The 114,392-nt window shown below is 59.6% G+C and carries 106 protein-coding genes, 2 pseudogenes and 1 riboswitch (2 of these 109 running past the window's edge); of the genes and pseudogenes, 52 read left to right on the top strand and 56 right to left on the bottom strand.

Going from position 1 to position 114,392, the window contains the following annotated elements:
* The 6 genes from hemA to FX982_RS03925 form a co-directional block, all read left to right on the top strand.
* On the top strand, positions 1-81 hold the end of the coding sequence (gene hemA, locus FX982_RS03950) for a glutamyl-tRNA reductase (RefSeq protein WP_172609724.1). Its footprint begins 1,197 nt before the window's first position; 81 of the gene's 1,278 nt are visible here — the last part of the coding sequence; the start codon falls outside the window, past its left edge; it ends in the stop codon at positions 79-81.
* Entirely contained in the window at positions 78-1,160 is a 1,083-nt protein-coding gene (prfA, locus tag FX982_RS03945; RefSeq protein ID WP_172609723.1) for a peptide chain release factor 1, read from the top strand. The genes hemA and prfA overlap by 4 nt, the downstream gene beginning before the upstream one ends.
* Positions 1,161-1,994, top strand: a complete 834-nt coding sequence (gene prmC / locus FX982_RS03940) for a peptide chain release factor N(5)-glutamine methyltransferase (protein WP_172609722.1) — start codon at positions 1,161-1,163, stop codon at positions 1,992-1,994.
* A complete protein-coding gene (locus FX982_RS03935; RefSeq protein WP_172609721.1) occupies positions 1,988-2,761 on the top strand; it encodes a molybdopterin-synthase adenylyltransferase MoeB in 774 nt (257 codons plus the stop codon). The genes prmC and FX982_RS03935 overlap by 7 nt, the downstream gene beginning before the upstream one ends.
* Positions 2,754-3,554, top strand: a complete 801-nt coding sequence (gene murI / locus FX982_RS03930; protein WP_172609720.1) for a glutamate racemase — start codon at positions 2,754-2,756, stop codon at positions 3,552-3,554. Before FX982_RS03935 ends, murI begins: the two co-directional genes overlap by 8 nt.
* A 114-nt stretch (positions 3,555-3,668) precedes the next feature.
* Positions 3,669-4,187, top strand: coding sequence for an acyloxyacyl hydrolase (locus FX982_RS03925; RefSeq protein ID WP_122536195.1), 519 nt, complete (start codon positions 3,669-3,671; stop codon positions 4,185-4,187).
* Positions 4,188-4,343: 156 nt separating this feature from the next.
* Here FX982_RS03925 and FX982_RS03920 read toward each other — a convergent pair whose 3' ends face one another.
* The 6 genes from FX982_RS03920 to FX982_RS03895 all read right to left on the bottom strand — a co-directional run bounded on the left by FX982_RS03920 (position 4,344) and on the right by FX982_RS03895 (position 9,454).
* Positions 4,344-4,655 (bottom strand): YkgJ family cysteine cluster protein, encoded by a 312-nt coding sequence (locus tag FX982_RS03920; RefSeq protein WP_172609719.1) that lies wholly within the window; start codon positions 4,653-4,655, stop codon positions 4,344-4,346.
* 53 nt (positions 4,656-4,708) lie between these two features.
* Positions 4,709-6,154: a deoxyribodipyrimidine photo-lyase gene (gene phrB, locus FX982_RS03915; protein ID WP_172609718.1), complete on the bottom strand. Its 1,446-nt coding sequence runs from the start codon at positions 6,152-6,154 to the stop codon at positions 4,709-4,711.
* 9 nt (positions 6,155-6,163) lie between these two features.
* The gene (locus FX982_RS03910; RefSeq protein WP_172609717.1) at positions 6,164-7,102 is read right to left on the bottom strand and encodes a MerR family transcriptional regulator; all 939 of its coding nucleotides are present in this window, start codon (positions 7,100-7,102) and stop codon (positions 6,164-6,166) included.
* 2 nt (positions 7,103-7,104) lie between these two features.
* Complete coding sequence (locus tag FX982_RS03905; RefSeq protein WP_172609716.1) at positions 7,105-8,085, bottom strand: YbgA family protein; 981 nt, start codon at positions 8,083-8,085, stop codon at positions 7,105-7,107.
* Between the two features lie 170 nt (positions 8,086-8,255).
* The gene (locus FX982_RS03900) at positions 8,256-8,471 is read right to left on the bottom strand and encodes a TIGR02450 family Trp-rich protein (RefSeq protein ID WP_172609715.1); all 216 of its coding nucleotides are present in this window, start codon (positions 8,469-8,471) and stop codon (positions 8,256-8,258) included.
* A complete protein-coding gene (locus FX982_RS03895; RefSeq protein ID WP_172609714.1) occupies positions 8,468-9,454 on the bottom strand; it encodes an NAD(P)/FAD-dependent oxidoreductase in 987 nt (328 codons plus the stop codon). Before FX982_RS03895 ends, FX982_RS03900 begins: the two co-directional genes overlap by 4 nt.
* A gap of 299 nt (positions 9,455-9,753) precedes the next feature.
* On the opposite strand from FX982_RS03895, the gene FX982_RS03890 reads away from it, so the two are divergent.
* Together FX982_RS03890 and hemH are read left to right on the top strand one after the other, a co-directional pair.
* Entirely contained in the window at positions 9,754-10,656 is a 903-nt protein-coding gene (locus FX982_RS03890) for a TIGR01777 family oxidoreductase (RefSeq protein WP_172609713.1), read from the top strand.
* 14 nt (positions 10,657-10,670) lie between these two features.
* The gene (hemH, locus tag FX982_RS03885) at positions 10,671-11,699 is read left to right on the top strand and encodes a ferrochelatase (RefSeq protein WP_172609712.1); all 1,029 of its coding nucleotides are present in this window, start codon (positions 10,671-10,673) and stop codon (positions 11,697-11,699) included.
* Between the two features lie 210 nt (positions 11,700-11,909).
* Here hemH and FX982_RS03880 read toward each other — a convergent pair whose 3' ends face one another.
* Positions 11,910-13,190: a uracil-xanthine permease family protein gene (locus tag FX982_RS03880; protein ID WP_037018282.1), complete on the bottom strand. Its 1,281-nt coding sequence runs from the start codon at positions 13,188-13,190 to the stop codon at positions 11,910-11,912.
* On the bottom strand, positions 13,190-13,828 hold the full coding sequence (upp, locus tag FX982_RS03875; protein WP_122536186.1) for a uracil phosphoribosyltransferase: 639 nt from the start codon (positions 13,826-13,828) through the stop codon (positions 13,190-13,192). Before upp ends, FX982_RS03880 begins: the two co-directional genes overlap by 1 nt.
* 197 nt (positions 13,829-14,025) lie before the next feature.
* On the opposite strand from upp, the gene FX982_RS03870 reads away from it, so the two are divergent.
* The 4 genes from FX982_RS03870 (at position 14,026) to FX982_RS03855 (ending at position 16,326) form a co-directional block, all read left to right on the top strand.
* Complete coding sequence (locus tag FX982_RS03870) at positions 14,026-14,583, top strand: hypoxanthine-guanine phosphoribosyltransferase (RefSeq protein WP_037018287.1); 558 nt, start codon at positions 14,026-14,028, stop codon at positions 14,581-14,583.
* 215 nt (positions 14,584-14,798) lie between these two features.
* Positions 14,799-15,284, top strand: coding sequence for a hypothetical protein (locus FX982_RS03865; RefSeq protein WP_122536185.1), 486 nt, complete (start codon positions 14,799-14,801; stop codon positions 15,282-15,284).
* A 66-nt stretch (positions 15,285-15,350) separates the two neighbouring features.
* Positions 15,351-15,638, top strand: coding sequence for a PA4642 family protein (locus FX982_RS03860; RefSeq protein WP_122536184.1), 288 nt, complete (start codon positions 15,351-15,353; stop codon positions 15,636-15,638).
* Positions 15,639-15,864: 226 nt separating this feature from the next.
* Entirely contained in the window at positions 15,865-16,326 is a 462-nt protein-coding gene (locus FX982_RS03855; RefSeq protein WP_172609711.1) for a hypothetical protein, read from the top strand.
* A gap of 114 nt (positions 16,327-16,440) precedes the next feature.
* On the opposite strand, the gene mqo is transcribed toward FX982_RS03855, so the two are convergent.
* Both mqo and FX982_RS03845 read right to left on the bottom strand, forming a co-directional pair.
* Positions 16,441-17,946, bottom strand: a complete 1,506-nt coding sequence (gene mqo / locus FX982_RS03850; RefSeq protein WP_172609710.1) for a malate dehydrogenase (quinone) — start codon at positions 17,944-17,946, stop codon at positions 16,441-16,443.
* Between the two features lie 732 nt (positions 17,947-18,678).
* Positions 18,679-18,912 (bottom strand): hypothetical protein, encoded by a 234-nt coding sequence (locus tag FX982_RS03845; protein WP_172609709.1) that lies wholly within the window; start codon positions 18,910-18,912, stop codon positions 18,679-18,681.
* A 224-nt stretch (positions 18,913-19,136) separates the two neighbouring features.
* Between FX982_RS03845 and FX982_RS03840 the strand changes: the two genes are divergently transcribed.
* A complete protein-coding gene (locus tag FX982_RS03840) occupies positions 19,137-19,718 on the top strand; it encodes a YajG family lipoprotein (protein WP_122536180.1) in 582 nt (193 codons plus the stop codon).
* Between the two features lie 101 nt (positions 19,719-19,819).
* On the opposite strand, the pseudogene FX982_RS03835 reads toward FX982_RS03840, so the two are convergent.
* A pseudogene (locus FX982_RS03835) lies at positions 19,820-20,022 on the bottom strand (hypothetical protein).
* A gap of 140 nt (positions 20,023-20,162) precedes the next feature.
* Between FX982_RS03835 and FX982_RS03830 the strand changes: the two are divergent.
* Positions 20,163-20,432 (top strand): hypothetical protein, encoded by a 270-nt coding sequence (locus FX982_RS03830; RefSeq protein ID WP_172609708.1) that lies wholly within the window; start codon positions 20,163-20,165, stop codon positions 20,430-20,432.
* A 4-nt stretch (positions 20,433-20,436) separates the two neighbouring features.
* Here the strand turns inward: FX982_RS03830 and FX982_RS03825 are convergent, their stop codons facing one another.
* Together FX982_RS03825 and FX982_RS03820 are read right to left on the bottom strand one after the other, a co-directional pair.
* The gene (locus tag FX982_RS03825; RefSeq protein WP_438826313.1) at positions 20,437-23,505 is read right to left on the bottom strand and encodes an autotransporter domain-containing protein; all 3,069 of its coding nucleotides are present in this window, start codon (positions 23,503-23,505) and stop codon (positions 20,437-20,439) included.
* A 198-nt stretch (positions 23,506-23,703) separates the two neighbouring features.
* Positions 23,704-24,867, bottom strand: a complete 1,164-nt coding sequence (locus tag FX982_RS03820) for a 1-acyl-sn-glycerol-3-phosphate acyltransferase (RefSeq protein ID WP_172609706.1) — start codon at positions 24,865-24,867, stop codon at positions 23,704-23,706.
* A 214-nt stretch (positions 24,868-25,081) separates the two neighbouring features.
* On the opposite strand from FX982_RS03820, the gene FX982_RS03815 reads away from it, so the two are divergent.
* The 4 genes from FX982_RS03815 to FX982_RS03800 all read left to right on the top strand — a co-directional run bounded on the left by FX982_RS03815 (position 25,082) and on the right by FX982_RS03800 (position 27,194).
* Positions 25,082-25,264, top strand: coding sequence for a CPXCG motif-containing cysteine-rich protein (locus tag FX982_RS03815; RefSeq protein WP_172609705.1), 183 nt, complete (start codon positions 25,082-25,084; stop codon positions 25,262-25,264).
* Complete coding sequence (locus FX982_RS03810) at positions 25,264-25,524, top strand: putative signal transducing protein (protein ID WP_122536174.1); 261 nt, start codon at positions 25,264-25,266, stop codon at positions 25,522-25,524. The genes FX982_RS03815 and FX982_RS03810 overlap by 1 nt, the downstream gene beginning before the upstream one ends.
* Positions 25,525-25,575: 51 nt before the next feature.
* Complete coding sequence (locus tag FX982_RS03805) at positions 25,576-26,220, top strand: SOS response-associated peptidase (protein WP_172609704.1); 645 nt, start codon at positions 25,576-25,578, stop codon at positions 26,218-26,220.
* 155 nt (positions 26,221-26,375) lie between these two features.
* Positions 26,376-27,194 (top strand): M48 family metallopeptidase, encoded by an 819-nt coding sequence (locus FX982_RS03800; RefSeq protein WP_172609703.1) that lies wholly within the window; start codon positions 26,376-26,378, stop codon positions 27,192-27,194.
* A gap of 171 nt (positions 27,195-27,365) precedes the next feature.
* Here the strand turns inward: FX982_RS03800 and FX982_RS03795 are convergent, their stop codons facing one another.
* The 3 genes from FX982_RS03795 to FX982_RS03785 form a co-directional block, all read right to left on the bottom strand.
* A complete protein-coding gene (locus tag FX982_RS03795; protein WP_172609702.1) occupies positions 27,366-27,950 on the bottom strand; it encodes a TMEM165/GDT1 family protein in 585 nt (194 codons plus the stop codon).
* 89 nt (positions 27,951-28,039) lie between these two features.
* Positions 28,040-28,160, bottom strand: a riboswitch (yybP-ykoY riboswitch).
* 40 nt (positions 28,161-28,200) lie between these two features.
* Complete coding sequence (locus FX982_RS03790) at positions 28,201-29,199, bottom strand: class I SAM-dependent methyltransferase (protein ID WP_172612972.1); 999 nt, start codon at positions 29,197-29,199, stop codon at positions 28,201-28,203.
* 97 nt (positions 29,200-29,296) lie between these two features.
* Positions 29,297-30,262, bottom strand: a complete 966-nt coding sequence (locus FX982_RS03785) for a 2-hydroxyacid dehydrogenase (protein WP_172609701.1) — start codon at positions 30,260-30,262, stop codon at positions 29,297-29,299.
* A gap of 88 nt (positions 30,263-30,350) precedes the next feature.
* On the opposite strand from FX982_RS03785, the gene FX982_RS03780 reads away from it, so the two are divergent.
* The 13 genes from FX982_RS03780 (at position 30,351) to FX982_RS03725 (ending at position 45,399) form a co-directional block, all read left to right on the top strand.
* Positions 30,351-30,980: a LysE family translocator gene (locus FX982_RS03780; RefSeq protein WP_172609700.1), complete on the top strand. Its 630-nt coding sequence runs from the start codon at positions 30,351-30,353 to the stop codon at positions 30,978-30,980.
* A 288-nt stretch (positions 30,981-31,268) separates the two neighbouring features.
* A complete protein-coding gene (locus FX982_RS03775; RefSeq protein WP_172609699.1) occupies positions 31,269-32,387 on the top strand; it encodes a hypothetical protein in 1,119 nt (372 codons plus the stop codon).
* Complete coding sequence (locus FX982_RS03770) at positions 32,380-33,285, top strand: S-type pyocin domain-containing protein (RefSeq protein ID WP_172609698.1); 906 nt, start codon at positions 32,380-32,382, stop codon at positions 33,283-33,285. Before FX982_RS03775 ends, FX982_RS03770 begins: the two co-directional genes overlap by 8 nt.
* Positions 33,282-33,545 carry a bacteriocin immunity protein gene (locus FX982_RS03765; RefSeq protein ID WP_172609697.1) on the top strand — a complete coding sequence of 88 codons (264 nt, stop codon included), beginning with the start codon at positions 33,282-33,284 and terminating at the stop codon, positions 33,543-33,545. Before FX982_RS03770 ends, FX982_RS03765 begins: the two co-directional genes overlap by 4 nt.
* Positions 33,511-33,702 carry an HNH endonuclease signature motif containing protein gene (locus FX982_RS24660; RefSeq protein WP_367948767.1) on the top strand — a complete coding sequence of 64 codons (192 nt, stop codon included), beginning with the start codon at positions 33,511-33,513 and terminating at the stop codon, positions 33,700-33,702. The genes FX982_RS03765 and FX982_RS24660 overlap by 35 nt, the downstream gene beginning before the upstream one ends.
* A complete protein-coding gene (locus FX982_RS03760; RefSeq protein ID WP_172609696.1) occupies positions 33,692-33,955 on the top strand; it encodes a bacteriocin immunity protein in 264 nt (87 codons plus the stop codon). Before FX982_RS24660 ends, FX982_RS03760 begins: the two co-directional genes overlap by 11 nt.
* Before the next feature lie 44 nt (positions 33,956-33,999).
* Positions 34,000-34,902 carry a hypothetical protein gene (locus tag FX982_RS03755; RefSeq protein ID WP_172609695.1) on the top strand — a complete coding sequence of 301 codons (903 nt, stop codon included), beginning with the start codon at positions 34,000-34,002 and terminating at the stop codon, positions 34,900-34,902.
* A gap of 217 nt (positions 34,903-35,119) precedes the next feature.
* Entirely contained in the window at positions 35,120-36,796 is a 1,677-nt protein-coding gene (locus FX982_RS03750; protein ID WP_172609694.1) for a fatty acid--CoA ligase, read from the top strand.
* Between the two features lie 363 nt (positions 36,797-37,159).
* Positions 37,160-39,082 (top strand): DUF1302 domain-containing protein, encoded by a 1,923-nt coding sequence (locus FX982_RS03745; RefSeq protein ID WP_122622572.1) that lies wholly within the window; start codon positions 37,160-37,162, stop codon positions 39,080-39,082.
* A 14-nt stretch (positions 39,083-39,096) separates the two neighbouring features.
* On the top strand, positions 39,097-40,461 hold the full coding sequence (locus tag FX982_RS03740) for a DUF1329 domain-containing protein (RefSeq protein WP_172609693.1): 1,365 nt from the start codon (positions 39,097-39,099) through the stop codon (positions 40,459-40,461).
* Positions 40,462-40,912: 451 nt separating this feature from the next.
* A complete protein-coding gene (locus tag FX982_RS03735) occupies positions 40,913-43,675 on the top strand; it encodes a LuxR C-terminal-related transcriptional regulator (RefSeq protein WP_172609692.1) in 2,763 nt (920 codons plus the stop codon).
* 114 nt (positions 43,676-43,789) lie between these two features.
* Positions 43,790-45,112, top strand: coding sequence for a type II toxin-antitoxin system HipA family toxin (locus FX982_RS03730; RefSeq protein ID WP_172609691.1), 1,323 nt, complete (start codon positions 43,790-43,792; stop codon positions 45,110-45,112).
* Complete coding sequence (locus tag FX982_RS03725) at positions 45,109-45,399, top strand: helix-turn-helix domain-containing protein (protein ID WP_172609690.1); 291 nt, start codon at positions 45,109-45,111, stop codon at positions 45,397-45,399. The genes FX982_RS03730 and FX982_RS03725 overlap by 4 nt, the downstream gene beginning before the upstream one ends.
* Before the next feature lie 33 nt (positions 45,400-45,432).
* On the opposite strand, the gene FX982_RS03720 is transcribed toward FX982_RS03725, so the two are convergent.
* The gene (locus FX982_RS03720; protein WP_172609689.1) at positions 45,433-46,632 is read right to left on the bottom strand and encodes an HD-GYP domain-containing protein; all 1,200 of its coding nucleotides are present in this window, start codon (positions 46,630-46,632) and stop codon (positions 45,433-45,435) included.
* A gap of 423 nt (positions 46,633-47,055) precedes the next feature.
* Between FX982_RS03720 and FX982_RS03715 the strand changes: the two genes are divergently transcribed.
* Entirely contained in the window at positions 47,056-47,757 is a 702-nt protein-coding gene (locus FX982_RS03715; protein WP_172609688.1) for an OmpA family protein, read from the top strand.
* Between the two features lie 65 nt (positions 47,758-47,822).
* On the opposite strand, the gene FX982_RS03710 is transcribed toward FX982_RS03715, so the two are convergent.
* From FX982_RS03710 to FX982_RS03700, 3 genes are all read right to left on the bottom strand, one after another.
* Positions 47,823-48,722 (bottom strand): acyltransferase, encoded by a 900-nt coding sequence (locus tag FX982_RS03710; protein WP_122536158.1) that lies wholly within the window; start codon positions 48,720-48,722, stop codon positions 47,823-47,825.
* A gap of 80 nt (positions 48,723-48,802) precedes the next feature.
* Positions 48,803-50,896: a phosphate acetyltransferase gene (pta, locus tag FX982_RS03705; RefSeq protein ID WP_172609687.1), complete on the bottom strand. Its 2,094-nt coding sequence runs from the start codon at positions 50,894-50,896 to the stop codon at positions 48,803-48,805.
* A 94-nt stretch (positions 50,897-50,990) separates the two neighbouring features.
* Positions 50,991-51,338, bottom strand: coding sequence for a DUF3565 domain-containing protein (locus FX982_RS03700; protein WP_172612971.1), 348 nt, complete (start codon positions 51,336-51,338; stop codon positions 50,991-50,993).
* Between FX982_RS03700 and FX982_RS03695 the strand changes: the two genes are divergently transcribed.
* From FX982_RS03695 to FX982_RS03685, 3 genes are all read left to right on the top strand, one after another.
* Complete coding sequence (locus FX982_RS03695) at positions 51,321-51,806, top strand: FKBP-type peptidyl-prolyl cis-trans isomerase (RefSeq protein WP_074884740.1); 486 nt, start codon at positions 51,321-51,323, stop codon at positions 51,804-51,806. The genes FX982_RS03700 and FX982_RS03695 overlap by 18 nt on opposite strands.
* A gap of 114 nt (positions 51,807-51,920) precedes the next feature.
* The gene (locus FX982_RS03690; RefSeq protein WP_122536156.1) at positions 51,921-52,403 is read left to right on the top strand and encodes a glutathione peroxidase; all 483 of its coding nucleotides are present in this window, start codon (positions 51,921-51,923) and stop codon (positions 52,401-52,403) included.
* 124 nt (positions 52,404-52,527) lie between these two features.
* Entirely contained in the window at positions 52,528-53,631 is a 1,104-nt protein-coding gene (locus FX982_RS03685; RefSeq protein ID WP_172609686.1) for an NADH:flavin oxidoreductase, read from the top strand.
* Positions 53,632-53,739: 108 nt separating this feature from the next.
* On the opposite strand, the gene FX982_RS03680 is transcribed toward FX982_RS03685, so the two are convergent.
* Positions 53,740-54,918 (bottom strand): glycosyltransferase family 4 protein, encoded by a 1,179-nt coding sequence (locus FX982_RS03680; protein WP_172609685.1) that lies wholly within the window; start codon positions 54,916-54,918, stop codon positions 53,740-53,742.
* Positions 54,919-55,061: 143 nt separating this feature from the next.
* Between FX982_RS03680 and FX982_RS03675 the strand changes: the two genes are divergently transcribed.
* A complete protein-coding gene (locus FX982_RS03675) occupies positions 55,062-55,253 on the top strand; it encodes a hypothetical protein (RefSeq protein ID WP_172609684.1) in 192 nt (63 codons plus the stop codon).
* Between the two features lie 625 nt (positions 55,254-55,878).
* Here the strand turns inward: FX982_RS03675 and FX982_RS03670 are convergent.
* The 6 genes and pseudogenes from FX982_RS03670 to cysZ all read right to left on the bottom strand — a co-directional run bounded on the left by FX982_RS03670 (position 55,879) and on the right by cysZ (position 63,819).
* The gene (locus FX982_RS03670; RefSeq protein WP_172609683.1) at positions 55,879-56,991 is read right to left on the bottom strand and encodes a hypothetical protein; all 1,113 of its coding nucleotides are present in this window, start codon (positions 56,989-56,991) and stop codon (positions 55,879-55,881) included.
* 93 nt (positions 56,992-57,084) lie between these two features.
* Entirely contained in the window at positions 57,085-57,756 is a 672-nt protein-coding gene (locus tag FX982_RS03665; RefSeq protein WP_172609682.1) for a DUF2931 family protein, read from the bottom strand.
* Positions 57,749-57,973, bottom strand: coding sequence for a hypothetical protein (locus tag FX982_RS03660; RefSeq protein ID WP_172609681.1), 225 nt, complete (start codon positions 57,971-57,973; stop codon positions 57,749-57,751). The genes FX982_RS03665 and FX982_RS03660 overlap by 8 nt, the downstream gene beginning before the upstream one ends.
* Before the next feature lie 21 nt (positions 57,974-57,994).
* Complete coding sequence (locus FX982_RS03655; RefSeq protein WP_172609680.1) at positions 57,995-58,669, bottom strand: DUF2931 family protein; 675 nt, start codon at positions 58,667-58,669, stop codon at positions 57,995-57,997.
* Positions 58,670-60,338: 1,669 nt separating this feature from the next.
* Positions 60,339-62,675: pseudogene (locus FX982_RS24500) on the bottom strand (type VI secretion system Vgr family protein); the annotation flags it as partial.
* A 388-nt stretch (positions 62,676-63,063) separates the two neighbouring features.
* Positions 63,064-63,819 carry a sulfate transporter CysZ gene (cysZ, locus tag FX982_RS03645; protein WP_172609678.1) on the bottom strand — a complete coding sequence of 252 codons (756 nt, stop codon included), beginning with the start codon at positions 63,817-63,819 and terminating at the stop codon, positions 63,064-63,066.
* 385 nt (positions 63,820-64,204) lie between these two features.
* Here cysZ and trxB point away from each other — a divergent pair, with 385 nt between their 5' ends.
* The gene (trxB, locus tag FX982_RS03640; RefSeq protein ID WP_122535273.1) at positions 64,205-65,167 is read left to right on the top strand and encodes a thioredoxin-disulfide reductase; all 963 of its coding nucleotides are present in this window, start codon (positions 64,205-64,207) and stop codon (positions 65,165-65,167) included.
* A 273-nt stretch (positions 65,168-65,440) separates the two neighbouring features.
* On the opposite strand, the gene FX982_RS03635 is transcribed toward trxB, so the two are convergent.
* The 7 genes from FX982_RS03635 to FX982_RS03605 form a co-directional block, all read right to left on the bottom strand.
* Complete coding sequence (locus FX982_RS03635) at positions 65,441-65,782, bottom strand: HopJ type III effector protein (RefSeq protein WP_172609677.1); 342 nt, start codon at positions 65,780-65,782, stop codon at positions 65,441-65,443.
* Positions 65,775-66,071, bottom strand: a complete 297-nt coding sequence (locus tag FX982_RS03630) for a DUF1244 domain-containing protein (RefSeq protein ID WP_172609676.1) — start codon at positions 66,069-66,071, stop codon at positions 65,775-65,777. Before FX982_RS03630 ends, FX982_RS03635 begins: the two co-directional genes overlap by 8 nt.
* An 88-nt stretch (positions 66,072-66,159) precedes the next feature.
* Positions 66,160-66,531: a dihydroneopterin triphosphate 2'-epimerase gene (gene folX, locus FX982_RS03625; RefSeq protein ID WP_172609675.1), complete on the bottom strand. Its 372-nt coding sequence runs from the start codon at positions 66,529-66,531 to the stop codon at positions 66,160-66,162.
* A 3-nt stretch (positions 66,532-66,534) separates the two neighbouring features.
* Positions 66,535-67,095: a GTP cyclohydrolase I FolE gene (gene folE / locus FX982_RS03620; RefSeq protein ID WP_172609674.1), complete on the bottom strand. Its 561-nt coding sequence runs from the start codon at positions 67,093-67,095 to the stop codon at positions 66,535-66,537.
* 20 nt (positions 67,096-67,115) lie between these two features.
* Entirely contained in the window at positions 67,116-67,826 is a 711-nt protein-coding gene (folM, locus tag FX982_RS03615) for a dihydromonapterin reductase (RefSeq protein WP_172609673.1), read from the bottom strand.
* 229 nt (positions 67,827-68,055) lie between these two features.
* On the bottom strand, positions 68,056-68,625 hold the full coding sequence (locus FX982_RS03610) for an antibiotic biosynthesis monooxygenase (RefSeq protein ID WP_122535283.1): 570 nt from the start codon (positions 68,623-68,625) through the stop codon (positions 68,056-68,058).
* Between the two features lie 186 nt (positions 68,626-68,811).
* A complete protein-coding gene (locus FX982_RS03605) occupies positions 68,812-69,417 on the bottom strand; it encodes a hypothetical protein (RefSeq protein WP_172609672.1) in 606 nt (201 codons plus the stop codon).
* Positions 69,418-69,794: 377 nt separating this feature from the next.
* Here FX982_RS03605 and FX982_RS03600 point away from each other — a divergent pair, with 377 nt between their 5' ends.
* The 4 genes from FX982_RS03600 (at position 69,795) to FX982_RS03585 (ending at position 75,987) form a co-directional block, all read left to right on the top strand.
* Complete coding sequence (locus tag FX982_RS03600; protein ID WP_172609671.1) at positions 69,795-70,250, top strand: flavodoxin; 456 nt, start codon at positions 69,795-69,797, stop codon at positions 70,248-70,250.
* 247 nt (positions 70,251-70,497) lie between these two features.
* The gene (locus FX982_RS03595) at positions 70,498-71,406 is read left to right on the top strand and encodes an SDR family oxidoreductase (protein ID WP_172609670.1); all 909 of its coding nucleotides are present in this window, start codon (positions 70,498-70,500) and stop codon (positions 71,404-71,406) included.
* Positions 71,407-71,592: 186 nt separating this feature from the next.
* On the top strand, positions 71,593-72,117 hold the full coding sequence (locus tag FX982_RS03590) for a hypothetical protein (RefSeq protein WP_172609669.1): 525 nt from the start codon (positions 71,593-71,595) through the stop codon (positions 72,115-72,117).
* A gap of 429 nt (positions 72,118-72,546) precedes the next feature.
* Positions 72,547-75,987 (top strand): dermonecrotic toxin domain-containing protein, encoded by a 3,441-nt coding sequence (locus tag FX982_RS03585; RefSeq protein WP_172609668.1) that lies wholly within the window; start codon positions 72,547-72,549, stop codon positions 75,985-75,987.
* Here the strand turns inward: FX982_RS03585 and FX982_RS03580 are convergent, their stop codons facing one another.
* The gene (locus FX982_RS03580; RefSeq protein WP_172609667.1) at positions 75,988-76,791 is read right to left on the bottom strand and encodes a SirB1 family protein; all 804 of its coding nucleotides are present in this window, start codon (positions 76,789-76,791) and stop codon (positions 75,988-75,990) included. It lies immediately after the preceding gene.
* A gap of 196 nt (positions 76,792-76,987) precedes the next feature.
* On the opposite strand from FX982_RS03580, the gene FX982_RS03575 reads away from it, so the two are divergent.
* Positions 76,988-78,010, top strand: a complete 1,023-nt coding sequence (locus tag FX982_RS03575) for a Glu/Leu/Phe/Val dehydrogenase family protein (RefSeq protein WP_172609666.1) — start codon at positions 76,988-76,990, stop codon at positions 78,008-78,010.
* A gap of 55 nt (positions 78,011-78,065) precedes the next feature.
* On the opposite strand, the gene FX982_RS03570 is transcribed toward FX982_RS03575, so the two are convergent.
* Positions 78,066-78,332, bottom strand: a complete 267-nt coding sequence (locus FX982_RS03570; protein ID WP_122535297.1) for a YebG family protein — start codon at positions 78,330-78,332, stop codon at positions 78,066-78,068.
* 415 nt (positions 78,333-78,747) lie between these two features.
* Between FX982_RS03570 and FX982_RS03565 the strand changes: the two genes are divergently transcribed.
* Positions 78,748-79,194 (top strand): phosphate-starvation-inducible protein PsiE, encoded by a 447-nt coding sequence (locus FX982_RS03565; protein ID WP_172609665.1) that lies wholly within the window; start codon positions 78,748-78,750, stop codon positions 79,192-79,194.
* Between the two features lie 85 nt (positions 79,195-79,279).
* On the opposite strand, the gene FX982_RS03560 is transcribed toward FX982_RS03565, so the two are convergent.
* The 3 genes from FX982_RS03560 to FX982_RS03550 all read right to left on the bottom strand — a co-directional run bounded on the left by FX982_RS03560 (position 79,280) and on the right by FX982_RS03550 (position 81,158).
* Positions 79,280-79,624 (bottom strand): YXWGXW repeat-containing protein, encoded by a 345-nt coding sequence (locus FX982_RS03560; RefSeq protein ID WP_122535300.1) that lies wholly within the window; start codon positions 79,622-79,624, stop codon positions 79,280-79,282.
* 241 nt (positions 79,625-79,865) lie between these two features.
* Entirely contained in the window at positions 79,866-80,195 is a 330-nt protein-coding gene (locus FX982_RS03555) for a DUF3509 domain-containing protein (protein ID WP_122535301.1), read from the bottom strand.
* Positions 80,196-80,735: 540 nt separating this feature from the next.
* Positions 80,736-81,158, bottom strand: a complete 423-nt coding sequence (locus FX982_RS03550) for an HPF/RaiA family ribosome-associated protein (protein ID WP_122535302.1) — start codon at positions 81,156-81,158, stop codon at positions 80,736-80,738.
* Between the two features lie 293 nt (positions 81,159-81,451).
* Here FX982_RS03550 and FX982_RS03545 point away from each other — a divergent pair, with 293 nt between their 5' ends.
* From FX982_RS03545 to FX982_RS03535, 3 genes are all read left to right on the top strand, one after another.
* On the top strand, positions 81,452-82,057 hold the full coding sequence (locus FX982_RS03545) for an RNA polymerase sigma factor (RefSeq protein WP_172609664.1): 606 nt from the start codon (positions 81,452-81,454) through the stop codon (positions 82,055-82,057).
* Positions 82,054-83,049 (top strand): FecR family protein, encoded by a 996-nt coding sequence (locus FX982_RS03540; RefSeq protein ID WP_254074874.1) that lies wholly within the window; start codon positions 82,054-82,056, stop codon positions 83,047-83,049. Before FX982_RS03545 ends, FX982_RS03540 begins: the two co-directional genes overlap by 4 nt.
* A 73-nt stretch (positions 83,050-83,122) precedes the next feature.
* Positions 83,123-85,480: a TonB-dependent siderophore receptor gene (locus FX982_RS03535; RefSeq protein WP_254074906.1), complete on the top strand. Its 2,358-nt coding sequence runs from the start codon at positions 83,123-83,125 to the stop codon at positions 85,478-85,480.
* Here the strand turns inward: FX982_RS03535 and FX982_RS03530 are convergent.
* Positions 85,477-86,355, bottom strand: a complete 879-nt coding sequence (locus tag FX982_RS03530; protein WP_172609663.1) for a helix-turn-helix domain-containing protein — start codon at positions 86,353-86,355, stop codon at positions 85,477-85,479. The two genes, FX982_RS03535 and FX982_RS03530, sit on opposite strands and share 4 nt — an antisense overlap.
* A gap of 133 nt (positions 86,356-86,488) precedes the next feature.
* Here FX982_RS03530 and FX982_RS03525 point away from each other — a divergent pair, with 133 nt between their 5' ends.
* Positions 86,489-87,388 (top strand): DMT family transporter, encoded by a 900-nt coding sequence (locus FX982_RS03525; protein ID WP_172609662.1) that lies wholly within the window; start codon positions 86,489-86,491, stop codon positions 87,386-87,388.
* 208 nt (positions 87,389-87,596) lie between these two features.
* Here FX982_RS03525 and FX982_RS03520 read toward each other — a convergent pair whose 3' ends face one another.
* Both FX982_RS03520 and FX982_RS03515 read right to left on the bottom strand, forming a co-directional pair.
* Positions 87,597-88,571, bottom strand: coding sequence for a 2-hydroxyacid dehydrogenase (locus FX982_RS03520; RefSeq protein WP_172609661.1), 975 nt, complete (start codon positions 88,569-88,571; stop codon positions 87,597-87,599).
* A 99-nt stretch (positions 88,572-88,670) separates the two neighbouring features.
* Positions 88,671-89,618 (bottom strand): LysR family transcriptional regulator, encoded by a 948-nt coding sequence (locus FX982_RS03515; RefSeq protein ID WP_133772022.1) that lies wholly within the window; start codon positions 89,616-89,618, stop codon positions 88,671-88,673.
* 180 nt (positions 89,619-89,798) lie between these two features.
* Between FX982_RS03515 and FX982_RS03510 the strand changes: the two genes are divergently transcribed.
* The 4 genes from FX982_RS03510 to FX982_RS03495 are packed head-to-tail and all read left to right on the top strand — an operon-like array spanning position 89,799 to position 94,609.
* Positions 89,799-91,310: an efflux transporter outer membrane subunit gene (locus tag FX982_RS03510; RefSeq protein WP_172609660.1), complete on the top strand. Its 1,512-nt coding sequence runs from the start codon at positions 89,799-89,801 to the stop codon at positions 91,308-91,310.
* A 22-nt stretch (positions 91,311-91,332) separates the two neighbouring features.
* The gene (locus FX982_RS03505; protein WP_172609659.1) at positions 91,333-93,531 is read left to right on the top strand and encodes an FUSC family protein; all 2,199 of its coding nucleotides are present in this window, start codon (positions 91,333-91,335) and stop codon (positions 93,529-93,531) included.
* Complete coding sequence (locus FX982_RS03500) at positions 93,521-93,721, top strand: DUF1656 domain-containing protein (protein WP_065991906.1); 201 nt, start codon at positions 93,521-93,523, stop codon at positions 93,719-93,721. The genes FX982_RS03505 and FX982_RS03500 overlap by 11 nt, the downstream gene beginning before the upstream one ends.
* Before the next feature lie 15 nt (positions 93,722-93,736).
* Positions 93,737-94,609: an efflux RND transporter periplasmic adaptor subunit gene (locus FX982_RS03495; protein WP_172609658.1), complete on the top strand. Its 873-nt coding sequence runs from the start codon at positions 93,737-93,739 to the stop codon at positions 94,607-94,609.
* A gap of 276 nt (positions 94,610-94,885) precedes the next feature.
* On the opposite strand, the gene FX982_RS03490 is transcribed toward FX982_RS03495, so the two are convergent.
* Both FX982_RS03490 and FX982_RS03485 read right to left on the bottom strand, forming a co-directional pair.
* A complete protein-coding gene (locus tag FX982_RS03490) occupies positions 94,886-95,710 on the bottom strand; it encodes an SDR family oxidoreductase (protein ID WP_172609657.1) in 825 nt (274 codons plus the stop codon).
* A 33-nt stretch (positions 95,711-95,743) separates the two neighbouring features.
* Positions 95,744-96,208, bottom strand: a complete 465-nt coding sequence (locus FX982_RS03485; RefSeq protein WP_172609656.1) for a multidrug transporter — start codon at positions 96,206-96,208, stop codon at positions 95,744-95,746.
* Positions 96,209-96,495: 287 nt separating this feature from the next.
* On the opposite strand from FX982_RS03485, the gene FX982_RS03480 reads away from it, so the two are divergent.
* The gene (locus tag FX982_RS03480; protein WP_254074873.1) at positions 96,496-99,162 is read left to right on the top strand and encodes an RHS repeat domain-containing protein; all 2,667 of its coding nucleotides are present in this window, start codon (positions 96,496-96,498) and stop codon (positions 99,160-99,162) included.
* Between the two features lie 202 nt (positions 99,163-99,364).
* Here FX982_RS03480 and FX982_RS03475 read toward each other — a convergent pair whose 3' ends face one another.
* The 12 genes from FX982_RS03475 to alg8 all read right to left on the bottom strand — a co-directional run.
* Positions 99,365-99,697 carry a hypothetical protein gene (locus tag FX982_RS03475; protein ID WP_172609654.1) on the bottom strand — a complete coding sequence of 111 codons (333 nt, stop codon included), beginning with the start codon at positions 99,695-99,697 and terminating at the stop codon, positions 99,365-99,367.
* 236 nt (positions 99,698-99,933) lie between these two features.
* Entirely contained in the window at positions 99,934-101,388 is a 1,455-nt protein-coding gene (locus FX982_RS03470) for a mannose-1-phosphate guanylyltransferase/mannose-6-phosphate isomerase (protein WP_122535838.1), read from the bottom strand.
* Between the two features lie 224 nt (positions 101,389-101,612).
* A complete protein-coding gene (locus FX982_RS03465; RefSeq protein ID WP_065993158.1) occupies positions 101,613-102,269 on the bottom strand; it encodes an alginate O-acetyltransferase AlgF in 657 nt (218 codons plus the stop codon).
* 33 nt (positions 102,270-102,302) lie between these two features.
* Positions 102,303-103,478: an alginate O-acetyltransferase gene (locus FX982_RS03460; protein ID WP_172609653.1), complete on the bottom strand. Its 1,176-nt coding sequence runs from the start codon at positions 103,476-103,478 to the stop codon at positions 102,303-102,305.
* A 10-nt stretch (positions 103,479-103,488) separates the two neighbouring features.
* On the bottom strand, positions 103,489-105,051 hold the full coding sequence (locus FX982_RS03455; protein ID WP_172609652.1) for an MBOAT family O-acyltransferase: 1,563 nt from the start codon (positions 105,049-105,051) through the stop codon (positions 103,489-103,491).
* 190 nt (positions 105,052-105,241) lie between these two features.
* Positions 105,242-106,387 (bottom strand): mannuronate-specific alginate lyase, encoded by a 1,146-nt coding sequence (locus FX982_RS03450; RefSeq protein WP_172609651.1) that lies wholly within the window; start codon positions 106,385-106,387, stop codon positions 105,242-105,244.
* A gap of 7 nt (positions 106,388-106,394) precedes the next feature.
* Complete coding sequence (locus FX982_RS03445) at positions 106,395-107,834, bottom strand: alginate O-acetyltransferase (protein WP_108120673.1); 1,440 nt, start codon at positions 107,832-107,834, stop codon at positions 106,395-106,397.
* A 13-nt stretch (positions 107,835-107,847) separates the two neighbouring features.
* On the bottom strand, positions 107,848-109,482 hold the full coding sequence (gene algG / locus FX982_RS03440; protein ID WP_172609650.1) for a mannuronan 5-epimerase AlgG: 1,635 nt from the start codon (positions 109,480-109,482) through the stop codon (positions 107,848-107,850).
* Between the two features lie 27 nt (positions 109,483-109,509).
* Positions 109,510-111,015, bottom strand: coding sequence for an alginate export family protein (locus tag FX982_RS03435; protein WP_172609649.1), 1,506 nt, complete (start codon positions 111,013-111,015; stop codon positions 109,510-109,512).
* A complete protein-coding gene (algK, locus tag FX982_RS03430; protein ID WP_172609648.1) occupies positions 111,012-112,424 on the bottom strand; it encodes an alginate biosynthesis TPR repeat lipoprotein AlgK in 1,413 nt (470 codons plus the stop codon). Before algK ends, FX982_RS03435 begins: the two co-directional genes overlap by 4 nt.
* A gap of 2 nt (positions 112,425-112,426) precedes the next feature.
* On the bottom strand, positions 112,427-113,599 hold the full coding sequence (locus FX982_RS03425) for a PilZ domain-containing protein (protein WP_172609647.1): 1,173 nt from the start codon (positions 113,597-113,599) through the stop codon (positions 112,427-112,429).
* Between the two features lie 53 nt (positions 113,600-113,652).
* Positions 113,653-114,392, bottom strand: partial view of a mannuronan synthase gene (gene alg8 / locus FX982_RS03420; protein ID WP_172609646.1) — the final stretch only. Its footprint extends 742 nt past the window's final position; only the last 740 of its 1,482 coding nucleotides appear in the window; the start codon falls outside the window, past its right edge; it ends in the stop codon at positions 113,653-113,655.

Here is a 114,392-nt window from a genome sequence, read left to right as displayed (position 1 = left end):
GAAGGCCGCGTTGATGCGCTGGCCATGGCCCAGGAACTCTTTGCCCTCAACGAGGGCTTCACGGATAAATCCCCGCGATGAAAGCTTCACTGCTTAATAAGCTGGACGTGTTCAGCGACCGTTTCGAGGAATTGACCGCGCTGCTTGGCGATGGCGAAGTCATCTCCGACCAGACCAAATTTCGCGCGTATTCCCGTGAGTACGCCGAAGTCGAGCCCGTGATCCAGGTGTACCGACAACTGCAGAAAGTGCAGGCCGACCTCGAGGGCGCGCAGGCGCTGCTCAAGGACAGCGACCCCGACATGCGTGAAATGGCCGTAGAGGAAGTGCGCGAAGCCAAGGATCAGTTACTGGTGCTTGAGGCTGACCTGCAGAAAATGCTGCTGCCCAAAGACCCGAACGATGGCCGCAACGTGTTTCTGGAAATCCGCGCCGGCACCGGTGGCGACGAAGCCGCTATCTTTGCCGGCGACCTGTTTCGCATGTATTCCCGCTACGCCGAGCGACGTGGCTGGCGTGTCGAGATTTTGTCCGAGAACATCGGCGAGCATGGCGGCTACAAGGAAGTCATTGCGCGGGTCGAAGGCGAGCAGGTCTACGGCAAGCTGAAATTCGAGTCGGGCGTGCATCGCGTTCAGCGAGTGCCGGAAACCGAATCCCAGGGACGCATTCACACGTCTGCGTGTACGGTAGCGGTGTTGCCAGAGCCTGACGAACAGCAGACCATCGAGATCAACCCGTCAGACTTGCGCGTTGATACCTATCGCTCCTCCGGCGCCGGTGGTCAGCACGTCAACAAGACCGATTCGGCCATCCGCATTACGCACTTGCCGTCCGGCATCGTGGTGGAATGCCAGGAAGAACGTTCGCAGCACAAAAACCGTGCGCGGGCGATGTCCTGGCTGTCGGCCAAGCTCAATGATCAGCAGACCGCTGCAGCGGCCAACGCCATCGCCAGCGAGCGCAAATTGCTGGTAGGTTCCGGGGATCGCTCGGAACGCATTCGTACTTACAATTTCCCACAGGGGCGAGTCACGGATCACCGCGTGAACCTGACGCTCTATTCCCTTGATGAAGTTCTGGCCGGCGGGGTCGATGCAGTGATAGAACCGTTACTTGCCGAGTATCAGGCAGATCAACTTGCGGCACTGGGTGATTAAATGACCATCATCGCCAGCTTGTTAAGAAGCGCCGAGTTGCCGGATTCTCCGACAGCGCGTCTGGATGCAGAATTGTTGCTGGCCGCTGCCCTGGGCAAGCCACGCAGCTTTTTGCACACCTGGCCCGAGCGTATTGTCAGCACCGAAGCGGCGCACGCTTTCGACGGCTATCTCAAGCGTCGTCGAACCGGTGAACCCGTCGCGTACATCCTGGGCCTGCAAGGGTTCTGGAACATCGACCTGGAAGTCGCGCCCCATACGCTCATCCCGCGGCCCGAAACCGAGATGCTGGTGGAAACCGCGCTGGAGCTTTTGCCCGGTGCGATTCCTCACACACTGCTCGATCTCGGCACTGGCACCGGTGCCATCGCGCTGTCGCTGGCCAAGGATCGTCCGCAGTGGAGCGTCACGGCGGTGGATCGCGTTGAAGACGCGGTCGAGCTTGCCGAACGCAACCGCCAGCGCCTGCATCTGGATAACGCCAAGGTCTTGCACAGTCACTGGTTCAGTGCCGTCGAGGGGCAGCGTTTCGACCTGATCCTGAGCAATCCCCCGTACATTGCCTCCGACGACCCTCATCTGGCCGAAGGTGACGTGCGCTTCGAGCCAAGCAGCGCGTTGGTCTCCGGCGCCGATGGCCTGGACGATTTGCGCCTGATCGTGTCGCAAGCGCCCGCACACCTTGAAGCGGGCGGCTGGCTCTTGTTGGAGCATGGTTACGATCAAGGCGCGGCGGTGCGCGAGCTGTTGCTTGAGCACGGATTTGAAGAGATCAAGACCCGCCGCGACCTGGGCGACCACGAGCGCATTACCTTCGGGCGAGTGCCGTGCTGACGGACGAGGAACTGCTGCGCTACAGCCGGCAGATCCTTCTGCAACAGGTCGACATCGACGGCCAGCTGCGCCTCAAACAGAGCCGCGTTTTGATTGTCGGCCTCGGCGGACTGGGTTCGCCTGTAGCGTTGTATCTGGCGGCGGCCGGCGTCGGAGCATTGCATCTGGCTGATTTCGACAGTGTCGATCTGACCAACCTGCAACGCCAGATCATTCACGACACCCCGAGCGTGGGTTTAAGCAAAGTCGATTCAGCCATCACCCGGCTCACCGCCATCAATCCGCAGATCACACTGGTGGCCCATCGCGCGGGCCTGGATGCCGACTCACTGGCGGCAGCCGTGGCCGGGGTCGATCTGGTGCTGGACTGCTCGGACAATTTCTCGACGCGCGAGGCGGTCAATGCGGCCTGCGTCGCCGCCTGCAAACCGCTGGTCAGCGGCGCTGCAATTCGCCTGGAAGCGCAACTGTCGGTGTTCGACCCGCGCCGTCCAGAGAGCCCTTGTTACCACTGCCTGTACGGGCATGGCAGCGAAACCGAATTGACCTGCAGCGAAGCCGGCGTGATCGGCCCTTTGGTGGGGCTGGTGGGCAGTTTGCAGGCCCTTGAGGCCCTCAAGCTGCTGGCCGGATTCGGCGAGCCGATGGTCGGACGACTGCTGCTGATCGATGCATTGAGCACGCGATTCCGCGAGTTGAAAGTCAAACGCGATCCGGGCTGCAGCGTGTGCGGTACCGGCCCTCGAGCTGCCGTCGAGCATGAATAGAGACAGCGATGCGCCGGTGGCGGTGTTTGATTCCGGCGTCGGCGGGTTGTCGGTGCTGGCGGAAATACAGCAGTTGCTGCCACGGGAATCGCTGCTCTATCTCGCCGATTGCGGCCACATCCCCTATGGCGAGAAAACCCCCGAATTCATTCGCGAACGTTGCGTAACGATTGCTGACTTCTTCCACCGTCAACGCGCCAAGGCGCTGGTGATCGCTTGCAATACGGCAACGGTGGCCGGTATCGCTGACTTGCGCCTCCGCTACCCTGACTGGCCGCTGGTGGGCATGGAGCCTGCGGTCAAACCTGCGGCCGCGGCGACGCGAACCGGTGTCGTCGGTGTGCTGGCAACTACGGGCACCTTGCAGAGCGCTAAATTCGCCGCATTGCTCGATCGCTTCGCAGCCGATGTACAAGTCATCACGCAACCTTGTCCGGGACTGGTGGAGTTGATCGAAACGGGCGACCTGGTCAGCCCGACGATTCGGCAACTGTTGCAGAGTTACGTCGCGCCGTTACTCGCTGCAGGCTGCGACACCATCATTCTGGGCTGCACCCATTACCCGTTTCTCAAGCCATTGCTGCGGGAAATGATTCCTGCGTCCATCACACTGATCGACACCGGCGCTGCTGTAGCCCGGCAGTTGCAGCGGTTATTGGGCGAGCGCGAGCTGTTGGCGAACGGTCATCCTCAGACCACGCAGTTCTGGACGACCGGCGATCCAGAAGATTTCAGAAACGTCCTACGCGTGCTTTGTAACAACTCCGACAATGTGCGAAGCTTCGTTTCGTGAAAAAAACGTGAATAGCTTCGGCTGTGGGTGAACTAAAGTTCAGCTGCCGGCTTCTACAGCACTTCTGTCGATATAAAAAATTTCTAACTGCTTTCGAAAAATAGGATGTTTCAGATGAAGCGACTGTTTTGTTTGGCTGCGATTGCGGCTGCTCTGTTGGGGCAAAGCGCAATGGCTCAAGCTGATGGGGTCGAGTTTTCCGTAGGACAAACTGGCGAATCCACCATGACTTATCGTCTGGGTGCGCAGTTTGATTGGGATAAAAGCTGGTGGCAAACCGGTGTCGGTCGCCTGACCGGCTATTGGAGCGGCGCCTATACATACTGGGAAGGCGACAAGAACTCCAGCAACAACAGCCTGTCGTTCTCCCCGGTATTCGTTTATGAGTTCTCGGGTGAGAGCGTCAAGCCTTACATCGAAGCGGGTATCGGCGCCGCTGTGTTCCAGCGCACCGAAGTGGAAGGTAACAAGCTGGGCAGCGCGTTCCAGTTTGAAGACCGTTTGGGTTTTGGTCTGCGCTTTGCCGGTGGACATGAAGTCGGCCTGCGCGCCACTCACTACTCCAACGGCGGCATGACCACCAACAATGACGGCATCGAAAGCTACGCGATTCACTACACGATGCCGTTCTAAGCGCTCGAGTGTTTCATTGCAGGAGCGGGCTTGACCGCAATTGCAACGTACCCTTCGCTTCTTCTCGGCTGAAGCCGGTCCAACCGACGCAGCACATGGTAGGACCGGCTTTAACCGGGAAGGTCAGCCAACGCGGCTGACTCAGGCAAACAGTAATCACAGATACGCCGTCGCAATCCCCTCTCGCTCGGCAATACACTCCGACGCACCCATTTCGAATTCCCTGCAAATCAACGGCCGACGGTCGTAGATCGTGCACATCATCGTGTCGCGATCCAGTGCCGCGCACCAGCCATCGTCCAGGCGCAGCATGACTTCGCCTCCCCAGTCATCGGTGTCGATGTAACGCTCGGGCACGCCGGTGTCGGTGATCAACATGACCTCCAGCTGGCAGCAGCAGGCCGCGCAGGTGGAACACGTGATTGCGGGTTCGGCAGGGAGTTGAAGCGAAGGGATAACGGTCGTCATGGGCGGCAGTTTAAATCACCGCGCAGCGGACCGCGAACCGGCGTGACGAATGCTCACCCATTCTCCTGCGTCTCCGTCTGCCGTTGGGGCAGCGACTTGAACGCTTGCAGGGCGCGTTCGCGGCTGGCTTTCAAATCAACGATGGGCGCGGGATAACCCTCAGCGCTGAACAGGCCGCCCAGCGCGGCGGGGTTATGAATGTCGCGCTTGTTCAGCTCAGCCAGTTCAGGCACCCACTGTTTGATGAATCGGCCCTCAGGGTCGAAGCGCTCCGACTGACTTTGCGGATTGAAGATCCGAAAGTAAGGCGACGCATCGGTGCCGGTTGATGAACTCCACTGCCAGCCGCCGTTATTCGAGGCGAGATCGCCGTCGATCAGGTGCTGCATGAAGAAACGCTCACCTTCACGCCAGTCGATCAGCAGATTCTTGGTCAGGAACATGGCCGAAATCATCCGCAGGCGATTGTGCATCCAGCCTGTCTCAAGCAGCTGACGCATGGCGGCGTCGACAATCGGCAGGCCGGTCCGGCCCTGCTGCCAGGCCTCCAGATCCTCGGGCGAGTTGCGCCATTTCAGCGCTTCGGTTTCCGGGCGGAAGGCGCGATGACGGGAGACACGGGGGAAGCCCACCAGCACGTGCTTGTAAAACTCACGCCAGAGCAGCTCGTTGATCCAGGTGACTGAGCCCGAGTTACCGGTCTCGAACTCGCCATTGTTGCTGCGCAGTGCCGAATGCAGGCACTGGCGCGGGGAAATCACGCCGGCAGCCAGGTACGCAGACAGCTGGCTGGTCCCGGGCTTGGCGGGGAAGTCGCGCTCTTGATCGTAGTAATGCACTTGCTCGTCGGTGAAGCTTTGCAGGCGATCACGCGCCTCATCTTCACCGGCGGGCCAGAGTGAACGCAGGGTATCATTCGGTGCGGCGAAACCCTTGACCGCATCCGGCACGACATCACTTTTGCCGGACAACTTCTGCTGCGCTCTGGGCAGCGCAACCAGCGCCGGCATCGAGTAATGCAAACGGGCGTAACAGACCTTGCGGAATTGCGTGAAAACCTTGAAATACCCGCCGCTCTTGGTGAGCACGCTGCCAGGCTGAAAAAACAGCTGGTCGAGGTGGCGATGAAACAGAACGCCGGCGCCATCGAGTGCCTTCTCAACGTCACAATCGCGTTTGGTCTCGTTGATGCCGTACTCGTCGTTGACGTGCACGCTGTCGATCCCGTGTTGCTGACACAACCCAAGCAACGCCTTGGGCGCCTGCGACCACGTGTCCGCATGGACGATCAGCAAAGGGACATTGAGCGCCGCAAGTGCCTTGCTCAATTCGCGAAGGTTGCGCAGCCAGAAATCGACTTTGCATGGGGCATCGTCATGGCTTTGCCACTGGCCCGGGCTGATCATGTACACGGCAAGCGTCGGGCCCTGTTCCATGGCAGCGCTCAGCGCCGTGTTGTCATGCACACGCAGATCGCTGCGCAGCCATATCAATTGCATAGTTATTCCTTAGATGAGCCCTAGCCGCTGCAAGGCGGCCTGGGCGGTCAAAGGGTCTTCGGCGAGGGACAGGCCGGAGACTTCACCCTCTGCGGCGGATAATTCCGTCGAATGAATGCGCACTGCGGGCCCGACGATCAGCTTCGGGCACTCGATGTTGTGCAGCAGGCGGGGCAGTTGGCCGACGTTCAGAGACTTGCTGGAATACAACAGCACTGCGCGCGGCTTGAGGTACTCACAGGCCAGGGCGAGCTCGCCTGCCGGCAAAGGCCAGTCGAACACTTCCACGGGGCAATCGGCACTGCTGAGCAGCCACGCGGTCAGCCACAGATGCGGCTCGAGCGGCAGATCGGACTGGTTGACCAGCAGCAAGGGCGCGCCGCTGACCTGACGGTTGTTGTGGTAAAGCCGGGCGCCAAACTTGCTGCGCAGCCACGAATAGAAAAACACCCGCTCCAGCTGCGCGCCGAACTGGCCTTGCCAGCGCTGCTCAAGTGACGCCAGCAGCGGCAGTAACAGTTGTTCACAGAGCGTGCGCGGCGGGTACAACGACATGGCGCGGTTGAGTGAATCGTCCAGGCGCCGCTCGGCCAGGGCGCCGATGGCTTCCTGAAGGGTCTGACGAAGAATGTCCCAGTCATTCTCGACATTCGGCGGTGCCGCCTGCTGATCGTCGATCAGTTGCTTGACCTGACTGACCGACACGCCACGGTTAAGCCACGTGAGAATGGTCAGCACGCGGTCCACATGCTCGTTGCTGTAAAGCCTATGGCCCTTGGGCGTGCGGTGCGGAACGATAAGGCCGTATCGGCGTTCCCAGGCGCGCAGGGTCACTGCGTTAACGCCGGTCAGTCGGGCGATTTCGCGAATCGGCAGCCAGCCGTTTTCAAAAGCGTTCGCGGCGTCCTGCGGGTCGCCTTCCGGCGGTTCTTGCTCGGTAGTGGTCATGTTCAAATCGCGTTGCGCAGACTGAGGTTTTCCGGATGTGGCTGCAGATAAACCTGCAGCGCAATGTACGGATCGGGGTGTCGGCGGAAATGATGTTTGAGCAGCGTCAGCGGCACGACCAGAGGCACGATGCCCTGGTGGTACTGATTGATGACGCCCTGGATTTCTTTCTTGTCGGAAGCGCTGAGGGTCTGGCGCAGATAACCGCACAGATGCTGCAGCACGTTGGTGTGGGTACGTCGGGTGGCTGGTTGCTTCAGCGCGCTCATCAGTTGACTGAAATAGCGCGGGGCGATTTCAGCCGGGTCGTTTCGGCCCATGGTGCCCAGTAGATTCCCCAGCGTTTTGTACTGGACCGGATCGTTGGCCATGAGCTGGTATTTATAGCGGGCATGAAACTCGGTCAATGAGCGGCGAGTGATGCCGCTCTTCAGCAGCGTCTGCCAGGCGGCGTAGGCAAACACGCGGGTGATGAAATTCTCCCGCAGAACCGGGTCGTTCAAACGACCGTCTTCTTCGACCGGCAGATCAGGGTGACGCGCGCAGAACGCCTGGGCATAGATGCCGCGTCCACCTGTTTCGAACGGCACGCCGTTATCGCGGTAAACCTTGACGCGTTCCAGGCCACACGACGGCGATTTCTGCATGAAGATGTAGCCGCAGATATCGCTCATCTCCTTGGCCATGTGCTCGCCATAGTCAGCCAGTTGCTCAGTCACATCCATCGCGTGATGAACCGTACCAACCGCCCGAGGATGATCCGTGTCACCCACCAAACGAATGGCTTCGCGAGGGATGCCCATACCAATGGCGACCTCGGGGCACGCCGGCACGAAATCGAAATATTCGGTGAGGGCGCGGGTCAGAAGGTGTGATTCCTTGTGCCCGCCATTGAACCTAACCTCCACACCCATCAGGCAGGCACTGACGCCCAGCTTAGGTTTGGAGGCTTGCTCTGATGAATGACCGAGTACTGCAGACATGACGACCCCTCGAAGAACTTCTTATACAGATTCTTTAGTCTGTACAACTTTGCTCATCATAGGTTTGTGGTTCTGCAAGTCAAATAATTTGTACAAGATCGGAGGCATGAAGCGACAAGTGCTGCGTTTTAGGCGCAGCAAGGGGATGGGTGCGGTAATTTGCGTGTGCTTTACTTCCAGCCCATTTGCCAGGTCTGGTCATTCTGCAACGTCTGCCAAGCCAGCTTCTGACTGCGTTTGGTCATCACTGCTTGCAGTTCGATCTCCAGGACCGTGCCTTCTACATCACAGAACAGCTCGGTGACCAGAAAGTGTTTTTCACGGTTTTGGGGGGCCGCTGCCGTCCATTTCGATAGCAGCAGCTTACGCGGATTGAGTCGATTCATTTGAGGTGTTCCAGCAGACGCCGCGCGGCTTCCTGACCACTCAGCCATGCCCCCTCTACCCGGCCCGACAGGCACCAGTCGCCGCAGACATACAGACCCAGATCGGGATCGGACAACGCGCCGACTTCGCGCCCGCCAGCAGGCCTTGCGTACAGCCAGCGGTGGGCGAGGGTGAACGCCGGGGCTGGCATCGCGCAATTCATCAGCTCGGCAAACGCGCCGTGCAACTGATCGATGACGTCCTCTCTGGTCATGTCCAGATGCTGACGGCTCCAGATGCTGGTGGCGTGCAGAATCCAGGTGTCCATCTGGCTGTCGCGACCGGGTTTGCTGCGATTGCGGGCCAGCCAGTCGATGGGGCTGTCCTGCACGAAGCAGCCTTCGAGGGGCGTGTCCAGCGGGATATCAAACGCCAGAGCGACCGCCCAGGTCGGCTCCATCTTTACGCCCGCCACGACGCTCGCCAGTTTCGGTGCGTCAGCCAGCAGGGTTGTGGCTTGAGGCGCGGGGATGGCGATCACGACCTGACTGAACGGGCCATGGCTTTGGCCGTCGGCGTCCAGCAGATTCCAGTGTTGTTCGCCACGAAAGACTTCGGTGATGCGGCAGGAGAAGGTCACCGGCATGTCGCCGAGCATGGCCCGGGTGATCGCGCTCATGCGCGGCGTGCCGACCCAGCGCACCTGCTCGTCAGGTGACAGGCTGAGTTTTCCGCCATGGAAGTTGTAGAGCAGCGGGGTCCACTCGGCCACATGACCATCGGCCTGCCACTGCTGCACAGCGGAGGCAAAGCGGCGGTCGCGGGCCGTGAAGTACTGCGCGCCCATGTCCAATGCGCCAGCATCGCTGCGTTTGCTGGACATCCGGCCGCCACTGCCGCGGCTCTTGTCGAAAAGGTGAATGCTATGCCCGGCGGCTTGCAACGCCTGGGCGGCGGAGAGTCCGGCGATGCCGGTACCGATGATTGCGATGGGGACAGTCATAGGGGCCTCGTTACCTTGTCTGCACAGACTACGCCTCAGGCAAAAGCTGTACAATGCCGTTTTTCGGTATAAGTTGTCGCCCTGCACACGCAGGACGCGGACCTTTCCAAGGGCTCGCTGACAAGTCTGACGCTTTGCTTCAATCGTTCAACTGCACGATCGGGCTGTCCTAACGAACAGCGAGGGAGTGGATCACGCCAAGGTGACCTAGAGTTGAGTGATCACTCCGCACACGAGCTCATGGCTTGTGAAGAAATAGACTCCGCAATTGCGATGAACGCCACGTAAGGAACTCAGTCATGCACATCTTGCTGACCGGCGGTACAGGCTTGATAGGGCGTCGTTTGTGTAAGCACTGGCTCGCACAGGGCCATCAGTTGACGGTCTTGAGTCGCAAACCCGATGAGGTGGCGCGGCTCTGCGGCGCCAATGTTCGCGGAATTGCACACTTCGATGACATTGGCACTCAACACGTCGATGCGGTGGTCAACTTGGCCGGCGCGCCCATCGCCGACCGCCCCTGGACTCGCAAACGCAAAATACTGCTGTGGGACAGCCGCATTACCCTGACCGAGCAACTCGTCACGTGGCTTGAGCGCCGCGAGCAGAAACCTGACGTACTGATTTCCGGCTCGGCGGTGGGCTGGTATGGCGACGGCGGGGAGCGCGAGCTCGACGAAAATGCGCAACCGGTCAGTGAGGATTTCGCCAGTCGCCTGTGCATTGCCTGGGAAGAGACCGCGCAACGTGCCGAAACCTTGGGCATTCGCGTGGTGCTGGTGCGCACCGGTCTGGTGTTGGCCGATGAAGGCGGCATGCTGCAACGACTGTTGCCGCCATTCAAGATGGGCATGGGCGGGCCGATCGGCAACGGACGCCAATGGATGCCGTGGGTTCACATCGAAGATCAAATCGCCCTGATTGATTTTCTGATGAGTCGGGACGATGGCCGAGGTCCTTATAATGCCTGCGCGCCATCACCGGTTCGCAACCGGGATTTTGCCAAGACCCTTGCGTCCGTGCTGCATCGCCCGTCATTCATGCCGATGCCGGCCGTTGCGCTCCGAGTGCTGCTGGGCGAGCTGTCGATCCTGCTGCTGGGCGGTCAGCGCGCCCGGCCAGACCGTCTCCAGGAGGCGGGTTTCACTTTCCGATTCACTGATCTGCGTGCGGCCCTGGAAAACCTTCTGGGCCGCCACTGACATCAAGGTGTTGCATGACCGATCACGCTTTATTGCTGGTTAACCTGGGTTCGCCAGCGTCCACGTCGGTTGCCGACGTGCGCCGCTACCTCAATCAGTTTCTGATGGACCCTTACGTTATTGACGTGCCGTGGCCAGTGCGTCGCCTGATCGTCTCGCTGATTCTGATCAAGCGCCCGGAGCAGTCGGCCCACGCATACGCCTCGATCTGGTGGGACGAGGGTTCGCCGCTGGTGGTGCTGAGCAAGCGACTTCAGCAGGCCATGGTCAATGAGTGGAAACACGGACCGGTCGAGCTGGCGATGCGTTATGGCGAGCCTTCGATTGAGACCGTGCTCACCCGCCTGGCAGCCCAGGGCATTAAAAAGGTCACCCTGGCGCCGCTGTATCCGCAGTTCGCCGACAGCACCGTGACCACGGTCATCGAAGAAGCCAAACGCGTAGTGCGTGACAAAAAGCTGAACTTCGACTTTTCGTTGTTGAAGCCGTTCTTCAATCAACAGGAATACCTCGACGCCCTGGTGGCGAGCGTGCGGCCGCATTTGCAGCAGAATTACGATCATCTGTTGCTGAGTTTTCACGGCCTGCCCGAGCGGCATATCACCAAGCTCGACCCGACCGGCAATCACTGCTTCAAGAGTGGCAACTGCTGCGAAACGGCGTCTCCAGAAGTTCTGGCGGTTTGCTACCGCGCGCAGTGCATGCGTTCATCGGCAGAGTTCGCCAAGCTGATGGGGATTCCCGATGGCAAGTGGTCGGTGTCGTTTCAGTCGCGACTGGGCCGCGCAAAATGGATCGAACCCTACACCGAGCCGCACTTGGCCGAACTGGCGGCTAAAGGCGTGAAGAAGCTGCTGGTCATGTGCCCGGCGTTTGTCGCGGACTGCATCGAGACGCTGGAAGAGATTGGCGACCGGGGTGCCGAGCAGTTCAGGGAGGCGGGGGGTGAGGAGCTGGTGCTGATTCCATGCCTGAACGACGACCCGAACTGGGCGAAGGCGCTGAATACGCTGTGCGAAAAGGCTCCGGCGATGGTGGTGTAATAACCCGAGCCTAGCTTTAACGTAGATCCCCGTGGGAGCGAGCTTGCTCGCGAATGCGTCTGTTCAAGCGGCATTGATGAACCTGATGCGCCGCCTTCGTGAGCAAGCTCACTCCCACAGTTTCGGCGCCGCAAATCTAAGCTATCCCTACAGAATCCCAAAAAAAGGGGGCATCACGTGAGTGATGCCCCCTTTCATTACGCTTCAGAACTACGGCAACTGATCATCCAGGTGCTTGTTCTTCCACGCGTCATTCCCCGGCAGGATCAGGTTCAGCACAATCGCGGTCACGGCGCACAGCGCGATGCCTTTCATGCCGAAATCGTCAGGGCCGTTGCCGGTGCCGATCAGCACGCCGCCAATGCCGAACACGAGTGTGACGGACACGATCACCAGATTACGCGCTTCGGCCAGATCAACCTTGTGGCGGATCAGCGTGTTCATGCCCACCGCAGCAATCGACCCGAACAGCAGGCACAGAATCCCGCCCATGACCGGCACCGGAATGCTTTGCAGCAACGCGCCGAACTTGCCGATGAAGGCCAGGGTGATGGCGAAAATCGCCGCCCAGGTCATGATCTTCGGGTTGTAGTTCTTGGTCAGCATCACCGCGCCGGTGACTTCGGCGTAGGTGGTGTTGGGCGGGCCACCAAACGCGCCGGCCACGGTGGTTGCAATGCCGTCACCCAGTAGCGTGCGATGCAGGCCAGGCTTTTTCAGGTAATCGCGTCCCGTCACGCTGCCTACCGCAATCACGCCGCCGATGTGCTCGATGGCCGGGGCCAGTGCCACCGGGACGATGAACAGAATCGCCTGCCAGTTGAATTCCGGCGCCGTGAAGTGCGGCAGTGCCAGCCAGGGCGCCGCAGCAATTTTCGCCACATCGACCACACCGAAGTAAAACGACAGCGCAAAACCCACCAGCACGCCGGAGATGATCGGCACCAGGCGGAAGATGCCTTTGCCGAACACCGCAACGATCAACGTCGTCAGCAGCGCCGCCATCGAAATGATGATGGCGGTGTTGTACGGGATCAGTTCTGCTGCGCCATCACCCGTCCGGCCCATCGCCATGTTGGCGGCAATGGGTGCCATCGCCAGACCAATGGAAATGATCACCGGGCCAATCACCACCGGCGGCAGCAGGCGGTCGATGAAGCCGGTGCCTTTGATCTTCACGGCCAGACCCAGGAAGGTGTAGACGAAGCCCGCTGCCATGACGCCGCCCATGGTTGCAGCAAGACCGAACTGGCCCTTGGCGAGAATGATCGGGGTGATGAAGGCAAAGCTGGACGCGAGGAAGACCGGCACCTGACGGCCTGTCACCACCTGAAAACACAGGGTGCCCAAGCCTGCCGTGAACAACGCGACGTTGGGATCGAGGCCGGTGATCAGCGGCATTAATACCAGTGCGCCGAATGCCACGAACAGCATCTGCGCGCCCGACAGGATCGTGCGCCAGAGTGGGTCGTTGAACTCATCCGGCTTCATCAGGCGTCCTTCTGCTTGGTGCCGAAAATCTTGTCACCGGCATCGCCCAGGCCCGGGATGATATAGCCGTGTTCGTTCAGTTGTTGATCGATGGACGCGGTGTAAATGTTGACGTCCGGGTGGGCCTGCTCGACGGTGGCGATGCCTTCCGGCGCAGCCACCAGGACCATGGCGCGGATGTCGCGGCAACCGGCTTTTTTCAGCAGGTCGATGGTGGCAACCATGGAAGCGCCGGTGGCAAGCATCGGGTCGATGATCAGCGCCAGACGCTGGTCGATCTCGGGAGCGAGCTTTTCCAGGTACGTGTGGGCTTCGAGGGTTTCCTCATTGCGTGCGACGCCCACGGCACTGACCTTGGCGCCGGGGATCAGGCTGAGCACACCTTCAAGCATGCCGATGCCCGCCCGCAGGATTGGCACCACGGTAATCTTCTTGCCGGCGATCTTCTCGACCTGAACCGTGCCGGCCCATCCCTGGATGTCGTAGGTTTCCAGCGGCAGATCCTTGGTCGCTTCGTACGTCAGCAGCGCGCCGACTTCTTGAGCCAGTTCACGAAAATTCTTGGTGCTGATATCGGCACGGCGCATCAGGCCGAGCTTGTGGCGGATCAGCGGATGGCGGATCTCACGAATGGGCATAGGGGGAAGGCTCCAGCGGGCGGGCAAAAAAAACGGCTTAGATTAATCTATTCAGCTGTAACTTGTCCTGACGGTTAGGTTCGCGCGTCGAGATTTATGGAACGGCAGTGCAACGTTAGTCCAGAAACACTTGCCCTGATGTCGGCGGATGCGTACCTTTGCCCGCTTTTCCTTACACAGCCCCCTTGGAGAGCGTCATGTCCGCTGATCTCGAGCATATCCGTCAAGTCATGCGCGAGGCTGACTGCCTTTACAACGAGGCCGAAGTCGAAGCCTCCATCGCCCGTGTCGGCGAGCAAATCAATGGCGTGCTGGCCGACCGTAACCCGGTGGTGTTTTGCGTCATGAACGGTGGCCTGATCTTCGCCGGCAAGCTGCTCACTCATCTGAATTTCCCCCTGGAAGCGTCCTACCTGCACGCCACCCGCTATCGCAACGAAACCAGCGGCGGCGACCTGTTCTGGAAAGCCAAGCCTGAAGTCTCGTTCATCGACCGCGATGTGTTAATCATTGACGACATCCTCGACGAAGGCCACACCCTCGGCGCGATCATCGACTTCTGCAAACACGCTGGCGCGCGCGCTGTACACACCGCCGTGCTGATCGACAAGGACCACGACCGCAAGGCGCGGCCTGACCTGAAAGCCGATTTCGTCGGCCTGCCGTGCATCGATCGCTACATCTTCGGTTATGGCATGGACTACAAAGGCTACTGGCGCAACGCGGCCGGGATCTATGCCGTCAAGGGCATGTAAGGCAAGCATCATCATATTGTGGGAGTGAGCTTGCTCGCGAATGCGTCGGGTCATTCGCCATCGGTGCTAACTGACTCACCGCATTCGCGAGCGAGCTCGCTCCCACAAATGCCACATCCAACAACGAAGATTTCGGGTCTTGCAGGGACCGGAGAGTGTGGGGGGCGGCAGGGCTCCACATGCTAGAGTGCCCCCCATTTTTTCGGGAGGTGCCCATGCCGTTATCTGTTCGAAGTACCGCTGCGTTGATGTTGCTGTTGACGCTGCCACTCCCCGCACTCGCCGAACCCATGCACGCGCAATACTTGCCGCCGGACGAATTGTCCGTGCGCGAAGGTGAACCCGAGCAGCAGCAATTGCTGCAGATCACTGAGTATTCGGTGGTGGTGGGCAGCCAGCGTCAGTCCAATCAGCAACCGATTCCTGTCACCTCGCCGCTGATTCTGCGGCTGAAAGGCAAACCCATGAACAAGGGCGCGACGATCGCCGACGTGCTGATCCACTTCGACGGCGAAAGCAAAAGCCTGAAGAAACCGACCTACGACGAGCCTTCGCGCACGCTGACGCTCTACTACCCGGCGACGCAATACCGGGTGTTCGTGGATTTGCTGCGTAACGAAAAGGTCTACTGCCAGTTCCTCAGCTATGCCAACGGTCACGTCTGGGCCGACCTGCACACCGGCAGCGTACGCGCGCGTTGAGCCCGCGACCGGGCGGGGGGTAAACTGCCCGCCCGTGAAATGTCCGCAAGTCAGTTGGAGTCAGCAATGCGTAAAGATAAGAAGCAGGTGATTGGCGATGAAATCGGCGACGCCCAGATCAAGCTGTTCCTGGATTTCGAACCGGTCGATGCCACGTCGCCGTCGCTGCACAAGCTGATCAAGGCCTACCGTGGCCTGCGCATCGATGACTTCGGACGTTTTCTGACGTTCTTCAAGGAGGCCGGTTACGACCTCGACGGCAAAGACGAGCACGGCAATGACTTCGTTACCCTGATCAGGGATCAACGTAACGCCGATGAATACATCGAATTGATCGAGAAGGCGAAAGGCTGAATCGCGCAATTTCCGGGCGCCATCCTTCGGCGCCCGATGCTCCCTTCGTACGAGAGCAGCCGCCTGCTCCCGCGCCGTAACCACGCAATCGAAAGACCCTTCCTACTGCATGCCTCGGCGTTTGCGACTACCGAAAGCGGCACGCTGCATCATACTCAGCCCTGTGACGAAGTTCACAGAACCGCGAGCAGGACGCTCGCATTGATGAATGAAGGGAATTCATGACATGAAAAACGTAAAGACTTGCTTTACCCGCACCATCGCCGCCATCGCAATGATGGTCGCAGCAGCATCCGCTCAGGCGGCTTACCCCAAAAAAATTCAGCTCAACATGGAAATGTGGAATCAGACAGGCATCGACCTCGCGCTGGTATGGGCCAGCTGGGCCAAACCCAATGCTGATTACACCGGTTATGGCTTTGCGGCTGACGCACCCACCGCGTCTGTGTCCATCCCGCTGAAGAACCCGCGCAATGATTCTGCGAGTTTCCGCGTGAGCGGGCAGGGCAAAATCTGCGAGTTCACGGCAGCGCACGCAGTCACGTTCAGTTGGGTCTCGATCACCCCGGCGCCGGAGAAATCCGCAACGGGCAAATCGATCGGGACCGTACCGGCAGAGTGCACCGCATCGGTGACCAAAGGCACAAACTCGATGCAGGCGTATTCCGTCCGATTCGTGATGAAGTGATGTTGAAGCTGCGAAACTGCTTTCCGGCCCAAGCCGGTACCTTAGTGCAAAAAGAAAACCCCGCCTGATAGGGCGGGGTTTTCCATTAGAGCTTTTTTTGGAGCAACCCAACGATCAGGCGAAAGTGGCTGTTTCGCTGTTCGGCACCAGGTCCAGGCTGGCATCGCTCTGAGCGCTGATGCGTTGGTACAGCTGCGCATCGGTTTCCAGGGCCTTTTCGCGAGCCGGGAAGATCTCGTTCAGCTTGGTGGCCCACTCGGTGCGGGCTTTGTCCGGGAAGCAACGCTCGATCAGATCCAGCATGATCGAAACCGTCACCGAAGCGCCCGGCGAGGCGCCCAACAGTGCGGCAAGGGAACCGTCCTTCGCCGACACCAGCTCAGTCCCGAACTGCAAAACGCCGCCTTTTTTCGGGTCCTTTTTGATGATCTGTACGCGTTGACCGGCCACTTCCAGACGCCAGTCTTCGGCTTTCGCCTCCGGGTAGAAACGGCGCAGAGCATCGAGCCGCTGTTCCATCGACTGCCGCACTTCGCTGATCAGGTACTTGGTCAGGTCCATGTTGTCGCGGGCCACCGCCAGCATCGGCGCGATGTTGGCCGCTCGGATCGACAGCGGCAGGTCCAGCAGCGAACCGTGCTTGAGAAACTTGGTGGTGAAGCCGGCGTAAGGACCGAATAGCAGGGACTTTTTGCCGTCGACGACGCGGGTGTCCAGGTGCGGCACCGACATCGGTGGCGAACCCACCGCTGCCTGGCTGTACACCTTGGCCTGGTGGCGCTTGACCACTTCAGGGTTGTCGCAACGCAGCCACTGGCCGCTCACCGGGAAGCCGCCGAAGCCCTTGCCTTCTTCAATGCCAGACATCTGCAGCAACGGCAGTGCCGCGCCACCCGCGCCCAGAAACACGAATTTGGCGTCGATGTCGCGGGTGCTGCCGTTGTTTACGTCCTTGATGGTAACGGTCCAGCCGTCACCCTCGCGGCTCAGGTCGGTGACGCGTTTGCAGTATTTGACCTGCGCATCGGGCGCCGTTGCCAGGTGCTTGAGCAGCATGTTGGTCAAGTTGCCGAAGTTGACGTCGGTGCCATGCATGACCCGGGTCGCGGCGATGGGCTCATCGGCGGGACGGCCGGGCATCATCAGCGGCATCCATTCAGCCAGTTTGCTTTTGTCTTCGGTGTATTCCATCGAGGAGAAGGCATGGTGGGTGCGCAGCGCTTCGTAACGCTTCTTCAGGTACGCCATGCCTTTTTCGCCCTGAACGAAGCTCAGGTGCGGAACCGGCGTGATGAACGAACGGGAGGAGCCGAACGTGCCTTTGCGCGCCAGGTAGGCCCAGAACTGCCTGGAGACCTCGAACTGGGTGTTGATGTGAATCGCTTTTTTGGTGTCGATCGAGCCATCGGCCGCTTCCGGCGTGTAGTTCAGCTCGCACAGCCCGGCGTGGCCGGTGCCTGCGTTGTTCCAGGGGTTGGAGCTCTCTGCCGCACCGGAATCCATCAGCTCGACGACTTCAATCTTGAGGTTCGGGTCCAGCTCTTTGAGCAGTACGGCAAGGGTGGCACTCATGATGCCCGCCCCGACCAGCACTACGTCGACTGCTTCGTTATGCGCCATTAACGCGTCTCCAAAATCTGCAGCACCAAATTGACGGCATGCGTTCCCGTAGTCAGTCGCCGGGTTCGGGCGGCGCGGTGTTCGCGCAGTGCCTCGTTCAACCCGGCCGGGATCGCCATGTCCGATTCTTCGCAATTTTTTGCATCTTCAGCGGACGCCACCGAACGAGCCTGGTTGATGCTTTTATAAGGGAAGCATGAACGCATTTTTCGGCCCGTACAGCCATTCGACTATCGTCAAGACGTCCGGTTGTGCAACCAAATCCGTAGCGGACAGGCTTCAGGCTCTTTTGACGGAGACAGCGTTGCGGTCGGTCCTTTGCAAGGGGGCTGGGTCAGACGCTAACGGTGCATTTACAAACGCGAAACTATTCATTTGCTTGCCACACTCTTGTGAAGTTGTGAAAACCCGTTTTTTTCACGCTCTTTTGGAGACGCGACCTCAAAAAGGGCTGCGCGATGGCAGCTCTGCAGATCAGGTTCATACGCGATGTGAGGCAAGAACTGGCGAAGGACGTTCGGATTAATCGACGATCCGGCGTCTGCGCTGCGGCCACATCGGGCTGCACATGTCTGTGTGGAAGGCTCTCTGTGGGCGATACGGAGGAATCGATAGTGGCTATCGACGATGCTGCGAGGCCCGATCAGGAGACGTCCTTATAATCGGGGGAAGATTATAGCGATGAAACGGGCAGAAATGATCCAGGAAAAATGACTTTTATTCGTCTTTCGGTCAGATGCTGAGCATATGTCGGGCGGTAATCGCACGTGACCGGGGAGTCACTCGGGCGCTGGCGGGGAGTGGGCGCTGCAGCCAGCACAGCTTTGCCTCGTGGACTTCGACCCAGCCCTGACCACAGGGCGTTTCGGCGCAGTGCTTGAACGCCAGGCAGATGCCCTGCTGGTCCAGACGTGCATAGTGACGATGACGGCGGCGCAACGAGAACAGCGACCAAAGAAAGTCCATGGCAGGACTCCTTGCTGGAGAGTTGAAAAAAGTATGGCCGGCGGGCATGACATCGCTGTGACGTTGCGATTGCGCAATTGTGTTGATTTCGAGCAGGTGAGCCATCGCGCGCCCTCGCCGGAACCGGCGCGATGGCACTCTGTCGTATCTTTACCCTAGTGAGCGGCCTTGGGAGGTCGCTATACTGCGGCACATTTTGTGCCTTGGCCCATGGAGAAATGAGCATGTTGCGTCGCGTTCTGTTCGGTTTGCTTGCCGCTGGCAGTCTGACCCTGGCGGGCTGTGCCCACAGCCCGCAATCCCTCACCCCGGAACCCAAGCTGAACGCTCAACTCGCACCGGTCGGTCACGGTCAGCAAGTGGTCGTTCGGGTAGTTGACGGTCGTCAGTCGCAGACGCTGGGCACCCGCGGTGGCCTGTACCCGGAAACCAGCTCGATCACGGTCAACGGCCAGCAGTTGTTGCCAAGGTTGCAGGCCCAGGCTGAAGCGGGCGTGCGGTTGCTCGGTTTCACGCCCGTGCCGAACGGTAGTGGTCCGCAGTTGACCGTTACCCTGGCCGACCTGAAGTATCAGTCGCCGAAAGAAGGCCTGTACGTCACCGAAGCCAACATCAGTTCCACGTTCCGCGCTGACGTTCAGAATGGCGGTCGTAACTACAGCGGCCGTTACGCGGCTTCGATGGATCAACGTTTTGGCATGGCGCCGAATGAAGAGACCAACACCAAATTGATCAGCGACGTACTCAGCGACGCGCTGACTCGCCTGTTCCAGGATCAGACGATTGGCCGCACCCTGGGCCAATAAGCTTAACGCCTGGTTCTGATGTGCAAAAAAGCCCCGGTTTCGCGAGAAGCCGGGGCTTTTTTCATTCAGCGGGGTCGCTCGGGATTCGCAATGCCGGAGGGTCAAGCCGCCTGATAGAAGTCCAGAAAACTGAAACCGGTCTGCAGATCCATTTCCGGCAGATCGTATGCGCATGACCGCCAAGTGCGCAATACACCAGCCAATGCCTGTCCTGGACGTTGAACGCCAGTGCGTCGATCAATGCTTCCTGTTCGTCGCTGGGGGCGATGAGGTAAAGGCGGTCCTGGTTGTGGGCGTGCAGCATGACGCTCTCCGTGGCGGTGGGTCGGTTTGAGGTCCCACACAGTGCCCGGTTCAGGTGACGTTAAGGTGACAGCGACTAGTGTGAGCGGCAGATCCAAACTGAGTCTGCGGCGCCCATTAATCCGGCGTCATCGAGGCACCATGTCGCTTATCCATCACGCCCCCGGTCTCGCCATCAACCTCTGCGCCTTGCTTGCCGCCGGCCCCGGCATCTGGCTGCTGCACACCACACGCACTCGGGAGCAGCGAGAGATGGCCCATTTGCACCATCTCACCGAACAAGCCCCGATCGACGAACCCATGCACCTGATGGATGTACCCACCTTGCGCATGATCCGCCTGAGCTACCGCTTCGGCACTGCGTGTCTGGCGTTCGCGCTGCTGTTGTCGTGGGTGAGCACAAAGCTGTGATCGTTTAGAAAGCCAGCGTCACCCGCGCATTCAACGTCTGATCCGACGCATCGCTGCTTACCTGTCCGTTGTAACTCAGCCCGACACTCAACGTGTCGCTCAAACCCAGATCGACACCCGCGCCCAGCACCGCTGCGTTGCGGGCAATCGGTGCGCCGGAGAGCTCGAAAGTGTCGCCGCCGCTGAAGGCCGCGCGGCTCTCTGGCGTCACGTCGCCGTAGGCACGACGCCAGCCCAGTGTCGCGTTGGGTTTGATCGCGACGCTGCCCGCATTCAAGCGAGTGGCGGCACGCAGGCCGAGGGTGCTGAAGGTGATGTTGTTGTCCTGAGACTTGTTCTCCAGCCTGATCGCGTTGCTGTTCTCGTCGAAGGAATCGGTGTCCAGTCGCACATGCGCGAGGTTGGCGAAGGGCTCAAGTTGCGCATTGCCCAGTTCGATGGCGTAACCCAGTTCGCCAAACACCTGATTGGTCGCCGCGTTGTAATCTTCCTTGAAACGCTCGGAAGCACCCGGCAAGTCCAGCGTGCGCTTGGCCGTCAGCTCGTGCCAGGTGCGGACCGCGCCGAGGCGCAGACCCAGTTGGCCCCACTTGGCGCCCGCATAGACGCCCAGATGGTAGTTGTCGCTGTCAGTGGAGCCGGAGGCATGGCGCAGGTCGAAGCTGCTGTTGCTGAAACCGGCCAGCGCACCCACGCGCCAGGTCTCGTCGAGCGGCACGTCAGCGCCGAACAGCACGCCGCTGGTGTGCGTGTCGAGGCCCGACACATCACCGGTGCTGTCGGTTTTGCCGGTCGCGCCGATGGCTTGAGTCCACACCACGCCACGGGAATCATCTCCTGGGAGGGTCTGTGTCGTGCTGCCCAGTGCCGCTGCCGACTGCGCTTGCTGCAAACGATCGTTCACCGCGTTGCGCACTAATCGGCTGTCTTCGATCAGTGCGGATTGGGTCGACGCATGCAGCTCGTTGGACAGCGCCTTGAACGTGGCCTGCGCGGTCGACGCGTCGTCCTGCACCACCTGACGCCAGAGCGCGTTGCCTGCCCCGGCGCTGTCCAGCCCTTGAGCGACGGCTCGGGCATTGCGGGTCGTCGCCAGGCTGGCGAAGGTTTGTGCGTTACGATCCAGCGTCAGCCCGACATCGGTCGCCGTGTAGCTCAGCGTCGGGGTGAGGAAGGCGTAGTTGGTTTGCACGTTGGCAAACGCACCAGTGACGCCACCGGCTGCCGAGAGAATCGAGTAACGGCTGGCGGCCAGCCAGTTACCGCCTTCAACCAGCGAAAGCGTACTGTTGTTGAGCGTCGCGCGGCCGCTGGCGACGATACGATCGGCATTGCCGTTGGCGTCCGATTCGACTTGATAGACCGAGCCCTGAGCAAGGTTGACGTCGCCGTTGACGTTCAGTTGCCCGACCGAGTTACCCGGTGCAACCACGCCGCCCTGAGCGACATTGATGCCGCCAACGGTGCCGTTGCCACCCAGCGTTGCGCCTTGCTGCACGCTGACGATGGAGTTGCCCAGGTTACCGTTGACCGCCAGCCGACCCGCTTGCACCGTCGTGGCGCCGGACAGGCTGTTGTTGCCGGTCAGGTTCAGCGAGCCGACGCCACGTTTGATCAACGCACCGTTGCCCGTGAGAGTATTGGAGAGGGTGTCGTTGGTTGACTGATCGACGACCAGCGTCCCGTTGTCGGTGATCGTTCCGCTACCGAACGCCTTGGCATGGCCGGTCAGCACGCCACCGTTGATCACCGTGCCGCCCGAGTAACTGTTGTTGCCGGTCAGCATCAGGTTGCCGCTGCCGTTCTTGATCAGCGCGCCGCTGCCGCTGATGTCGTTGCGCCAGGCATCAACGGCGTTATAGCCGCCGAGGCTGGCGTTCATGTTGACCGTCACGTTGGAATTGAACGCCGCATAACCATCCCCCGCTGCGAACAGGTTCAGACGGCCGTAGCCGCCTGACTGATCGATCACCGCATAGCCGGACGAAATCTCGGTGGTCGCCAGTATCTCGCGGCGCTGACTGGCGTCCAGGTACGGGAAGCGGGTTTCCAGCAACACTTCGGCGTTGGTCGGCACCACGGCGGCCAGGTTGGTCGGGCCCACCGGATCGAAGCCGTAGGTCATGCGCGAAGTGAACAGCGCCTTGTCCTGAGCGTGTTGAGACGTGCGATCTGTCGCCGGGTCGATGGTGGCCATGCAATTGTTGACGTCACCGCCGCACTGCGCCGTGAAATAGGTCAGGGCCTGTGCGCGAGCATCGGCGCGCAGTTGCGAGTTGGCCGGATTGGAGAGGTTGTCGATGGCGAAATAGGATGCGGTGATGCGCCCGCCCATCACGTCGAACGGCGAATGCATGCCGGCTTCAATGCGGTTGTCGCCAATTTCCGAGGCGCGCAGCATCAACTCGCTGAAACGCTCGGGAATGGCGTACGCCAGTGCGTAGGAAGACAGGTACGCGGCATTGGTATGGCCGCTGGGGAAACCCGAGTCGCTGGCCGGCGTGGTGCTTTCTGCCGGGCGCAGGGAAGGCGCCACCACGAAGGCCAGACTCTGACCGTCCAGACTCTGCCGCCATGGTCGCGGATATAAATAGTGGGATTTGGCCGGCGTGGTCGAGGCGTCGTTGCGTACGGCGCTGACAAGGTCTACGACTTTGCCCAGCGCCGAAGACGAACTGCCTGCGCCGTTGCCTTTGTCGTCGTATTTGACGGTTCTATTGCTGTCGTCGAACTGCGTGATGGTCGTGAAGGCGCCGGCACCTGCCTTATAGGCGGCGCTCAACGAGCCGAGGCCGCTGATGGCGCTGTAGCTCTGGTCACGGCGGTCATCGAAGTAGGCAGCGGTTTCCTGCGCGAGGGTCCGGGCGTTGGCGCGGTCGACCACGATTTGCAGGTTGCGCCTTAGCAGACTCTGACCCAGGGCGGTCGGTGTGCCCGTGTCCCAGGTCGCGCCGGTTGTCCACAAGGTGTCGAATCCGGAAAGGAGGTCAACGCCGTTGAGGGTGTCGTCTCCCGCACGGCTCGCCGCCTGAACCGACACGGCGAGCATTGACAGTGCCAGGGAGGACACCATGACACGGGCAACCTGATTGCTGGATCGCATAGCGTACGCCTTCACTCGTTTGGATAGGCGACGACCTTAACGAGCGAGTCTTACGCTTGAGTGTGTCAGCAGTGACACATTTGTGAAGGCCGGTCTCGGCAACAACGGAGGGCGCACAACAAAAAACGGCGCTTCGAGAGCGCCGTTTTCGTTGAAGAGACGGGGGCCTTAAAGCGGCAAGCCCGCCTTCACCCGGTACTGATTGCGTACCGGCATGGCGTATTGCTGAATCAGAAACGGACGGTGCTCGGCGGGGCAGCCATTGAGTCGGCGCTGCCATTCATCCTCCGCACGTTCCAGCTCGTCCGTCGGGAACACCTCGGCGGCCTTCGGCACCTTGAGTTCGGGCTCGGCGTCGGCCCACTGCGCATACGCCAGGTAATGCACCGGGAACAGTCGATAGCCGCCGAGGATCTGTCGGTCCATTTCGATAGCCAGCAGTTTGGTGTCCTCGAACAGCTCGGTGATCGGCGGGGCAAAGTTCACGTGCACGCGGCCTTTATAGCCGGTGATCCCCAACGCAATGCTGACATCGTCCTCGCCCGGCACTTTGGTGTAACTGCCGGTGGTGGCGCGGATGTACAGCTCCCGCGCCTTGGCGTGATCGCACGGGTCGTATTCATAGCTGATCGAGACTGGCGTCAGGTTCAACGATTGGATGACTTCGCCAAACGGCTCGTCCTTGCGGCTCATGTGGAACATCTTGAGGATGGCCGATTCGGTGCGGTCGTCGCCGTCTTTGGCGCGGCCTTCGGCCTGGGCGATCCAGATCGACTGGCAGTCATTGCGGATGGAGTGGTTGATGTACGCCGACAGCAACTGGTAGGCCGCCATCTTCTCCCGTCGCCCGATGATCGAGCGGTGCACGATGAAGCTTTTGTTCAGGCGCATCAGGTCGCTGACAAAAGGCTTCTGCAGCAGGTTGTCGCCAATGGCAATGCGTGGTGTCGGCAGACCCGCGTGATAGACCGCGTAATTGACGAAGGCCGGGTCCATCACGATGTCGCGGTGATTGGCCAGAAACAGGTACGCCACCCCGGACTTGAACTGCTCGACGCCGGTGTAGGTCACACCGTCAGTGGCGCGTTCGATGGTGTGATCGACGTAATGTTCGACCTTGTCCTGCAGGGCCGCGACAGTGTCGATACCGGCGAACTGGCGACGCAGCTTGCGCGCGATGGCCGGCTGCAGAATCCAGCCGAGGGAGCCGGCCAGACGCGGAAATCGGAAATGCGTGAGGATCGCGAGGAACGCCTTGTCACCCAGCAGCCGATCAAGCACGGCTTTTACTTCGGTGTCGTCGTATGGTCGGATGGCATCGAATTCGCCCATCATGCTCTCTTGTCGGAAACGGCTAAGGTAAAGGAGGTCGAGTCCGGTGCCGCAGCGAGTCACGACACCGCAGGCGTGGTGCCTGGGCGGCGGCCGCTCGATAAAGCGGCTTCGCTGAAGATGTCGACTCAGGCTGGTGCCCGGATGCTGAGGAATAAAGCTCGACCGGCAAACAAGTCGGCGATTATACGCAAAACTGTGCCCGGAGACTGCGATGCAGGAAATACAGGATTACGACTGCCCTTATTGCGGCGAAGCGGTGGAGGCGGTGCTGGATATCTCCGGCGGCGATCAGACCTACATTGAGGACTGCCCCGTCTGCTGCCGGCCGATCATCTTCAGTCTGCAGACCGACGGGGAAGAGTGGGCGCTGGACGTCCGCAGCGAGAACGAGTGATGCGCAAGATTTACGAACCCGAACACCTGATGGAAGGCGAGCTGCTGCAGTCCATGCTGGCCAGCGAAGGCATCGAGTCCCACATCACCGGGCGTCATCTGTTGGGCGCTGTTGGGGATTTACCGGCGTTCGGGTTGCTGGGCCTCACGGTCGAGGATGACCAGGCCGAGCGCGCGCGTCTGTTGATCACCGAGTACAATGCCGCCTTTCCGCTGCCCGGTGACGAGCCAGACAGCTACCCCGATGTGTTGCTGTGCTGAATCCGGTTCGCGCGCGCCTCATTCGCTTTCAAAAAGAGTTGTGCTGAACCCATGTGTGGACGCTATGCCCTGTTTCGTTGGTCGCCTGCCTTTGCGGCCCTGTCCGGATTCCCGAGCGACCAGCAAGCGCAGTGGAATATTTCTCCTGCCGCTTCTGTGTTGATGGTTCGGGCAGCACCGGGCGAGGTCGAGGCGGGCGGGGAGCGCGGACGCGAAGTGGCGCGGGCGCGTTGGGGGCTGACGCCGCCCTGGCTGACCGACATGTCGCGCACACCGGCCCATGCCCGCGCTGAAACCGTGGCCGAGCAGCCGATGTTCAAGCAGGCCTTTCGCGAACGACGCTGCCTGCTGCCGGCCAACGGTTTTTACGAATGGCGTGGCAGCGTCCGCAAGCGGCCGTTCTGGCTGACGCCGGCGGAAGGATCGACGCTGTATTTCGCGGCGATCTGGGAAGCCTATCCCGTCGAAGGCCACACCTACCTGAGCGTTGCCGTGGTCACGCAGTCGGCCATGAACCAGCGTCGCCCGTTGATTCTCGACGAAGAAGGGCAGCGCGCCTGGCTTGCTGCGGACTGCCCGCTGATCACCTTGCAGGCCTTGCTCGCCGCCCCGCAGACGCAACTGCGCGAGCGGCCTCTGGCCAATCTGGTGAATGATCCGAAGCTCAACGCACCGGAATGCCTGACCCCGTTGTAATCCGCTCTGGCTCGGTTCAAATCGTCATTCCGTTATTTCGCTGCCGTTACACAGGCGCGATTTGCTTGCGCCTTTTTACATGGCAGACGGCTGGCATCTGGTGCTCAGCCTGCGTATTGCCTAGGATGGCGCGATTGTTTCAATGGAGATACGAGATGCGCAGGATTTTTGCTCTTTGTGGCGTGACGGCAGCGTTGCTGGTTGCCGGGTGTCAGGCGGTCAATACCACCACCGGCGATTCGGTGGGTGTCGAGCGCAAGCAATACATGTTCAGCATGCTGTCGACTGATGAAGTCAACCAGATGTACGCCCAGTCTTATCAACAGACGGTCAGCGAAGCGTCATCCAAAGGCGTGCTCGACAACAGCAGCGCCGAGGGCAAGCGCGTTCAGGCCATCGCCAAGCGACTGATCGCCCAGGCGCCGAAATTGCGGCCCGACGCGGCGCAGTGGCAATGGGACGTCAACCTGATCAAGAGCGACGAGCTGAACGCCAACTGCGGTCCTGGCGGCAAGATCATCGTGTACAGCGGCCTGATCGATACGCTGAAACTCAGCGATGACGAACTGGCAGCGGTCATGGGCCACGAAATCGCTCACGCGCTGCGCGAACACGGTCGTGAAGCGATGTCCAAGGCCTACGGTGTGCAGATGGCCAAGCAGGGTGCCGGTGCCTTGTTGGGATTGGGGCAGGACAGTCTGGCGTTGGCCGACACCGTGGTCGATTACAGCCTGACGCTGCCGAACAGCCGCGCCAATGAAAACGAGGCGGATTTGCTGGGCCTCGAACTGGCGGCTCGCGCGGGTTACAACCCGAATGCCGCGATCACGCTGTGGCAGAAGATGGAAGCCCAAGGCGGCGGGTCGCAGCCAGAATTCATGAGCACCCACCCGGCCTCGTCCAACCGGATCGCCTCGTTGCAGGCAGCGATCCCGAAAGTGATGCCGTTGTATCAGCAGGCACCGAAGGGCTGATCAGCGCCTGATCTCGATAGGTGTGAGCTTGCGCGGCGTTTTTCGGAACGGGTTGGTACATGAAATTCGGTAGGAGTGAGCTTGCTCGCGATCATCAATTGTCGCCGCGTATCTGCGGAGCGATAAGGGCATCGCGAGCAAGCTCACTCCTACAGGGGTTATCGTTAGCGCCTACACCCAGCCGCTGATCTGCATCGCCTTGTACACCGCAACGATCGCCAGAATGAAAAACGCCCCCGCTGCCAGACGACGGATCAGCGTCAGCGGCAGTTTCTCCGCAGCGAAATTCCCCGCCAGCACCACCGGCACGTTGGCCAGCAACATGCCCAGCGTTGTGCCGATAATCACCAGCCACAAGTTGGAATACTGCGCCGCCAGCATGACCGTGGCGATCTGCGTCTTGTCGCCGATTTCCGCGATGAAAAATGCGATCAGCGTGGTCAGGAAGGGGCCGAACTTGCGCCCGGTATTGGCTTCGTCGTCGTCCAGTTTGTCCGGAACCAGCGTCCACAGCGCCGTGGCGGTAAAGCTCGCTGCAAGAATCCAGTGCAGGACGGAATCCGAGAGGTAGCTGCTGAACCATGCGCCGACGGCCCCGGCCGCGGCATGGTTGGCCAGCGTGGCTGCGACAATCCCGGCGATGATGGGCCAGGGCTTGCGGAAGCGAGCGGCGAGAACGAGTGCGAGGAGTTGGGTCTTGTCACCGATTTCAGCCAGTGCGACGACGGCGGTGGGGACCAACAGGGATTCCAGCATCAGGGTTTTCCTAAGGGGCGGGTCAACACGGCTATGACACGTACAACCTCCCCGCCCCGGGTCAGGATGTTCGTGTCATAGGTCTTGTCAAACCACCGATCCGTCTGAGCGGATCTGGGGTCGCACGCACCATGGTCTGAGGACCAAGTATGTTGATGCGTGCCGGACGAGCATGGCGCTCGTGGGAGACTACTCCCCTAGGACGGTGCGGATTCTGCCTAGCCGTTTGCCGTTCGGCAAGCGCTAATTATCACGCACGTTTCGCGCGGTAAATCCGGAAACCCTGGCCCTCGGCCATGATTGCGCACGGTCCGAGATGCGACTCGATGATCGGCTGATAGCGCAGAAAGCTGTTGGCTACCAACCGTAGTTCGCCCCCCTTTCTCAGATGTTCACGCGCTTTTTTCAACAAGTTTTCGGTTGCGGCGTAGTCGGTGTGCACACCGGTATGGAACGGCGGATTGGTCAGAATCACGTCCAGGTCGTTCGGCGCGGCGTCAATTCCGTTGCCGGTCATGACGTCGGCTTCAAGACCATTGGCCGCCAGGGTCAGCCGGCTGCTCGCAGTGGCAAACGCATCGACATCCAGCATCGTCACATGTGTTTCGGGGTAACGACGTTTCACCGCTGCACCGAGAACCCCAGCGCCGCAGCCGAAATCCAGCAAATGCCCGGCGGGAAGCCGGTCAATGTTTTCCAGCAACAGAGCCGAACCGCGGTCCAGACGGCCGTGGCTGAACACGCCTGGCAGACTCACCACCTTCAACGTGCCGCCATCGACTTCGATGTCGAAACGTTTGGCCAGGCTATCGAGTTCAACGGCTGGCGGAGGCGTTTCGACGGTGACTTGCCAGAGCTGGCAATGCCGGGCGCTGTCGAGTTTGCGCGTGCGCCCGAACGGGCTCAGCTGGCGGGCGGCGGCTTCAATGCCACCGCGTTTTTCGCCCACCAGAAACAGCTCACGTCCGGCCAGGCGGGAAGCGAGCGCGTTAATGAGGTAATCAGCGAGGTCGCGGGCCTTGGGCAAAAACAGCACCGCAGCTTCGAAGTGTTCGGTCGGTGCTTCGGTGCCGAAGTGCACACGCTCTGGAAACCGCGAACCGAGGGTGTCGAAGTCGCCAGCGTGCCAGCTCCAGCCGCGTGCATTGGGCAGCGTGCTCATCAAGTCGTCGGCGGGGAGGCCGGTCAGCAACAAGGAGCCCTGAAACAAATCGGCCTGCCGGAGTAACACTTCACTGCGCGGGTCCATCATCGGCTCCTCGAAAAAAAGGGCGAAGTTTAACAGGCCTGCCACGCCGCGCACCTGCCCTGTGCGGCGGATCGGCGGGCCTGCGAAGCGCTGCGTGTCAGCTCACGACCCTGACCGGTTTGCCTTCATAAAACGCCAGAGCGTTTTCGTTGATCTGACCGACGATGCGCTGCCGCGCCTCCTGACTGCCCCAGGCGCTGTGGGGCGTGATGATCAAACGCGGAATATCGCCCGACAGTAGCGGATTACCGTTGACCGGTGGCTCGACCGTCAACACGTCGGTGGCAGCGCCGCCGAGATGGCCGTTGCGCAGGGCATCGGCCAATGCCTGCTCATTGATCAAGCCACCCCGCGCGGTATTGACGATGAAGGCTTTCGGTTTCAACAGGCTCAACTCGTGGGCGCTAATCATGTCCCGAGTATCGTCGTTGAGCGGGCAGTGCAGCGTGAGGGCATCGACCTGTGGCAGCAGCTCGTCCAGCGGCACGCGGTCGGGTCGTGCCGGGCGGCCGGGGATCTGACCCGATAGAACGCGCATCCCGAAAGCTTCGGCCAGCTTCGCGACAGCGCCACCCAGCTCGCCATGACCCAGCAGCCCTAGCGTTTTGCCTTCCAGTTCCACAATAGGGAAGTCCAGCAAGCAGAACTGCTTCGATTTTTGCCACTGGCCCAGATGAATGGCCTGTTGATAATCCGGCAAGCGGGTGGCCATCGCCAGCAGCAACATCAGCGTGTGCTGGGCGACGGAAGGGGTGCCGTAGCCCTGACAGTTGCTGACCACCACGCCATGCTTGCGCGCTGCATCGAGGTCGACGTTGTTGACGCCGGTGGCGGTCACCAACACCAGTTTAAGATTCGGGCAGGCGGCGAACGTGGCGGCATCGATCATGACCTTGTTGGAAATGGCCACGTCGACGTCCTTCAAGCGCCCGGCCACCTGATCGGTTGTGGTGCTGCCATGAAGCACCAGTTCGCTGAAGGTTTCACGCCACGGCGCGAGGTCGAGATCCCCCAGATCCAGGGAGGAGTGATCCAGGAAAACTGCTCGGCGTTGACTGGGCATCAGCTGTACCTTTTGCTCGGTGGGTGGGAAGCGTAATGTGACGAGCCTACCAGAGCCTGCCGCTCGCCATAACGCCTGGAGAACTCCGATGTACTGGACGGAATTTTTAACCGTTGCCTTGATTCACCTGCTGGCCGTCGCCAGCCCCGGTCCGGATTTCGCCGTCGTCGTACGCGAAAGCGTGACCCACGGGCGCAAGGCCGGCACCTACACGGCCATGGGCGTGGGCACCGCGATCTTCCTGCACGTCGGCTATTCGCTGCTGGGGATTGGCTTGATCGTTTCGCAGTCCATCGTCCTGTTCAATGCCTTGAAATGGGCAGCGGCGGCGTATCTGATTTACATCGGTATCAAAGCGCTGCGCGCTAAACCTGCCAGCGCTTCGGACGCGCCCGTGGACATCGCCAAAGGCGAGCGCACTGCCCGCGGCGCCTTCACGGCGGGGTTCGTCACCAACGGGCTCAACCCCAAGGCAACGCTGTTTTTCCTGTCACTGTTCACCGTCGTGATCAACCCGCACACGCCAATGCTGGTTCAAGCCGGCTACGGGGTTTACCTGGCATTCGCGACCGGTGCATGGTTTTGCCTGGTGGCGCGCCTGTTCAGCCAGCCTCGGGTCCGCGCGGGTTTTGCGCGGATGGGGCACTGGTTTGATCGGGCGATGGGTGGCGTGCTGGTTGCGCTGGGTTTGAAGCTGGCGCTGACGGAAATGCATTGATTTTGATGTGATGGTCTTTTGCGGCATCACGCTCAAAGGTGAATGCCAGGGATCGCGATGCGATCGAAGAAGGCTTCTACAATTGCTAGGTAACCCGTTTTAAAAATATACCCGCCTTAACGGCGGGTTTTCTTTGTCCGTGCGTTTTATTCCGATGCGAAAAGGGTAGGGCTCGTAGTGCCGCGCCCTATATCACAAAAAATAAAAAAATCTCCATAACTATGTATTACCTGACTTCAGAGGGATGAGCGTTACTTGGTTGCCATACAGACAAAAAGGAGAACCTGTATGAGCGACACCGAAGAAAAAAATATTGTAGTCAATCGAGGGATACCTCTTGGTAATCCTTACGGCTCTGGCGGGGGACTTCGACCCTCCCGTGATGGATGGAGCATTGGATGGGGTGGTGGCAGAGGCGGTGAGGGTGGCAGAGCCGGGACGTTGTCTGGCTCCAAACGTCGCCGTCTGCGCATTCGCGATAAGCGCCGCCGCGCACAGGAAGCGCGTCAGCGAGCTGAAGCTGCCCGGGCCAAGGCAGCCGCTGAATTGCAGGCTCAAAAAGAAGCTCATCAGCAATCCATTTCTGACGCTGAGGCACGGGTTCGAGCCCAAGCTCACGCTGAGGCTGAGCAAGAAGCCAGAAGGGAGGCGCAAGCTCAAGCTGCTATGGCTGCGGCAAACGCTAGAGCCGAGCAAGAGCGTCAAGCAGCGGCTCACCGTCAAGCCCTGGAATCTTTACCTCTCGCGCAAGCAACTCGAAAACGTGAGCTTGATCTTCAGCACGATCACAATGTAGCCGCACTGCCTGTCTCGCTCATGTCCGAACTCGGCGAAGACAGCTCGTTATACGACGCTCAGCGTCAACAGCCACTGAACGCAATACTTGAGCATAAAGCCCGGATTAACTACTTGATCGCCCAAAAAAAGGCGGCTTCTGAAAGTAATCGTCAGAGCTCGCATGCTTTTACTGGGGGTGATCCTCTTCAAATAACCAGCGAACACTACGGAGCAATCTTACAAAGTCGAAGCGTTAGTGCAGAACAGGCTTTTCAGACTCACCAAGCGTGGAGTCTTGCCTATGAGCAGGCGCTTGAAGCCGACTTGCACGCAAAAGCAGTTACTCAGTTGCTCGATAAATCTGCGGCGCTTTCAGAACACTATGCCGAGCAAGCCTGGAAGACGCGTAACTCCGTAGCTAATGACGAGACTCTGGTCTTAAAGCATGCCACTGAAGCGAGCCGACTCTGGTCGATGGTGGCAGGACCGAATGCTCCAACGCAGAATTTCCCCAATGCGGCTGAAACAGCCAAAGCTATTGCGCAAAAGCTGTTCACCCGACAGGCAGCCAAGGCACTAGGGGCGGTCTTTACCGCAACTCGCTTTACTTTATCCAACCGAGTTGGCTGACGGTGAACTCGCGCCCTCACTGATTGCTTCGCCTGCGTCGGAGATTGGGGTCTCTGGCAATGTCGACCTCAATTTCATCGCAGGCCGCGTTGGAACAGTTGACGTTACCCACCGGTTAAGGATTGAGGAGGTTGAAGGGGAACTAAAAACGGTCTGGGCTGAAGCCGACGGTTTGATGGTCAGCTCCAAAGTCCGTGTGCGAACGTTCGTCTATAACTCGAGCACCAAAGCGTATGAATTTAAACAAGACGGCGCAGACCGGCCGGCTCTGATCTGGACACCCGCGGTTAGCCCGGAGAGCAGTTCTACTGCTTTGCCGGCCGATGATTCCAAGGGCCCTGAATATTCCGGGGCTGCTATTTTGCCCGTTTCGGAGCAGCTTGGACGTTTCCCGACTTATGACATAGAGGACTTCGAGGACTACATACTTGTCTTCCCGGCGGACTCGGGTCTTCCGCCTGTGTATGTCATGTTCAACAGCCCCAGGTATTTGCCAGGGGTTGTGAGCGGTTTCGGTGGCGATATCGATCCCCAGTGGGAGACCAAGGCCTCGGCCGGGCTCGGATCGCCAATACCCGCAGTGGTTGCGGATGCCCTCAGAGGTAAGGAGTACGCTCAGTTTCGAAATTTCAAGCGTGCTATCTGGCGGGAGATGTCAAAGCATGCAGAGATTACCCAAGGCATGAGCGAAAGAAATATAAAATTAATCAAACAGGGTAAAGCCCCGATTGCCCCCAATGCGGAGCAAAAAAACGGACGAAGGTGGTATGAAATCCATCACATTTCCTTGATTTCAAAAGGCGGAGATGTTTACGGAATCGATAATTTAGGAATCAACACCCCAGCGCAACACGATAGGATTCATCAAGAGATTCGTAAGAATGAGGAACGTCCATGAAAAATCACACGATTGAAGATATGACTGAAGACGAATTTCTGGAATTGGTTAAAAAAGTATGCAGCGGTGATTACAGAACTGAATACCAACATGGTCAAGCGATTGGAGAGTTTCAACGTTTGAGTGAACATCCCGACGGCTCCGATTTGATTTACTACCCCAAACCCGATGCTGATGATTCTCCGGAAGGCATCTTGGAGGAAGTGAAGCAGTGGCGGGCTGCTAATGGTAAAGCTGGGTTCAGACCTTCGTCTGATTGACTGGCGATCTACAGTCAAACTCGAAATACATCACGTTGTTCCAATCTCACAGGGAGGAGATGTGTACGGCGTTGATAATTTAAGACTCAATACCCCAGCTAACCACGACGCAATCCACAGAGATTTACGTAATGAGGGACGTAACAATGAACGCTGAAACGATTCAAGGGATCACCGAAGCAGAGTTTCTAGAGCTCGTTAGAAAAATCTGTGTTGTGGACTACAAAACTGAGTATCAGCACACCGAAGCGGTAATGACTTTTGAGCGCCTCGGCGAACACCCCGATGGCTCCGATTTGATCTACTACCCCAAGCCCGATGCTGATGATTCTCCGGAAGGAATAGTAAAAGAAGTCAAGGCCTGGCGAGCAGCTAATGGTAAGGCTGGTTTCAAGTCGGCGTCTGATTGACTACCAATTGGGCATCTCCATATTTATTTAAAAGGAATTTATCAATGGCTCATTACACAGTGTTACTTCAGCAGCTGCCAGGCTCAATCCAGAGCGAAGTTATCGCTCATTTAGGCTCAACAACTGGAATGTCTGATCTTCAGATTGTTGAGCGGTATCGTGACGCTGCATTGCAACTGAGAGCAGCCAAGCTTGCGTCTATTCCCCCTTATGCCCCTGGGGAGCGTGACGATGCAGGGCATCTCACCTTGGATCAGTTCAATAGCATGGTAGGGGCGGATCTTTCATTTATGTCCGCCCCCCTTGTAGAGGTGCATCGCCAAATCATTGCTAGTGAGGTTGTTTGGTATTTGAGCAACTTCATCAATCAGCTTTCGTCCACACATGCGCAAATGATTGAGGCAGCCCGCCAAGAGGCTCAGCGACGGGCTGAGGAGGCCGCGCGCCAACTTGCTCAGCAACAGGCAGAGGAAGCAGCTCGCCAGCTGGCGCGACGACGAGCGGAGGAGGCAGAACGCCTCCACGCTCAACAGCTCGCGGAGCAACAAGCCCGCGAGCTTCAGGAGCGTCGGGCGAAGGAGGCTGCTGAAGTGGCCGCCCGCCAGCTTGCCGAGCAACAGGCCGAAGCTGCGGCTCAAGCACTGATTAATCAGCGAGCCCAAGAATCAGCGTTGCGAGAAGCCCGACTGGCGACAGAGTTAGTAGCGGCTACCAGGGAGCCCATTCCACAAACACGCTCGGATGGAAGCGGTGAACCAGAAGATGACCTTGCTGACAGCCAAGCGCTTCGCCATTTGCTTTTTGTTCCAGGTCCACTGGCGATGGCGGAAGTCGAGCGCGCCACTGTCGTGCTTAAGCAACGGATTGATGCTCCGGTGGCTGAATATGCATCCTCAATCGGGCCTTACCTGACCACGCCGAGCATGTCGGCCAGTCTCGCCCCTTGAGGACTTAATGGCCGGCTAGCTGCTCCCAAAAAGACCAAACGCAGACAATCCGTCTGCGTTTGGTCTTATTTTTGTATCCTTTGGCTGGTATCCCACACGTGTAGGCTCGGTGACGTGGGATGACACAATTCATCCCTTCGGCTGATCCGATCGACGCGCCCAGGCCCTACAGTGCATATTTTCAGCCCCCGCACCTGCACCGTGAAAAGGGATTCCTATGCTGCACACCCGCGTGATTCCGCCCGCCGAAGGGGCGTACCCGTACCCTCTGTTGATCAAACGACTGCTGCTGTCAGGCGTGCGCTACGAAAAAAACCGTGAGATCGTTTACCGGGACCATTCGCGCTACTCGTATCAAATGCTCAACGAGCGCATCTGCCGGCTGGCCGGTGCGTTGACCGCAGCGGGGGTGAAAGCGGGGGACACCGTGGCGGTGATGGATTGGGACAGTCACCGTTACCTGGAATGCATGTTCGCCATTCCGATGATTGGCGCGGTGATCCACACCATCAACGTCCGGCTTTCGCCCGAGCAGATCCTCTTCACCATGAACCATGCCGAAGACAAGCTCGTGCTGGTGAACAGTGAATTCGTACCCCTCTACAACGCCATCGCCGGGCAACTGACGACCGTGGAAAAAACACTGTTACTGACCGACACCGATGGCGCTCACGCCGACCTGCCGAACCTCGTCGGCGAGTACGAAGCGTTGTTGGCCGCTGCGAGTTCGCACTATCAGTTCGAGGATTTCGACGAGAACTCGGTGGCGACCACGTTCTACACCACCGGTACCACGGGCAACCCCAAGGGGGTGTATTTCACCCATCGCCAGCTCGTGCTGCACACCATGGCCGTTGCGACGATCATGGGCAGCGTCGAAGGCATGCTCGGTGGTGACAAGGTCTACATGCCGATCACGCCGATGTTCCACGTTCATGCGTGGGGCGTGCCCTACGCCGCGACCATGCTGGGCGCGAAACAGGTGTATCCCGGTCGTTACGACCCCGAGTTGCTGGTAGAGCTCTGGCAAAAAGAGAAGGTCACGTTTTCCCACTGCGTGCCCACCATCATGCAAATGGTACTCAACGCCAAAGCCGCCCAGAACATGGACTTCACCGGCTGGCACATCATCATCGGCGGCAGCTCACTCAATCGTTCGCTGTACGAGGCAGCCAAGGCCAAGGGCATTCAGCTGTCTGCGGCCTACGGCATGTCCGAGACCGGGCCGTTGGTTTCAGTTGCGCACCTGAACGACGACCTGATGGCAGCCAGTGAAGACGAACGCACCGCGTACCGAATCAAGGCGGGCGCGCCGGGTGTGCTGGTCGAGGCGGCGATTGTCGATGGCGAAGGCAACTTTCTCCCGTCAGATGGTGAGACCCAGGGCGAGCTGGTATTGCGCGCACCTTGGCTGAGCGAAGGCTATTACCGCGAGCCGGAGAAGGGCGCCGAACTGTGGGCCGGCGGCTGGCTGCACACCGGCGACGTGGCGACGCTGGACAGCATGGGCGGGATCGACATCCGTGACCGGATCAAAGACGTCATCAAGACCGGCGGCGAGTGGGTGTCATCGCTGCAACTGGAGGACCTTTGCAGCCGCCATCCCGGTGTGCGCGAAGTGGCCGTCGTGGGCATCGCCGATCCGCAGTGGGGCGAGCGCCCGTTTGCGTTATTGGTCGCCCGCGAGGGCCACGTTCTGGATGCGAAGATCCTGAAGGAACATCTCAAGCCGTTTGTGGAACAGGGGCACATTAACAAGTGGGCGATTCCGAGCCAGATCGCCCTTGTTACCGAAATTCCCAAGACCAGTGTCGGCAAGCTCGACAAGAAGCAGATCCGCCAGAACATCCTCGAATGGCAGGGCAGCAACAGCGCTTTCCTCTCTACGCTCTGACGCTTTCCTTCGCGGCCATTTTATCGGTTGATTACGCTCAAAATGTGCCGCGAAGGCTCTACTCCGCCGTCTTCCTTGCCAATTCCTCTTTTTCAGCCATGCTCCCCCTGCGTTGTGATTGGCCACTCTGGAGTCGGCGTGCCAGAGGTGTCGGCGCTATAAATCACACTTTAGAGGGATCAAGCAGCAGCACCTGCTGGCTATAGTCGGCAGTAGGTCGTTACCGGAGAAAAGCGCCCTGATCGTTTCGCAGTTGTTTGGCTGCCCGATCGGCGCTGACACACAGGCGCTGCGGCCCGTCCGCCTGAGTCGTTTCTGGAAGCACCCACTGCCATAAAAATAAAAGCACATGGAGTAGCGTCGATGACATCAGCTAACCAGTTCTGGCGCCGGGCTAAATTGCCTCTGGCCGTCAGCCTCGCTTCCACGCTCGCCGGTCCTGCATTCGGCGTCAGTTTCAATATCGGAGAAATCGAAGGCAACTTCGACTCGTCGCTCTCGGTGGGGGCGAGCTGGTCCACAGAGAATGCCAACAAGAACCTGATCGGCTCCAACAACGGCGGTCACGGTCTTTCGCAAACCTCCGACGACGGTCACTTGAACTTCAAAAGCGGCGAAACCTTTTCGAAGATATTCAAGGGCATCCACGATCTTGAACTGAAGTACGGCGACACCGGCGTGTTCCTGCGGGGCAAATACTGGTACGACTTCGAGCTCAAGGACGAAGGCCGCGACTTCAAGGACATCAGCGATTCCGGCCGCAAGGAAGGCGCCAAATCCTCGGGTTTCGAGCTGCTTGACGCTTTCGTTTATCACAACTATTCCATTGCCGACGAGCCGGGTTCGGTGCGTTTGGGCAAGCAAGTCGTCAGTTGGGGTGAAAGTACCTTCATCCAGGGCGGCATCAACAGCATCAACCCGGTCGACGTGTCCGCGTTCCGTCGTCCTGGCTCGGAAATCAAGGAAGGCCTGATTCCGGTCAACATGTTCTACCTGTCGCAAAGCCTGACGGAAAACCTCTCGGCTGAAGGCTTTTACCAGCTGGAATGGGACCAGACCGTCGTCGACAACTGCGGCACCTTCTTCTCGCAACCCGACGTCATCGCGGACGGCTGCAACAGCAACCTTGCCGTGCTGCGCACCCGTGACAGCCTCAATTCGGCTCTGCCAGCCGCGTTGCGTGGTCCCGTTCAAAGAACGCTGGCCGCCCGCGGCGTGAGTTTCGGCAACCCTGACGAGGGTGCCGTGGTTGCCCGCGGCCCTGATCGCGATGCCCGGGACAGTGGCCAGTATGGCCTGGCCATGCACTACAACTTCGAGCCGCTTGACACCGAGTTTGGCGCCTATTACATGAACTATCACAGCCGTCTGCCGATCTTCAGCGGCAAAGGCGGGCCGGCAAGCGCCTACAGCGCAGCGGGTCTGGTGGGCGGTCTGGCGGCCAACGGCGTTCCTCGGGGTGTTGCGGCGGCCCTCGCGCCAACCCTGTTGCCCGTCGTGGTCGCCGGCAATTCCAGCTATTACGTTGAGTACCCGGAAGACATCCACCTGTTCGGCCTGAGCTTCTCCACCACCTTGCCCACCGGCACGGCGTGGAGCGGCGAACTCAGCTATCGCCCCAACGCTCCGGTGCAGTTGAACACCACCGACATTCTATATTCCGGCCTGTCGCCGCTGAACTCGAACGTGTCGCTGCTGCAGGGCGCGCCGGGCCAGGATCAGAAAGGCTACCGCCGCAAGGAAATCAGCCAGGCGCAAACGACGTTTACGCACTTCTTCGATCAAGTGATGGGCGCCGAACGGCTGACCGTGGTGGGTGAGGTGGGCTGGACCCACGTTGGCGGTCTGGAAAGCACATCCAAACTGCGTTACGGCCGCGACCCGAGCTACGGCCCAGGCCCGCTGCCGGGTGGTCAATGCCAGACCCTCAACGCCAGCACCCTGGGCACCGCCGCGCAGAACAACCTCAGCCGCTACTGCGAAAACGAAGGCTTCACCACCACCGATTCGTGGGGTTATCGCGCCCGCGCCATCTGGGACTACAACAACGTCTTCGCCGGTGTGAACCTCCGCCCGAGCGTAGCCTGGTCCCACGACGTCGATGGCTACTCGCCGGGCCCTGGCGGCAACTTCGAGGAAGGTCGCAAGGCCGTGAGCCTGGGCCTCGACGCCGAGTACCAGAACACCTACACCGCCAACCTTTCCTACACCAACTTCTTCGACGGCAAGTACACCACCGTGGACGACCGCGACTTCGTAGCCCTCAGCTTCGGCATGAACTTCTAAGGACAATAATGAAAATGAAAATCACGAAGGGTCTGTTGCAGGTGGGCGTGCTGGGTCTGTCGTTGTTGGCGACCAGTGTGATGGCGGCGGTGTCCGATGCCGAAGCCGCCAAGCTGGGCACCACGCTGACGCCGATGGGCGCGGAAAAAGCCGGCAACGCTGCCAACACCATCCCGGCCTGGAGCCCGATGCCGACCAATGCCGGCGCCGTCGACGACAAAGGTTTCCTGGCCAATCCGTACGCCAACGAAAAAGCGCAGTTCACAATCACCGCGCAGAACGTGGATCAGTACAAGGACAAGCTTGCCCCGGGCCAGTACGCGATGTTCAAGCGTTACCCGGACACCTACAAGATGCCGGTTTACCCGTCCCACCGTGGCGCTACCGTTCCCGCTGAGGTGTTCGCCGCGATCAAGAACAACGCCACCAAGACCAAACTGGTCGGCGGCGGCAACGGCCTGGAGAATTTCGAAACCGCTGTGCCGTTTCCGATTCCGAAGGACGGCCTCGAGGTGATCTGGAACCACATCACCCGTTATCGCGGCGGCAGCGTCTCGCGTCTGGTCACCCAGGCCACGCCGCAAACCAACGGCTCGTTCAACCCGGTGTATTTCCACGACGAGTTCGTCTTCCGCGACAAAATGAAAGATTTCGATCCGAAGAATCCGGGCAACATCCTGTTCTACTTCAAGCAGGAAGTGACGGCGCCGGCGCGTCTGGCAGGCTCGGTGTTGCTGGTGCACGAGACCCTCGATCAGGTCAAAGAGCCGCGTGCGGCGTGGGTTTACAACGCCGGGCAGCGTCGCGTACGCCGTGCGCCGCAAGTGTCCTATGACGGGCCGGGCACCGCCGCCGACGGCCTGCGCACCTCCGACAACCTCGACATGTTCAACGGCGCGCCAGACCGCTACGACTGGAAGCTGATCGGCAAGCAAGAGATGTACATCGCGTCCGATAGTTACAAGCTCGACGATCCGAAATTGAAATACGCCGACATCATCAAGGCCGGCCACATCAATCAGGACCTGGCGCGTTATGAACTGCGTCGCGTCTGGCACGTGACCGCCACCTTGAAAGAAGGCCAGCGCCACATCTACGCCAAACGTGACTTCTTCATCGACGAAGACACCTGGCAGGCCGCGGTCATCGATCACTACGACGGCCGTGGTCAACTGTGGCGCGTGGCGGAAGCCCACGCCGAAAACTACTACGACAAACAAGTGCCGTGGTACGCCCTCGAAGCCCTGTACGACTTGCAATCAGGTCGCTACCTGGCGCTGGGCATGAAGAACGAAGAGAAGAGGGCGTATGACTTCGGCTTCACCGCCACAGCCAGCGACTTCTCGCCCAATGCCCTGCGCCAGGATGGCGTGCGCTAACGGCTGATCGAATGAGCGGAGAGCGTGCAACGTTGATCACAGCTACAGCGCACTGAAGTCCTTCGCTGTTTCACCCTATGGCTGAACCCCATAGCGCAGAAAGGAAACACCCCGAGTGGTCGGGGTGTTTTTTTTTGCGTCTGAATCTTGAATGCCAAGCCGCCCTGGTTTCCGCGTGGCAGCAAAGGGAGTGCTACAAACGAGAGATTTCAACGCATTGGCGGATGGGTCCTACACGAGCCAATCATCGAGCGTAGCGACGCCCGAGCCGACTACACTGCAGCAGGTGTAGGACCGTGTACCTCTCCAGACATATAAACCAACATTCCCCCTGTTGATGGGATACGTTTTCTTACAGTCTTTCGTCTAACAATGTTCAAAAGGCTTCCCATAGCCGCTAGTCTCCCGACATCTGAACGCCGAACAACAAGCACTCCAACAAGAGCCGGCCATGACTGATCTGTCGCGTTTGCAAGGATTCGCAAATCACGCAGTCACTGCGTTGGAAGGCCGTTTCTTCCGTCCGCCACTGCCTGAAGGTTACGTATCGAGGCCTCGATTGTGCGAGCGGCTGAGTGCGGGTCTGTCGGGGCGCCTCTTGTTGATCAGTGCGCCGGCCGGTTTCGGCAAAAGCTCATTGGCGGTGGAGTTCTGCGAGAGCCTGCCCGATCAGTGGCAGAACCTCTGGCTGGGGCTGAGCCACCGGGACAGCGACCCGGGCCGGTTTCTCGAACGTCTGCTCTGCGGTCTCCAGCAACTCTTTCCTCAACTCGGCGGCCAGGCGCTCGGCCTTCTGAAGATGCGTCAGCGTCACCAGCCCTTCGCCTTCGAAGAGTGGCTGGACGGTTTGCTGGACGAGCTGGCGATGCACCTGATGTTGAGCAAACCGCTGTTGCTTGTGCTCGACGACTATCACCTGGTGCAGGGCCCCGTGCTGGATCGCTGCCTGCAGTTTCTCCTCAATCATCTGCCTGCGGGCATGAACATCATGGTCACCAGCCGGCAGCGGCCGAACTGGCACCTCGCGCGGTTGCGGCTGTCCCGTCAATTGCTGGAATTGTCCGAGCAGGATATGCGTCTGACCGACGACGAGTCGCTGGCGGTGCTGGATTCGCAGCGCAATTCCTTGAGCGATGATGCACTGCGGGCCTTGCTGCAACGCAGTGAAGGCTGGGTGGCCGGCCTGCGGTTCTGGCTGCTGGCGGCTAACGAAGCGGGCAGTAACGCGCTGACCCAGGGGCTCAACGGCGGGGAAGGGCTGATCCGGGATTACCTTCTCGAAGAAGTCATTGATTGTCTGCCAGCCGACGTTCAGGCCTTTCTCTATGAAACCGCCTGCCTGGAGCGCTTCAGCGGTGCTCTGTGCAACGCCGCGCGTGACAGTCACGACAGCGACGACATGCTGGAGTACCTGCAAGCCCATCAGGTGTTTCTGGTTCCGCTGGACGAGCAGGGTCGCTGGTTTCGCTATCACCACTTGTTCTCTGACCTGCTGCGCGCGCGGGCCGGGGCCAGCGTGACGCCGCAACAACGGCGGGTGCATCTGAACGCTTGCCGCTGGTTCAGCGAGCAGGGTCTGCTAGACGAAGCCATTGAACAGGCGTTGCGGGCCGGGCACCTGGATGTGGCGGCCAATCTGGTGCAAAACCTTTCCGAGGAGCAACTCCTCGCCGAGCAAAACGTCGGCATGCTGCTGCGCTGGAAAATGGACTTGCCCGACAGCCTGTTGGTCAGCACGCCGCGTTTGATCGTGCTGTACGCCTGGGCTCTGGGTCTGGCGTGTCAACTGGATGCCGCCGAGGAGCTTGGCAATCACCTCAGCCGATTCCTGCCGGCCCCTTCCGCGACCGCGCAAAATTCGATGCTGGCGCAGTGGCTGGCGCTGAGCGGGATCATCGCCCGGGGCCGTGGCGACAGTGAAACGGCCCGGCGTTATTGCAGCGAGGCGTTGGTCAGTCTGCCGCCCAAACGCTACGGCCAGCGCTTGTTGTGCCTGTCGACGCTGGCGAATCTGGCCATCGCTGACGGTGATTTGTGGCGCGCCCGAGCGCTGAACCGTGATGCCCTTGAGTTGGCGCAGCGCGTCGCCAATCCGTTGTTCGAAGCGCTGGCGCATTACGACCGCGCTCGCACGCTGCAGGCCCGTGGTGAAACCCTTCGCTCGATGGAGGAGGTGCGCCAGGGCTTGAGACGTTTGAACGGCCTGTCTTCACAAAAGCTCTATGCGGTCCGCGCGCGGCTGACGTTGTACGAAGGTTGCCTGCTGGTGCAGTTTCTTCAACCGGAGGCAGGGCGCGAGCGCTTGAATGCCGGGCTGGCCGAGGCGCGCGCCTGCCGCGACATCAGCGTGCTGATCGGCCACTGCGTGATTGCCGGGATGGAGGGGCGCGAAGGACGCTACGCCGAGGCCTTCGCCGAACTGGCCGAGGCCGAGCGGCTGATGCACATCTGGGACGTGCCGCCGGTGTATTACCTGGCAATGATCACCCTCGCCAAATGCGAACTGTGGCTGGCCCAGGGCCGTATCGATCTGGCCGACGCCTGGCTGCTGCGGCTTGGACAGACCTATGGCGGCAACCAACCTGCGGCCGCCCCCGAATGCTCGCCGCAACTGCCTCAGCAGATCGAAACGCTGCGGGCGGTTCTCGACCACATTCAGGGCCGTACCGAAGAGGCGATGGCGCGGCTGCACGGTCTAGTGGAGTACGCCCAGCGGATCGGTGCAGGACTGCTCGGCCTTAATGCGCTGAGTCAGCACACCCTGTTGTTGCTCGACAGATCCCGTGTGCCCGAGGCCGATGAGCTTTTTCAACAAAGCCTCCAGCTCGCCACGGGTGGTGCGGTTTTACCCTTCCAGCGCCTGATCCGTGGCCATCCCGACTGGCTGCGCGAGCAACTGCATAAACGACCCTCATGCCGGCTGGTTGATTACCTGCTCCAGCAACTTCCTGAAGCTGCGCCCGGTCAGGGACTACCTTGCCTGCGCGTCACCAGTGAGCCGCCCGCCTGTAACGGCGGCGACCACCTCAGTGCCCGCGAACTCAGCGTGCTGCAGCTGATCGCGCACGGTTGCTCCAATCAGGAGATCAGCGAGCGCTTGTTCATTTCCCTGCATACCGTCAAAACCCACGCCAGCCACATCAACGGCAAACTCGGTGTCGAACGGCGCACCCAAGCCGTGGCCCGGGCACAAGAACTGGGATTATTGGGCTGATGGTTCGGCACTAAAATGCCGAATTATCCTTTGAAACCGCTATTTTAGGCATTTAATTGCCTTTTTAGTATTTCAGCTTTAAGGTTTAGGCATTAAATTGCCGAGCAGCCTGTCATGCAGCTGACCCTCCAACTCTACCTCTCGGGACGATGGCACGACGCAATGCGTGTGGACATCGAGAAGCCGGAATCAGGTCAGAACAGCCCGTGCAGCTTTGCCTACGAGCAAGCGTTTCTGATTGACCATCTGGATGCCCTCGACCGGCTGACCGCGCCGTCCGTGAGCGCTCGAATTCCACTGGGCTGGGATTTGTTCAGAACGGCGGGGCTGCCGGCGTTTTTGCATGACATCCTTCCCGCAGGCGCCGCACGCCGTTTCCTACTGGCGCGTCTGGCATTGCCAGAGGGTGAGAACACCCCGGCCGATCTGGTGCTCTTGCAGCGCTGCACCCCCGCGCCCGTCGGGCATCTGCGCATCAAGGAATCGTTCGACGCATTACTCAAGGCCAGCAGCATTGGGTTTGACCGGAGTGAAGTCATTGCCCGAGACAGCCGCTTTCTTGAATACGCCTATGAACAAGGCGCCGCAGTAGGGGGCGCGACGGGAGCGGGCGGCGAGGCGCCAAAGCTATTGCTCGCCGAGGACGCGCAGGGGCTAATGCACCCTGATGCAACGCTCGCCGACAGCGAGGTCCGTCAACACTGGTTCGTGAAGTTCTCGCGCAACAAAGGCAACGAAACCGACCGCACCATTCTGCGGAGCGAGTTCTGTTATTACCAGGCCCTCAAGCGCATCGGCGAACTCACCGTTCCCTGTGACGGCATGAGCCTTGAAGAGGCCCGCAAGCCCAGTCTGTGGATGAAGCGTTTCGACCGCAGCGTCGATGAACAGGGCGTGCGCCGGCTGGCTGTCGAATCGGTGTACTCGCTCGCCGACATCAGCCGCCCCGGCGCGTACATGACGCATGTGCAAGCCGTCGCCGCGCTGGCTAACGCCTGGTCGGCGAATGCTCAGCAGGGGGGGATTCCTCAGATGGTCGCCGAGTACATGCGCCGCGACCTGATCAATCAGATTCTGGGGAATAGCGATAACCATGGGCGCAATACGTCGATCCTGCGCGATGAACAGCGACTCTCTCTGGCGCCGATTTACGACTTGGCGCCCATGGTGATGGACGATGAAGGTGTAACACGCACCACCAAATGGCCTGACCCTATTGAGCGCGCCGGCGAGGTGGGCTGGCGCGATGCCTGCCGCGCTTTATCCAACTGGGCTGACCCTGAACAGCTTTTCGAGAGTCTCAGAACCGATGCCGAGCGCCTGCGGGCATTGCCTGATTTGCTGAACGAAATGGGCTTGCCGCAAAAGACCTTCAATCATCCGCGCATCAGGCTGGGACGACTGGATGCGACGCTCAGAGAATGGGGCCTGCGATGAACGACGAAATCCGCCAGCGCGGCATCATCCTCGACGAGCTTCGGGATCAGTTGCTGGAGGGCACCGTTTCGATGGGCGCTGCCGTCAAACGGCTGCGCACTGAAATCACGGGATTGCGCCAGGAGCAGTTCGCGAGCATGTGCAAAATCTCGCTGCGCACACTGCGCCAGATCGAGCAGAGCGAGGGTAATCCGACGGTGCAGACCCTCAACGCCGTATTCAGGCCCTTTGGTATGCAGGTCGGCATTATTCCGTTGCGACGCAGGCCGGCGGTAACCAGTGTCTGAAGCGCAATCGCGCCGACCAGCCCGACGGCAGGTTCAAGCCGCGGGCTGACCGGCCCACATGCTGGCGACGTCCAGCAGGCCCCAATCCTCTGCCAGTTCGAACTTCAGGATGCCGTCTCGCACCGTGGGGCAGGCGAGGTTGATGACATGCGGCTCGAAGGGCATTCGGGTCCGGGTAGACAGAAACACTTTCACTTTCGGCTGCAGCAGGGATTGTTCATCCTGCTCGAGCACCACACCCAGGCGCTCGCTTTTCAGGCGAACCAGCGCGCCCACGGGATAGATACCAACGGTCTTGACAAAGTGCTGGAACACCTTCGCATCGAAGTGGCCTTTCCAGGACGCCATTTCGCGAACCGAATGCGCGGCATCCCACCCCTTCTTGTAGGGGCGGTCTGAAGTCACCGCGTCATATACGTCGCAAATGGCGCCCATTTTCGCCAGCAGGCTGATCTCGTCGCCTTTCAGCCCGTGGGGATAACCGCTCCCGTCGACTTTTTCGTGGTGATGCAGGCACACGTCCATCACCAGCCGGGTCACTCGCTCGCAGCCTTGGAGGATTTCCAGACCGGCCTGCGGATGATGCTTCATGACCTCATATTCTTCGTAGGTCAGGCGATCGGGTTTATTCAGAATGGCCGAGTCGATCATCATTTTGCCGACGTCATGCATCAGCCCGGCAACGCCAGCTTCACGCACCTGATCTTCATTCAGATCCATCTGCCGCGCGAGCGCGACCATCAATGCACACACGGCCACCGAATGCATGTAGGTGTACTCATCGGTCGTCTTCAGGCGCGACAGGCTGATGAGTGCGTGGGGATGGCGCATCACGGACGTGGAGATTTCCTCGACCAACAGGTCGACGTCTTCGGTATTCATCGCCCGACCCATCCGGGCATCGCTGAACATGGTCATCACTGCCGCTTTCGCACGGCCACAGATCAGGCGTGCACGGGCCAGTTCCAGCTCGAGGCTGCAAGGCGCGGTTTCGGCAGCGTCAAAACACTCGGGGGGAGTCTGTTCGGCAGGCGAGTTCTCGACGGAGTTTTTGCCAAGGCGAGTGTCGATCCACACTTCACGGGTCGACGCCTGAATGTGCCGCAGCACGGCGACGTCACTGAGCTCGCGTTCGACGTTCGCGGCCCAGAATGGATCGTTGATCCGCGGACGGCAGAATTCGTGGATGTACATGCCCAGCGTGAGGTCGGAAACGGGGATTTTTCTTAGCATAGAGTCAGCTCTTGCGCGTGGATACAGCGCTGCCTTGCCTGAAAGTGAGAGCGATTTTTATGGTTTGCTTCATCACTGCGCTTTCCTGTGGTTGCGCAAGGCCAGTATAGGAAAGCGTCCGAGAAATGAAACTGCCTTAAATTTTGTGGGCTTTACTGGCTGACGGATGAATAGCGATATCAATCAGTGACTTGCGGAAGTTAGCTAACTAACTCTGGGCAGTTTGAGCAGCATAAATTCGATGAACAGTATGTTCATGCTGCACATAAATATTTGCTTTTGTTATTAAAGAAATACTGCCTTTGGCCGTGCACCGGCGGTTCAGCCTGCGTTAAGGAATTTTTGACGCCGACCATGCTCTAATTGCCCAAATCGTCGGCCTTTATGTTTGGCCGTAGAAAAGCAAAACAGGAGCTCTCCTTGATGTTGACCTTTCGCCGTTTGATCATCGCTGCCACCGCATTGACTGTGCTTTCCGGCTGCGCAACGCAGAATCCATACGACAATCAGGGGCAGGCGCAGAACTCCAGCGGCATGAGCAAGACCGCCAAGTACGGCGGCCTGGGTGCTTTGGCCGGCGCCGTCGCCGGCGCTGCCATCGATCACAACAACCGAGGCAAAGGTGCGCTGATTGGCGCTGCCGTGGCGGGTGCTGCCTCAGCCGGTTACGGTTACTACGCTGACAAGCAGGAAGCCGCGTTGCGCGCGAGCATGGCCAACACCGGCGTTGAAGTTCAACGTCAGGGCGACAACATCAAACTGGTGATGCCAGGCAACATCACCTTTGCCACTGATTCGTCGGCCATCGCCAGCAGCTTCTACTCGCCGCTGAACAACCTGGCCGGTTCGCTAAAGCAATACAACCAGAACATGATCGAAATCGTCGGCTACACCGATAGCACCGGCGGCCGTCAGCACAACATGGACCTGTCGCAGCAGCGCGCCCAAAGCGTGGCGACCTACCTGACCTCCCAAGGGGTTGATGCCGCTCACCTGTCGGTGCGCGGTGCCGGCCCTGATTCACCCATCGCCAGCAACGCCGACGTCAACGGCCGCGCCCAGAATCGCCGTGTTGAGGTCAATCTCAAGCCGATTCCTGGCCAGCAGTACCAGCAACAGCAGTAACCGCATGACGTGAAACTAAAACCCCGGCCAGTGAGCCGGGGTTTTTCGTTGAGGCCTACGACTACTCAGCCCGGATACCGCTCATGCATCTGCGCGAGCAACGCGTCCTTGTCTTCCCACAGCCGGTTGATCCACTGCTGAAACTCGAGGCGGTAGGCATCGTCCTGGTCGTAGCTTTTGCCAATGAACTGCGGCGGGATCTGCACTTCTTCGAAATGCGCGACCACTTCGCGAACGTTCCCGCAGAGCAAGTCCCAATACCCTGGGCGTCCGGCCGGATAATGAATGGTCACGTTGACGATGGACTCCAACTGCTCGCCCATGGCGTCCAGGACGAAGGCAATGCCACCTGCCTTGGGCTTCAACAGGTAACGGAATGGCGAGTTCTGCTGCGCATGTTTGGCTTCGGTGAAGCGCGTGCCTTCAACGAAGTTGAAAATGCCCACCGGGTTGTTGCGAAACTTCGCACAAGTGCGTCGGGTGGTGGCGAGGTCCTTGCCTTTCTTTTCCGGGTGCTTGGCCAGATAAGCCTTGCTGTAGCGCTTCATGAACGGAAAGCCCAGCGCCCACCAGGCGAGGCCAATCACCGGCACCCAGATCAGCTCCTGCTTGAGGAAAAACTTCAGCGGGCGGATGCGCCGGTTCAGCACGTACTGCAGCACCATGATGTCGACCCAGCTCTGGTGATTGCTCGTCACCAGATAAGAATGCTGATAGTCCAGGCTTTCCAGCCCGCTCAAATGCCAGCGGGTGTGACCGAGCAGGTCCATCCAGGCGTTGTTGTTGCTGATCCACGCTTCGTGGATGTGGCTCATCAGCCAGTCGGTGACCTTCTGCGCGGCCGGGAAGGGCAGGCACAGTTTGAAGATGGCAACGACGAAAAGAGGCGTGCAGCAGAGAATCGTATTGAGCGCCAACAGCAACGAGGCGATGACGCCGCGCAATGGGGCGGGCAGGAAATCCATCTGAATCGAACTCCGGTGTCAGTCAACCGCCGGTGGGTCCCGGCGGGGTTATTGTGGGCAAGCGATATTGCAGCGCAATGTTATTGCGGCAAGGTGGCCGCCTGAATCGCCGTTAGGGCAATGGTATAGACGATGTCGTCGACCTGAGCGCCGCGCGGCAGGTCATTGACCGGCTTGCGCAGGCCTTGCAGCATCGGGCCGAGGCTTACGCAGTCCGCACTGCGCTGCACCGCTTTGTAGGTCGTATTGCCGGTGTTCAGATCCGGAAACACGAACACGTTGGCGCGACCTGCCACCGGGCTGTCCGGTGCCAGTTGCCGGGCGACGTGCTCGTTGGCGGCGGCATCGTATTGCAACGGCCCGTCGATCAGCAGACCGCGCTGGGTTTCGCGCGCCAGTTGCGTGGCTTCGCGGACCTTTTCCACTTCCTCACCGCTGGCCGAGTTGCCGCTGGAATAGCTGATCATCGCCACCCGCGGCGACAGGCCGAACGCCACGGCCGAGTCCGCGCTCTGCACCGCGATCTCCGCCAGCTCGGTGGCCGTCGGGTGCGGGTTCATGATGCAGTCGCCATACACCAGCACCTGCTCCGGAAACAGCATGAAAAATACCGATGATACGAGGGTGCAGCCTGGTGCCGTCTTGATTAGCTGCAACGCAGGCCGAATGGTGTTGGCGGTCGAATGGATCACCCCCGACACCAGCCCGTCCACTTCGTCGAGGGCCAGCATCATGGTGCCGATCACCACCGGATCTTCCAGTTGCTGCTCGGCCATCGGCGCATTCAGGTTTTTGCTGCGGCGCAGATCGACCATCGGCGCGACGTAGCGCTCGCGGATCTGGTCCGGATCGAGAATCTCTAGGCCCGGCGGCAGCTCGATGCCGTGGGCGCGGGCCACGGCATTCACGTCATCGGGCTTGGCCAGCAGCACGCAACGGGCAATGCCGCGGGCCTGGCAAATCGCCGCCGCCTGGACGGTCAACGGCTCGGCGCCTTCGGGCAGCACAATGCGTTTGTTTGCCGCCTGGGCGCGCTGGATCAGTTGATAGCGGAACACCGCTGGCGACAGGCGCATCTCGCGGGGCGTGCCGCAGCGCTGATGCAGCCAGTTGGCGTCAAGGTGACTGGCGACGAAATCGGTGATGATCTCCGCACGTTCGCGGTCATCGATAGGGATTTCCTTGTTCAGCTGGTTGAGTTGCGTCGCGGTGTCGTACGAGCCGGTACTCACCGACAGCACGGGCAACCCGGCCTGCAGCGCGCCTCGGCACAGGTCCATGATGCGTGGATCGGGCAGGGTGTCGCTGGTCAGCAGCAGCCCAGCCAACGGCACGCCGTTGAGGGTCGCCAGGCTCACGGCCAGAATGATGTCATCGCGATCGCCCGGTGTAACGACCAGCACGCCCGGCTTGAGTAACTGCAGGGTGTTCAGCACTGTGCGGGCGCAGATGATGATCTTCGACATGCGCCGCTGTTCGTAGTCGCCAGCATTGATCACTTGCGCACCGAGCAGATCCGCCACGTCGCGGGTGCGCGGGGCGTTCAGGTCGGCCTGAAACGGAATGCAGCCGAGCAGGCGGAAATCACCGCTGCGCAACAGCGGCGAGTGTTCCTTGAGCCGCGCCGAAAACACTTCCATGCTCTCGTCGGTGCGTACTTTGTTGAGGATCACGCCGAGCACTTTCGGGTCTTTCGGGCCGCCGAACATCTGCGCCTGCAGCTCGACGCGGCCGGAGAGCTCGGTTAGTACTTCGTTTTCCGGTGCGGATACGAGAATGACTTCCGCATCCAGGGCCTTGGCCATGTGCAGGTTGACCCGGGCGGCATAGCTGGCGCTGCGTGTCGGGACCATGCCTTCGACGATCAGCACGTCGCGGCCAATCGATGCCTCTTGATACAGGTTGATGATTTCTTCAAGCAACTCGTCAAGCTGGCCTTCGCCGAGCATACGTTCAACGTGAGCCAGCCCCAGCGGCTTGGGCGGCTTGAGGCCGTGGGTGCGCGCGATCAGTTCAGTTGAACGCTCCGGGCCCAGATCCCCGGGATGCGGCTGAGCGATTGGCTTGAAAAAACCGACCTTGAGCCCGGCGCGCTCCAGGGTGCGCACCAGCCCCAGGCTGATGGACGTCAGGCCCACACCAAAATCTGTGGGCGCGATAAAGAAAGTCTGCATGCGGGCTTCTCGAAGATGAGCAGTGCAAGGGTCGTGGCGCTACGAATTCAGCCATCGGACCGGATAAATCAGGACGCTGTTCAGTCGCAGCGTCTCAACGGGGCCCAAGGTTATCGTTATCTGACCTCGACGCGCACCAGCCGCATTGAAAGGACTGGCCGATTTTTGCCTGGCGCTGCGCCGGATCCAGTACCCAGGCGCGGGATTGCCAGGGCGGGTCGTGGCGCAAATGCTGGGTGTGCCCGCAGGACAGCTCAACCACCCAGTGACCGTCCAGGTCCTGAACAAAGCCGGTAATGATCGAGCGGGGAGAGGGGGCTTTCGGGGATTCCAATCGGGGCCGTCCGTCTGAGTTGCGTTCGCTTTCGCGCGAGTGCTTGGTTAGACTTGGCCGCTCATATCTATTTGCAAAAGGTCTCGCCCCATGCCGATCGCCGCCAATAAGGCTGTCTCCATCGACTATACCCTGACCAATGACGCTGGTGAGGTCATCGACAGTTCTGCCGGCGGCGCGCCGCTGGTTTACCTGCAAGGTGCAGGCAATATCATCCCGGGTCTGGAAAAGGCGCTGGATGGCAAGGAAGTCGGCGACGAACTGAAAGTGGCCATCGAGCCTGAAGATGCGTACGGCGAATACTCCGCCGAGCTGGTCAGCACCCTCAATCGCAGCATGTTCGAAGGTGTCGACGAGCTCGAAGTCGGCATGCAGTTTCACGCTTCCGCCCCGGATGGCCAGATGCAGATCGTGACCATCCGCGATCTGGACGGCGACGACGTTACTGTCGACGGTAACCACCCGCTGGCTGGTCAACGATTGAACTTCGACGTGAAGATCGTTGCCATCCGTGATGCCAGCGAAGAAGAAATGGCCCACGGTCACGTGCACGGCGAAGGTGGTCATCACCACTGATTGTCCTGCTAAGCTGAGTGAGCTGGCCAGGCGTCCTAGCGGTCTTGTGAAAACATCTGTTTTTGCGGTCTGACAGGGCGCTTTTTGCGGCCTAGGATTTCCAGGGGAGTTTTCATGAGTGTATTTCACGAGCTGAAGTTGAAGGCTCTGGATGGTCAGGAGCTGCCCCTCGCCCCGCTCAAGGGCAAAGTGGTTCTGGTGGTCAACGTCGCGTCAAAGTGTGGCCTCACGCCGCAATACGCTGCGCTGGAAACCCTTTATCAGAAATACAAAGATCAGGGCTTCAGCGTCCTCGGGCTGCCGTGCAATCAGTTCGCCGGTCAGGAGCCTGGAAGTCAGGAAGAGATTCAGACGTTCTGTTCGCTCAACTACGGCGTGACCTTTCCGCTGGGCGACAAGCTTGAAGTCAATGGACCGCACCGCCATCGGCTGTATCAGATGCTCGCGGGCGAAGGCGCCGAGTTTCCTGGCGACATCACCTGGAATTTCGAGAAGTTCCTCGTCGGAAAGGACGGCCGCGTTCTGGCACGCTTCTCACCCAGTACGCTTCCGGATGACGCCAAAGTGGTGAGTGCGATCGAGAAGGCACTGCCCTAGTATTTCAATTCGCTGTCCTTCTTCTGAGCCTTAATCACTCCAGTCAATAGTGCTTCGTATCCCCTGCGCTTCGGCTCATTCTGTATGACCTTCATCATATTTCCAGAATGCCGAGGACGCCTGCATGCCTGTTCAAGCCTTGTTCAAACCCTTCCAGATGGGCAGCCTCGCGTTACCGACGCGCATCGTCATGGCGCCGATGACCCGCTCGTTTTCACCGGGCGGCGTACCCAATTCCAAAGTCATCGAGTACTACCGTCGTCGTGCGTCCGCGGGCGTAGGCTTGATCATCACCGAAGGCACGACGGTGGGGCACAAGGCCTCGAATGGCTACCCCAACGTGCCGCAGTTCTTTGGCGAAGCGGCGCTGGAGGGCTGGCGCAAAGTCGTTGAAGCGGTTCACGCAGAAGGCGGCAAGATCGTGCCGCAACTCTGGCACGTGGGCGCTGTGCGCCGTCTGGGCACAGAGCCCGACGGCACGGTGCCGGCCTATGGCCCGACCGAGAAGCTAAAAGACGGCAACGTTGTGGTTCACGGCATGAGCAAGCAAGACATCGACGAGGTCATTGCAGCGTTCGCTCAGGCGGCGACAGACGCGAAAGCCATCGGCATGGACGGCGTCGAGATCCATGGCGCCCATGGTTATCTGGTCGATCAGTTCTTCTGGGAAGGCACCAATCAGCGTACCGACGAATACGGCGGTGACCTCGCGCACCGTTCACGCTTTGCCATCGAACTGATCCGGGCCGTGCGAGCAGCAGTAGGTCCGGATTATCCGATCATCTTTCGTTACTCGCAGTGGAAGCAGCAGGATTACAGCGCACGGCTGGTGCAAACGGTGGAAGAGCTCGACGCGTTCCTCAGACCGCTGTCCGACGCAGGCGTGGACATCTTCCATTGCTCGACGCGACGTTTCTGGGAGCCTGAGTTTGAAGGATCTGACCTGAACCTGGCCGGATGGACGCGCAAGCTCACCGGTAAACCGACCATCACGGTCGGCAGCGTCGGACTCGACGGAGAATTTTTGCAATTCATGGTCAACACCGACAAAGTCGCCCAGCCCGCGAGCCTGGAAAATCTGCTCAAGCGCTTGCGCAACGAGGAGTTCGATCTGGTCGCAGTCGGCCGCGCCCTGCTGGTCGACCCGGACTGGGCGTTGAAAGTGAAGGAAGGCCGCGAGCACGACATTTTGCCGTTCAGCCGTGAAGCGCTGGGCCGATTGGAGTGAAGGAAAGGGACTGATTTATTTAAAGGAAAGGTAAAGGAAAGGGACTGATTTATTTACAGCGCTTCACCGTAAATTAATCTGTCCCTGACTGCACACATCGCTGGGTCGCTACTGTCCCGTTCCCACCCCCAAAACCACCCCATCCCGCGTCTCGCTCGCTGCCCGCAAATAACTCTCGAATGAGTCGATGATCCCGGCCCATCCCTGACGACTTGCGTGTTGCCGGGCATTCAGCCTGACCCGGCGCAACGTCTCGTCATCCTCCAGCATCCACCGCGCGGCATCGACGAAGCCGTCTTCATCCCCAGGCATCGCTACCGCGCCGTTATGGCCGTGGCGAATGTGCTGGGCCGCCGCCGCTTCGTCATAGGCGATCACCCCCAGCCCTGATGCCAACGCTTCCAGCACCACGTTGCCGAAGGTTTCAGTCAGGCTCGGAAACAGAAACAAATCACTCGACGCATAATGCGCCGCCAGCGCATCCCCGCGCTGGGTGCCGCAGAAAATAGCGTTCGGGAGCTGACGCTGCAGCGTTGGCCTTACCGGTCCGTCGCCGACAATCACCAGCCGCAGGTTTTTCTCGGGATAGGTGCTGACCAAGCCGTCAAAGGTGGTCTTCAGCAGGCCGAGGTTTTTCTCCGCCGCCAGCCGTCCGACATGCAGAACTGCCGTATCGCCTGGTTCAAGGCCCCAACTCTCACGCAGCGCACTTGAGCGCTTCGACGGGTGAAACAATTGACAGTCAACACCCCGCGACAACAGCTCCAGTCGCTCGAAGCCTCGGCGTTCGAGTTCGGTTTTCTGCGTGAAGCTGGGCACGAGGGTGGCGTTTGAGCGGTTATGAAACCAGCGCAGATAAGTCGTCAGCAGGCGCGTGATGAAACTCAGCCCGTACTGCCGCGTGTATTGCTGAAAGTTGGTGTGAAACCCGCTGACGATGGCAATCCCCAGTCGCCGCGCGGCACGCAGCGCCGAAAGACCAAGCGGTCCTTCTGTCGCGATATACAGCACATCCGGGCGATTGCGCTGCCAGCGGCGCAGCAGCTTGTGCATCGACGACTGCCCCCACTGCAGCCCGGGATATCCCGGAATCGGCCAGCCGCGGCACAGCATCAAATCTTCCCCGGCCGCGCGCATTTCATCATCGCTCTGCCGCGGCCGAATCACCTCAACCCGATGCCCCCGCAGACGCAGCCCGTCGCACAAACGGCTGAGCGTATTGGCCACGCCGTTTATTTCAGGTGCATACGTCTCGGTGATCAGGGTAATGCGCAGGGATTTACTCATGAGATCAGTTTCTGAGCGGGTCGTTGCGCTTGTGTGGCGGTTGAGTGATGGATTTGTGACTGCACATGGCTTGCTGGGATTTGGCAGTAGCCTCGTCCGAACCTGACCGGTTGTTACGGCACTCGCCCCGATCAGGTTTGAGGATGACTGCGCAGACCAAGGGTGCATTATCCGCCAACGGTGAAGGGCACAAGCCGCGACTCACCGATGCGCTCGAAGGCAGCCGGTTCTGGCACGTAGTGCGTCTGCACTGGGTTCAGGCTAGTCAGTTGCAGGTGCGAACGGGGTTCAGCGGGCTTGGCAAGGTTCGCAGATTCAGCCTTGAGGGTTTGTGAAACGAACGGCTGAGTCGCCTGCGCCAGTGCTTGCATGAACGCGGGGGCGTGGGGTTCCGGCTTCTTCTGTCGGTCCATCACAAACGACGCAAGATGAGCGGTGGTTTTAAGCGGTGTTGATTCCGGCGCTCGCCCCGTCACTTGTCGTGTTTGTCCATGGCATTGCAGCAGGCTCGGGCGGTGGCGCTTCGGCAGGCCTTGGGCTTATCCCGCTAGCGATATCCGTCATTTCGACGTTCGCACAGTTCCTGATCATGCTCAGAGTGCAGTCGTTCATTAACCAGCTAAACCGAGACGCCGAAGGAAGTTGCAAGTGCGGTTCCACCTTCGGCGAAGGCGTATGGGCGATGCTGGGCTTAATGTGCTGGGTAGTTGTGATAACTATCGTTGTCATGATTGAAGCTATCAGAATGTATTTTTCCGGCCATGGCCTGTAGCCGTATGAGCGAGTGGATGCACTTATAGAACCTGCGTTTTACACAAAAAAGGCCTCACTCGAGGCCTTTTCTCTTCATCAGCGAATCCGTTCTGCCAGCGTCTCCGCCCCACGCTCCCTCACCCAAAACAACGTCTCCCTGGCCACCGCCGCAGCTTTATGTGTAGCGTGCTAGCAGGTCGCGCTGGGTCATCCAGGCCGGAAGCAACCTGTGCTGCCGCCTATCTCCAAAGAGAGGCAGCCGGGCGTGACGTCTAGTTGCAGATACTGAAACAGATCCGATAACTCTCCGTATGCCGGGTTGGGCTTGGCGTCCCACTCTACGATTAGCCACCTCGCCTCCGGGGTAACCTCAAACCACTCAATGGCTTCGGTCGCCCCCTCCATCCGCACGCCAACTTTTTCCAGTTGTTTGTTGGCCTGGTAGGGCAGGGCTATCCTTTCTTGAGTCGAATCCGTCCAGACACTCGATACGGTCGATCCGTCCTTGAATTGCCAATACACCGTCATCGGCTTAATGGGAGGCGGCTTCATCGGATCGTAATGAAAGACTTCGACCAGGTAGTGAGTGTCGATTTGCTGAGCGTCTTGCTCTTCGAGTCTTCGATGGGCCTCAGCTAACGTGAACTCATCAGGTTCTGTGTAAGTGATCGGCTGGTTCGTTGGTTTTTTCCACCAAAAATTAAACATCTGACTACTGGGTGATACGTCAAACCAGCGTGTTGGGGCGGCGATTTGAGAAGTGCTGAGCCCTATTTTTGTTATTGTTCTGTTGGGGGCATAGTGAAGCATTGCACGGGACGATGGGTCAGCTGTGAGCTTTATAGAGGCAGCGGGGCCATGGTCAAATTGGAAGTGAACGAACTCCGGCTTGATGCGAGGAGGCTCACGGTAACGAGCGTAACGCATTTCCAAAATGTAGTGACTCGTCCAGAAATCCAATGAAGAGTATTTATTCTGGATGGCGTATTCCAAGAGTGCATCCCTGGGCCGCTCCCTGAATGAGTCGAAGGCAAGCTCATGAGCGGGTCGAAGAGTGGGTTCGCTTTCTAACGTCAGGACGTCGTCCTCGACATACCATTTCCCTTTCGCATAGCCACTGGCACTTCCATATTCGACTCCCGCCGTAAATGTGCCGTCTTTTTCCAGCTGCAGTCCAGCCGCCATTTCCATCACGCCGTACAGGTAATATCGTCCTTCCAAAGCGTGGGTTTCGGCGCGAGTGCACGTCGTGATTACCCATAAGAGAACGACAAGGCAGAATTTGGAATTGGAACTGTCCGTTAACTTGAATAAATTCATAACATCCCTTTCATATGTCGCGACTCAAACGCGGAGAAGAATTCTTTGAATGACTGGCCATCGATTTTGGTAACTGAATATCAGAGCGACTATTCACCACGAACCATATGGAATGCCGAATTTCTCAACATAGGCTTTGGACTCAGCCGATGGCTGAACAAACTTGCCACCAGATAGGCCGTCACTTGGCCCGGTCGGATCGACCTTGGCCTGCACCCTTGTCACTTCAATGGGAGACAAGCAGGGGCCTGTTACCCAAACTTTGACAATGCCGCCCGGTGCCAGGCCGATGACGATGGCTTTGCGGTAATCGGTGATCCATTTCGCGTCGAAGCGACAAAATGTTTTTTCGCCCCTGCGCATAATCTCTCGGGTTGATTCGGGGATGTCGATGCGCGCGTGATAGATCTGTGGTTCAACCAGCGATTGCCAGCGAACATACATCTCTTTAGGAAGGTCAGCTTTGAGATATTTACCTTTGCCCCATCCCACGCGCTCGGGCCAGCCTTTGGGATCGCCTTTGAATTTTTCTGGTATCCCCTTGCTTCGCGCCCGTGGATAGCCAATGGACGGTACGCCTCTGGCTGCCTCAAAGCTGACATAACCGCTGATGTCCAGGACATTGACTGTTTCAATCCAGGCCTCCATATAATCGGGGGTAAATACACCTAGGCGCCACGCGTTGTATGGCATTGAACGACTGTTTGCGTTAGTGCAGCCAGTGAGCAGCATCAAGGACAGGGCGAGCGACAAAAGCTTATTCATTGGGATGCACCATGCGCAGACCGTTGTCACCTAGGCGGTTGATGACCACGATATCGAATTTACTGTTCGAGTCATTGGCCGGATTCCAGTGGGAGGAGAGCTGGACATAGCGTTGATAGAGCAATGTCTCTTCGGTCGGACCCAATGCGTAGGCGTTGGACTTCCCTAACCCGTAAGCGGTGACCTCGTCTGCAACGGGCAGTAGTCCATCCGGCAATGAACACCTTCATTTAATTCCTCACCACGAACCATATGGAATGCCGAATTTCTCAACATAGGCTTTGGACTCAGCCGATGGCTGAACGAACTTGCCACCCGATAAGCCGTCACTTGGCCCGGTCGGGTCTATCTTGGCCTGCACCCTTGTCACTTCAATGGGAGACAAACAGGGGCCTGTTACCCAAACTTTTACAATGCCGCCCGGTGCCAGGCCGATGACGATGGCTTTGCGGTAATCGATGATCCATTTCGCGTCGAAGCGACAAAATGTTTTTTCGCCCCTGCGCATAATCTCTCGGGTTGATTCGGGGATGTCGATGCGCGCGTGGTAGATCTGTGGTTCGAGCAGTGATTGCCAGCGGATATAGAGTTCTTTGGGTAGATCCGCCCGCTTGACGTATTTCCCAGCGCCCCATCCGGGTCGTTCTGGCCATCCCTTCGGATCGCCCTTGAACACTTCGGGAATCCCTTTGCTAAAAGCGCGGGGATACGTCATTGAGGGTATCCCCCTGCCTGCTTCAAAAATCACATAACCGCTGTTATCCAACACATTGGCTGTCTCAATCCAGACCTCCATGTAATCGGGAGCGAAGAAGCCAAGGCGCCATGCGCCATATGGCATTGACCGGCTGCTAGCAGTCGTGCAACTGGTGAGCAGCAGCATCAGTACGACGCCTAGTGCGTGCTTATTCATTGTGATGCACCGTTCACAGGTAGTTTTCATCAGACCGGTTGATGACCACGGTATCGAATTTACTGTTCCAGTCATTGGCCGGATTCCAGTGGAAGGAAAGGTGGACATAGCGTTGATAGAGCAATGTCTCTTCGGCCGGGCTTAAACCGTAGGAACCGGATTTTCCCAACGCATAAGCCATAAGTTTTTCGTGGATGGGCAGGAGCTCAGAAGGCAAGGCAAGGCGTTTATCCTCGTTTGGGACTTCTCGAAACGGCACGCCATGTTGCACCGCCAGCTCACGCATGATGCGCAGATACACAAGCGCCAGATCGTTGCGCACTTCCCGCTGACTGCTCACTGCGGCATAAACGCGTTTAGTGTGAGAGACATCGCCTTTGGCGTTGTTGGCGACGTCGACATGCCAGGTGCGGATTTCCAGCGGCAGGGTGTAGTTGGCGTAGATCGCTTCAACCTGTTGCAAGTCTTGCTGGGTGAGTTGATAACTGACAGCGCTGTGGTTAGGTGCGGTTTTAGCGATTTCGTTGTTGCGAGGCTTGCTCAGCATCACGCGCTCGACCATGTCGGGCAGATATCCGCCGCCCAGATCGGAGTGCACGCCGGGGAGAAGAATCTCGGCACCGCTCGCCTTATTTAGCGAAAAGTTATAGCGGCGTTCGTCTTTGGCAACGAGGTGTACAACCTTTCGCGCAGTACCCGGCGCCAGCCGAATATCGATGCCGGGATTGATGGCGTTATTACCGCTGAAGTCTCCGTGCATCCAGTCAGCAATGGCGGCCACGGTGTCAAAAATGCCGATGTAGTTGATGCAGAAATCTGTTTGAGGCCGCCAGGCAAAACTGTCTCCCAAGCCCGGTGTTCCGGCTGGGATGGCTTTGGCGACCACGCTGCCTTTTCCCTTTAGTACTTCATTCGCAAAATCCCTTGCCGCCGCCGCGCCGCGACTGAATCCGAAGATGTCGAATTCGATTCGCTTTATGCGCTTATCAGGATTGTTCTGCTGAAACCTCTGAAGGATTTCAAGAAGCAGCCCGGGACTCTCCTCGACGCGGGCTCTGACCCCTTGCGCGCCGAGCCCGGTGGCTTGGGAATACAGCGAGTCGCCTTGCGTACTACTGGTGCCGATGCCTTCGACATAGACTCGAAGTGCGGCCTCTGTCTCCTCATCTGGAATTTGCTTGTCGCTGTCGTCTCTGTAGAGCTCAAACAGCTTCGCCACATTGCTGCTGTCATTCCCGAAACTGTCGTCCGGTGCGCCGCCATTGCCATCAAAGCCGTGCTTCTGGCAGAACGCGACGATGTCAGGCGCTGCCTCTGCGAGATTCACGTCACGGGCATAGCAAGCGCGTGCTTTTTCACTGTTGTCCCGGTTGTTACCCGTGCCATCGAAGAACATGCCGATGCGCAGCGTAATCAACTGCTCCAGTTCAACCTCTTCCTCTTCTTCCTCCTCCAGTTCAGGTGTGGGACGCGGCTTCAGCCTTTCTTCGGACTGCGGAAAGTCGATCGCGATGTTTCCAGGCAACATCGTGTGGACGGGCATGGTCTTGCCGTCCTTGTCGGTCACGCCGTTGAACACTTCGCCGTTCTGCGTGGTGATCCGGTAACGGACGAAACGGGCGGCGGCCTGTTGCGCGTCGACCAGGGTGTACCCCGCCCCATAGCCATAAGGTATTGGCGTCACCGGTGTCGTAAGCGTGGTGGCACCGCCCTTTAGCACGTAAACGGCACGGTGATAGATATTCCCCGGCGCGCCCAGCTCGATCTCGCCATCTTTGATGCGGATGAAGGCGCCGCCGCAATTCAGGAGAAGCTCTTCCGGGGCGCTGATTTCGATCCGGCCGGCCAGGCTTTCAATCTTGATGTCGTCTTGGGCGAGCGCGTGCAGTGCGGCACTTTGGGCGTGAAGCTGAACGTCGCCCTGAACCGCTTTGAGTTGCAAACCCTTGGTGACGGCGCACAGGCTGATCGCACCTTCGGCGGTGCCGGTGATGTTGCGTCCGGCGCTGAGGTCGGTTGAGCGTGACGAGGTGATGGCGACGCTTTCACGACCGGAGGACACGCAGATGGCCTCGGGGCTGACCATGCCGATGCCGGCCGGCGCGTGCAGCAGAAGACCGGGCTCGGAGAGATTGGTGAGCGCATCGTTCAGTTGCGTTTGGCCGCTTGTATCGGCGGGAATGGCGCCCGCACTTCTCGCGGCCTGGGCCATGGTGCGGGCCAGGGAAAGCGCGGTTTCAAGCTGGTCGATTGCAGCGTCCATGTCCAGCTGCTGACCGTGCGCCTTGCTCTGTTCATCCGCACTGATAAACAGCCCGCTTCCCGCTCGAATCGCGCCCCAGCCATCCGTGCGCAACTCAAACCCTTCGCCGCGCTTGTCCTTCTCGTTATCGACCAGATGCCCAAGGTTTAGCTGGCTCTTGCCGCTGTGTTCGGTGCTGAGTTTGATATGTTCCTTACCGCGGTCGTCCTCCATCCGCAGCTTGTTATTGGCCGGAGTACGCAGCACGTTGCGTTTGTAATCGCTGCGCAGCAGCGTCACATGGTCGGGGTGTCGGCTGTCATGGAGGGCATGGGCGATGTAGGGCCGATCCGGGTCGCCTTGCTCAAACGCGATGGCTACTTCGGTGCCGCAGATCAGCGGCAGGTGCAGCCCGTGGGTATCCCCGGCATAGGGACGGGCCAGCCGCAGCCACAGACTTTCCTCACCGAGTTTCCAGCTATCGCGGTCGAACAGAAAGCTGACCTTGTAACGACCTTCGCTGTCGATGTGGCTGTAGGGATCGTTGGCCAGCGAACTGGTCACGCGCGCTGGCACAGTGCCCGCTATCTCAGGCTTGGCTAGCAACGGCGGCCGAAAACACACGCTCTCGGAATAGGGAATCGCTTCAAAGGTCAGCTCGAAACTGCGATCCCGCGCTGCACGCAGCTGCAATCGCGTGATCACAGCACCCGGCTCAAACGCCTGAGGCGCATCACCGGAAATCGCCAGCACCTGCGCCAATCCCAACGAAGCGCTGCTGCTGAGACCACTCAGGCGAGTCTGGTCATTCAGATACCGCTCATGCCGCAGCCGACCATAGAAAAACCCGCTTTCCCCCAGCAGATCCTCGTCCTGATCCAGCTTGTCGCCCAAGGCCTTATATGGCTCGGCATAGTGATACGCCTCGCCATAAGTGGTCGGGTCACCCCGGGTCTGATCAACATCCCCATCCAGCCAAGCACTGGCATCCCGATGGTGATAAGCCCGAAAGTGAACGCTCTGCTCCACCACCTCATGACTGACCTGCAGCCCCCAAACCCCATCCTGCCCGCTGCTGCCCAACCCCGACTGCGGCCGAAACGGCAAGCTCACCCGAGGCCTGACGTAATGACGCTGATCATCATGAAACTCGACCACCGCGATACCCAGTCGCTCGTCATTACTAAAGCGATACCAGATCCCCACCTCGGCCAACAGCCGCGAAATAAACGCCAGATCGCTCTCGCCGTACTGCATCACCTGCTCGCGCTTCGGATACTCCCGCACCAGCGTGAATAGAAAATCCTGCCCCTCAAAATCATGCCGCGTGCGTAAAATGCTCTCGACAATCTGCGGCACCGACTGATGCTGATAAATCCGGAACTGCCGCCCGCGACCCAGCAACGCCAAGCGCGGTTCCAGCGTCACTTCATAGCGCGCCTCGTCAGCGGAACCGGACAGCCGCTTGAAGCCGGTGATGACCCCATGCAACGTCCGCAACGCTTCAACCCGAGGCACCGGCAAGCCACGAATCGCAACAGGCAACGTATGTGCCGCAGCATGCAGGCTGAACTGAGCGGTCTTCCCCAGCATCCGCTCGGCGCCGATGTCCGGCTCGACGGAGGTAAACTCCACGCGATAAAGAAACGGCTGACTCAGCCGTTCCTCGCCCTCGAAGGCCAAGACGTCGAGCGCAAAGGGCAAACGATGAACAACAAGCTTATGGCGACTGTGATCGAAGAAAGGCGGCAATACGGTGAGCATGAATGAGCGTCCATGGCAGGAGAATGCGCCCCCGACCGGTCCATAAAGAACCGATCAACTCATCCATGACAGGGGCTGAAGCGGGCGAAGATGAGGCATTCCTCACCGTCATTCCATAGGCAAAACACGAACGGGACGCGTCCTAATGGAGATCAGGAAATGCCCTACACAGATCGCAAGGGGAAAGGCGTTTGAGCCGCCCGACGCTCCCGGCTGAAGGCGGAAGCAGAGTTGTGCAGTTTGATGTGGCGCGAGCCAGCTTGCCCGAAACGGGCTGCTCAAAATACGTCGAATAGTCGGCAGCAACCTTGGATTTCCAGAGCGCTGATCGACTCTTTTAAAAAAACGTGAGTATAAAAAAGGCCTCAATCGAGGCCTTTTCTACAAATCAGCGAATCCGCTCTGCCAGCGTCTCCGCCCCACGCTCCCTCACCCAGAACAACGTTGCCCCCGCCACCGCCGCCGGCATCATCAGAATGTTGACCACTGGAATCAGCAGCACCAGATACACAATCCCGCCGAAACTCATGCTCTGCCATCGCTTGGCGCGCAGCCAGGCGAGCATGTCTTGCCAGCTCATTTTGTGGTTGTCGGCGGGGTAGTCGATGTACTGGATGGCCATCATCCACACCCCAAACATTAGCCACAGCGGCGCGGCGACGAGGTTCACCACGGGAATCCACGAAAGGATGAACAGGCCCACGGCACGCGGGAGGAAATAGCCCAGTTTGCGCATCTCCCGGCTCAAAGTGCGCGGGACCATTTCCACCAGCTCGCCCCAACTGAACGCGGGAAAATCATCCGTCCCGCGCAGGACTACTTCTACCTTTTCAGCGAGAAAGCCATTAAACGGCGCGGCGATGATGTTGGCGATCATGGTGAAGGTGAAGAAAACCATGAGCGCGACAAGCACCACGAACAACGGCCACAGGATGTAGTTGAGAAAGCTGAGCCAGCCGGGGAGGGTGGGCATGAAGGAGTCGACCCACAACCTGAATTCGTGGCCGGCGAAGTAAATCATGGCGCTGAACAGCACCAGGTTGATCGCCAGCGGCAGCAGGACGAACAGGCGCAGACCGGGGCTCAGGACCAGTTTCAGGCCTTCGCGCAGGTATTGCGGGCCAGACAGGACGGGTGCAGGCATGTGTGCCTCCAGGCAGTGATATCGCGCCGACCTTACCGGCTTTGCTACGACGGCGGAAGCGCCGCCGTGGGTGAGACATTCGCTGAAACAATCGCGCAGCGGTAAAGTCTATGCAGGACTGCATGCGCAAAGGGGAGGATGAGGATAGGGCTGGCCTATGAGCTGGATTGTGAAACGATATTTCCTTAATCTTCTCCGCCCCGATAAGCTTGCGGCCAACTTTCACCGTTGCTGTGCCCCGAGTGGCAGCTTCTCGTTTTCAGGATCGTCGTGCGCCCCGTGTAGCCACAGGCGCCCGTCAGTCCCAACCCTCTCAACCGGCACGCCGGTTCAGACCCAGTGACTCCGACCACGCGTAACGATGGCCGGTCAATAGGAGTGTGTCATGTCTGATGTACGTCATTCGCGAGTGATTATTCTCGGCTCCGGCCCTGCCGGTTACAGCGCTGCAGTCTATGCCGCGCGCGCCAACCTCAAGCCGTTGCTGATCACCGGGATGCAGGCGGGTGGTCAGTTGACCACCACTACCGAAGTCGACAATTGGCCGGGCGACCCCCATGGCCTGACCGGCCCGGCGTTGATGGAGCGTATGCGTGAACACGCCGAGCGTTTCGAGACCGAGATCGTGTTCGATCACATCAATGCGGTCGATCTGGCCGGTAAGCCGTTCAGCCTGAAAGGCGACAACGCGACTTACACCTGCGACGCGCTGATCATCGCCACCGGCGCCAGCGCCCGTTATCTGGGTCTGCCGTCCGAAGAAGCGTTCATGGGCAAGGGCGTGTCGGCCTGCGCGACCTGCGACGGTTTCTTCTATCGCAACAAGCCGGTCGCCGTGGTCGGCGGCGGCAACACTGCCGTCGAGGAAGCCCTCTATCTGGCCAACATCGCCAGCAAGGTCACCCTGGTTCACCGTCGCGATACCTTCCGCGCCGAGAAGATTCTCATTGATAAGCTGCATGCACGTGTCGCCGAGGGCAAGATCGAGCTCAAACTCAACGCTACCCTGGACGAAGTCCTGGGCGACAACATGGGCGTGACCGGTGCGCGCTTGAAGAACAACGACGGCAGCTATTCCGAAGTGACCGTCGACGGCGTGTTCATCGCCATCGGCCACACGCCGAATACCAGCCTGTTTGACGGTCAGCTGGCGTTGAAAGACGGCTACATGGTCGTTCAAGGCGGTCGCGAAGGTAATGCGACGGCCACCAGCGTTGATGGTGTTTTCGCTGCCGGCGACGTGGCGGATCACGTCTACCGTCAGGCCATCACCTCGGCTGGTGCAGGCTGCATGGCTGCACTGGACGTCGAGCGCTACCTGGACGGCCTGGCGAACGTTTCGTTCTGACCTGATCTTCAGCTGCAAAAAAACCGGCTCACTGAGCCGGTTTTTTTATGTGTGCCGAGCAGGCGCTCATCGAACCTGAAAACGCCGCAGATGTTCTGCCGACGCACGAACTGTGGGAGCGAGCTTGCTCGCGAAGAGGTCCTGACATCCGCTAAACCTTCAGCGCCCGACATGCCGCTTTCGTGAGCAAGCTCACTCCCACACGAATGTGTTTACTGCACGAGAAGCCCGGCGTGTGCGTGGCCGGGTTGTCCTACAGACTTAAGCGCGCACTCAGGCCTTGGACTTGAGAGGCTCGGCCGAGAACTTCACGCCGGCCAAACCGTTCGCGATGAGTGCCCGAATATTGCCGTGGTCCGAGCCGTCCAGTGTATCGAGTACAGAGCGGTAGTGCTCGCCAAAAGCCAGCAGCGCTTCTTCATCGCTCAGGCCTTCCAGCAGCGCCAGGCCGAGGGTCTTGCAGGAGCCTTCGTTCTGGCCAGCGGCGTTTTCCACCGGGCCGTTGCTGAACGCCTGAGGCTGATAGTCGTAATGCGCGGCGATGAACGTCAGCGTGTCGGCGAACAGATGATTGCCGCTGGCGAGGCTGGCGCGCAGGGCGCTCAGGTCAGTCATGCTTCGGTTCCTTGACGAACGCGGCTTGCTGCTCGGCGCTGGCTTCTTTCTGGTACGTGGATTTCCACTCGCTGTACGGCATGCCGTAAACCACTTCGCGGGCGTCATCGAGCGTTATGTCGATGTGCTTCTCGTCGGCCTCGGCCTTGTACCACTTGGACAGACAGTTGCGACAGAAACCGGCGAGGTTCATCAGGTCGATGTTCTGCACGTCCTTGCGGCTGTCGAGGTGGGCAACCAGACGGCGGAAAGCCGCGGCTTCGAGTTCAAGACGTTGTTGCTCGGTCATGGTGTGCTCGGTCGGAGTAAAGATGGGCGGAAGATAAGAGTGGCAGTCAGGCCGGGCAAGCGTGGGCCTGAACCGGCGATCGCAGAAATCAGCGCGCTGCCGCCAAGGTGATCGACACCGATTCGGCGAAACGCAGTGCGTGGGGCTTGTCCACTTCGACTTCGGCGTATTGCACCTCATCATGGGTCATTACCAGGTCGAGCACTTCCTGGGTCAGGCGCTCAAGCAAGGCAAAGCGGTTGCTTTCTACATGCTGGATGATGGCCTTGGTGATGGTCCGATAGTTCAACGCGTGATCAATGTCGTTGTCGCGCACCGCTTCCTGCGCCGCGTACAGAATCGTCAGGTTGATCAGTACGTCCTGCTTGTTGAGGATTTCGGCCTCGTTGATGCCGATAAACGTACGCAGGCACAGGTCTTTGACCCTGATGCGCGCGGTGCCGGGTTCGAGTCTTGCCATGGACTACTTGCTCCGTCCGATCAATTGCAGAAATTCCATGCGGGTCGTGGTCGACTCGCGGAAGGCGCCGAGCATCACCGAGGTGTTCATGGTGGAGTTCTGCTTTTCAACGCCGCGCATCATCATGCACATGTGTTGAGCCTCAATGACCACGGCCACACCTGCGGCCATGGTCACGCCCTGAATCGCGTCGGCGATCTGCCGCGTCAGGTTTTCCTGAATCTGCAGGCGCCGCGCGTACATGTCGACGATGCGCGCGATCTTCGACAGGCCCAGAACTTTTCCGGTTGGAATGTAGGCCACGTGAGCCTTGCCGATGAAGGGCAGCAGGTGATGCTCGCACAGCGAATAGAGTTCGATGTCCTTGACGATCACCATCTCGTCGCTTTCGGACGCAAACAGCGCGCCGTTGACGATCTCTTCCAGCGTCTGCTCGTAGCCATGACACAGGTATTGCATCGCCTTGGCGGCGCGCTTGGGCGTATCCAGCAGGCCTTCGCGTTCAGGATCTTCACCCAGGCCGACAAGGATCTCACGGTAATGCTGTGGCAGTGACAGGGTCATCAATGTTTCCTCGGGGCGGCTTACTTGACGTGCCGTCCGCCGTTTACGGTCAGAGTGGTGCCGGTGATGTAGGAGGTATCCATCAGATAGCGCAGGCTCTGGTAGATCACCTCGGCGCCAGGTTCGATGCCCAGTGCCGACTTTTCCAGCGTGCGTGCGCGGTATGCCGCGTCGTCATCGGGTTGAAACATCAGCATGGCCGGGGCAATGCCGTTGACCTTGATATGGGGTGCAAATCTGGCGGCGAAGGACAGGGTCAGGTTTTCCAGGCCTGCCTTGCTGGCGCTGTAAGCGATGTGCTTGCTGCTGCCCTTGCGAGTGACGTCGTCGCTGATGTGAATAATGTCGGCCGTCTCCGAGCGCCGCAACAGCTCGGCGCAATGCAGATTGATGAGGTAGGGCGTCAGCATATGGACATTAAACATTTGCATGAACACATCCGACTCGTCCCCCGGCGTTTCGGCCAGCCAGTCGGACGCGTTGTGCACGATGGCCCTCAGGCTGCCAGTCTGCTCCTTGAGTCGGGCGATGAAATCCAAAACGCTCGTCTCTGACGAAAAATCAGCCTGAAGCACCACCGCGCCCAGCGCCTTTAGACGCTGCACGCCCGGCCGCTCGCTGCGGTAGGTGATGATCACAGGCTGGCCTCCCGCCAATAGACGCTCGGCGCAATAGAGGCCGACGCGCTGGCTGGCACCAGTGATCAAGACAGGGGCAGGGGAGCAGGCCATGGTCGTCACGCATTCATCAACGGGGAGAGAGGTCGGGCGAGTCGGTGCTAAATGGCGAACAGTGAAGGCTCGCGTGCACCATCGAAAACGACCGTGGGCCAAAGTTACCCCAACGGTCGGTTCTTGTACAACACCGGCAGGGCTGTACATGTTTTTGAATTGGCGCCACGTCGGGCGCTGCAACGCAGTTCGGCCGCGCCCGGATCGGGAAAGCGCTTGTGGCTGAGCGCTAGCGGGTAGACGCCGGCTCCGTTCCGCTGACCTGTGCAGGCGTGCTGCTGTGCAGCCACCCCGCCAGAAGATGGGTCGACAGCGGAATAAACCAGAACACCATCAGCGGTGTAAGGATCAACGTGCTGATCATGATGCGCGGGAATAAATCCAACTGACTGAGCAGCGGTCCCAGCACGAAATTGAAGAGCAGTGACACCGGGAAGAACGCCAGCCAGATGGCAACGGCTTGCTTCCAGCGCGGCGGGCGCTGACCGACGGCGCCAAACCAGCCGTCGATACCGCTCACGCGGTGCACGGAATTCTTGGCAAACAGGCCGCTGCCGCGCACCAGCCAGGAGCGTCGGGAGGCGGAATGCTCCCAGGCGTGCATGGTAGCTTCATCGGCAAAGCGGAAAATAATCTGGAATTCGTCATCCCCAGGCGGCGGAGCAAGCACGCCGGACCCGAGATAGCCGGGGAAGTCGGTAGCGAGCTGTTCGCCTTCATGCAGCCAGGCAATCAGTTCCTGATAGCGGCCATGGGCGACGCGACGGGCAACCATCAGCGTGACGGGTGAGGTAGACATTGTGTATCTCCGATAAACAAGTGAGCTTCCCGGGTAGGGAAATCACATGACGCGGCGCCGGGGTGGTGGCGATGCGTCAGCTTCACTGGAAAAAGCAAGCAAGGATTATTCCTGAATCCTGCGATAAAGCCAGAGGTGTTTATCGGATGAGGAGGGTGTCGTAGAGGATCGCCTGATCAGGCAATCCTAGAGGTGCATCGAAGGGTGAATCTTGCGGTGTTCCTGAAGAATGTACTGACGCAGACGTTCAGTGTCTTCTTTACTGTTCTGGCTCAACCGATACGCTGCCAGACCATGCTGAGTCAGACGTTCGAAGGTCCCGCGCAACGAAATCGGCGCATGGCCCTCCGGACAGAACCAGGCGGTAAATGACTTCGGCGGCTTGGTCTGCTTGCGTATTTCCAGCAGGATGCCTTTGAAGGACACTTCATGCACCCACAGCGCGGTGGGCGAACCTTTTTCAGTTTGCAGCGGCATTGGCTCAGGCAGTATCAAGCGCCATGGACGAATGCGTGGGCCTTCTTCGAAGATGCTCGGCGCACCCAGCTCCAGGTGCAGCGCATGAAATTCGTCTTCCACCAGATGCAGCGGGAAGGTCATTTGCTGATTATCGAACTGGGCCTGAATCGTGACTTGCTCATGGGCAGCCAAGCGAGTCAGCAGGTCCTGAATCTGCACGCCACCGTTCACCACCAGGCTGCTGGATTTGTCGCCCAGATTCAGCGTGGGGTTGTGCTGCATGTTCTGGATGAACTCCAGTTCATCCGGCGTGAGGATGTTGTCGCGCTGCATGGCCAGGCTCGATTAACCGGTTATTGAGAGAGCAGACAGATCGTTCGCAGGTAGGTTGCGGCCGTTCGTCAGTTGCAGGATGTTACCCCTTCAGGATTTCATTCTCCAGCCGAGGTTGCGCTCGTTCGGCGTTTAACTCGACACCTCTTTCGCTGGCCGGATCGTCGCGGCGTTCTGACCGGATTCGACTGCCAATCTGAAAGTGGTAAACGTACTCAACTGAGACAGGAATGTTCGAGCATCGTTGAACCTTATTTTGCATCAACGCCGTGCTCGTCGATCCGCTTCACGTTTGGCAGCTCAAGGTCAGGAGTCCAAGACATCGCGCCGCGCTGAGGCATAATGCCGCACGATTTTACCCGTCACAGGATGAACCCATGAAAGTCGCGATTATTGCGGGCTCGGTGTATGGCTCGGCAGAAGAGGTTGCCCGCCACGCCCAACAGCTTATTAAGGATGCAGGGCACGAAGTATTGTTCAATCCACGCGCCACCCTTGCCGATTTGCAAACTTTTGCGCCAGAAGCCCTGCTGGCAGTGAGCTCGACCACTGGAATGGGCGAGCTGCCGGACAACATTCAGCCGCTCTATCACCAGATCCGCGACGTGCTGCCCGCTGCCTGGCGCGGATTGCCGGGTGGCGTCATTGCATTGGGCGACGCGAGCTACGGCGATACGTTTTGCGCGGGCGGCGAGTTGATGCGTGAGCTCTTTGGCGAGCTGGGGATTCGCGAGGTGCAGGAAATGCTGCGTCTGGACGCCAGCGAAACCGTGACCCCGGAAAGCGATGCCGAGCCGTGGCTGGCGGAGTTCATCGGACAGCTGAACGCCTGAACGGCGAGCCTGCTGCTCATGGGCAGCCAGGCGCAATGTCCACTCTTCAATGCTTCAGGTGCTGGCCGGGCAATGGCCAAGCCATCCCTCAGCGTTATCGACCACCATTCAGCGTGCTCCGTGTTGATTGTGACCGTGCATCGGGTCGGCGAGACTCGATGACCATTACGCCCGCGTCTGCTGCTGACGCCCTGATGAATCCAGGGCAGCGGCTGCAGAGCCGGCTTCATCATCCGGGGAGAGCAACATGAGCGAGTCCGTGCGTTTTGAAAGCAAAGTGGTGATCGTCACCGGGGCGGGCGGCGGGTTGGGAAGAGCCCATGCGTTGTTGTTCGCCCGACACGGCGCGCGGGTGATCGTCAACGACCTCGGCGGTTCGGCCCACGGCGAAGGCGCGAATGCATCGGCAGCGGATCGAGTGGTTGCGGAAATCCGTGAAGCGGGCGGCGAGGCGGTTGCCAATCATGATTCGGTCACCGACGGCGACAAGATCGTCCAGAACGCCCTCGATGCCTTCGGCCGCGTCGACGTCGTGGTCAACAACGCCGGCATCTTGCGCGACAAAAGCTTCGCCAAAATGGAAGACGCCGACTGGGACCTGGTTTACCGCGTGCATGTCGAAGGCGCCTACAAAGTCACCCGTGCTGCCTGGCCCCACCTGCGGGACCAGAACTACGGCCGCATCATCTTCACCTCGTCCACTTCAGGTATTTACGGCAACTTCGGTCAGGCCAACTACGGCATGGCCAAGCTCGGGCTGTACGGTTTGACGCGAACGCTCGCCGTTGAAGGGCGCAAAAACAACATCCTGGTCAACGCCATCGCCCCTACCGGTGGCACTCGCATGACCGAAGGCCTGATTCCGGCCAGTGTGTTCGATCTGCTCAAGCCCGAGTTGGTCAGCCCGCTGGTGGTGTACCTGGGCAGCGAGCAGTGCCAGGACAGCGCCGGCCTGTATGAAGTGGGTGGCGGCTGGATCGGCAAAGTCCGCTGGGAGCGCAGTCTGGGCGCCGGCTTCAACCCTCATGCAGGCTTCTCGCCGGAAGACGTCGCGGCGCAGTGGCAGACCATCAGTGACTTCAGCGATGCGGCGCATCCGGCTGACAATGTCGAAGCGCTCAAGGAAATGATGGCGAATCTGCAGAAATTTGCCTGAGCTCTTTGTGCTCACATAACGGCCAGTCCGGGCGATCGGATTGGCCGTTTTTGTAGGAAAGTTATTTGCCGTGACGTAGGAACAGTCTCTGAATGAGGCAATGATTCCGTCTTCATTTTTTCAGCCTAAACCCCGCCCCGAGCCGCCCGACATTTCCTGAGGATCAACCGATTTTCAGGAGGTTTTATGATTGGCAATTTGAGCAAAGTGCAAGAGCGGCTGAGCGTGTATGTGGCTGCTCCCTACAAACGCTTCGAGGCCAACTCCGGGCTAAGTATCGAGGAGCAGGCGGTCAAACAAAAGGTCCGACAGTACTGGGCAGATGAGAGTCTTTCCAACATCAAAAAACTACAAGGCTTGAATCTTGATCTGGCCGGCTTCGACCCTACCCGGACGAACAACAAACAGTTGAGGGAGATCGGTGCGGTGTTGGCGGAGCGCGGATTTATCGATGAAGGGCTTGTAGATGCGATGTCCAGCATCGATATCGAATTCGACGCTGATGGAAAGGAAATTAACTCAGAGCGCGAAGTGAATGCTTATGCCTTTTTTGAGAAAGAGTTGGGCGCGCTTCATGGCCTGATGAACCGGGAAAATGATGTGGCCAAAGATGGCCTGGTGGAATTAAAAACGGTCATTTCCGTCGTGATGGCGCTTGCTGAGTACGCAAACACGCCACGCGAACGCTCGCTGGTGAACATCCGCGCCTGAGGCATTTCTTTGCGTGCGGCCCGTTCACGCAAAAAAAACCGCTGCAATCGCAGCGGCCAAATAAGACGTTGAATCCAGGAGCTTCAAAACACAACGTCGGTGACGACGGTTGAGCGCTTCCCCAAGCCGTTAGAGGGCCAGTGGTTGCTCAGAGGCTGCGAAGGGTAAAGGGTTTGAGGAACTCGAAACAGCTCGCGTTGTGACAAGCAGTGTTACCGCCACAGCAACAGTAGGAGCGCGCAACGAATAGGCAATAATCGTTCATTTTTCCTGCGCCATGGATCGGCCGGTCGCGCTCATCGCAATCAATAGTTATTCCATCGGTCTGCGATTCAGCGGGTTAGATGACAGCTCTTTCGGACTGCCCACGTATTCGACACTTTGGCTGGATGCCTCTGTGGCGCGGGCGGTCATTCTGGAGCTGTAAAGATGACTGAAGATTTCAAAAAATACCCCGGCCCGACGGCGGGTTCGCTGCTCGATCACGCCGATAAAGAGGCCGAGCTTTCGGCATTGATGGTCGCGCATTTTCGGGAGGCTCCGACTGTGCATCAGGCAGCGAGGCAGCTGCTGGCCGACGCACTGGTTAGAATTACGCGATTTCCCAACCCCGACGCGCTGTTCATTCATGCAAGCAATGCAGGCGGGCTCGATCCCGCACCCCTCTCACTGACCGAGGTCCTGCTGCGCGCATTTGTCGGAGACACCACTTACCTCGATGATCAACAAGCAGCGTTGTCGACGCGAAGGGACTCCGCGCACACTGCATATGCACCGGCAGGTCTGGACATCGGCGCGATCAGGGAAATGTTGCCTGATCTGCTGAAAAGGCTGCCCGGCTTTTTCAAGTTCAGTCTCGATCAGTATTGGGCAGTTGATGAGCATACTTTCACCCGGATTCTCGGCGAAGAGGCGGTCAGCGGCACACGCGAGGAAGTCTTCGAAACCTTGCAGTCGTGGGTGCTTGGCCACGCAATCCGTTTGGCCGTCGGCACCCGCGAGCTCACCCCTCAGGAAGAAGAGCGGCTGCTGAGCATTGTCGACTCTCCCGACTGCATAGGCCGTTATGCGCTGTCGTTGCGGACATCGGATGGCTCGGTGCTGCCACTGATCGGCTTCTGCGTAGCGACTGCCGAAGCCGTCGATGTCATGCCGCTGGTTTCAAATGGCGCCGATGGCGTTGTCTATCTCTTCAGCCCGTCTGGCGGGGTGGAGAAGTTCGCAACGCTGGACGCGATGGAACTCGAGTTCAAGCAGCGCCTGGCGCAGACCGACTCGCGGGATCTGATCCTGGGTTGTCTCTCGCTCGAACACCAGATGCTGCTCAACGACGTCTCGGCGGAGGCTTTAGACCTTGAATACTCACTGATGAAAGAAAAGCCAGCGGCCCGATTCATCGCGAGTCTTCGGGAGAAACAACTGCACGATTTCGACCACTTGCTTGCCCACGCACCTTTAAGCAGTGGCGACCCGGATGCGCTGTTGCAGATGTTCGAGGACGTTGGCCGTCTGGACGACCTGGAGCAGACTCTGAATGCTCGCTACATGGATCTGCTGGCATTCGTGCATGAGCGGCGCCTGCCACAATGGCTGCGGTTCGCTGCGCCGTCAGATCGTCAGCGCTACGAGACACTCGCCGCTGAGCAGTCGCTGTGCGAAGCGCGAATGCAAGCGCAACTGGTTGGCATCGAGACGCCCGAAGTCTTTGCACGGAAAGAAATCGCGGCTTATCTGATGAAACATCTGGGTTACACGCTTGACCCGTCCAGCGTGACGATCCATCTGCCCGATGAAATGCAGTTCGCAGACGCGCCGCTGAAGACTGTGTACACAAACACTCTATTGGGCTTTGCGCTCGACGGCATGCCGGAGACGGATTTGGCCCTCGCCCCGAGTATCGAGGTCGATGCCACTTATGCCCATGTACACCTGAACTTCGAGTTCGTGTGCCGCCTGGTGCGAGACCTCAATGTGAAGCAGCGCTACGGGAGCGAAGTCGAGCGTCGCTACCGCGACCAAACCGCAGTGGATGCCATAAGCGCATTGCGCGCCAGCAATATCGCGCTGAGTGCCTGGGCGGCCAAACTGCAAGGGCATCTTTCTGATCGCGGTCTGGCTTTGATCGAGCAAGTGCAGTCGAATCTTTCCGGCAGCCCCGCGATAAAGTTAGGTGGTCTGTACCTCAAAGGCGGCAATCGGCGTTTGGAAGATGTGGTCGTCATTCGTGAGGTCAACGGCGATGACGAGTTCTATGTGCTGTATGCACCGGGTCAGCCAAATGGGCGCGAGATGTTTGACTTCGACACCTGGCGCAAGCTGTCCCTCGAAGTCGGCAGCTGGACGGGTAATGCGCGCGGTGCGCAGTACCTTCTGGACCAGACCGTCGTCAAGGCAGACCAGCATGTCGTTCCGTACATTGAAAGCATTCAGCTGATGCCTTCGCAATGGTCTACGGACAGCCTTCAGTTCCTTGCCGTCAACGGCGCTTCTTTCACCGACGCGCTGTCGGGCCTGAGCCGTTACAAGGTCGATCAAATGCTGGCGCGCAATCAGATTGTCGCCAGTGGGCGGATGCAGCATGTCACCGAGCAACACCGGATGGCGCAGGTGGTGCTGACCCATCGGATTGCAGCACTGAACAAAGCCTACGATGCTTTTGGCATCACGCCTTGGCGCCAGGCTGCCCGTCGCGAATGCGAGTGCTTGATCGACAGGCATCTGAAGGCGTCCGGGGTACCGGGCCGCATCGACCCGGACACTGTGTTTTTTGATGTGGAGGGTAACGCTGGCGAGGGTGAACCGGATTTCGGCCGCTACACCACGCTCAAGTGCCTGACGGACCTGTTCATGGTCGGCTACTCGGAAGAGGAATACGATTTTGATCCCGATGCTGCCGTGTATTCGTCGATTGGCCAGGATGTCTCCGCGCTTACGGGTGCTTTCGTTGACGAGATGATCCGCGGTTCCAACTATGCCGATGAGTACATCAAAAAACTGCGCCAGCACACGTTGGGTCTGACCAATTCCCCGCCGCCCAGGGCTCGCGCCCTGTTCGCGCGCAAAACCCACTGTGAATTGCGCCGTGACGCGTTGATTGAGTACGCCGCAGGCCGGCTTGACGCTGATCATTACAACTGGCTCGTGCGGATGATCACAAGTCTGGACAGTAGTATCGTCGGGAACAATATTCAGGCGCCGGGGACACTCCATCTGCTGATGATGGCGTACAAATCCTTTGCCAATATCTACGTTTTCAAGCCGGATAAAGCCAATGCTCGCCTGGGAACGATGGTCTACACACCGGGTGCGCCCGATGGCTATCTGTTCCGCCAGGAGGATGACGTTGTTCGCTCTGTGTCCCGCCCCGGGATGAGCCGTTATTACTATGATCAGGTCTATTACGGCGCTCAGCGCATCATCGGAACGTTGATGCAAAAGCTTGAGGTCTCGCCCGTCGTCGACGGCAAGCCCTATAAAGTTTCTCACTCTGCGCCAGTGACACTACAGAGCTTGCACGGGATCGCGGTGCAGCACTTGATCGTGGACATCGACACGCAAACCGAGAGTGTCAACGAGCGAAGGCTGCTCAATACGTATGCTTTCGTCCGTAAATACGGCGGTCAGCTGGCTGGCTTGAACCCAATGACGAAGCTGGTCTGGACGGCGCTTCACGCGAGCGTTGATCTCTACCGCGGAATCCATGCGTATCAGGACGGCGACCGCGCGCGCGCGAGGGGCTACTTCATGAAGGCTGCATTCGGAGCCTTCAAAACGGCCAGGCAGATCCGCAAGATCCGCAAGGCCGAGAAAGTGAAGCGCCTGGGCAAGACGGCAAAACGGTCGTCTGGCAGTGTGCCGCGGTTTCGATAATCAGTGCAAAGCGCCCACCCCGGGCAGCTGAACCAGACGTTGAGTGAGCCGCATCCGTTGAACCGGGTCCTCACTCAACATCAACGCATGCTCCAGGTCGAAACGTTCGGCCTGTGGGCAATCCAGATGCTGGTACAGGCTGGCACGAGCGAGGTAATCGCTGGTGTTGGCCTGGCCCAGCTCCATTACGCGGGTCGCGTCCTTGAGCGCCGCGATCAGGTCGTCATTCAACTGATGCAGGTAACGCAGGTTGCGTGACAAACGCTGCAGCATCGCCGCAGGCGTCGCCGTTTGCATGTGCTCGGCATTGAGCTGCATCTGCGCACCAAACTGCCGCAGCAACAATTCACGACAGTCCTTTGGGTAGAGTCTGCGCCCGCCGCAAGGGTCCAGCGAATGGTCGGCACCGGGCACGCGCAACAAAAAATGCCCGGGGAAATTAACGCCTTCGAGTGGTATCTCCAGACGTCTGGCAATTTCCAGGGCGACCATCGCCAGCCCCAGCGGTTGGCCCCGACGACGTTCAAGGACTTTATGGATCAGGGCAGCCTGGGGTTTGGGCTGAGCGGCATCGTCCTGCTGAAATCCCAACGTCGCCAGTTGCCGCAGCAGGGGCTGGGCAAGCTCTGCGGCCGGCAACGACGGGAGCGCCGCACTGACGCTGCGTTCCAGAGCGTTCAGCTGGTCGCGGACAGCCCGGAAATCAACCTGGCCGTCGTGCTCGGTGGCGACCCACGCAGCGGCCTCGAAGGTAGACGGCGGGGTCCGTTCTAGACAGGCAATGCATTGCTGGCGCGGATTCATCGACTTCTCCGGCAGGATAAGACGGCTGAGAAGAGTTAACGGATGGCTCTGTTTTAGCCCTGGCCGCCGCCTTCGTCCAGCGTTGATTGATCGCGCGCGGCCAACGGCAGTCCGTCGTCCGGATCCTCCTGAGCCAGCCTTCTTTTTTTCAACCAGCGCCTATACTCGCCAGTACGAAAAAGGGGGAGCAGTGCCCATGTTCGCTCTCATGCAAAGCTCACGCGTGCAATCACTGCACATGATGGTAGAGCCGCGCACCGGCCTGAAGGCGGTGATCGCGATCCACAGCAGCCAGAAAGGTCCGGCGATGGGGGGATGTCGCTACCTGTCCTATCCAAACGAAGAGAGCGCCATCGAAGACGCCATTCAGTTGGCGAGGAACATGAGCTATAAAGCGGTGCTTGCGGGGCTGTCACTGGGTGGCGGAACGGCAGTCATCATGCGTCCGGCCCACGTGCCCGATCGTGCCGCCTTGTTCGAGGCGTTCGGGCGATTCGTGCAGACCCTCGACGGCCGCTACGTCACGGCCATGGACAGTGGCACTTCCAGGGAGGACATGGACTGCATTGCCCAATACACCCAGCATGTCACCAGCACCACGGCGGTAGGCGACCCATCTGCGCATACCGCCTTGGGTTTGTACGCCGGTATTCGAACCACGGCCATGGCGAGATTGGGCAGCGACAATCTGGAAGGTTTGCGCGTCGCGATTCAGGGGTTGGGCCATGTGGGTTACGCGCTCGCGGAACAGTTGCATGCGGCAGGCGCCGAGTTGTTGGTAGCGGATCTGGACAGCGGCAAGGTTCAACTCGCCATGGAGCAGTTGGGGGCCAAGCCGATCGCCAGCGAAGCGTTGCTCAGCACGCCTTGCGATATTCTTGCGCCGTGCGGGCTGGGCGGTGTGCTCAACAGCCACAGTGTCACCAAGTTGAGGTGCGCCGCAGTGGCAGGTGGCGCCAATAACCAACTGAGCTGCGCCGCCATTGCCGACCAACTGGAAGCCCGTGGCATTCTTTATGCCCCGGATTATGTGATCAATTCAGGCGGTCTGATTTATGTGGCGCTGCATCATCAGGGGCAAAGCCCGGGCACCATTACCGCGCATCTTTCTCAGATCGGCACGCGGCTGACCGAGGTGTTCGCCCATGCGCAAGCCGAAAAGCGCTCACCCGCGCGGGTTGCAGATGAGCTGGCCGAGCGGCTGCTGGACATGGACTGAATCGCTCCGTGACAACCCCGCAGTCAACCGGCTGAAGGCGACGTCGCGGGCGTGATCACTCTGCCTGCTCAGCCGCAGGAGCCAGCTCGTTGAGAGCCAGGGCATTGCTCTTGAAAGCGGCCGCGAAGACGGCACGGTTTTTCGCCATGAAAATGCTGGCGTCTTCTGCATGTTTTTCGGAGAGGCCATCGACGTTTTTCATCAGCACGTCAGTGAGCAGTTCGGCCAGTTCCAGCATCTGATCATGGGCATCGGCGAGTTTGCGGTCCACGAACGTAGTCTCCAAATCACGGGTACTGCGGTAAAGGGTTTCAACAGCCATTGTTGGCCTCGTCGTCATTTCCAGAGTTGTAAGGGATCAGCCCGGGCGCTCAACGCTTGTGGCCGACAGATGATGCAAAGACAGCGTACTCCGTCTTTTTACTGTGTATTTATACAGTGCGCAGCATAGGTGAATCGCCGCTGCTTGGGTAGGGGGTGCGCGCTCACTTTTTTGTCGCGAGCCACCTTGCGACATCTGGTCACGTTCTCAACCTTAGCCGATGGCCCTATTAATGCTTGCCTACAGCCATGCGCGCACGAGCAAATCGTCATGCGCACGGAGCATCATCCGGTCCCGGTCACTCAAGGAAGTACATCGTGAACATCAACGCGGCCATAGCCCTGCGTCGACAGATCCACCGCTGCATCGCAGCGCTCGTTATGAACAGTTTTGGTTGGGTCAGGGGAGGTGAGGGATGGGTGGTGTGAAATGGGCAGATCGGATGCGGGCCAAGCTGCATGGCGGCGCCAACAGCCTGGGCAATTTGGCCGTTGAAGCGTTTCACTATCTGGCGCTGTTCGGCATTGGCGCGGTGACCGCTTACGCCGCGATTAAAGCCTTCATCGGCATGCTCGGGCAGGAGTACATCGCCGTAGATGATATTTTGCTGTTGTTCATCTACCTCGAATTGGGCGCGATGGTCGGGATTTATTTCAAGACCAACCACATGCCCCTGCGCTTCTTGCTGTACATCGGGGTGACCGCTTTGATCCGTTTGCTGATCAGTGACGTGTCACATCACAAAGCGCCGGATCTGGGGATTATCTACGTCTGTGGCGGCGTGCTGTTGCTGGCGTTCTCGATTCTGGTCGTCAGGTACTCCTCGTCGAGGTATCCATCCGTGCAGGAGAAAGTGGAGTAAGCCATTCACGTCCTCTCAACCAGTCCATAAGCAGACCCATAAAAATGCCCCGTCTCAGCGGGGCATTTTTGCGCGCATCGGTCCGTCAGTTCACCCACACCCCAACATGGTAATGCCAGCCATCGCCTCGACTTTCCCAGTACGGATGTTGATAGCGATAGCCAGGCCGTACCGCTTCCCAGTGGCCGTGCTCGGCGACGTAGCGGTTGCCGTTCCAGCGCCAGTAGCCGCGGGACCAGATGTAGCCTGGACGCGGGGCCGGTTCTTCTTCGATGACGCGCACGGGCGGCGCTTGCGGGGCGACCACTTCGACGTATTCGGCGCGGGGCGCGGGTCGGTCGACCACTCGGCGCTCATGCACCACTCTTTCTTCCACGCAGCCGGTCGCGAGCGCCAGCGCGCCAATCAGCGCTATGTATCGTAGAGACATATCGTCACCTCAGACTTGTCCAGACTCTGCTGCTCGCCGTTTTCTGTTCACACGGGGCAGCCGGCTTGCTACAGGTTTGTTGTAACAGGTGCTTTCTGTCTGGGGGCTGAATCGGCAGGACTTACAGAGGAGTTGGCGATCATCGGCGGGTGGCAGGACGCATCAAGAATGATGCCCCGAAGAGGCTGCGCTGGCGAGGCGATGGATATCACCTCACTCCATGCGTATCAGAAATCAGAAATCAGATGCCGGCTGCCGACTGCGAACGGCTGAGAAAACTGGTTCGGGTGGGCGGCGGCGAAAGTTGCTTGAGGTCACCGTCGGTCATGGCTGCCAGGATTTTGATGGCGCTGTGGCCCTGTTCGATGGCGATGCCGAACTGGATACTTTCAATCAAGCGACGCAGGCGCTTGGGCGAATTGCGTTGCTCAGCACTGAGCAAGCGTTTGGCGACCACACCTGATTCATTCGACAGCGTCAGCATGATGGTCCCGTCGAGGCCCTGGATACTCAGGTTGACCCGATAGTCGGGATGGAAGGCGTCGGTGATCAGTTGAAAAGGGTTATCCATGGCCTGTTACCTGTTAACGATCTGCATAAGTTGACTGGGGGTGAATCCCTTTAGTTCTCGAAGCCGATCAACGGTTGATGATTCCTGCCCTGGCCGCGCTCGCTGAAGTCGCGGTGGTATCCATAAGTGTTCCGTTGAAAGGTCGTCTCATTGAGCGAGTCACTGCGCGGGGGGCCAATAAGTTCGCGCCGCGCAGGTGAGTTGTAAGCTCGACGATACAAAGCTTGCAGGGTTTGGGCCACAAGGGACGAAAGGTGTAAATGCTCCCCATGGGCGCACCGCGACGCGCTGAGTTGCCAACAAGGTCACGGTTTCGACGTCCATCGTGTACTGGCCAATCGCTTGGGTGTTTACAACCCGGCACCATTTGCGCGCTTCATGCGTTCTTAGTGTGCACCGGGTTGGCAAATGAACTTGCCGCTGTGGCTAGCGCAGCTAATCACTCTTGCGCTCGCCGCTTGATGGCCGCACAAAAAAAGGGGCGGGCCCGTTTCCAGGCCCGCCCCTCGTTCAGCAGTTCAGTGTTTCAAGGCTGCTGCATCAGCCGTGCAACGCGTCATCCTTCTCGAGAAATTCTTCTTCGAGCAGCGCGTCAGCACTGACCGGCTCGTCGTCCAGATCGCTTTCAATTACCGGAGCCGCACCGCGTTTGTTGCCGCGCAGTTTTCCGAAAAGATGTTCCAGCGCGTGGTCGAGTTTGACCGCTGCGCCATCCACTGCCTGATCAATCGAATCGGCCTTGTGGGTCACGGAAATAGGTTGGTGTCCTTTTGGCCGGGCTTCCATCTGGCAACGGATGTCATGCGGGCCGGGCTTGTCGCCGTTTTCGTCGTTGATGTGGACCTCAACGCGGGTGAGATCCTCTTCGTATCGTTCGAGCGTAGTTTCAACCGTGGTTCGTACCCACTCCTCCAGACGGACGCTGTTTTCGATGTGGTTATCGCTGTTGACCTGGATTTGCATAGTTCTTCCCTTACTTTGGCTTGCTCGGGAGAGTCTGGACGAGGTGTTTTTCGTCTGCCCTCATTCACAGTGTTGGCGCCGATCCACGAACAATTCAACCCCTTGCAACCGAGAATATATTTCGCGAATGCGGGAACTCGACCGGCAAGTCCAGTTTTGCTGGGCCACGTCTTTTCAGGGGCTGGGTTAAGCCGCCGCAGATTTGTTGCGAGATTCGTCGGACATCTTTTGCGCATGAGAATATTTATCATTAATATCGCGCCTCGCATCATTCCCACTGCCGTGCCTGAACCATGATCGATCCACCTCCGTCCTTGAGCTCAGCGTGCCAGGACCTCGACCACGAGGCCCCGAAGGCTGCACGCGCACGGTTTCTGGAGGTGTTTCTGTCCCAGCGTCCGCAAATGGAGGCGCTGGTCAGCCGAAGAGTGGGTTGCCGGGCGACCGCAGCGGATCTGGTGCAGGACCTGTTCCTCAGGTTCTGGAGGCGCCCGCTGGTCCAGGTCGAAGAGCTCAACACCTACCTGCTGCGCTGTGCTGGCAATATCGCCATTGACCATCTGCGCAATGAAGGCACCCGTGCCCGGCTCAGCGACGAGATGCTGCCTGACGCGCATCGGCCCGACACTGACGAACCCCAGGCGGCGCTGGAGGCGAGCAATGATCTGCGCCACATCGAAACGGCGTTGCGCGCATTGCCGGAGAAAACCCGGCAGATCTTCCTGCTCAATCGTATCCACGGACGCAAATATGCCGAAATCGCCAAGGCCATGGGGCTTTCGCAGAGTGCCGTGGAGAAACACATGATGCGGGCCCTGCAGGCTTGCAAGGCGAGCGTCAATCAGGACGTCGCTCGGGTTGTGCCCCCTGTCGGGAAATCCGGAGGGGGTCGTCGATGAACGCCTTCCCCGATCCGAAAACTCATTCAAATGCCGATTCCGACACCATGGCCCTGAGCTGGCTCAGTGTGCTGCACAATCAGCCGACGATCGCTGATCAGGCGCGTTTCAGCCGCTGGCTGCACGCCGACCCGGCCCATGCCCAGGCCTACGCTCGGGCTCAGGTGCTATGGGAACTCAGTGAAGAGCCTGCCACCACACTGGCCGGCGAAGACGCCGTCGCCCTCGACGCCTTGCTGCGGAAAATGGACGCGCCACCGCCGCAACGCTTGCCGGGCTGGGGAGCGGCGCTGGCGATGGCGGCGTGTCTGCTGCTAATGGTGAGCGTCGCGATGGGCTGGAATCCGCAGCGCTGGGCAGAGGATTTGAACGCTGATTATGTGTCGGCGCCGGGGCAGGTCCGAACGTTGATCCTGGCAGACGGGTCGCAGGTAATGATGGACGCCGACAGCGCCATCGCCGTCCATTTCCACGACGGAGAACGGCATGTCGAGCTGCGCCGTGGCGCCGCATTCTTTCAGGTTATCCACAACGGCGAGCCGTTCGTGGTCGATGGCGGACGCGGTGAAACCCGGGTGCTGGGCACACAGTTCGAGGTGCGACTGCAACCTGCCGGCGCGCAAGTCACCGTGCTTTCGGGCCGCGTTGGCGTGAAGGCAGACGCCGATGCGCCGCAGCTGATCCTGACGGCAGGTCAGCAGGCCCGTTATGACCGCGAACGCGTCACTGATCCGCAGCCCGTCGACACTGAAAGCCAATTGGCCTGGCGTCAGGGTTGGCTCAATTATTCCCGTACGCCCCTCGCCAATGTGATTAACGACCTTAACCGCTATTACCCGGGGCGAATCATTTTGCTTAACGATGAGCTGGCCGCGAAGACCGTCAGCGGCAGCTTCCCCAGCCGCGACCCACAGGCCGTGCTGGCAGCGTTGAAGTCCGTCATTGGTTTTGAGCAGTTCGGAGCCCTCGGGCGGGTCATTGTGATCCGTTGATCGCACGCGAGCGGTTTAGGTGTTTCGTATTCAAACGGGATTGATTGATGTGAAAAGGTGGTGTGGCGTTTCGGTGGTAGCGGTCTGGAGCGCCTGCGCCCAGGCAGCCGTGCCGGCCTACGACTTTTCGATCCCGGCCAAACCGCTGCCTCAAGCACTGAGGGATTTCAGTCGGGTCACGGGGCAGGGCGTGATCTACACCCAGGACGCGCCCTACGCGATCGATGCTCCTGCGTTGATAGGCTCATTCAGTGCGGAACAGGCATTACGCTTGCTCTTGAGTAGGTCCGCCCTCACATTCCGCCGCGCCACCGACGACACCTTTACGCTGCAGTCCCCGCCAGCCGAGGGCGTAGTCACCCTTGGCGCGACGCAGATCGCGTCCACTCGCAGCGCCGTTTACAGCTATCAGCCGCCCGCCGTGGCATCAGTGATGCGCAGCACAACCCCGTCGCTGGAAAGCCCGCAGGCGGTGAGTACCGTTCCTGCGCAGGCGCTGAGCGATCAGGCGCCGCGCAACCTCGACGATGCGCTGGCCAACGTGAGCGGCGTGACCCAGGGTAATACCCTCGGCAGCACCCAGGACACGTTGATGAAGCGCGGTTTCGGCGACAATCGCGACGGTTCGATCATGCGCGACGGCATGCCGGTGGTCCAGGGCCGCAACCTGAATGCCACCGCTGAGCGCGTCGAAGTCCTTAAGGGTCCGGCGTCGCTGTTGTATGGCATTCAGGACCCGGGCGGGGTGATCAATGTGGTCAGCAAGCGCCCCCAGTTGCCGTCGGCCAACGCGCTGACGGCTCGGGGTTCAAGCTTCGGCTCAGGCAAGAACGGCAGCGGCGTAACGCTCGATAGCACCGGCGCCATTGATGGCGCTGAAGGGGCGTCGGCCGGGCTGGCGTATCGCTTGATCGTTGACCACGAAGACGAAGATTACTGGCGCAATTACGGCGTGCACCGTGAATCGCTGATCGCGCCGTCGCTTGCCTGGTATGGCGATGACACCGAAGTGCTGGCGTCCTACGAGCACCGCGAATTTCTCTCGCCGTTTGATCGCGGCACGGCAATCGATCCTCGCACCAATCATCCGCTGGATATACCGGCCACCCGCCGTCTGGACGAGCCCTTCAACGACATGGAAGGGCGCTCGGATCTGTATCGACTCGAGGTCGACCACAGCTTCGACGACACCTGGAAAGGCCACATCGGTTACAGCTACAACCGCGAGACCTACGACGCCAGTCAGGTGCGGGTGACCGCCGTCAATCCGGCCACCGGCACACTGACCCGCTCCATCGACGGGACCGGCAACGCCCTGAGCACTGATCGCTTCACCACCCTGACCCTGAATGGCGATACGTCGTTGGCCGGCATGCGGCATGAACTGCTGATCGGCGTCGACGACGAGTACCGAAAAGTCGCGCGCGGTGAACTGATCCGCCAGAAAAGCCAAAGCACGTTCAGCTACGTGAATCCGGTGTATGGCCGGGAAGCAGAGGGCACTCAGGTCAGTGCGGCGGACAGCCATCAGCTCGACATCCTGCGCAGCGACTCGGTGTTTGTTCAGGACTCCCTGCACCTCAGCGAGCGCTGGATTTTCGTCGCGGGCGCGCGTTATCAAGTGTTTGATCAACAGGCTGGTAAAGGCTCGCCTTTCACGCGCAACACCGATTTGAACGGGCAGAAGTGGATTCCCCGAGCCGGCCTTGTTTACCGCTACAGCGATGAGCTGTCGGTGTATGGGAGTTACACCGAGGCGTTCAAGCCCAACTCCAGCATCGCCACGCTGGCGGGCGGCACCGTTCTGGATTCGGCGACGCTGCCCGAAGAATCAAAAGCGTGGGAGCTGGGCGCCAAGTGGGATTCTTCCGATGGCATCAGTGCGACGCTGGCGCTGTTCGACATCCGAAAGCGCAACGTGCTGGTGGCGAATTTTGACTCGGTGACAGCGAACACCGTGTACACCACGGCGGGTCAGGTGCGCTCGCGGGGGGTGGAACTTGACGTGAGCGGGCAGCTGTCAGAACGCTGGAGCCTGATTGGCGGTTACGCCTTCACCGACGCCTGGGTGGTTGAAGACCCGACCCTGAAAGGCAACCGCTTGCAGAACGTACCCCGGCACAGCGGGTCGGTTTCGGCGGTGTACGACTTTGGCGCCGCGCTGGGTGCGGACCGGCTGCGCGCGGGAGCAGGTGCCCATTACGTGGGCCAACGCGCGGGCAATGCGGACAATGATTTTGAGCTGCCCGGATACACCGTCGCCGATGCCTTCGCGACTTACGAAACCCGTCTGGACGGGCAAAAAGTGAAGTTTCAGCTGAACGTGAAAAACCTGTTTGATCGCACTTATTACAGCTCGGCGGTAAGCCGTTATTTCGTGTCGCTGGGAGATTCGCGGCAGGTGGTGATGGCGACGACGCTGGAGTTTTAACGCGACTGAAACGCAGCCCTGTACTCACCCGCCGTCGCGCCAACCGACTGTTTGAACCGGTTGCTGAAGTGGCTGGCGCTGGCGAAGCCGCATTCCAGGGCGATCTCGCCAAACGGCTTGCGCGACGAGCGCAGCAGTTCCCGGGCGCGGCTGAGGCGTCGGGCGAGCAGGTATTGATGGGGCGGCAGGCCGAAGCTTTCGCGGAACATTCGCGCGAAGTGGTATTCCGACAGCGCGCACATGCCGGCCAACTGGCCGAGGCTCAAGGGATCGGCAAGATTCTGCTCGATAAACTCCACCAACTGACGGCGCAAGTGTGGGGCCAACCCGCCCTTCAAGCGCAACCCTTCGCGCAGCCCCACCTGGCGCAGGACCATGTGATCGAGCAGCTCATGGGCGAGACTGCTGGTGAGCATGCGTTCGCCGGGCTCGCTCCAGTCCATGCGGATCAAACGATGAAAGCGCTCGGCCTGCAGCGAGTCGTCCAGAAACGTGTGCTCCTGCAACGCCAGCTGGCGTGGCTCGCGATCCAGCAGCGTGACGCAATTGAGGGCGAACTGTTCGGGGCTGATGTACAGATGCGCCAGGCGGATTTCCCCGTTCACCACCCAGGAAGACTGATGGCCGGCGGGCAGCGTGCAGATCTTGTCCGGAGCGCCTTTTAGGTCTGGCTGATCGCGGCGGAACGTCCCGGTGCCGCCGTCGATGTAGCACGACAGGGTGTGGTGCGTCGGCGCGTGGTAGTTCTGCGCGTCGTGGCGGTTGTTCCACAGCGCCGCCATCACCCCGTCGCCCAGGGTCGCGCACTTTTCCAGCTGCGCGTGGGGCGAGCTGTTCAGGGATTGGAAAACCTGGATGGTTTCAAGTGACGACATGGGCACTCCTCTACGCCTCGCATCCTACTCCGAGGGCCGCCGCCTGCCAGCGGGGTGACGATCAAATGCGCAAGTTTTTGCAAGTGAGCGCAGCGCCGCGTAGCCAGACTGAGGCTTCACTGGGGAGCCCGACATGAACATCACGTTGTATCTGCTGACCGTTTTGATCTGGGGCACGACCTGGATCGCCTTGAAACTGCAACTGGGCGAAGTCGCCATCCCGGTGTCGATCGTCTACCGCTTCGGCCTCGCGGCGCTGATCATCTTCGCGTTGTTGATGGCGACCGGGAAACTGCAGAAGGTCAATCGTCGCGGGCAGCTCATCTGTCTGGCGCAAGGGCTGTGCCTGTTCTGCGTCAACTTCATGTGCTTCTACACCGCCAGCCAGTGGATCCCGACCGGTCTGGTGGCAGTGGTGTTTTCCACCGCGACACTGTGGAACGCCCTCAACGCCCGGATATTTTTCAAACAGAAAATCGCGCGCAACGTCGTGTTGGGCGGGACGTTGGGGCTGATGGGCCTGGCGTGCCTGTTCTGGCCGGAGTTGGCCGGGCACAGCGCCAGTCGCGAGACCTTGATCGGCCTGGCACTGACCCTGCTCGGCACGCTGTGTTTCTCGGCGGGCAACATGCTTTCCAGCCTGCAACAGAAGGCCGGTCTGCGTCCGCTGACCGCCAACGCCTACGGCATGCTGTATGGCGCGACGATGCTGTGCGTGTATTGCCTGCTGAGCGGTACGCCGTTCGGGTTTGAGTGGAACGCGCGGTACATCGGCTCGTTGCTGTATCTGGTAATCCCGGGTTCGGTGATTGGCTTTACGGCTTACCTCACCCTGGTCGGCCGCATGGGCCCGGAGCGCGCGGCGTATTGCACGGTGCTGTTTCCGGTGGTGGCGTTGAATGTGTCAGCGTTTGCCGAAGGCTACCAATGGACCGCCCCGGCGCTGATGGGGCTGGTGCTGGTGATGGCGGGGAACGTGCTGGTGTTCAGGAAGCCCAGGGTGGTTACGCCGGTGGGTGCAAAACTGGCGTGAGAAGCTGGCTGGCGCGGACCGCCGGGAGCGGCATTCCCACGGGGACCGTGGGAACGATCACAGACTGGATTGAGAGAGCTGATCGTTCCCACGCTCTGCGTGGGAATGCAGCCTGTGACGCTCCGCGTCATCCCCGCTGAAATGGCGCGGAGCGCCGGGAGCGGCATTCCCACGGGGACCGTGGGAAAGATCATTAGAACTGTGACACTCAGCCCTTCCACACCTGCGTATTCACCAGATCCTGCGGCTTCTCGCCCAGTAGCGCGGCGCGCAGGTTTGTATAGGCGCGGTCGGCCATGGCCTGGCGGGTTTCGTCAGTCGCCGAGCCGATGTGGGGCAGCGTTACCGCGTTGCTCAGGGCGAACAGCGGCGATTCAGACAGCGGCTCTTTTTCGTAGACATCCAGCCCGGCGCCGCGAATGGTGCCGTCCTGCAGCGCCTTGATCAGCGCCGGTTCGTCCACGATCGGGCCGCGGGCGATGTTTACCAGAATGGCGCTCTTTTTCATCAGTGACAGTTCGCGCGTGCTAATCATGTGCTGGGTCTTTTCGCTGAGCGGCACCACCAGACAGACGAAATCCGACTCGGCCAGCAGTTGGTCCAGCGTACGGAATTGCGCGCCCAGTTCCTGCTCGAGGGCGGTCTTGCGGCTGTTGCCGCTGTACAGGATCGGCATGTTGAAACCCAGACGACCGCGTCGCGCCACCGCCGCGCCGATGTTGCCCATCCCCACGATACCCAGCGTCTTGCCGTAAACGTCGGTGCCGAAATGTGACGCCTCGATGCTGCGTTTCCACTTACCGGCTTTGGTGTAAGCGTCCAGTTCGGCGACGCGGCGCGCGCTGCTCATGATCAGCGAAAAGCCCAGGTCGGCGGTGCTTTCCGTCAGCACGTCGGGGGTGTTGGTCAGCATGATGCTGCGTTCGGTGAGGTAGCCGACGTCGTAGTTGTCGTAGCCGACCGAAATGCTCGACACCACCTCCAGCTGCTTCGCGCTCTCCAACTGCTCGCGCCCCAGCGTGCGACCGGCACCGATCATGCCGTGGCTGTGGGGCAGGGCTTCGTTGAACTGCTCGTTCAGATCACCCTTTTTCGGATCGGGGATGATCACGTTGAAGTCTTGCTGCAGGCGCTCGGCCATTTCCGGGGACACGCGGCTGAAGGCAAGGACGGTCTTTTTCATCGGATAGCTTCTCTCGGCAGGTCAGAAGGGCAATGCGTAGCACGCTAACATTCTTGCCGAGGGATTGGCAGGGTCACCGCCGTTGCGCGTGGGTGATGACTAAACCGTCTCCGGCAACACATGGGTCTGCAGATCCGCTTCATGGGCGGCCATGATTTCCGGCAACGAGCCGCGCAGGTACTCGACCCAGGTTTTGATCTTCGCATCCAGGTACTGCCGCGACGGGTAGATCGCGTACAGGTTCAGCTCGTGGGACCGGTACTGCGGCAATACCCGCACCAGCGAGCCATTACGCAAACCTTCGATCGCCGAGTAGATCGGCAGAATCCCGATGCCCATGCCGCTGCTGATCGCCGCCTGCATGGCGTCGGCCGAGTTCACCAGAAACGGCGAGTTTCCGATGGTCACGGTTTCCTGGCCTTCGGGGCCGTCAAACGCCCACTTTTCCAGCGGGAACACCGGGCTGACCAGACGCAGGCAGGCGTGATTGAGCAAGTCAGCCGGCCGGTGCGCCATGCCGAACGCCTTGATGTAGGCGGGCGAAGCGCAAACGATGCTGTACGTGATGCCCAGGCGCTGGGAGACGAAGCCCGAATCCGGCAGCTCGCTGGCGAGCACGATGGACACGTCGTAACCCTCTTCGAGCAGGTCCGGGACGCGGTTGGTCATGGTCAGGTCGAACGACACGTCCGGGTGATTGCGCCGGTATCGGGCAATCGCGTCGATGACGTAATGCTGGCCTACGCCGGTCATCGAGTGGACTTTCAGCTGCCCGGCCGGGCGCGCATGGGCGTCGCTGGCTTCGGCTTCCGCTTCTTCCACGTAACCGAGGATCTGCTCGCAACGCAGCAGGTAACGCTTGCCCGCTTCAGTCAGGGCGATGCGGCGCGTGGTGCGGTTCAGGAGTCGGGTTTGCAGGTGGGCTTCGAGGTTGGAGACAGCGCGCGAAACGTTTGCGGTGGTGGTGTCCAGTTGAGCGGCAGCAGCGGTGAAGCTGCCCGCCTGCGCCACGCAAGTGAAGGCGCGCATGTTTTGCAGAGTGTCCATTGGCCGTTCTCAGGTGAGATAGCAAATTGTGACATGAAGTAACTGATCCATGTCAGCCATACCAAAGGATTATCTCCTGTTCGGTAACAAAGATTCGCAGAAGTCCCGGCTTATCGCCGGACTAGACGCCCCCTAGAATCGCCGCATCATCGATTCCCCCTCCATTAGGTAATTGCAGCAGTGCCGCGTCGTCTCGTCAGAGGGCTCAAGCCCCTCAGTGTGTGGGCTTTAACGTTACTCATCAGCGGCTGCATCGGAACTGGCGGAATTGCCCCACAAGGCACAGCGTTGTCGCCCGACGCGCTGGCCACCGACGACGCCATCAAGGCGGCCGACAAAGACGCCCACTGGCCGGCCGGTCAGTGGTGGCGCGCCTATGGCGACGACCAACTCAATCGCTGGATCGCGCTGGCCGCGCTCGGCAGCCCCAGCCTGGCGATCGCCGCTGCGCGCGTGCGTCAGGCCAAGGCCCTGGGAGGCATCGCGGAGTCGGCGGAATCCCTGCACATCTCCGGTGACAGCTCCCTGAAACGCCACAACTGGCCGACGGATCAGTTCTACGGCCCGGGTGAGCTGTCGAACACCAGCACGTGGGACAACAACGCGTCGCTGGGCCTGAGTTATTCCCTTGATCTGTGGGGCCAGGAAAGCAATCACTCCGAACAGGCGATGGACATGGCGCACATGAGCGCGGCCCAGGAGCGTCAGGCGCAGCTGGAATTGCAGGACAACATCGTCCGCGCCTACATCCAGTTGTCCCTCAACTATGCCCAGCGCGATATCGCCGAAGCGACCCTCGCGCAACAAGAGCAGATCGTTGAACTGGCTCAGCGCCGTCTGAAAGGCGGCATCGGCACCCATTTCGAAGTCAGCCAGGCGCAAACCCCTTTGCCTGAAACCCATCGTCAGATTGACGCCCTGGACGAGGCCATTGCCCTGAGCCGCAATCAGATCGCTGCGCTGGCGGGCAAAGGCCCGGGCGAGGGCGCGAGTTTGCAGCGCCCGACGCTGTCACTGAACGCAGCGTTGAAGTTGCCGTCGGCGCTGCCCGCCGAATTGCTGGGGCAGCGCCCGGATGTGGTGGCCAGTCGCTGGCGGGTGGCGGCGCAAGCGCGAGGCATTGATGTGGCCCATGCCGGGTTTTATCCGAACGTCGATCTGATGGGCAGCCTGGGTTACATGGCCACTGGCGGAGGCATGCTGGAATTCCTCGCCGGCAAGAAATTCAACTACAGCGTGGGCCCGGCGATCACCTTGCCGATCTTCGACGGCGGGCGTTTGCGTTCGGAACTGGGCGTGGCGTCGGCGGGCTATGACGAAGCCGTCGCGCAGTACAATCAGACCCTGGTGATGGCGCTGAAGAGCATTTCCGATCAGCTGATTCGTCGCGAATCGATGGACAAGCAGCAAGCGTTCGCCGATCAATCGGTGGCCGCCGCGCAGAAAACCTACGACATCGCGATGGTTGCCTATACACGCGGCCTGACCGATTACCTCAATGTGCTCAACGCGCAGACGCTGTTGTTCCATCAGCAGCAGGTCCAGCAACACGTCCAGGCCGAACGCCTGACGGTGCACGCGGAATTGGTGGTGGCGCTGGGCGGCGGCTTGATGGCCGGCAATGACTCTCCTGCGCCGGAAAAGACCGCTGCCCCGAAAACGCCGGTGTCACTGGCGGTGTTTGATAAATGATGCGCTTCGGCAGGGCCTGGCGATGAACGCCGCTTTTAACTGGCTCAAATCCCTCGAATGGCGGCGCGGCCTTAATGATTGGGCGCGCAGCGATGGCGTGACGTGGATCTACATCGCCAAGGTGCTGACCGCGGCATTTTTGACCTACTGGATCGCCATGCGCCTGGAACTGCCGCAGCCGCGTACGGCCATGATCACCGTGTTCATCGTCATGCAACCCCAGAGCGGTCAGGTGTTCGCCAAGAGTTTTTACCGCTTGCTTGGCACCGTCGCCGGTTCCGTGGTGATGGTCACGCTGATGGCGCTGTTCGCGCAAAACAGCGAGCTGTTCCTCGGCAGTCTGGCGATCTGGGTCGGCTTCTGCTGCGCCGGGGCCGCGCGCTATCGCAACTTTCGCGCCTATGGTTTTGTGCTGGCCGGCTACACCGCCGCGATGACCGGATTGCCAGCGCTTGCTCACCCGGACACCTCGTTCATGGCAGCAATGTGGCGTGTCCTGGAAATTTCTCTGGGCATCGTCTGCTCGACATTGGTCAGCGCCGCGATCCTGCCGCAGAGCGCCGGCGCAGCGATGCGCAACACCTTGTACCAGCGCTTCGGGACCTTCGCCCAGTTCGTCATCACCGGCCTGCGCGGCGAGAGCGATCCGGCGTCGTTCGAAGCCAGCAATGTGCGCTTCATCGCCGATGCCGTCGGGCTCGAAGGCCTGCGCGCGGTCACCGTGTTCGAAGACCCGCACATGCGTCGCCGCAACGGTCGACTGAATCGCCTGAACAGCGAATTCATGACCATCACCACGCGCTTCAACGCCTTGCATCAGTTGCTCGAACGCTTGCGTCGGCGCGGCGTGACGCCGGCGGTTCAAGCCATCGAGCCTGGCCTGAATTCGCTGACTGGAGTGCTGGAGCCTTTCGCCGGGCGCGCGCTGACCAACGCTGACGCCGCGCTGCTCGCCAATCGGTTGAGCGTGTACAAGACCGATTTGCCCGAGCACGTGCGCAGCCTGCGCGCCGCGTTCGTCAAGACCGAGCCCAGCGATGAGGACCTGCTGGATTTCCACACCGCTTACGAGTTGCTGTATCGCTTCGTCGACGACATGCACGACTACGCCCAGACCCACGCGTCACTGGCCGATCACCGCCATGTGCGGGAAAAGTGGGTCGAGCCGTTCGTGTCCACCACCAGTTGGCTATCGTCGCTGGCGTCCGGAGTGCGCGCGACGTTCATTCTTGCGGTGATGTCTGTGTATTGGGTGGCCACGGCCTGGCCGAGCGGTGCGTCGATGACCCTCGTGTCCGCCGCCACGGTGGCGCTTTCCGCGACCACGCCGAACCCGAGGCGCATGTCGTTTCAGATGGCGTGCGGGACATTCCTGGGCGCCGTGCTGGGCTTTTTCATCACCTTTTTCGTGCTGCCGCGCATCGATGGTTTTCCGCTGTTGTGCATGGTACTGGCGCCGGTGTTCGTGCTCGGCACGTTCCTGACCACGCGGCCGCAATGGGTCGGCTACGGACTGGGGCTGCTGATTTTCTTCAGCATCGGCTCGGCGCCGGATAACCTCACGGTCTACAACCCGTACGCGTTCATCAACGACTACATCGCCATGGTCCTTGGCATGCTGCTGTGCGCAGCGGCGGGGGCAATCATCCTGCCGCCCAACAGCCGCTGGCTGTGGCAGCGGCTCGAAGGCAATCTGCGTCACCAAGTGAGTTTCGCCATCAGCGCGCCGCTGCGCGGGATTCGCTCCAGTTTCGAAAGCCGCACCCGTGACCTGATGCATCAGGCCTATGGCCTGGCCGCCGGCAAACCCGAGGTGCAGCGCAACCTGCTGCGCTGGATGTTCGTGGTGCTGGAGATTGGCCACGCGATCATCGAGTTACGCCGCGAGCAGGACATCCTGCCGGTACACCCCAGCTACGCCGAATCGCAACCTTGGCGGCAGGCGATTCGCGCCATGGGCCGCTCGCTGATTCGGCTGTTCATCCAGCCTGATCGCCACAATCTGGCGCGCAGTCTGTCGGCCGTCGATCACGCCATCGTCTGCGTGCAGAACACTGACGAGCCCTTCGCACCGCACTTCGACACCTCGGCGTTGCGCCGGGTGAAAAGCTACCTGCACTTCATCCGCACCTGCCTGCTGGATCCGCAATCGCCGCTGGCAGGCGCCACGTCAGAGCAGGCATCTGTGGCCTCGCCGCAAGGACAACTCAATGCCTCGTGAACTCGCCTTCCACGGCGTTTACATGCCGACCGTGACCGTCATGTTTCTGGTGGCGATGGTGCTTTCCTGGGCGCTGGACCGCTTCATGTCCGGGCTCGACCTGTACCGTTTTTTCTGGCATCCGGCGCTGCTGCGTCTGAGCCTGTTCAGCTGCATTTTCGGCGCCATGGCGCTCACTGTTTACCGTTGAGGCACGTTGGTTGAGATGAAAAAGCTCTTCAGTCTGATCGCGACTTTGTTGATTCTGGCCCTGGCCATCTGGATCGGCCGGCTGCTGTGGATTCACTACATGGACACGCCGTGGACCCGCGACGGCCGGGTGCGGGCTGACGTGATCAACGTCGCCGCCGATGTCAGTGGCGTGGTAATCGATGTGCCGGTGAAGGACAACCAGCCGGTGAAAAAAGGCGACCTGTTGATGCAGATCGACCCCGAGCATTATCAGCTGGCGGTGAAGCAGGCCGAGGCGATGGTGGCGTCGCGCAAGGCGACGTGGGAGATGCGCAAGGTCAACGCCAATCGACGCAAAGACATGGACGCCCTGGTGATCTCCGCCGAGAGCCGCGAAGACGCCAGCAATGTCGCGACCTCTGCCCAGGCGGATTATCAACTGGCGGTCGCGCAGCTCGAAGCCGCGCAGTTGAACCTGCAACGCACCAAAGTGCTGGCGGCGGTGGACGGCTACGTCACCAACCTCAACGTGCATCGCGGCGACTACGCGCGGATCGGTGAGGCGAAGATGGCCGTCGTCGACAGGAATTCTTTCTGGGTGTACGGCTTCTTCGAGGAGACCAAGTTGCCCCACGTCAGAGTTGGCGATCCGGCGGACATGCAGTTGATGAGCGGCGAAGTGATGAAGGGCCACGTCGAGAGCATCGCCCGCGCCATCTATGATCGTGACAACCCGGAGAGCCGCGAACTCATCGCTGACGTTAACCCGACTTTCAACTGGGTGCGCTTGGCCCAGCGCGTGCCCGTGCGCATTCACCTGGACCACGTGCCGGAAGGCGTCGTGCTGGCGGCGGGGATCACCTGCACGGTGATTGTGAATCCTGAGCAGGAAGGTTCGGTGCAGTAACACCTGAGATCCATGGAGGCTGAACGTAAGCCTTCGCAAGCAAGGTGGAGCGCCACCCCGGTTGCTCTCACAGGCTCGGGGTGGACTCGGCATCTCTTACTAGCTCACAGCTTCGAGTGGACGCAGGACTTGTGGGAGCGAGCTTGCTCGCGAAGACTATCAGCCCGGTAGCTAAAAATGCTGCGAATGTACTGGCCCCTTCGCGAGCAAGCTCGCTCCCACAAGTCTTGCATCGACCTCAGGTTAGTACGCGCCTGAGTGGGCTTGCTGTGGCAGCTAAGCCTTCTTATCCAGCTTGAATCGCTTGCTCAGAATCCATTCGAGCAGTGACTTGGGCAGCAAACGTTCCATGAGCGGCAGCGCGCGGCTGCCGTTGCCGGATCGCAGCAAGCGCGGGGGATGACGGCGTTGTACGGCGGTAAGCACGTCGCGGGCGAAATCGGCGGCGGGTGTCGGATTGCCCTGTGACGCATTGGCTCTGGCGCGGATGCCTTCTCGCCACGGCCACCACGGCGAATGTTCGTGAATCACCTGCTCGGCCTCGTGGCTGGCGTTCTGCGCGAAGTGGGTGTCGATAGCGCCGGGCTGGACTTCCATCACACGAATCCCGAAAGGCGCCAGTTCCATGCGCAGCGCGTCGGTCATGGCATGGACGGCGGCCTTGGACGCGCAATACGCACCCGCGAACGGCGTCACCAGCACGCCCGAAACGCTGCCGATATTCACCACCAATCCCTTGTTGCGGCGCAGTGTTGGAAACAGCGCGCGCGTCACGCCGACCACGGAAAACACGTTGGTTTCGAACTGCCTGCGCATGGCCTCGACACCGCCATCCAGCAACGGGCCAATGCCACCGTAGCCAGCGTTGTTGATCAGCACGTCGAGCCCTTTGCCACGTTGACCCAGCTCGGAGACGAGTCGATCAATCGCAGCGCTGTCATTAACGTCCAGCGTGACCGCGCGGAAACCTGCAGCGGTCAGTGACTCCACATCCGCCGGCTTGCGTGCGGTTGTCCAGACTTCATAGCCTGCCGCTTTGAAGGCATCCGCCATGGCGCGGCCGATGCCGCTGGAACAACCGGTGATCAACACCACAGACATGGTTCAGTCCTTGAAAAAAGAGAGGAGCGGCGCTCAGCCGGAGAATGTGCCTTGCAAGTGTTCGGCACGAAACTCCAGGGTCTGCGGCCGATAACCCGGGCGCAGCGGCGGCATCGGCAAGCAATCCTGCCACTGGCTGCCGGGCAACAAATCGCCCGGCCCGCGATAGCGCGGCGCGGTGTAGGTGTCTTCGGCCAGATTGACGGTATCGCCCGGCGCGTAGGCCGCGATTTTCCAGCGCAGTTCGGTAAGCGAAACCTTATTGCCGTTATCGATCAGCACCAGCAACGGCCGACCTGTCGGGCACTGCTGCGGCATATAGTTCACGCGCAGTTGCAGACGCTCCAGGCGCTGCCCATCGCGGCTGTCTTCCCAGACCACAAACGCGGCCACTACGCCCAATCCGACCGCTGCTGCCAGGGAAACGGGCAGGGCTCTGGAGGGGTAGCGCAGAAGCAAGATCAGCCAGGTGAACAGGAGTACGGCGCCGAAAATCATCGTGTCGATCTCGCGATTGCAGATGCGGGCATCGTACCGAAAGGGGAGGGGATTGGGCTAATGGATATGGCTCAACCCGAACCGTCCAGCGCAACCGTCCAGCCGGACCGGCGGTCAGTCAGAAATCCGGAGCCACACTAGTCTTACGGTATCTCCTGCAACGGATTGCACAGGTCATGGCTCATTCCTGCCCGCTACATACCCGCACTCCGACACTCACGGTAATAGAACCGCGCAGGCTGCCGGTTCGTACGGTGTCCTTTTATCGGGCTCAAACGGATGCGCCCATGACCGCGCGGGTTGACCGCCTTGCCTACGACCCCGTAGGAAGGCAAACGGCGCGTTGGGACCCGCGACTATGGGCTGCCGCCGATCTGGCATCGGACGCGACGAGCAATGTGAGTGTGGTCTTCTCGCTCAGCGGGGAGCGGCTGCTTTATGAGAGCGGCGATGCGGGGTGGCGCCTTCAATCAGTGGGGGAAGGTGGGCAGCGTGACGGGGGCTGGGACGGACGCGGAATGGTTCAGCGGGTCGAATACGACCAACAGCTGCGGCCGATCGCCTTATTTGAAGAACGGGGCGTACGGGACGGTACGGCGCAAACCTGCGTCGAGCGCTTGAGCTATGGAGGGCCTGATGACCATCACGCCAACCAATGCAATCAACTAGTCAGGCATTACGATCCGGCCGGCTCGCTGTGCAATACGTCGTTCGATATAAACCGGAATGCGCGCTCGCAGGCGCGGCGTTTTCTCAATGATCTGAACATGTCCAGTTGGCCGGAATCCGACGAAGCTTGCGACCAGCTTCTGGAACCCGGAGACGGCGCCGGGATGGCCTGGCGATTCGCTCCCACAGGCGAAATGTTCGAACAACGCGATGCCATGGGAAACACCCGGTTTTTTGCCCAGACGGTCGCCGGGCTGCTCAAGCAAACCCGCTTGCAGCTGGCCGGCCTGCCAGCGGAAACGCTGGTGAGCGATATTCAATACGACGCTTTCAATCGCGCGGTTTCAGAAACAGCCGGAAATGGCGTGGTCACCTCTGCGGCGTATTCAACACAGGACGCTCGTCTGGTGAACGTCCAGTCGACGCTTCCCGGTGGAGAAAGACTGCAGGATCTGCATTACGCCTACGATCCGGTCGGCAACGTGATCAGCATTGAAGATGCTTCGCTCCCTCAAAGCCATTTCATCAATCAGCTCACCAAGCCCATCAGCACATTCACGTACGACACGCTGTATCAGCTCATCGAGGCCACCGGTCGGGAGCTGGCGTCGGTCAATCGAGGTCGGGATCTTGCGGTGTTTCAATCGCCGATCGACCCCTCCCGACTGACGAATTACCGGCAGAACTACGAATACGATGCGGGCGGCAATTTGCTCAAACGCAGTCACGTTGGCGTGCAAGATCATTCGCAATGGCTGGCGGCGGCCAAAGGTAGCAACAGGTGCTTGGCTCAACTGACTGACACGCCGCCAACTGACGCCGAGATTGCTGCCGCATTCGATGCCAACGGTAATTTGCAGCGGCTGGAGCCCGGGCAAAATATTGAGTGGAACTCTCGCAACCAGTTGCGCAGGGTGACCCTGGTCGCCAGGCCTTCGGGAGTGGATGACAGTGAGGTTTACGTCTATGACGCAACCGGCCTGCGTGTGCGCAAGATTCGGACTGTTCAGGCTAAAAACGTCGTCCATTTGAACGACGTACGTTATCTGCCGGGCCTGGAAATCCGCGCCAATAGCGCGACTGGCGAAACGCTGCACGTCATCACCGCTCCTGGCGGACGCAACGCGGTGCGGGTTCTGCACTGGGTAAAGGGCAAGCCGGAGACGATAGACAACGATCAGACGCGTTACACGCTGAGTGATCACTTGGGGTCAAGCCTGTTGGAGTTGGATCAGCAATGCCTGTTGATCAGTCAGGAAAGTTATTACCCCTTTGGAGGCACAGCCTGGTGGGCCGGCCGATGCCAAATTGAAGCGCACTATAAAACCGTGCGTTATTCAGGAAAAGAGCGGGACGCGACCGGGCTTTACTACTATGGCCTGCGGTATTACGCACCGTGGCTGATGCGCTGGATCAATCCGGATCCGACGGGTGAACAAGGCGGGGTAAATCTGTTTTGCTTTTGCAGTAACTCACCGATCCGCTATCGCGACTCCCAAGGCGCAGCCCCTTACGATGTTCCCCAGGTCGTGGTGGTAGCCGCAGGAATGGGGGATTTCAGCCCGGTACAGCAGGCGAAAATGAGGCAGGCGCTGGACGCTGCAGGTTATCTGGTGGCTGGAACGCGTGATCAACTTCGCGAAGTGTCACCCAGCCAGGATGTAGTCAAGGCCTTCGACGCGACGTTTGGTGAACTGCCGGCACCCATTCGCGCTGAAACGAAAGAGGCCGTCGCAGAAAGCCTCGACAGTTATTGGAACCTCTTAACGGCATTTGGTAAGCCGCACGCGGATCTTGATATCGAGCTTTTTGACGGTCCATCCATGCTTAAGGGACGTACTTTATTGGCGGGAGAGTTCGAAGATGTTGTCCAGAGCTTTGGCGTTTCACGCACCCATCTTGACCAGGATCATGTGCTTGAGGTTGCCTGGACGTTGATCCATGAAACTTCCCATGCAGTCAATTTCACCGTTGATACCCATTATTACAAGCAGCCGAAACTGGAGGCCGATGCTACCGCTAAGGCTGTGCGAGGCTGGAGCAAACAAATAAGAAAGTCCTTGTCGCGAATTGTCAAATCAGGTCCTTCCGAGAAGCATGGCACTGCTTCTGTTTACGAGACCAGCATGCAAGGTTTAACAGATGACGCGGCTAACCGGCATCAACGCAGGGCCACCTTTGTGGGCAATGGCCGCGTAAGATCCTCGCTGTTACAGATGAATGCAGACACTTTTCCCGCGTTGGTCAGCGCAACCCGATTTCCTGAAAGATGGTTGCGCAAGTAGGTCTGACAAATATGCAGATCAAGACGGGAAGAACTCGACGCGCGACCCGATCAGTCATGTCAGGCCGGTGAAGCGGATCATCACTGGAATGGGGCGTGAAAATCGAAAGCGGAAAAAAGGGGAAAGGATTGGGCTAATGGTGCGTTGTGTGCTTCAGGTGATGGAGACCGCCACGTCACCGTGCGCAGCCTCCACACTCTACCTACTTGTCGAAAAAATAAGGTTTGTCGTTAGTGACGACGCCATGTCCATTCTCGGTATGCGGTTCTGCCGTCAACACCACCTTTTTATTTCGAATAATAGCGAAGGAGCTTCCGGGGAATGTTGCCCTTGTCTCCCCGTTGGGGTTGAAAGGTTGAAAGATCGTAGGGCCGGTATTTTCTTCACCAATTGCTCTGAAATTGATGTGGGTAATTTCTTTTTGATCCTTGCCTTCGTATTGCGGGAAAACGGCCTCCACATCCTCACCGCGAACCAGTGTGTAATCAGGTCGATCGAAGAAAGGGATCGGGTAAGCTTTGTTGTTATCGCTCATGATTCATCATCCTTGTGAATGGGTCAGAGGTGAATTGACCTCTTCCAAAAAGTACCTTTCGCCCGCCGGCCTGAATACTGTTAGAAGTGACACCACCAAGATGAATTGGCGATAACGATCGGCGCGAATATTCCGGTTCTCACCGCAACTATTCACAAAAAAGCCCCCGAAAACCCTCTGCGGATGGGGAATACGCAGAGGATTGACGGGGGCTAGTACTACTAGGTGAAGCGGTATTAACGCGCGATGGTCTGGGTCTTCACGCCGGCTTCGATGCCTGGGGTGGAGCGGCCGTAGACGTCTTCGAAACGTTCGATGTCGTCTTCGCCCAGGTAGCTGCCCGACTGGACTTCGATGATTTCCAACGGGATCTTGCCTGGGTTGCGCAGACGGTGAACCGAGGCGATCGGGATGTAGGTCGACTGGTTCTCGGTCAGCAGGAACACGTTGTCGTCGCAGGTGACCTGAGCGGTACCCGATACAACAATCCAGTGTTCAGCGCGGTGGTGGTGCATCTGCAGCGACAGGCTGGCGCCCGGCTTGACGGAGATGCGCTTGACCTGGAAACGGCCGCCCATGTCCACGGAGTCGTACGAGCCCCACGGGCGATAGACTTCGAGGTGGTTCTGGGTTTCGCTGCGGCCTTGCTCGTTCAGCGTGTTGACCAGTTGCTTGACGCCCTGAACCTTGTCTTTGTGGACGATCATCATGGCGTCTTTGGTTTCGACGACAACGATGTTGTCCAGGCCGATCACGGTCACCAGTTTGCCGTTGCCCTGGATCATGCAGTTGCGGCTGTCCTGAATAACGACATCGCCTTTGGCAACGTTGCCGTTCTCGTCTTTGGCGTGCACGTCCCACAGGGACGACCAGCAGCCGACATCGCTCCAGCCCGCATCAAGCGGTACGACGCACGCGCGCTGGGTTTTTTCCATGACGGCGTAGTCGATGGAGTTGTCCGGGCAGCAGGCAAAGCTTGCCTCGTCCAGGGAGATGCTGTCGCCTTCGTGTTTGCTGCGCTCAAGGGTCAGCAGGCAGTTGTCGTAGATGTCCGGATCGTGCTTTTTCAGCTCTTCCAGATAACGGCTGGCGCGGAACAGGAACATGCCGCTGTTCCAGTAGTAACCGCCGGCCTGGACGAATTCCTGGGCGCGTTGTTCATCAGGCTTTTCAACGAACTGTTGCACGCGGCTGACGCCTTCAGGCAGCAGGGCATCGGCGGTGGACTTGATGTAGCCGTAGCCGGTTTCAGGCTTGGTCGCCGGAATACCGAACAGCACCATTTCGCCGCGTTCTGCAGCGACGGTGGCCAGGGCCAGTGCGCGTTGCAGGGCTTTCTGATCGTCGATCACGTGGTCGGCTGGCAGGACCAGCATCAGCTCGTCGCGACCTTCATTGGCCAGCATCATCGCGGCGATGGCGACAGCAGGCGCGGTGTTGCGACCAAACGGTTCCATGATCACGGCCTGAGTTTCCAGACCCAATGCACCGAGCTGCTCGGTGACGATGAAGCGGTGGTCCTTGTTGCACACCACAACCGGGTGCTGCATGCCGTCGAACTGCAGACGCTCGACGGTCTGTTGGAACAGGGTGTGTTCGCCGGTCAGCGCCAGGAACTGTTTTGGAAACTGTTTACGCGAAAGAGGCCAGAGTCGGGAACCGCTACCACCTGACAAGATCACTGGAATCATTTTGTTTCTCCGTTAAGCAAAAATCGTTCGAATGGGCTGTAGGTCTTTTCGGTCTTTTCGGTCTTTTCGGTCTTTCTGGTTTTTGTCTTGCATCGCCCGGCGTCCTCTTGGCTGTCTGCTTGCTCCGCAGTGCCTGACGCCGAACGCTTAATCCCGTAAATCCTTGGCAGCGCGCTTGCGATCAAGCGCGCGCCTAAGGCCTCTCGGCCAGATTCAACTGTGTGTTACTGAGTGCCCGTCGGACGCTTGACCCAGACTGGCGACAGGCTGCTGCCGCTGCCAGTGACATACAGAACGGCAGCTTCACCGCGCTCCAGTGCAACCGGCTTCAGGTCGGCAACTTTCTTGTCGCCGTCAAACAGCGCGAAGCTGACTTTGACCGGGTTGATTTCACGCTCGCCGGTGCCCTTGGCAGACACAGCCTTGACCACGTCGGTTTTGCCATCAGCCGTTTTCAGGGTCAGCGCCTTGTCGCTCAGGTTCTGGACGCGAACCAGGGACTTCTGCTTGTTCTTGAACGGCGGCTCTTCAACCAGCTGCGGTGCGCCCGAAGTGTTGTTGACGATGGTGTAGTAGTGATCGCTGGCCAGTTTCACCGGCAGCGACTGGCTGCCGACTTTGGCGGTGTAGTCGCCCTGTGGCATGAAGCCGAAGTCACTGCTGGCCAATGGGCCGATTTCGTTGAGGCTGGTGTTGCCGACGCTGGCGGAGATTTCGCTGCTGCTGGCGTTGTAAACACGCACGAAGGTCGAGCCTTTTGGTGCGGTCGGGCCATACAGTGCGGCGTCGCCACCGGCGAATGCGGAAAGGGAGACGAAGCCCAGGCTCGCGGCCAGCACGCAGGTTTTCAGCAGGTTGGTTTTGCTCGAACGAACTGGCATTGGGTTCTGCGAAGTCATAGTCAAAGAGTCCTCTCAGTTTTGCGCCCGGGTGGGCGACTTGGAGTTGTTGGCGTTGTCCGCCAGATTCTGTTGGGGGTCACGGGCCTTTTTGAGTTCAGCGATCCACTGTGGGTCGAACTCGGTCAGGTCGTTGTGAGCGGGCAGGTAGCGTTCCGGGAATTCCCAGATCAGCACCTGCGGCGGGCTGCTCTTGAAGGCGTCGGTCTGCAGATACTTGAGCATCGGCAGGATCGGGCCATGGCCGTCTTCGGCATAATTCACCACGTCTGCGTGCAGGGCCTGTTTGAGCGCACCGGCGAAGTTCCAGTTCGGGTTGGCGCTGTAGCTGGTGCCGACCAGACCCACCGCAACCGAGTTGTCCGCGAACAGGGCATCACCGCTTTCGGCGTCAGCTTGGGCCGGGTTGGTGCTGCGCTGCTGCAGGTCATCCGGCTTGGGCAGCAGGTTGGTGAACAGCGGGTCCAGCGGCAGGAAGTTGGTCAGATCGCCCTTGTAGGGTTCGGTCGACTTGGCTTCGGTGACGAAGTTCTGCGGTTCAACGTTCAGCGGCACTTGCTTGCTGATCACGTCCCCCAACTGCTGGGCGACGATTTCCGCGCCCATTGGCGTCCAGTGAGTGTCGGTGCGCAGGAATACCTGGCCCTTCTCCTTGGCGCTTTGCAGCGGCGTCAGCAGATCAGGGGCAAGGATGCCGGCCTGATTCACCTGGGCGTGGAACTGCTGGTACAGATCGGTGTGCAGCGTGGCCGGTTTGTTGTCACCGACGTGCTCGGGGTACAGACGGGTCTTGGCAGGAACAATGGCCAGCACCAGTTGCGTGCCTTGCTTTTTCAGGGTGTCACGCACGCCCTGAATGATCGCCAGGTTGTCGGCTTCGTTCTGCTCGCTGTTGGCAACGGCGTCGAATTCTTCGTCGGTGTACAGCCACTGGTCTTTGCCCAGGATCACGCCCGGACGACCTTCGTTGAACACCTTGTAGTCCAGCGCCGCCCAGAGGTTGGTGCCCAGACGCTTGATCGGAAATTCTTCGTCGTAGTGGGTCTCCACCGCTTTGGTCCAGTGGCCATTGAGCACGGTGGTTTCTTTCGACGTCGAGAAACCGATGAAGCTGCGCAGCGACCACAGGCCCAGCACCAGCAGAAGTGCCAGGAACAGGAAGATGTAGAGGAAACGTAATGAACGGGTCATGTCAGGCTCCTCAGAACTGGAAGTAAAGGAACGGCGAGAAACTGGCCGCCGAGAGTTTCAGGATCGATGCAACGAACATCAGCAGGATCAGGGCGCGCATGACATAGCGCGACCAGTCGACGGTCCAGTAGGCAGGCTGAACCTGCGCTTCGGTGCCGACGATGTAACCCGGTTGATGAATGCTGCCTGGCTTGTCGCCCGGCACGGCCTTGATCAGGCCTGGCTCGGCAGCGGCAGGGCCATCGACCTGCACGGCTTTGTCGGTCGGTTTGGCTGGCGCGCGGTTGCGGTAGAAGTCACGCAGGCCGAAGAAGGCCAGAGTGATGTACGCCACGACCAGGGTTGCCACTTGCAGGCCTGTGAGGCTGGCGCGGTTGAGTTCTGACAGACCGAGATCGCCGAAGCTGAACATGGCGCCATACATACGGGCGGCAACATGCAGGTTTTCCGAGCGGAAGATGACCCAGCCCATGACCACCAGCAGGAAGGTGAACGCCCAGCGAACGACGTTGAACGTGCGCGGTGCCGTGTTCAGGCCGATGGCCTTCTCGATCGCCAGCCACACACCGTGCCAGGCACCCCAGACGATGTAAGTGATGTTGGCGCCGTGCCACAGACCGCCCAGCAACATGGTCAGGAACAGGTTGCGGTAGGTCGCGACCTTGCCGCCACGGTTGCCGCCCAGCGTGATGTACAGATAGTCACGCAGCCAGGTCGACAGGCTGATGTGCCAGCGACGCCAGAACTCGGTGATCGACTGACTGATGTAAGGCTGTTTGAAGTTTTCCATGAAGCGGAAACCCATCATCAGACCCAGGCCGATGGCCATGTCGCTGTAGCCGGAGAAGTCGAAGTACAGCTGAGCGGTGTACGCCAGCGCGCCAAGCCATGCGTCACCCGTCGTCGGATTCTGCAGGGCGAAGCAATGATCGGCGACCACTGCCAGGGTGTCGGCAATAAAGACCTTCTTGATGAAACCCTGCATGAACCGCGTGCAGCCCTCGGAGAACTTGTCGAGGGTGTGCGTGCGGTTGTTGAACTGATCGACCAAGTCGCGGAAGCGCAGTACCGGCCCTGCAATCAGGTGCGGGAAGATCGCCACGAACGCTGCAAAGTCGATGAGGTTGCGCGTTGCCGGCGTGTCGCCACGGTATACGTCGATGATGTAGCTGATGGACTCGAAGATGTAGAACGAGATCCCGATCGGCAGCAACACATGGGTGAGGATGAACGGCTCAAGGCCGATCGACGTCATCATTGCGTTGATGCTGTCCACGCCGAAGTTGGCGTACTTGAAGTAGCCAAGGATGCCCAGGTCGACCACCACGCCGAGCAGCAGCCAGCGCTGTGCCGGTTTGGTTCTGACCCCGGCGGCGCCTACGCGCAGACCGATCCAGTAGTTCCACAGCGTCACACCTGCGAACAGTGCCAGGAAATCCACTCGCCACCACGCGTAGAACACGTAGCTGGCGACCAGCAGCAGCAGGTTGCGATAGCGTTGCCCGCTCAGGTAGTACAAGCCGAGAAACACCGGCAAGAACAGGAACAGGAACACGTTGGATGAGAACACCATCCTTTATCTCTCCATTTGTCCAACATCAAGGGCCGAAGCCCCCCCAAACCCCCCACGAAAAATGGAGGGGTGAAACATGTTCGGTTTAACCTGGAACTACCCTGTGGGAGCGAGCTTGCTCGCGAATAAATGGGTGCCTCTCATGGCCCCTTCGCGCGCAAGCTCGCTCCCACTTGAGCCTCTGCTGCTCTTACGAACCGCCCTTGTCGCCTTTGTCACCCTTGTCGTGCGTCGGGTCATAAGTGCGGGTTATGTCGCCGCCGAGGCGGAAGTTCTTGAACGGTTGCATCTTGTGTTTCTGCTCAAGGACATCCGGGCCGCAGTCGTACAGCGAGCAGTACGGTTCAAGCCAGGCGAATTTCATGTCGGTTTTCAGGTCCGTCATGTCCTGCTTTTCGCCATCGCGGGCGGCGAATTCACTGCCTGAGTTCTTCACGCCAGCCAGCACCCGATCACCCAGACGCTTAAGGGCGCCGTTGTTTTCCTGACGCAAATCGACACCATTGGCCTGGGCGAAACTCGCGATCATGGCCAAAGGCGGAAGTGCGTAGTTGTGGTACGCCAGCGCACGCTGTTTGCGCTTGAGTTCGTTCGGCAGAAACCCTTGCGGATCGACCTGATTGGCGCCGATCTTGAATTCCTTCACCGCCCAATCGAACAGGTCCTGGCGATTGGTCGCGACTGCCGTGGACATCACGGCCCAGGCCGCCCAGTACGAGTGGTTGTTAGTCTTGTCGAGCGGCAGATCGTTCCAGTCGCTGACGACGTGATCCGCCAGTTTGCTGAACCAGGCTTCGATCACCTGCGCTTCCTGCTGGCGGGTGGCCAGAGGATGCGATTCGGAGAACTTCAGGCGCAGGTAAGCGGACGACATGCTGCCCAGTGCCCATTTGCGCATCGACTTGCCGGTGTGGTTGAAGTCGGTGGATTCCAGCGCATCGGCCTTGGCCCAGGTGGTCAGCATGTTGAGCGCGCAATCGAGCTGCTCCGGACGGCCGTCGCGCATGTACTGCATCACCACTTTGCTGGTGGCCCGCTCCATGCTCGTGATGTCTTTGGTCGCGTCACGGAAGGCCTGGTCCGAAACCATGTTCAGCGTGGCGCGGGCCTTGTCCGAGCCTTCGTATTTGCTGCGAAACTGCAGCGGACCGGTGTAGGGCTGCGGGATCGAGTCACAGCTGAACTTGCCCTGGCCCGTCTTGAATTTCTCGACACCTTCGTAGTAGCCCTGCGGCGGCACGAGTGTCGATGCAGCGCTGGCGCCTGTGGCGAACAGCGCCGAAGACATCATCGCCAGCGACAGAAGGGTAGGGAGCATCAGTTTTGGAGTGTGCATAAGAGCCTCATAACCCGGCTTGCGCGGTTTGATGCGCGACATTCGGGAACACGTTGCGTTTGCATACTTTCGCTTCGACCTGCTGTGGCGCAGTGCCCGCTTCGGGACCCTGCACTTCCAGTGCGAGCAATTGCTGGTCAGCCCAGTCCTTGTCGTCGCGCAGTTCGAAGGAGAAGCGCCCGTCGGTTTCAGATGTTTCAGGTTTTTCGATCTTCAAGTCTTCGTGGCGACCGTTCATGTACCAGAGGCGCGCCTGAAGGGTTTTCACTGAGTTGTCGGCGAACTTGATGTCGATCTGATTACTGCCGTTGCGCACATCCTTGATGCCGTTTTTGCCGTTGACCAGCAACTCGTTGATCCCAGGTTTAAGGGTGGTGCTGGCGCTCATGACCGCCGGTTTGCCTTCACAGCCGTTGTCCAGCAGCGACATCATCTGGCGATAGATGGTCTCCTGGTCCAGGCGGTAAAGCGGCGAGAATTCCCAGATGAGAATCTTCGGTGGGTGTTTCTGGAAGTCTTCGCTGCCCAGGTACTGCAGCATCGAACCTTCAAGGCCGCCGCCCGGGAAGGCGACGTTCAGCACATCAGCACCAATGTATTCCTGCAAAAAGCCGGAGAAGTTGTAGTTCTTCCCGCTGTGACTGGTACCGACCAGCGTGATTTCCGGGTTGCCGGAGTCACCAAACAGGTCGCCGTCGGCGGCTTCGCCTTTGGGTTCCGTCTCGAACTGGTCCATGTACTGGATGGCATAGCTTGTGCCGCACAATTGACCGGCCATATTGTGAAGAGTGCCCTTCTTGCCCATGCGACCTGACAGGTGGGTCTCGAATTCCCGGCGCGGTACACCGGCAAAAGCCTGCATCTTCTTCACGGAATCAGCGACGATTTTTGCTGTGCGCTGAGCGCCATACGGCGTCCAGTGCTGGTCACCGCGGAAGTAGAAATCGTGGGCCTGTTGCTCATTGGTCAACGGCGACAGGTCCGGCACGGTGTAGCCCATTTTTGCGAAACGGCCGAGCATGGCCTGGTAGTTGCGCAGCGCAGTGTTGTAGTCGAACTTGTCACGCTCAGCCGGGAACAGCTTGTTGCGATCAACCAGCCCGCGGGTCGGCTGATACACGACCACCAGCTCTACACCCTTGCTCTTGAAGGCATCGTGCAGCATTTGCATGCGGCGATAGCCTTCAGGCGTGGTGTCGAATTCGGTGCGCAGATCTTCACGGGTCCGGAACAGCCAGTCGCCCTGCGCCTGGACCAGGGTGGTGAAGTTTTGCTGATAACGGCTGACGTAGTTCTTCTCGTCATGTGCCTCAGGGCACAGGCTGCAGCAAGGCTCGGCCGTGAAGCTCGGGGCAGTGGTGTCCGCTGCATACGCGCCATTGCTGGCGGCGAACAGTGCAGCGGTCAGGCCCGAGAGGCTGAGCAGTTTGATCAAATGTGCGTGCATAGAAATATCTTCCTCAGTCCCGGAGTTGTTTCTGGCTTTCGACCGGGTCGATCAACACGGCTTTCTGTTGGCGCACCAGCAGATCGAGGATTTCGTCCTGACGTTCGCCCAGTACGCCGTTGAAGCTGATCCCGCTGGATTTGGTCGGTGCAAGCATCGAGACCCTGTACAGCTCGACACTCAACGGCGAATCGATAGACAGGGGGCCTGAGCCGTTGGAGGTCAGTTCCCCGCCAACCAGAATCAGCGAGACTTCGGCATCGAACGGGTCGAGCTTGATATCGCGGTCGGTGTCCGACAGGTCTTTGATGTGGCCATAGACGCCCATCAATCCGTTGCCGACGGCCAGGTTTTCGTACAACTTGATATTGGTGCTGTTACGAACCCGGATACCGTGCCGTTTATTGGCGAACACGCGGTTGCCCCACAGCAGATTGTCAGCACTCTCGTACAAGGTGATGCCGTCGGTGTGGTTGCGGTAAATCTCGTTGTACGCCACCAGGTTGTTCACGCTGTTACGGTCAAGGACGATGCCGGACAGGTGGTTGTCGTAGCTTTTGTTGTTGATGATGAAGCTGTCGTTCACCTCACGGGAGACGATGATCCCGTGCTTTTTCTTGGTCCCGTACACCGTGTTTTCGGCAATGATCAGACCATGGGAACGGTCATGGGGGTCGATGCCGTAAATGATGTTGTCGTGGTAGGTGCTGCCCTTGACCACGAAGTCGCGGGTTTCATAGCAGTAGAAGCCGTACCACATGTCCGAGAAGTCAGAGTTGACGATCCAGCCGGTTGGCTCGGGGCGGTTCATCTGAGCCTTCATGTTCGGCGTGTACTGGGAAATACTGATGCCGTACGACTTACTGTTGTTGTAACCCAGGCTCGCCACTTTGGTGTTGAACATGTAGGTCTGGGTGCCGCCCCAGGACAGCAGAAACGGACGGAATTCCTTCGGCGCTTTATACGTCGACGGGCCGTTGGCTTTTTCGCTCCAGCCGGTCAGCTTGGTGTCCGACATGAACAGCAGATTGTCGTTGACCAGAAACGCACCGGCGTCCTGAGACAGGCGCAATTCGGTGGTCTTCTTGTCAACTTCCAGGATGCCGTTCTTGCCGACGACGATCGGCAGACGCGCCAGAAACACGCCCGGTGAGGTTTCGCTCAGGTACTGTTTAGGCACCTTCTTCGCAAGCTCCTGCAGGGTCATGTAGCCGTCTTCGATGAAGATCGCCTGTGGGATCCCGTGCTGACGGGCTACCCATTCGGCCATCTTGTTGTCACCGCCAACGAACTCCTTCAGCGAGTCTTCCAGCATCATGCGTTTGATCGCAACCTTGCCTGGTTTGCTGCGCACGATCTTCTTTTGCATGGCCTGCAGGGTGTAACCCGACAGGTCAGGCAGCTTTGGTTTGTCCATCAGCAGTGGCTCGACGGGCGGACTGCTGATGGAGTAGGTCTTGGCCTCATGCAGGCCTTTGACCACTTCTTCCTTGGTATCGGTCGGATGCGCCGCAGGGGCGGGGACCGGCAGCGGGCTATTGGCCATGGCCGCAGTGCTGGCGAGCAGCAAGGCGCTGCTCAGCACAGCGCTTTCCAGCAGGGCATACGGCCATGCCCGGTGACGCAATCTGCTTGCTTGACTGTTCATCTCATTGCACTCCTATCGCGGCTTGCATCAGAAGCGCCAGATGACGTCGACGATGGCGCGGTGCATGTAATCGTCTACACCGCTGTGATACGCATCGCCCGGTTTGAACACGCCCGCACGCAGACGAATCAGTGCCGACGGTTCGTCGAACGACTGGCTTACCGCAGCCGGCAGCAGGCCTTGCTTGAAGTACTTGGTGACGACAAGGTCCATTTCCTGGCCCAGGTCCTTACGGCCGTCTTCGAGCGGCAGTGAGGCAAAAGTACTGACGCCATCGGAGTCGACATTTTCCTGAGCAGGGTTCACACCCGCGCCGCCGATACCCGAGTGGCCGTCAACGCGACGGAACTTGTGGTAGATCAAAGAGGCGTCGTATTCGTCCTGCATCTGCCAGGAAGCGAACAGCGAGCCGGACTCTACGTTGGCCATTTCGCCCTGGAACGCTTCGCCGAAACGATGCACGCGCGAGCGGGTACCGGTCCAGTTGGAGCGGTTGCTTTCAAGCCCGTTCTGCTCGTAGTTCTTGCTGGCGCGGGAGTAGGCGCCGCCTACCTGCCACATCGGGTCCAGACGGAAACGCAGGCCCAGGTCGGTCGCCCAGCCGTTGACGTTTTGGTTGTTCTTGTCACCTGCCACGTACTGATCGCCAACAGGGTCGTAAGTGGTGCCGATGCGGTCACGATCGCCCGTCAGCCAGGTCAGGCTGCCCCAATAGTTGACGGTGTTCAGGTTGCGATAGTTGTACGCATCGCTATTGGCCTGCAGACCCAGCCAGGTCAGGTCGCCACGGGTGGTCTTGTCCAGATCGTCGATGGCTTCACCCTGACTTTTCAGGCTGCCGCCGTCATGACTGTGGTGAGCACGAATGCCTGCCCATTGTCCTGGCGTCCACTGGTACTCCACGTCGCCATAGAGGTGCGAGCGATCTTTGTCCTGCGCCGACAGTTCGGTCAGGTCGGTGCGGTATTCACTGAAACGCTGTGCGGCGCCCACTTCTGCCTTGAGCAGGGTAGTGTCGAAGGTCCAGTTCACCGCTTCGATGTTGACATCGTGCCACTGGCCATCGTCATTACGCAGGCGCTGCCGACCGACTTTGAGTATCTCGCCAGGGTAGGGCGTGAAACCGCTATAGCCGATCCAGAACTCACGCAGCGCAGCATAACTGTCGTCAACCTTGCGGCTGTTGGAGGTACTGCGCGAACGCTGAGCGCTCTGACCGTTTGAGTCAGTGACCTGCTGATCCAGCGGATCGGTCTGAATGGTGTCGGTCGCGGTGACGACCTGGCCCATCGCGTAACCGCTCCAGTTGCCCCACTCGCCATATGCCCACGGGCGCAGATCCAGACCGACACCGTTGACGTCGCCACCGCTGCGGGTGCCGAGGTCACGGTCGTCTTCCATCTGGCCCGTCGCTTTGACTTCGATGCCGAAATTCTGAGTGTCGGTCAGGGCCGCCAGTGTCGGCGTGGCCCAGATCAGGGAGAAGCCCAGACCGAATCCGGCCGCCATCAGAGGGTTCAACTTAAGCTTCATAGAGGTGCGTCCCCGCCGTCTTTTTCTTCTTGCAGTGTCTGCAAGGCCAACGCGTTTTGAGCGGTTGTGCCGCGGACCTGCTGTTCTCGCTGGAGAAGGCTCTGCGCCTGGGCGCGCTTCTCAGGCGGCAATTGTTCGTTCAGTTGTTGCGCAAGATCCGTCGCTTGCGGCGTGCCTTGAGCCAGTGCCAGTTGGCCGAAGACCCAGGCGTTGACCGGATCAGGCTTGATACCTTTGCCTTGCGAGAACAACTGCGCGAGGGCGAAGTCGGCGCTGTTCTGGCCACCGCGTGCGGAGGTCAGCAGCTGGTCGACAGCTTTCTGCGGGTCTGGATGGCCCAGATAACCCCGACGATAAAGCTGACCCAGGTAGTAATGCGCGGAGATTTGCGTCGCAGCCGCCTTGGTCAGGTGCTCTTCGGCTTTCTTCGCATCCGGCAAGACCAGCTTGCCTTCGTAATACAGCTTGCCCAGCAACAGCTCGGCGCGCGGTTGATCCGCAGCACGGCCGTTGTCCAGGTATTCCATCATCTTGTTGACGTCACCCAGTTCGGGGAAGTCGTACAGCAATTGCGCCAGGCTGACCCATGAAGCGGGGTAACCGGGGGCAACTTTCTCCAGCAGCGATTGCGCGGTCTTCTCGTCCGGCTTGCCGAGGGTCGAATCCGCCAGCACGCGAGCGACGCTGTCGACCCGCATGGCAGGCACGCTGCCCATGGCGTAGCCGTTTTGCATCTGCTCGATCAGCGCAGCCTTTTTGTCGGCTTCGCCGCGTTTCTGGTAGACCGTCGCCAGCTCGGTGTAGCAAACGTCAGTGGTGCGCAGCGCTTGCTTGCAGATGCTTTCGACTTCACCCAGATGCTGGTCGTAGGTCCCTTGGGTGCGATACAGCAGCACCTGGGCCAGACCCGCTTCCGGATAACCGCCAGCGCGCCATTCGTTGATCTTCTGCTGCGCGTTCACGTTCGGGAACGTGTGCGGGTATTGCAGATAGAGCATCGCCAGGGGAATCAGCGTGCCGGCTTCGCCATTGGCGAAGGCCTTCTTCAACAGACCCTCGGCTTCACGTTGCTCGGCTTCGGTGGAGTTCGGCTTGACCGCCAGCAACTTGCCCAGGCGCGATTGCGCCCGGGGCGAAGTGGCTGCTGCAGCGCGATACGTCGCCTCGGCCTGCTTGATCAGCTCCGGATCACGGGTACCCACCTGGATATCCGCGAGGCCGACCTGTGCATCGCTATAGCCCAGGTCCGCCAGTTGCCGATAGTTTTGCTCCGCCATCGCGGTGTCGCCGCGTTTCAGGGCTTCGTTTGCCAGGCGCTGATCGGGCAGGCCGGCACAGCCGCCCAAACCGATAGCGATCGCCAGGCTCAACAATGTAGGGGCTGACAAGCTTCGTAGTGGGCTAGCCATGTTTAGAAACCTGCCGCCGTGGCTTTATCGATCAACCAGTTCAGCGACGGGCCACGAGTGCTCACCACTTCAACCGGGCGACCGGCCAGGTTGCTGTTGATGGCTTCGTCAGGCTGGATCTGAACGCGGATGTCGGAAGACAGGTCAGCAGGGCTCAGGGCCGTGGCGCTGACGATCTTGCCGCTGTGGTCGCCGTCTTCGCCAGCAACCTGGAAGGTCACGCGAGCGCCCGGCTGTACATCGGCGAACTGACGGTAGGTGAAGCGAGCATCGACATTGGCGGCAACGTTACGCGGGACCATCTGGAAGATCACTTGACCTTTGCTTGCGTACTGACCGTCGGCGACCAGTTGCTTGGCCACGACGCAATCGCACGGGCTGGTCATGGTGCCGGCCAGTTGACGACCGAACAGCTCTTCGATTTTGGCCGGCTGCATTTCGTCCGGGTCCAGGTTGCCTTTCAACATGTCCAGCATGCTGGTGTTGAAGGTCGCCAGAGGAGCACCTTTGGCGACATTGCCGTTCGGAGCGACCAGGCTGGTCACGGTGCCTTCGCGGGGCATCGTCACATCCAGGCTCGGCACGCTGACCAGGCCAGACGTGGAGTGGCTGACGAAATACATGCCGTAGACCGATTTGGCGACGAAGCCGAAAGCAATCAAACCGACGGCGAAGATACCGACGCTGAAGGTCACGGCGCGCAGACGACCGAAAGCGCTCAGGCCGCTGCCGCTGTCCTTGGATTTGCGTGCCTTGGTGAAGTTGTCGCGCTGCAGGGTCGCAAGCACTTCACCCATGCTGATGAGATCGCCCGACAGGTGCGATGTGATCAGGTGACGCAGGGTCGAGATGTCCTGGGTTTCCAGATTCTGGAACTGGCAGCCGACACGGCCGGTGCTCGAATCGATCGTGCGGACCTGCAGGGCCACGTCCATTGCCAGACCGAGGTTATCGATCAGGAACTGCAGGCGACCCTTGATGACCTCACCGACGCTTGGGCGCAGGTTGGCAGGAGCAACAAAGCTCAGACCGCCTGCAGAAAGGTCTTCGACACGCACCAGCGGAGCGTTCGGCTGACCATTGAGCAGTCGCAGTTTGGCCGGGATCTTGACCCGTGCGTGCTGACGCTGGGCTTCGGATTCATGTACGACATTGGCATTCACGGCTGTATTCATGGTGGTAATTCCTGATTAATCGAGTTGATCCATTGTTTCGGTCAGAGGCCCGGTCAGACCATTGTCAGCAGCACGGCAACGAAGATGCTGCCAGCCGAGAAAGTCATGGTCCGCGACGACCAGGTGTTGAACCAACCCTGGAAGCTGGCCATGTCGCGGCTCAGTTTTGTGTCCTGGCGGGTCCAGGACTGTCGGTCCAGACGGAAGAAGACGTAGATCTTCATCAGTGCGCCGACGATCTGGTTGTAATAGAGAATCATCGGATAGGCAGGACCGATCTTGTGTCCGCTGCAAGACAGCAGGAGCGTCAGGATCAGACGGGTGATGCCGATCCACAGCAGGTACGCCAGCAGGTATTCGATACCGAATTTCAGGCTCGCCAGCATGGCGACGGTCAGGCCGAGGATCGACGTCCACATCGACACGCGCTGATCGAACAGCACGATGCTGGTGAAGACGCCGAGACGACCAACGCCAAGACCCAACGCGCGGGAGTTCTGCCGAAGGTTGTTGCCGTACCAGCGGTACATCAGCTTGCGGCTGGCCTTCAGGAAGCTTTTTTCCGGCGGGTGCTCAACCGTGTTGATCGCGGCATCCGGCACGTAGAACGTGTCGTAGCCAAGGCGCATCAGGCTGAACCAGCTGGATTTGTCGTCGCCGGTCAGGAACTTGAAGCGGCCCAGACGCCAGTGCTGCAGCGAGTCGCTTTCCACGTCGGCGATGAACGCCGGGTCCGTCACCACGGTGGCGCGGAACACCGACATACGGCCGGTCATGGTCAGCACGCGCTTGG

It is taken from the genome of Pseudomonas graminis (assembly GCF_013201545.1).
In the GTDB taxonomy this organism is placed as follows: domain Bacteria; phylum Pseudomonadota; class Gammaproteobacteria; order Pseudomonadales; family Pseudomonadaceae; genus Aquipseudomonas.
This window is presented reverse-complemented; position numbering and strand designations above follow the sequence as displayed.

Bases quoted from the DNA above. Each gene is read 5' to 3' on its own strand.
- FX982_RS03680 (WP_172609685.1), bottom strand. From the start codon at position 54,918: ATGAGTAAATCCCTGCGCATTACCCTGATCACCGAGACGTATGCACCT.
- FX982_RS03820 (WP_172609706.1), bottom strand. From the start codon at position 24,867: ATGGGCGAATTCGATGCCATCCGACCATACGACGACACCGAAGTAAAA.
- FX982_RS03795 (WP_172609702.1), bottom strand. From the start codon at position 27,950: ATGCTGGAATCCCTGTTGGTCCCCACCGCCGTCGTCGCACTGGCTGAA.
- pta (WP_172609687.1), bottom strand. From the start codon at position 50,896: ATGCAGACTTTCTTTATCGCGCCCACAGATTTTGGTGTGGGCCTGACG.
- algK (WP_172609648.1), bottom strand. From the start codon at position 112,424: ATGGCTAGCCCACTACGAAGCTTGTCAGCCCCTACATTGTTGAGCCTG.
- FX982_RS03590 (WP_172609669.1), top strand. From the start codon at position 71,593: ATGATTGGCAATTTGAGCAAAGTGCAAGAGCGGCTGAGCGTGTATGTG.
- mqo (WP_172609710.1), bottom strand. From the start codon at position 17,946: ATGGCGCATAACGAAGCAGTCGACGTAGTGCTGGTCGGGGCGGGCATC.
- FX982_RS03880 (WP_037018282.1), bottom strand. From the start codon at position 13,190: ATGAAGCCGGATGAGTTCAACGACCCACTCTGGCGCACGATCCTGTCG.
- FX982_RS03585 (WP_172609668.1), top strand. From the start codon at position 72,547: ATGACTGAAGATTTCAAAAAATACCCCGGCCCGACGGCGGGTTCGCTG.
- murI (WP_172609720.1), top strand. From the start codon at position 2,754: ATGAATAGAGACAGCGATGCGCCGGTGGCGGTGTTTGATTCCGGCGTC.
- FX982_RS03860 (WP_122536184.1), top strand. From the start codon at position 15,351: ATGCGTAAAGATAAGAAGCAGGTGATTGGCGATGAAATCGGCGACGCC.
- cysZ (WP_172609678.1), bottom strand. From the start codon at position 63,819: ATGCCTGCACCCGTCCTGTCTGGCCCGCAATACCTGCGCGAAGGCCTG.
- FX982_RS03515 (WP_133772022.1), bottom strand. From the start codon at position 89,618: ATGGACACTCTGCAAAACATGCGCGCCTTCACTTGCGTGGCGCAGGCG.
- folM (WP_172609673.1), bottom strand. From the start codon at position 67,826: ATGGCCTGCTCCCCTGCCCCTGTCTTGATCACTGGTGCCAGCCAGCGC.
- FX982_RS03890 (WP_172609713.1), top strand. From the start codon at position 9,754: ATGCACATCTTGCTGACCGGCGGTACAGGCTTGATAGGGCGTCGTTTG.
- FX982_RS03610 (WP_122535283.1), bottom strand. From the start codon at position 68,625: ATGTCTACCTCACCCGTCACGCTGATGGTTGCCCGTCGCGTCGCCCAT.
- FX982_RS03505 (WP_172609659.1), top strand. From the start codon at position 91,333: ATGAACGCCGCTTTTAACTGGCTCAAATCCCTCGAATGGCGGCGCGGC.
- phrB (WP_172609718.1), bottom strand. From the start codon at position 6,154: ATGCAATTGATATGGCTGCGCAGCGATCTGCGTGTGCATGACAACACG.
- FX982_RS03690 (WP_122536156.1), top strand. From the start codon at position 51,921: ATGAGTGTATTTCACGAGCTGAAGTTGAAGGCTCTGGATGGTCAGGAG.
- FX982_RS03570 (WP_122535297.1), bottom strand. From the start codon at position 78,332: ATGGCTGTTGAAACCCTTTACCGCAGTACCCGTGATTTGGAGACTACG.
- FX982_RS03900 (WP_172609715.1), bottom strand. From the start codon at position 8,471: ATGAATCGACTCAATCCGCGTAAGCTGCTGCTATCGAAATGGACGGCA.
- FX982_RS03670 (WP_172609683.1), bottom strand. From the start codon at position 56,991: ATGAATTTATTCAAGTTAACGGACAGTTCCAATTCCAAATTCTGCCTT.
- FX982_RS03600 (WP_172609671.1), top strand. From the start codon at position 69,795: ATGAAAGTCGCGATTATTGCGGGCTCGGTGTATGGCTCGGCAGAAGAG.
- FX982_RS03540 (WP_254074874.1), top strand. From the start codon at position 82,054: ATGAACGCCTTCCCCGATCCGAAAACTCATTCAAATGCCGATTCCGAC.
- FX982_RS03470 (WP_122535838.1), bottom strand. From the start codon at position 101,388: ATGATTCCAGTGATCTTGTCAGGTGGTAGCGGTTCCCGACTCTGGCCT.
- FX982_RS03750 (WP_172609694.1), top strand. From the start codon at position 35,120: ATGCTGCACACCCGCGTGATTCCGCCCGCCGAAGGGGCGTACCCGTAC.
- FX982_RS03675 (WP_172609684.1), top strand. From the start codon at position 55,062: ATGACTGCGCAGACCAAGGGTGCATTATCCGCCAACGGTGAAGGGCAC.
- FX982_RS03630 (WP_172609676.1), bottom strand. From the start codon at position 66,071: ATGACCGAGCAACAACGTCTTGAACTCGAAGCCGCGGCTTTCCGCCGT.
- FX982_RS03605 (WP_172609672.1), bottom strand. From the start codon at position 69,417: ATGCAGCGCGACAACATCCTCACGCCGGATGAACTGGAGTTCATCCAG.
- FX982_RS03775 (WP_172609699.1), top strand. From the start codon at position 31,269: ATGAGCGACACCGAAGAAAAAAATATTGTAGTCAATCGAGGGATACCT.
- FX982_RS03855 (WP_172609711.1), top strand. From the start codon at position 15,865: ATGAAAAACGTAAAGACTTGCTTTACCCGCACCATCGCCGCCATCGCA.
- FX982_RS03865 (WP_122536185.1), top strand. From the start codon at position 14,799: ATGCCGTTATCTGTTCGAAGTACCGCTGCGTTGATGTTGCTGTTGACG.
- FX982_RS03710 (WP_122536158.1), bottom strand. From the start codon at position 48,722: ATGGATTTCCTGCCCGCCCCATTGCGCGGCGTCATCGCCTCGTTGCTG.
- FX982_RS03735 (WP_172609692.1), top strand. From the start codon at position 40,913: ATGACTGATCTGTCGCGTTTGCAAGGATTCGCAAATCACGCAGTCACT.
- FX982_RS03500 (WP_065991906.1), top strand. From the start codon at position 93,521: ATGCCTCGTGAACTCGCCTTCCACGGCGTTTACATGCCGACCGTGACC.
- FX982_RS03560 (WP_122535300.1), bottom strand. From the start codon at position 79,624: ATGTCTCTACGATACATAGCGCTGATTGGCGCGCTGGCGCTCGCGACC.
- upp (WP_122536186.1), bottom strand. From the start codon at position 13,828: ATGCCCATTCGTGAGATCCGCCATCCGCTGATCCGCCACAAGCTCGGC.
- FX982_RS03755 (WP_172609695.1), top strand. From the start codon at position 34,000: ATGGCTCATTACACAGTGTTACTTCAGCAGCTGCCAGGCTCAATCCAG.
- prmC (WP_172609722.1), top strand. From the start codon at position 1,161: ATGACCATCATCGCCAGCTTGTTAAGAAGCGCCGAGTTGCCGGATTCT.
- FX982_RS03745 (WP_122622572.1), top strand. From the start codon at position 37,160: ATGACATCAGCTAACCAGTTCTGGCGCCGGGCTAAATTGCCTCTGGCC.
- FX982_RS03765 (WP_172609697.1), top strand. From the start codon at position 33,282: ATGAAAAATCACACGATTGAAGATATGACTGAAGACGAATTTCTGGAA.
- FX982_RS03665 (WP_172609682.1), bottom strand. From the start codon at position 57,756: ATGAATAAGCTTTTGTCGCTCGCCCTGTCCTTGATGCTGCTCACTGGC.
- FX982_RS03740 (WP_172609693.1), top strand. From the start codon at position 39,097: ATGAAAATCACGAAGGGTCTGTTGCAGGTGGGCGTGCTGGGTCTGTCG.
- FX982_RS03445 (WP_108120673.1), bottom strand. From the start codon at position 107,834: ATGCACGCACATTTGATCAAACTGCTCAGCCTCTCGGGCCTGACCGCT.
- FX982_RS03825 (WP_438826313.1), bottom strand. From the start codon at position 23,505: ATGGTGTCCTCCCTGGCACTGTCAATGCTCGCCGTGTCGGTTCAGGCG.
- FX982_RS03495 (WP_172609658.1), top strand. From the start codon at position 93,737: ATGAAAAAGCTCTTCAGTCTGATCGCGACTTTGTTGATTCTGGCCCTG.
- FX982_RS03480 (WP_254074873.1), top strand. From the start codon at position 96,496: ATGACCGCGCGGGTTGACCGCCTTGCCTACGACCCCGTAGGAAGGCAA.
- FX982_RS03655 (WP_172609680.1), bottom strand. From the start codon at position 58,669: ATGAATAAGCACGCACTAGGCGTCGTACTGATGCTGCTGCTCACCAGT.
- trxB (WP_122535273.1), top strand. From the start codon at position 64,205: ATGTCTGATGTACGTCATTCGCGAGTGATTATTCTCGGCTCCGGCCCT.
- FX982_RS03635 (WP_172609677.1), bottom strand. From the start codon at position 65,782: ATGACTGACCTGAGCGCCCTGCGCGCCAGCCTCGCCAGCGGCAATCAT.
- FX982_RS03840 (WP_122536180.1), top strand. From the start codon at position 19,137: ATGTTGCGTCGCGTTCTGTTCGGTTTGCTTGCCGCTGGCAGTCTGACC.
- FX982_RS03810 (WP_122536174.1), top strand. From the start codon at position 25,264: ATGCGCAAGATTTACGAACCCGAACACCTGATGGAAGGCGAGCTGCTG.
- FX982_RS03780 (WP_172609700.1), top strand. From the start codon at position 30,351: ATGTACTGGACGGAATTTTTAACCGTTGCCTTGATTCACCTGCTGGCC.
- FX982_RS03575 (WP_172609666.1), top strand. From the start codon at position 76,988: ATGTTCGCTCTCATGCAAAGCTCACGCGTGCAATCACTGCACATGATG.
- FX982_RS03595 (WP_172609670.1), top strand. From the start codon at position 70,498: ATGAGCGAGTCCGTGCGTTTTGAAAGCAAAGTGGTGATCGTCACCGGG.
- FX982_RS03715 (WP_172609688.1), top strand. From the start codon at position 47,056: ATGTTGACCTTTCGCCGTTTGATCATCGCTGCCACCGCATTGACTGTG.
- FX982_RS03525 (WP_172609662.1), top strand. From the start codon at position 86,489: ATGAACATCACGTTGTATCTGCTGACCGTTTTGATCTGGGGCACGACC.
- FX982_RS03555 (WP_122535301.1), bottom strand. From the start codon at position 80,195: ATGGATAACCCTTTTCAACTGATCACCGACGCCTTCCATCCCGACTAT.
- FX982_RS03455 (WP_172609652.1), bottom strand. From the start codon at position 105,051: ATGGTGTTCTCATCCAACGTGTTCCTGTTCCTGTTCTTGCCGGTGTTT.
- FX982_RS03815 (WP_172609705.1), top strand. From the start codon at position 25,082: ATGCAGGAAATACAGGATTACGACTGCCCTTATTGCGGCGAAGCGGTG.
- FX982_RS03425 (WP_172609647.1), bottom strand. From the start codon at position 113,599: ATGAATACAGCCGTGAATGCCAATGTCGTACATGAATCCGAAGCCCAG.
- FX982_RS03910 (WP_172609717.1), bottom strand. From the start codon at position 7,102: ATGACCACTACCGAGCAAGAACCGCCGGAAGGCGACCCGCAGGACGCC.
- FX982_RS03435 (WP_172609649.1), bottom strand. From the start codon at position 111,015: ATGAAGCTTAAGTTGAACCCTCTGATGGCGGCCGGATTCGGTCTGGGC.
- FX982_RS03760 (WP_172609696.1), top strand. From the start codon at position 33,692: ATGAACGCTGAAACGATTCAAGGGATCACCGAAGCAGAGTTTCTAGAG.
- FX982_RS03830 (WP_172609708.1), top strand. From the start codon at position 20,163: ATGTCGCTTATCCATCACGCCCCCGGTCTCGCCATCAACCTCTGCGCC.
- FX982_RS03895 (WP_172609714.1), bottom strand. From the start codon at position 9,454: ATGACTGTCCCCATCGCAATCATCGGTACCGGCATCGCCGGACTCTCC.
- FX982_RS03475 (WP_172609654.1), bottom strand. From the start codon at position 99,697: ATGAGCGATAACAACAAAGCTTACCCGATCCCTTTCTTCGATCGACCT.
- FX982_RS03545 (WP_172609664.1), top strand. From the start codon at position 81,452: ATGATCGATCCACCTCCGTCCTTGAGCTCAGCGTGCCAGGACCTCGAC.
- FX982_RS03685 (WP_172609686.1), top strand. From the start codon at position 52,528: ATGCCTGTTCAAGCCTTGTTCAAACCCTTCCAGATGGGCAGCCTCGCG.
- folE (WP_172609674.1), bottom strand. From the start codon at position 67,095: ATGACCCTGTCACTGCCACAGCATTACCGTGAGATCCTTGTCGGCCTG.
- hemH (WP_172609712.1), top strand. From the start codon at position 10,671: ATGACCGATCACGCTTTATTGCTGGTTAACCTGGGTTCGCCAGCGTCC.
- FX982_RS03550 (WP_122535302.1), bottom strand. From the start codon at position 81,158: ATGCAAATCCAGGTCAACAGCGATAACCACATCGAAAACAGCGTCCGT.
- folX (WP_172609675.1), bottom strand. From the start codon at position 66,531: ATGGCAAGACTCGAACCCGGCACCGCGCGCATCAGGGTCAAAGACCTG.
- FX982_RS03805 (WP_172609704.1), top strand. From the start codon at position 25,576: ATGTGTGGACGCTATGCCCTGTTTCGTTGGTCGCCTGCCTTTGCGGCC.
- FX982_RS03730 (WP_172609691.1), top strand. From the start codon at position 43,790: ATGCAGCTGACCCTCCAACTCTACCTCTCGGGACGATGGCACGACGCA.
- FX982_RS03870 (WP_037018287.1), top strand. From the start codon at position 14,026: ATGTCCGCTGATCTCGAGCATATCCGTCAAGTCATGCGCGAGGCTGAC.
- FX982_RS03485 (WP_172609656.1), bottom strand. From the start codon at position 96,208: ATGATTTTCGGCGCCGTACTCCTGTTCACCTGGCTGATCTTGCTTCTG.
- FX982_RS03580 (WP_172609667.1), bottom strand. From the start codon at position 76,791: ATGAATCCGCGCCAGCAATGCATTGCCTGTCTAGAACGGACCCCGCCG.
- FX982_RS03520 (WP_172609661.1), bottom strand. From the start codon at position 88,571: ATGAAAAAGACCGTCCTTGCCTTCAGCCGCGTGTCCCCGGAAATGGCC.
- FX982_RS03465 (WP_065993158.1), bottom strand. From the start codon at position 102,269: ATGCCAGTTCGTTCGAGCAAAACCAACCTGCTGAAAACCTGCGTGCTG.
- FX982_RS03460 (WP_172609653.1), bottom strand. From the start codon at position 103,478: ATGACCCGTTCATTACGTTTCCTCTACATCTTCCTGTTCCTGGCACTT.
- FX982_RS03490 (WP_172609657.1), bottom strand. From the start codon at position 95,710: ATGTCTGTGGTGTTGATCACCGGTTGTTCCAGCGGCATCGGCCGCGCC.
- algG (WP_172609650.1), bottom strand. From the start codon at position 109,482: ATGAACAGTCAAGCAAGCAGATTGCGTCACCGGGCATGGCCGTATGCC.
- FX982_RS24660 (WP_367948767.1), top strand. From the start codon at position 33,511: ATGGTAAAGCTGGGTTCAGACCTTCGTCTGATTGACTGGCGATCTACA.
- FX982_RS03905 (WP_172609716.1), bottom strand. From the start codon at position 8,085: ATGTCTGCAGTACTCGGTCATTCATCAGAGCAAGCCTCCAAACCTAAG.
- FX982_RS03845 (WP_172609709.1), bottom strand. From the start codon at position 18,912: ATGGACTTTCTTTGGTCGCTGTTCTCGTTGCGCCGCCGTCATCGTCAC.
- prfA (WP_172609723.1), top strand. From the start codon at position 78: ATGAAAGCTTCACTGCTTAATAAGCTGGACGTGTTCAGCGACCGTTTC.
- FX982_RS03450 (WP_172609651.1), bottom strand. From the start codon at position 106,387: ATGCACACTCCAAAACTGATGCTCCCTACCCTTCTGTCGCTGGCGATG.
- FX982_RS03695 (WP_074884740.1), top strand. From the start codon at position 51,321: ATGCCGATCGCCGCCAATAAGGCTGTCTCCATCGACTATACCCTGACC.
- FX982_RS03720 (WP_172609689.1), bottom strand. From the start codon at position 46,632: ATGCTAAGAAAAATCCCCGTTTCCGACCTCACGCTGGGCATGTACATC.
- FX982_RS03785 (WP_172609701.1), bottom strand. From the start codon at position 30,262: ATGCCCAGTCAACGCCGAGCAGTTTTCCTGGATCACTCCTCCCTGGAT.
- FX982_RS03790 (WP_172612972.1), bottom strand. From the start codon at position 29,199: ATGGACCCGCGCAGTGAAGTGTTACTCCGGCAGGCCGATTTGTTTCAG.
- FX982_RS03565 (WP_172609665.1), top strand. From the start codon at position 78,748: ATGGGTGGTGTGAAATGGGCAGATCGGATGCGGGCCAAGCTGCATGGC.
- FX982_RS03925 (WP_122536195.1), top strand. From the start codon at position 3,669: ATGAAGCGACTGTTTTGTTTGGCTGCGATTGCGGCTGCTCTGTTGGGG.
- FX982_RS03920 (WP_172609719.1), bottom strand. From the start codon at position 4,655: ATGACGACCGTTATCCCTTCGCTTCAACTCCCTGCCGAACCCGCAATC.
- FX982_RS03800 (WP_172609703.1), top strand. From the start codon at position 26,376: ATGCGCAGGATTTTTGCTCTTTGTGGCGTGACGGCAGCGTTGCTGGTT.
- FX982_RS03725 (WP_172609690.1), top strand. From the start codon at position 45,109: ATGAACGACGAAATCCGCCAGCGCGGCATCATCCTCGACGAGCTTCGG.
- FX982_RS03530 (WP_172609663.1), bottom strand. From the start codon at position 86,355: ATGTCGTCACTTGAAACCATCCAGGTTTTCCAATCCCTGAACAGCTCG.